At 73.4% G+C, this 115,343-nt stretch carries 98 protein-coding genes and 2 tRNA genes (1 of these 100 cut by a window edge); 38 read left to right on the plus strand and 62 right to left on the minus strand.

Annotation, left to right across the window (positions count from 1 at the left end):
* Positions 1-80 precede the first annotated feature (80 nt).
* Entirely contained in the window at positions 81-2,804 is a 2,724-nt protein-coding gene (locus H9657_RS01240; protein ID WP_318241209.1) for a substrate-binding domain-containing protein, read from the minus strand.
* A 23-nt stretch (positions 2,805-2,827) separates the two neighbouring features.
* Here H9657_RS01240 and H9657_RS01245 point away from each other — a divergent pair, with 23 nt between their 5' ends.
* From H9657_RS01245 to H9657_RS01255, 3 genes are all read left to right on the plus strand, one after another.
* Positions 2,828-3,922 carry a LacI family DNA-binding transcriptional regulator gene (locus tag H9657_RS01245; protein ID WP_191779517.1) on the plus strand — a complete coding sequence of 365 codons (1,095 nt, stop codon included), beginning with the start codon at positions 2,828-2,830 and terminating at the stop codon, positions 3,920-3,922.
* Between the two features lie 279 nt (positions 3,923-4,201).
* On the plus strand, positions 4,202-6,100 hold the full coding sequence (locus tag H9657_RS01250; protein ID WP_191779519.1) for a glycoside hydrolase family 6 protein: 1,899 nt from the start codon (positions 4,202-4,204) through the stop codon (positions 6,098-6,100).
* Between the two features lie 119 nt (positions 6,101-6,219).
* On the plus strand, positions 6,220-8,001 hold the full coding sequence (locus tag H9657_RS01255) for a cellulase family glycosylhydrolase (RefSeq protein ID WP_191779521.1): 1,782 nt from the start codon (positions 6,220-6,222) through the stop codon (positions 7,999-8,001).
* A 58-nt stretch (positions 8,002-8,059) separates the two neighbouring features.
* Here the strand turns inward: H9657_RS01255 and H9657_RS01260 are convergent, their stop codons facing one another.
* Positions 8,060-9,136 carry a threonine aldolase family protein gene (locus H9657_RS01260; protein ID WP_191779523.1) on the minus strand — a complete coding sequence of 359 codons (1,077 nt, stop codon included), beginning with the start codon at positions 9,134-9,136 and terminating at the stop codon, positions 8,060-8,062.
* 105 nt (positions 9,137-9,241) lie between these two features.
* Here H9657_RS01260 and H9657_RS01265 point away from each other — a divergent pair, with 105 nt between their 5' ends.
* Complete coding sequence (locus H9657_RS01265) at positions 9,242-9,772, plus strand: DUF6328 family protein (RefSeq protein ID WP_191779524.1); 531 nt, start codon at positions 9,242-9,244, stop codon at positions 9,770-9,772.
* 76 nt (positions 9,773-9,848) lie between these two features.
* On the opposite strand, the gene H9657_RS01270 is transcribed toward H9657_RS01265, so the two are convergent.
* The 3 genes from H9657_RS01270 to ku all read right to left on the minus strand — a co-directional run bounded on the left by H9657_RS01270 (position 9,849) and on the right by ku (position 12,293).
* Positions 9,849-10,130 (minus strand): HU family DNA-binding protein, encoded by a 282-nt coding sequence (locus H9657_RS01270; RefSeq protein WP_191779526.1) that lies wholly within the window; start codon positions 10,128-10,130, stop codon positions 9,849-9,851.
* A 139-nt stretch (positions 10,131-10,269) separates the two neighbouring features.
* Positions 10,270-11,307, minus strand: coding sequence for a PHP domain-containing protein (locus H9657_RS01275; protein WP_191779528.1), 1,038 nt, complete (start codon positions 11,305-11,307; stop codon positions 10,270-10,272).
* Positions 11,304-12,293 carry a non-homologous end joining protein Ku gene (gene ku, locus H9657_RS01280; protein WP_191779530.1) on the minus strand — a complete coding sequence of 330 codons (990 nt, stop codon included), beginning with the start codon at positions 12,291-12,293 and terminating at the stop codon, positions 11,304-11,306. Before ku ends, H9657_RS01275 begins: the two co-directional genes overlap by 4 nt.
* 92 nt (positions 12,294-12,385) lie before the next feature.
* Between ku and ligD (H9657_RS01285) the strand changes: the two genes are divergently transcribed.
* The 4 genes from ligD (H9657_RS01285) to H9657_RS01300 all read left to right on the plus strand — a co-directional run bounded on the left by ligD (H9657_RS01285) (position 12,386) and on the right by H9657_RS01300 (position 16,098).
* Positions 12,386-13,312, plus strand: coding sequence for a non-homologous end-joining DNA ligase (gene ligD, locus H9657_RS01285; protein ID WP_225214456.1), 927 nt, complete (start codon positions 12,386-12,388; stop codon positions 13,310-13,312).
* Positions 13,313-13,377: 65 nt separating this feature from the next.
* Positions 13,378-14,217, plus strand: a complete 840-nt coding sequence (ligD, locus tag H9657_RS01290; protein ID WP_318241210.1) for a non-homologous end-joining DNA ligase — start codon at positions 13,378-13,380, stop codon at positions 14,215-14,217.
* Between the two features lie 115 nt (positions 14,218-14,332).
* Positions 14,333-14,908, plus strand: a complete 576-nt coding sequence (locus H9657_RS01295; protein ID WP_191779535.1) for a Dps family protein — start codon at positions 14,333-14,335, stop codon at positions 14,906-14,908.
* A complete protein-coding gene (locus tag H9657_RS01300; RefSeq protein ID WP_191779537.1) occupies positions 14,905-16,098 on the plus strand; it encodes an App1 family protein in 1,194 nt (397 codons plus the stop codon). Before H9657_RS01295 ends, H9657_RS01300 begins: the two co-directional genes overlap by 4 nt.
* 9 nt (positions 16,099-16,107) lie before the next feature.
* Here the strand turns inward: H9657_RS01300 and H9657_RS01305 are convergent, their stop codons facing one another.
* Entirely contained in the window at positions 16,108-16,320 is a 213-nt protein-coding gene (locus H9657_RS01305; RefSeq protein WP_191779539.1) for a hypothetical protein, read from the minus strand.
* A 442-nt stretch (positions 16,321-16,762) separates the two neighbouring features.
* Here H9657_RS01305 and mqo point away from each other — a divergent pair, with 442 nt between their 5' ends.
* Positions 16,763-18,253 carry a malate dehydrogenase (quinone) gene (gene mqo, locus H9657_RS01310; protein WP_318241211.1) on the plus strand — a complete coding sequence of 497 codons (1,491 nt, stop codon included), beginning with the start codon at positions 16,763-16,765 and terminating at the stop codon, positions 18,251-18,253.
* 5 nt (positions 18,254-18,258) lie between these two features.
* Positions 18,259-18,573, plus strand: a complete 315-nt coding sequence (locus H9657_RS01315; RefSeq protein WP_191779543.1) for a hypothetical protein — start codon at positions 18,259-18,261, stop codon at positions 18,571-18,573.
* Positions 18,574-18,579: 6 nt separating this feature from the next.
* Here the strand turns inward: H9657_RS01315 and H9657_RS01320 are convergent, their stop codons facing one another.
* The 8 genes from H9657_RS01320 to H9657_RS01355 all read right to left on the minus strand — a co-directional run bounded on the left by H9657_RS01320 (position 18,580) and on the right by H9657_RS01355 (position 25,807).
* On the minus strand, positions 18,580-18,855 hold the full coding sequence (locus H9657_RS01320) for a DUF2277 domain-containing protein (RefSeq protein WP_191779545.1): 276 nt from the start codon (positions 18,853-18,855) through the stop codon (positions 18,580-18,582).
* An 11-nt stretch (positions 18,856-18,866) separates the two neighbouring features.
* Positions 18,867-19,511: a methylated-DNA--[protein]-cysteine S-methyltransferase gene (locus H9657_RS01325; RefSeq protein WP_191779547.1), complete on the minus strand. Its 645-nt coding sequence runs from the start codon at positions 19,509-19,511 to the stop codon at positions 18,867-18,869.
* On the minus strand, positions 19,508-20,008 hold the full coding sequence (locus H9657_RS01330) for an RNA polymerase sigma factor (RefSeq protein WP_191779549.1): 501 nt from the start codon (positions 20,006-20,008) through the stop codon (positions 19,508-19,510). The genes H9657_RS01325 and H9657_RS01330 overlap by 4 nt, the downstream gene beginning before the upstream one ends.
* Positions 20,009-20,112: 104 nt before the next feature.
* Positions 20,113-20,949, minus strand: a complete 837-nt coding sequence (locus tag H9657_RS01335; RefSeq protein ID WP_191779551.1) for an aldo/keto reductase — start codon at positions 20,947-20,949, stop codon at positions 20,113-20,115.
* Between the two features lie 71 nt (positions 20,950-21,020).
* The gene (locus tag H9657_RS01340) at positions 21,021-22,325 is read right to left on the minus strand and encodes an MFS transporter (protein ID WP_318241212.1); all 1,305 of its coding nucleotides are present in this window, start codon (positions 22,323-22,325) and stop codon (positions 21,021-21,023) included.
* Between the two features lie 58 nt (positions 22,326-22,383).
* Positions 22,384-23,133 carry a succinate dehydrogenase/fumarate reductase iron-sulfur subunit gene (locus H9657_RS01345; protein WP_191779553.1) on the minus strand — a complete coding sequence of 250 codons (750 nt, stop codon included), beginning with the start codon at positions 23,131-23,133 and terminating at the stop codon, positions 22,384-22,386.
* Positions 23,130-25,124, minus strand: coding sequence for a fumarate reductase/succinate dehydrogenase flavoprotein subunit (locus H9657_RS01350; protein WP_318241213.1), 1,995 nt, complete (start codon positions 25,122-25,124; stop codon positions 23,130-23,132). The genes H9657_RS01345 and H9657_RS01350 overlap by 4 nt, the downstream gene beginning before the upstream one ends.
* Positions 25,121-25,807 (minus strand): succinate dehydrogenase cytochrome b subunit, encoded by a 687-nt coding sequence (locus tag H9657_RS01355; protein ID WP_318241214.1) that lies wholly within the window; start codon positions 25,805-25,807, stop codon positions 25,121-25,123. The genes H9657_RS01350 and H9657_RS01355 overlap by 4 nt, the downstream gene beginning before the upstream one ends.
* Before the next feature lie 440 nt (positions 25,808-26,247).
* On the opposite strand from H9657_RS01355, the gene H9657_RS01360 reads away from it, so the two are divergent.
* Complete coding sequence (locus H9657_RS01360) at positions 26,248-26,784, plus strand: DUF2231 domain-containing protein (RefSeq protein ID WP_318241215.1); 537 nt, start codon at positions 26,248-26,250, stop codon at positions 26,782-26,784.
* Positions 26,785-26,817: 33 nt separating this feature from the next.
* Here H9657_RS01360 and H9657_RS01365 read toward each other — a convergent pair whose 3' ends face one another.
* Entirely contained in the window at positions 26,818-27,510 is a 693-nt protein-coding gene (locus H9657_RS01365) for a phosphoribosyltransferase (protein ID WP_318241216.1), read from the minus strand.
* Positions 27,511-27,547: 37 nt separating this feature from the next.
* On the minus strand, positions 27,548-28,330 hold the full coding sequence (locus H9657_RS01370; RefSeq protein WP_191779559.1) for a DUF899 family protein: 783 nt from the start codon (positions 28,328-28,330) through the stop codon (positions 27,548-27,550).
* A gap of 206 nt (positions 28,331-28,536) precedes the next feature.
* Here H9657_RS01370 and H9657_RS01375 point away from each other — a divergent pair, with 206 nt between their 5' ends.
* The 11 genes from H9657_RS01375 to H9657_RS01425 all read left to right on the plus strand — a co-directional run bounded on the left by H9657_RS01375 (position 28,537) and on the right by H9657_RS01425 (position 40,008).
* A complete protein-coding gene (locus H9657_RS01375; protein WP_191779561.1) occupies positions 28,537-29,604 on the plus strand; it encodes an MSMEG_0568 family radical SAM protein in 1,068 nt (355 codons plus the stop codon).
* A gap of 10 nt (positions 29,605-29,614) precedes the next feature.
* The gene (locus tag H9657_RS01380; protein ID WP_318241217.1) at positions 29,615-31,054 is read left to right on the plus strand and encodes an MSMEG_0567/sll0787 family protein; all 1,440 of its coding nucleotides are present in this window, start codon (positions 29,615-29,617) and stop codon (positions 31,052-31,054) included.
* A 74-nt stretch (positions 31,055-31,128) separates the two neighbouring features.
* A complete protein-coding gene (locus H9657_RS01385; RefSeq protein WP_191779565.1) occupies positions 31,129-31,650 on the plus strand; it encodes an MSMEG_0572/Sll0783 family nitrogen starvation response protein in 522 nt (173 codons plus the stop codon).
* A gap of 10 nt (positions 31,651-31,660) precedes the next feature.
* Positions 31,661-32,560 (plus strand): carbon-nitrogen hydrolase family protein, encoded by a 900-nt coding sequence (locus H9657_RS01390; RefSeq protein WP_191779567.1) that lies wholly within the window; start codon positions 31,661-31,663, stop codon positions 32,558-32,560.
* Positions 32,553-32,888: an MSMEG_0570 family nitrogen starvation response protein gene (locus tag H9657_RS01395; protein ID WP_191779569.1), complete on the plus strand. Its 336-nt coding sequence runs from the start codon at positions 32,553-32,555 to the stop codon at positions 32,886-32,888. The genes H9657_RS01390 and H9657_RS01395 overlap by 8 nt, the downstream gene beginning before the upstream one ends.
* Positions 32,885-34,204 (plus strand): MSMEG_0569 family flavin-dependent oxidoreductase, encoded by a 1,320-nt coding sequence (locus H9657_RS01400; protein ID WP_318241218.1) that lies wholly within the window; start codon positions 32,885-32,887, stop codon positions 34,202-34,204. Before H9657_RS01395 ends, H9657_RS01400 begins: the two co-directional genes overlap by 4 nt.
* Before the next feature lie 37 nt (positions 34,205-34,241).
* Complete coding sequence (locus tag H9657_RS01405) at positions 34,242-35,081, plus strand: carbon-nitrogen hydrolase family protein (RefSeq protein WP_191779571.1); 840 nt, start codon at positions 34,242-34,244, stop codon at positions 35,079-35,081.
* 11 nt (positions 35,082-35,092) lie between these two features.
* Positions 35,093-36,265 carry an MSMEG_0565 family glycosyltransferase gene (locus H9657_RS01410; protein WP_191779572.1) on the plus strand — a complete coding sequence of 391 codons (1,173 nt, stop codon included), beginning with the start codon at positions 35,093-35,095 and terminating at the stop codon, positions 36,263-36,265.
* The gene (locus H9657_RS01415) at positions 36,213-37,676 is read left to right on the plus strand and encodes an AMP-binding protein (protein WP_191779574.1); all 1,464 of its coding nucleotides are present in this window, start codon (positions 36,213-36,215) and stop codon (positions 37,674-37,676) included. Before H9657_RS01410 ends, H9657_RS01415 begins: the two co-directional genes overlap by 53 nt.
* 108 nt (positions 37,677-37,784) lie before the next feature.
* The gene (locus H9657_RS01420; RefSeq protein WP_191779576.1) at positions 37,785-38,990 is read left to right on the plus strand and encodes a Fic family protein; all 1,206 of its coding nucleotides are present in this window, start codon (positions 37,785-37,787) and stop codon (positions 38,988-38,990) included.
* A gap of 154 nt (positions 38,991-39,144) precedes the next feature.
* On the plus strand, positions 39,145-40,008 hold the full coding sequence (locus H9657_RS01425; RefSeq protein ID WP_191779578.1) for a universal stress protein: 864 nt from the start codon (positions 39,145-39,147) through the stop codon (positions 40,006-40,008).
* 88 nt (positions 40,009-40,096) lie between these two features.
* On the opposite strand, the gene H9657_RS01430 is transcribed toward H9657_RS01425, so the two are convergent.
* From H9657_RS01430 to H9657_RS01485, 12 genes are all read right to left on the minus strand, one after another.
* Positions 40,097-40,170, minus strand: a tRNA-Pro gene (locus H9657_RS01430).
* 101 nt (positions 40,171-40,271) lie between these two features.
* Positions 40,272-41,330 (minus strand): hypothetical protein, encoded by a 1,059-nt coding sequence (locus H9657_RS01435; RefSeq protein ID WP_318241219.1) that lies wholly within the window; start codon positions 41,328-41,330, stop codon positions 40,272-40,274.
* Between the two features lie 7 nt (positions 41,331-41,337).
* Positions 41,338-42,879 carry a ribosome biogenesis GTPase Der gene (der, locus tag H9657_RS01440; RefSeq protein WP_191779580.1) on the minus strand — a complete coding sequence of 514 codons (1,542 nt, stop codon included), beginning with the start codon at positions 42,877-42,879 and terminating at the stop codon, positions 41,338-41,340.
* Between the two features lie 79 nt (positions 42,880-42,958).
* Positions 42,959-43,612 carry a lysophospholipid acyltransferase family protein gene (locus H9657_RS01445; RefSeq protein ID WP_318241220.1) on the minus strand — a complete coding sequence of 218 codons (654 nt, stop codon included), beginning with the start codon at positions 43,610-43,612 and terminating at the stop codon, positions 42,959-42,961.
* Between the two features lie 38 nt (positions 43,613-43,650).
* Positions 43,651-44,352, minus strand: coding sequence for a (d)CMP kinase (cmk, locus tag H9657_RS01450; protein WP_191779584.1), 702 nt, complete (start codon positions 44,350-44,352; stop codon positions 43,651-43,653).
* Positions 44,349-45,458 carry a prephenate dehydrogenase gene (locus tag H9657_RS01455; protein ID WP_191779586.1) on the minus strand — a complete coding sequence of 370 codons (1,110 nt, stop codon included), beginning with the start codon at positions 45,456-45,458 and terminating at the stop codon, positions 44,349-44,351. Before H9657_RS01455 ends, cmk begins: the two co-directional genes overlap by 4 nt.
* Complete coding sequence (locus H9657_RS01460; protein WP_225214353.1) at positions 45,455-46,333, minus strand: pseudouridine synthase; 879 nt, start codon at positions 46,331-46,333, stop codon at positions 45,455-45,457. The genes H9657_RS01455 and H9657_RS01460 overlap by 4 nt, the downstream gene beginning before the upstream one ends.
* The gene (gene scpB, locus H9657_RS01465) at positions 46,330-47,016 is read right to left on the minus strand and encodes an SMC-Scp complex subunit ScpB (protein ID WP_191779588.1); all 687 of its coding nucleotides are present in this window, start codon (positions 47,014-47,016) and stop codon (positions 46,330-46,332) included. Before scpB ends, H9657_RS01460 begins: the two co-directional genes overlap by 4 nt.
* A complete protein-coding gene (locus H9657_RS01470) occupies positions 47,013-47,951 on the minus strand; it encodes a segregation and condensation protein A (protein ID WP_191779590.1) in 939 nt (312 codons plus the stop codon). The genes scpB and H9657_RS01470 overlap by 4 nt, the downstream gene beginning before the upstream one ends.
* Positions 47,935-48,798 (minus strand): ParA family protein, encoded by an 864-nt coding sequence (locus tag H9657_RS01475; protein WP_191779592.1) that lies wholly within the window; start codon positions 48,796-48,798, stop codon positions 47,935-47,937. The genes H9657_RS01470 and H9657_RS01475 overlap by 17 nt, the downstream gene beginning before the upstream one ends.
* 107 nt (positions 48,799-48,905) lie before the next feature.
* Positions 48,906-49,838: a site-specific tyrosine recombinase XerD gene (locus H9657_RS01480; RefSeq protein WP_191779594.1), complete on the minus strand. Its 933-nt coding sequence runs from the start codon at positions 49,836-49,838 to the stop codon at positions 48,906-48,908.
* 10 nt (positions 49,839-49,848) lie between these two features.
* Positions 49,849-50,727, minus strand: a complete 879-nt coding sequence (locus H9657_RS01485; protein ID WP_225214471.1) for a heme o synthase — start codon at positions 50,725-50,727, stop codon at positions 49,849-49,851.
* A gap of 539 nt (positions 50,728-51,266) precedes the next feature.
* Between H9657_RS01485 and tkt the strand changes: the two genes are divergently transcribed.
* From tkt to pgl, 5 genes are all read left to right on the plus strand, one after another.
* Entirely contained in the window at positions 51,267-53,435 is a 2,169-nt protein-coding gene (tkt, locus tag H9657_RS01490; RefSeq protein WP_191779598.1) for a transketolase, read from the plus strand.
* A gap of 83 nt (positions 53,436-53,518) precedes the next feature.
* A complete protein-coding gene (tal, locus tag H9657_RS01495) occupies positions 53,519-54,652 on the plus strand; it encodes a transaldolase (RefSeq protein ID WP_225214354.1) in 1,134 nt (377 codons plus the stop codon).
* Complete coding sequence (gene zwf / locus H9657_RS01500; RefSeq protein ID WP_191779600.1) at positions 54,649-56,190, plus strand: glucose-6-phosphate dehydrogenase; 1,542 nt, start codon at positions 54,649-54,651, stop codon at positions 56,188-56,190. The genes tal and zwf overlap by 4 nt, the downstream gene beginning before the upstream one ends.
* Complete coding sequence (locus tag H9657_RS01505; RefSeq protein ID WP_191779602.1) at positions 56,187-57,104, plus strand: glucose-6-phosphate dehydrogenase assembly protein OpcA; 918 nt, start codon at positions 56,187-56,189, stop codon at positions 57,102-57,104. Before zwf ends, H9657_RS01505 begins: the two co-directional genes overlap by 4 nt.
* Positions 57,105-57,174: 70 nt before the next feature.
* Positions 57,175-58,668 carry a 6-phosphogluconolactonase gene (gene pgl / locus H9657_RS19475; protein ID WP_191779604.1) on the plus strand — a complete coding sequence of 498 codons (1,494 nt, stop codon included), beginning with the start codon at positions 57,175-57,177 and terminating at the stop codon, positions 58,666-58,668.
* A gap of 93 nt (positions 58,669-58,761) precedes the next feature.
* Here the strand turns inward: pgl and H9657_RS01515 are convergent, their stop codons facing one another.
* The 9 genes from H9657_RS01515 to uvrC form a co-directional block, all read right to left on the minus strand.
* A complete protein-coding gene (locus tag H9657_RS01515; RefSeq protein WP_191779606.1) occupies positions 58,762-59,109 on the minus strand; it encodes an RNA polymerase-binding protein RbpA in 348 nt (115 codons plus the stop codon).
* Positions 59,110-59,121: 12 nt separating this feature from the next.
* Positions 59,122-59,367 carry a preprotein translocase subunit SecG gene (gene secG, locus H9657_RS01520; protein WP_191779608.1) on the minus strand — a complete coding sequence of 82 codons (246 nt, stop codon included), beginning with the start codon at positions 59,365-59,367 and terminating at the stop codon, positions 59,122-59,124.
* 230 nt (positions 59,368-59,597) lie between these two features.
* Complete coding sequence (gene tpiA / locus H9657_RS01525; protein ID WP_318241221.1) at positions 59,598-60,392, minus strand: triose-phosphate isomerase; 795 nt, start codon at positions 60,390-60,392, stop codon at positions 59,598-59,600.
* 3 nt (positions 60,393-60,395) lie between these two features.
* Positions 60,396-61,595 (minus strand): phosphoglycerate kinase, encoded by a 1,200-nt coding sequence (locus tag H9657_RS01530; RefSeq protein WP_191779610.1) that lies wholly within the window; start codon positions 61,593-61,595, stop codon positions 60,396-60,398.
* A 166-nt stretch (positions 61,596-61,761) separates the two neighbouring features.
* A complete protein-coding gene (gene gap / locus H9657_RS01535; protein ID WP_191779612.1) occupies positions 61,762-62,766 on the minus strand; it encodes a type I glyceraldehyde-3-phosphate dehydrogenase in 1,005 nt (334 codons plus the stop codon).
* A 261-nt stretch (positions 62,767-63,027) separates the two neighbouring features.
* Positions 63,028-64,008, minus strand: a complete 981-nt coding sequence (gene whiA, locus H9657_RS01540; protein WP_191779614.1) for a DNA-binding protein WhiA — start codon at positions 64,006-64,008, stop codon at positions 63,028-63,030.
* Between the two features lie 64 nt (positions 64,009-64,072).
* Positions 64,073-65,080 carry a gluconeogenesis factor YvcK family protein gene (locus tag H9657_RS01545; RefSeq protein WP_191779616.1) on the minus strand — a complete coding sequence of 336 codons (1,008 nt, stop codon included), beginning with the start codon at positions 65,078-65,080 and terminating at the stop codon, positions 64,073-64,075.
* Positions 65,077-66,018, minus strand: a complete 942-nt coding sequence (gene rapZ, locus H9657_RS01550) for an RNase adapter RapZ (RefSeq protein WP_191779618.1) — start codon at positions 66,016-66,018, stop codon at positions 65,077-65,079. The genes H9657_RS01545 and rapZ overlap by 4 nt, the downstream gene beginning before the upstream one ends.
* Entirely contained in the window at positions 66,015-68,042 is a 2,028-nt protein-coding gene (gene uvrC, locus H9657_RS01555) for an excinuclease ABC subunit UvrC (RefSeq protein WP_191779620.1), read from the minus strand. The genes rapZ and uvrC overlap by 4 nt, the downstream gene beginning before the upstream one ends.
* A 100-nt stretch (positions 68,043-68,142) precedes the next feature.
* Between uvrC and H9657_RS01560 the strand changes: the two genes are divergently transcribed.
* A complete protein-coding gene (locus H9657_RS01560; protein WP_191779622.1) occupies positions 68,143-68,652 on the plus strand; it encodes an OsmC family protein in 510 nt (169 codons plus the stop codon).
* Positions 68,653-68,660: 8 nt separating this feature from the next.
* Here the strand turns inward: H9657_RS01560 and uvrA are convergent, their stop codons facing one another.
* Positions 68,661-71,573 (minus strand): excinuclease ABC subunit UvrA, encoded by a 2,913-nt coding sequence (gene uvrA / locus H9657_RS01565; RefSeq protein WP_191779624.1) that lies wholly within the window; start codon positions 71,571-71,573, stop codon positions 68,661-68,663.
* Positions 71,574-71,643: 70 nt separating this feature from the next.
* Between uvrA and H9657_RS01570 the strand changes: the two genes are divergently transcribed.
* Both H9657_RS01570 and H9657_RS01575 read left to right on the plus strand, forming a co-directional pair.
* Positions 71,644-73,500: a glycoside hydrolase family 15 protein gene (locus tag H9657_RS01570; RefSeq protein WP_225214355.1), complete on the plus strand. Its 1,857-nt coding sequence runs from the start codon at positions 71,644-71,646 to the stop codon at positions 73,498-73,500.
* Entirely contained in the window at positions 73,497-74,213 is a 717-nt protein-coding gene (locus H9657_RS01575; protein ID WP_191779960.1) for an MBL fold metallo-hydrolase, read from the plus strand. The genes H9657_RS01570 and H9657_RS01575 overlap by 4 nt, the downstream gene beginning before the upstream one ends.
* A gap of 4 nt (positions 74,214-74,217) precedes the next feature.
* Here H9657_RS01575 and H9657_RS01580 read toward each other — a convergent pair whose 3' ends face one another.
* On the minus strand, positions 74,218-75,381 hold the full coding sequence (locus H9657_RS01580; protein ID WP_191779628.1) for an acyl-CoA dehydrogenase family protein: 1,164 nt from the start codon (positions 75,379-75,381) through the stop codon (positions 74,218-74,220).
* 73 nt (positions 75,382-75,454) lie between these two features.
* Here H9657_RS01580 and H9657_RS01585 point away from each other — a divergent pair, with 73 nt between their 5' ends.
* Positions 75,455-75,748 carry a YciI family protein gene (locus tag H9657_RS01585; RefSeq protein WP_191779630.1) on the plus strand — a complete coding sequence of 98 codons (294 nt, stop codon included), beginning with the start codon at positions 75,455-75,457 and terminating at the stop codon, positions 75,746-75,748.
* A 41-nt stretch (positions 75,749-75,789) separates the two neighbouring features.
* Here the strand turns inward: H9657_RS01585 and H9657_RS01590 are convergent, their stop codons facing one another.
* The 11 genes from H9657_RS01590 to H9657_RS01640 form a co-directional block, all read right to left on the minus strand.
* Positions 75,790-76,824 (minus strand): TerC family protein, encoded by a 1,035-nt coding sequence (locus H9657_RS01590; protein ID WP_191779632.1) that lies wholly within the window; start codon positions 76,822-76,824, stop codon positions 75,790-75,792.
* Complete coding sequence (locus tag H9657_RS01595; protein ID WP_191779634.1) at positions 76,821-77,876, minus strand: TerC family protein; 1,056 nt, start codon at positions 77,874-77,876, stop codon at positions 76,821-76,823. The genes H9657_RS01590 and H9657_RS01595 overlap by 4 nt, the downstream gene beginning before the upstream one ends.
* 223 nt (positions 77,877-78,099) lie before the next feature.
* A complete protein-coding gene (gene uvrB, locus H9657_RS01600; protein ID WP_191779636.1) occupies positions 78,100-80,205 on the minus strand; it encodes an excinuclease ABC subunit UvrB in 2,106 nt (701 codons plus the stop codon).
* A gap of 89 nt (positions 80,206-80,294) precedes the next feature.
* Positions 80,295-80,744, minus strand: coding sequence for a hypothetical protein (locus H9657_RS01605; protein WP_191779638.1), 450 nt, complete (start codon positions 80,742-80,744; stop codon positions 80,295-80,297).
* A 207-nt stretch (positions 80,745-80,951) separates the two neighbouring features.
* Entirely contained in the window at positions 80,952-81,581 is a 630-nt protein-coding gene (coaE, locus tag H9657_RS01610; RefSeq protein ID WP_191779640.1) for a dephospho-CoA kinase, read from the minus strand.
* A 136-nt stretch (positions 81,582-81,717) separates the two neighbouring features.
* A complete protein-coding gene (gene rpsA, locus H9657_RS01615) occupies positions 81,718-83,208 on the minus strand; it encodes a 30S ribosomal protein S1 (protein WP_191779642.1) in 1,491 nt (496 codons plus the stop codon).
* Between the two features lie 197 nt (positions 83,209-83,405).
* Positions 83,406-84,431 (minus strand): 6-phosphofructokinase, encoded by a 1,026-nt coding sequence (locus tag H9657_RS01620; RefSeq protein WP_191779644.1) that lies wholly within the window; start codon positions 84,429-84,431, stop codon positions 83,406-83,408.
* A 173-nt stretch (positions 84,432-84,604) separates the two neighbouring features.
* A complete protein-coding gene (locus H9657_RS01625) occupies positions 84,605-86,374 on the minus strand; it encodes an ABC transporter ATP-binding protein (RefSeq protein WP_191779646.1) in 1,770 nt (589 codons plus the stop codon).
* A complete protein-coding gene (locus tag H9657_RS01630) occupies positions 86,371-87,312 on the minus strand; it encodes an ABC transporter permease (RefSeq protein ID WP_191779648.1) in 942 nt (313 codons plus the stop codon). The genes H9657_RS01625 and H9657_RS01630 overlap by 4 nt, the downstream gene beginning before the upstream one ends.
* A complete protein-coding gene (locus H9657_RS01635; protein WP_191779650.1) occupies positions 87,309-88,313 on the minus strand; it encodes an ABC transporter permease in 1,005 nt (334 codons plus the stop codon). Before H9657_RS01635 ends, H9657_RS01630 begins: the two co-directional genes overlap by 4 nt.
* A gap of 16 nt (positions 88,314-88,329) precedes the next feature.
* Entirely contained in the window at positions 88,330-90,000 is a 1,671-nt protein-coding gene (locus H9657_RS01640) for an ABC transporter substrate-binding protein (RefSeq protein ID WP_191779651.1), read from the minus strand.
* 129 nt (positions 90,001-90,129) lie between these two features.
* Between H9657_RS01640 and H9657_RS01645 the strand changes: the two genes are divergently transcribed.
* Complete coding sequence (locus tag H9657_RS01645; RefSeq protein ID WP_191779653.1) at positions 90,130-90,957, plus strand: class I SAM-dependent methyltransferase; 828 nt, start codon at positions 90,130-90,132, stop codon at positions 90,955-90,957.
* A gap of 2 nt (positions 90,958-90,959) precedes the next feature.
* Here H9657_RS01645 and H9657_RS01650 read toward each other — a convergent pair whose 3' ends face one another.
* The 3 genes from H9657_RS01650 to polA form a co-directional block, all read right to left on the minus strand.
* Entirely contained in the window at positions 90,960-92,624 is a 1,665-nt protein-coding gene (locus tag H9657_RS01650) for a solute symporter family protein (RefSeq protein WP_191779655.1), read from the minus strand.
* Positions 92,621-93,010: a DUF485 domain-containing protein gene (locus tag H9657_RS01655; RefSeq protein ID WP_191779657.1), complete on the minus strand. Its 390-nt coding sequence runs from the start codon at positions 93,008-93,010 to the stop codon at positions 92,621-92,623. Before H9657_RS01655 ends, H9657_RS01650 begins: the two co-directional genes overlap by 4 nt.
* Positions 93,011-93,180: 170 nt before the next feature.
* Positions 93,181-95,928, minus strand: coding sequence for a DNA polymerase I (gene polA / locus H9657_RS01660; protein WP_191779659.1), 2,748 nt, complete (start codon positions 95,926-95,928; stop codon positions 93,181-93,183).
* Here polA and H9657_RS01665 point away from each other — a divergent pair.
* Complete coding sequence (locus H9657_RS01665; RefSeq protein ID WP_191779661.1) at positions 95,927-96,331, plus strand: hotdog fold thioesterase; 405 nt, start codon at positions 95,927-95,929, stop codon at positions 96,329-96,331. The genes polA and H9657_RS01665 overlap by 2 nt on opposite strands.
* Here H9657_RS01665 and H9657_RS01670 read toward each other — a convergent pair.
* Entirely contained in the window at positions 96,247-96,840 is a 594-nt protein-coding gene (locus tag H9657_RS01670) for a GNAT family N-acetyltransferase (protein ID WP_318241223.1), read from the minus strand. The two genes, H9657_RS01665 and H9657_RS01670, sit on opposite strands and share 85 nt — an antisense overlap.
* 440 nt (positions 96,841-97,280) lie before the next feature.
* Between H9657_RS01670 and H9657_RS01675 the strand changes: the two genes are divergently transcribed.
* Genes H9657_RS01675 through H9657_RS01690 form a run of 4 tightly spaced genes read left to right on the plus strand, consistent with a single transcriptional unit; the run spans position 97,281 to position 101,444 of the window.
* On the plus strand, positions 97,281-98,684 hold the full coding sequence (locus H9657_RS01675; RefSeq protein WP_318241224.1) for a branched-chain amino acid ABC transporter permease: 1,404 nt from the start codon (positions 97,281-97,283) through the stop codon (positions 98,682-98,684).
* Positions 98,685-98,702: 18 nt separating this feature from the next.
* Positions 98,703-99,689 (plus strand): branched-chain amino acid ABC transporter permease, encoded by a 987-nt coding sequence (locus H9657_RS01680; protein WP_191779664.1) that lies wholly within the window; start codon positions 98,703-98,705, stop codon positions 99,687-99,689.
* A complete protein-coding gene (locus H9657_RS01685; protein ID WP_191779666.1) occupies positions 99,679-100,632 on the plus strand; it encodes an ABC transporter ATP-binding protein in 954 nt (317 codons plus the stop codon). The genes H9657_RS01680 and H9657_RS01685 overlap by 11 nt, the downstream gene beginning before the upstream one ends.
* Entirely contained in the window at positions 100,629-101,444 is an 816-nt protein-coding gene (locus H9657_RS01690) for an ABC transporter ATP-binding protein (RefSeq protein ID WP_191779668.1), read from the plus strand. The genes H9657_RS01685 and H9657_RS01690 overlap by 4 nt, the downstream gene beginning before the upstream one ends.
* Positions 101,445-101,563: 119 nt before the next feature.
* Here the strand turns inward: H9657_RS01690 and H9657_RS01695 are convergent, their stop codons facing one another.
* Both H9657_RS01695 and H9657_RS01700 read right to left on the minus strand, forming a co-directional pair.
* Positions 101,564-102,850, minus strand: a complete 1,287-nt coding sequence (locus tag H9657_RS01695; protein ID WP_191779670.1) for an ABC transporter substrate-binding protein — start codon at positions 102,848-102,850, stop codon at positions 101,564-101,566.
* Positions 102,851-103,053: 203 nt separating this feature from the next.
* Positions 103,054-103,737 (minus strand): ANTAR domain-containing response regulator, encoded by a 684-nt coding sequence (locus tag H9657_RS01700; RefSeq protein ID WP_404813125.1) that lies wholly within the window; start codon positions 103,735-103,737, stop codon positions 103,054-103,056.
* 147 nt (positions 103,738-103,884) lie between these two features.
* Here H9657_RS01700 and H9657_RS01705 point away from each other — a divergent pair.
* A tRNA-Leu gene (locus H9657_RS01705) sits at positions 103,885-103,958 on the plus strand.
* 43 nt (positions 103,959-104,001) lie between these two features.
* On the opposite strand, the gene H9657_RS01710 is transcribed toward H9657_RS01705, so the two are convergent.
* The 6 genes from H9657_RS01710 to gltB all read right to left on the minus strand — a co-directional run.
* Complete coding sequence (locus H9657_RS01710; RefSeq protein ID WP_191779674.1) at positions 104,002-104,565, minus strand: cysteine hydrolase family protein; 564 nt, start codon at positions 104,563-104,565, stop codon at positions 104,002-104,004.
* A gap of 61 nt (positions 104,566-104,626) precedes the next feature.
* A complete protein-coding gene (locus H9657_RS01715; RefSeq protein WP_191779676.1) occupies positions 104,627-105,685 on the minus strand; it encodes a hypothetical protein in 1,059 nt (352 codons plus the stop codon).
* A 341-nt stretch (positions 105,686-106,026) separates the two neighbouring features.
* Positions 106,027-107,808, minus strand: a complete 1,782-nt coding sequence (locus H9657_RS01720) for a glycosyltransferase family 2 protein (RefSeq protein ID WP_191779678.1) — start codon at positions 107,806-107,808, stop codon at positions 106,027-106,029.
* Between the two features lie 218 nt (positions 107,809-108,026).
* Positions 108,027-109,463, minus strand: coding sequence for a pyruvate kinase (gene pyk / locus H9657_RS01725; RefSeq protein WP_191779680.1), 1,437 nt, complete (start codon positions 109,461-109,463; stop codon positions 108,027-108,029).
* Between the two features lie 109 nt (positions 109,464-109,572).
* Entirely contained in the window at positions 109,573-111,048 is a 1,476-nt protein-coding gene (locus tag H9657_RS01730) for a glutamate synthase subunit beta (protein WP_191779682.1), read from the minus strand.
* Positions 111,041-115,343: the 3' portion of a glutamate synthase large subunit gene (gltB, locus tag H9657_RS01735; protein WP_191779684.1), read on the minus strand. 263 nt of this gene lie beyond the right edge of the window; the window shows 4,303 of its 4,566 coding nt (coding positions 264-4,566); the start codon falls outside the window, past its right edge; its stop codon occupies positions 111,041-111,043. Before gltB ends, H9657_RS01730 begins: the two co-directional genes overlap by 8 nt.

Consider the following 115,343-nt stretch of genomic DNA (forward strand, 5'->3'; position numbering starts at 1 on the left):
CCACCTCACGGTGGTGCCCCTTCGTCGTCCCCGGCGCCGTCTCGGCCCACGCGGTCAGCGCACAGGTTGAGCGCAGAGGGTCAGCGCACGGCCGTGTTGCGTGGGTCGCTGCGCATCTGGCCGCGCAGCAGCACGATGTCCGCCTCGCGCAGGACCTCGTTGACGTCCCGCATGCCGCGGACCGACCCGAGCACGCCGATGGAGATGCGCGGACCGATCTCGCGACGCAGCCGCTCGAGGAGCTCCGTCAGCCGGTCGGGCATCCCCCCGGCGCCGACGTCGTCGACGAGGATCGCGAAGTCGTCCTCACCCGTGCGCGCCGTGGTGTCGCCCTCGCGCAGCGGCCGCCGCAGCTGCCGCACCACCTCGCGGTGCACGTCCGGCGCGTGGTCGTCGTCGCGCGAGACACCCCCGCCGTCCACGACGCGCACCAGCGCGATCGCGCAGTCGTAGCCGGCCGACCGCCGGCAGCGCAGCAGCGCGGCGCCGAGCCGGTCGAGGAACAGCAGCCGGTTGACCAGGCCGGTCTCGGGGTCGTGCAGCGCATCACGCTGCAAGGCGATCTCCGCCTCCTTGCGCTCCGTGACGTCGACGAGCGTGCCGACCAGGCGGGCGGGGCAGCCGGCGTCGTCCAGCACCGTCACGGCACGGCACATCATCCAGCGGTAGTCCCCGGACTGCGTGCGCACGCGGTGCTCGAGCTCCAGCGGCGTCCCGCAGCCCGCGAGCTGGGCCGCGATCGCCGCCGAGAGCTCGTCACGGTCGGCCGGGTGGACGCGCTCCAGCCACTCCGACGGCTGGTCGCCGATGACGTCCTCCGCGTAGCCGAGCGTCTGCTTCCAGCGCGGCGAGTAGTACACGGTGCCCGCGGACACGTCCCAGTCCCACGTGCCGTCGTGCGCGGCCATCGACGCCAGCGCGTAGCGCTCCTCGCTCTCCCTGACCGTGTCGGCCAGCGCACGCTCACGAGCCGCCGCCTGCTCGAGCGCCTTGCGCTGCTCGCGCAGCGAGCCCAGCAGACGCTCCTGGTCGAGGGCCACGGCCAGCAGGGCCGCCCAGTGGTTGAAGCGGTCACGCGGCTGCGTCGCGCGCGTCTCGACGGTCCCGTCGATCGCCAGCAGACCCCAGTCGCTGCCGCCGAACGTCACCGGCACGACGAACGTCAGCTCGTTGGAGCCCACGGTGCCCGCACGCGTCAGCGCCGCGGGCGGGAACTGGCTGGCGGTCGTCCGGACCCCCACGAGACGCGAGAGCGTCCCGCTGGTGTCGTGCACGCCGACGATCTCCATCTCACGGTCGCCGGGTCCGCGGTCGGTGCCGACCCACAGGCCGAGGCACGCGTGACCCCGCACGCCACGCGGCAGCCAGCCCAGCGCGCGCGGGCTCGCACCGTCGCCGCGCAGCAGGTCCATGTCGACCTCGTACTGGTCGACGATCGTGCGCTCGAGCTGTCCGCTGCGCGCGAGCATCGCCCGCGTGCAGCCCTTGGTGACCGCGAGCAGCACGTCCGTCACCGCGCGCCGCACCGCGGGGGCGTTACCGGCACGGGCCTCGCCGAGCGTCTCGACGCGGCGGCCCTCGACCGTCCGCAGCACGGTGACCATCTGCTCCAGGGCCTCCGGGTGCGGCTGCAGCGCCGCCGTGAGGTCGGAGAGCCGACCGAGCGCGGCGGGGGCCGGCGAGATGCCACGCTCGGCCGCGACCTCCACGGGCTCCTCCACCGCACGCCACCACGCCTCGCGCGCGTCGGGTCCGGCACGCCGCGACACCGCGGATCCCGCCGGGCCGGCGAACGCCGACTCCGCGAGCCGCCGCAGCAGCTCCTCACCCGCGACGTCGCCGCCGGCGGCGGCGTCGCCACCGGTCGACGTGACCTCGGTGCACCCGCACGACTCGCGCACGACGAGCGACGAGGGCACGCGGTGCTCCCCCGGCATGACGTCGTCACCGCGCATGCGGGCGAGCAGGAGGCCGACGGCGTGCTCGCCGACACGCCCGAAGTGCGCGTCGACCGTGGACAGCCGCGGGCTGACGCGCGCACCGGAGTCGGCGTGGTCGAACGCCACGACCGCCTGGTCGCGCGGCAGGACCAGCCCGTGCGAGCGCAGGGCGCGCTGGAACCCGACCGCGTTGCGGTCCGTCGCCGCGATGACCGCGGTCGTGGGCGTGCCCGCCTGGAGCATGCGTGCCGCCGCGTCGGCGCCACCCTGCTCCTGGTTGTCGGACGCCTCGTACCACCACGAGTCGTCGGACTCGATCCCGTGCTCGGCGAGCGTGGTGCGGTACGCGGCGAAGCGCTCGCGCATGTCCCGCTGGCCCAGGTTCCCGAGGAAGCCGATCGCGGTGTGACCGTGCCAGATGAGGTGCTCGACGGCCGCGCGCACGCCTCCGACGTTGTCCGGGACCACGACGGGGTCGTCCGGGTGCGCGGGGTCCTCGCTGATGAGCACGACCGGCACGCCCCACTCGCGCACGGCGGCCAGCCGCTCGGGGCTCAGCGCCTTGCCGACGACGACGAGGCCGTCCACCGCGCCCAGCGCCACCGGCGTGTCGAGGACCGACTCCTCCGGGTAGCGCTCGCGGTCGAGGCCCGCGGGATAGGTCTGCACCGCCACCACCCGGTGGCCCACGCCACGTGCGGCACGTGCGACTCCCGCGATCACCGCCCCGAAGTAGAAGCCTCCGACCACCGGAGAAAGTACGCCGATCGTCCGACGCACCGTGGCGGGCACCCCGCGTCGGACCGTCATCATTTTCCACACCTCGCCCACGCCGTCGGAGTCGAGCTGATGCTTTTCACCCACATCGGGCGCAACACTAGGTGATCGTGGTCACTCCTGCACATGACACAGGCAAAGATGCTGTCTCTCCGACGACCGGGGCGCAGCCCGTCCTCGGCGGCCCTGGCGCCCGCCGACCGACGATCACCGACGTCGCCAAGGCCGCGGGGGTGTCCATCGCCGTCGTGTCCTACGCGCTCAACGGACGTCCCGGCGTCTCCGCGGCGACCCGAGAACGCGTGCTGCGCGTCGCCGACGAGTTCGGCTGGCGGCCGAGCGCGGCGGCGCGCTCGATGCGCAGCGGGCCCCGCGCGGTGGGGCTCGTCGTGGACCGCGGCCTGACCGGTGCCGTCGGCTACGGCGCCCACGTCCTGGAGTTCGTCGTCGCGCTCCAGGACGTCCTCGCGACGCGCGGGCTCGCGCTCGTGCTCCAGGTCGTCGACGACCTGCCCGCGGCGGTCGCGCTGTACGGCGAGTGGTGGGCGGAGCGTCGCTTCGACGTCATGGTCGTGACCGACGTCCGGACCGAGGACCCCCGCCTGGACGCCCTGCGTCGCCTGCGGATCCCCGCGGTCGTCGTCGGCGCCGGCGACGTGCCCGGCGAGGTCGCGAACGTCCGGGTCGACGACGAGCAGGCCGCGGAGCGCGTCGGGCGCTACCTCATCGAGCTGGGGCACCGGCACGTCGGTGCGGTCACCGGCCCCGCGTCGCTGCAGCGCACACGCTCACGCGTCGCCGGCATGGAGCGCGCGCTGGACACCGGCGGCGCCTCGCTGGTGCACGAGCCGACGGGCGGCTCGCCGGAGGAGGCCGCGGCGGCCTGCCGTCGTCTGCTGACGGGCGACCGCCCGCCGTCCGCCGTGGTCTTCGACACCGACCACATGGCCGTCGCGGCGCTCGACGTGGCGCGCCGCACCGGCCTGGCCGTGCCGTGGGACGTGTCCGTCGTCGCGCTGTCCGACTCTCCCCTGTGCCGGCTCGCGACGCCGTCGATCACCGCGCTCCCCTCGGTCCAGGCCGACCTCGGCACGGCCGTGGGCGAGGCGGTCCTGACCATCCTGGACTCGCAGCCGACCCCCGTGCGGCAGATCGAGGTGGGTGGTCTAGCGGTCCGTGGCAGCACCGGCCCACGCTCGCGCTGAGGCGGCCTCGGCGCGTCGACCCTGGGGCGGTCGCACGACCGCCCCAGGGCTGCGATCCGGGCACGATCGGCCGCTGACCTGCAGCTCCGCCGCTTGTGGCAGGGTCGTGAGAAGGTCACGATTTGGTAACGGGCGCATGCCTAAACGATTTGCGCAGATCCCTCGCGACCACGCACGTGATGGATTCCGCAGCAGTCGTCGTGGACTGGAGTCCGCGGCGGCTCGCACCCGTCGCCGCCGAGGGCCGGGTGCGACCGACCGACCCCCCGGAGGACACCCGTGTCCACACACGGCAATCGAACGGCCGCACGGCGTTGGCGCGCTGTCGCGACCGCCGCGACGGCAACGGCGCTCGTCGCGGTGCCGCTGACGCTCGCGAGCACGTCCGCGAACGCGGCCGAAGCTCACGTCGACAACCCCTACGCCGGTGCCAAGCAGTACGTGAACCCCACGTGGGCAGCAACGGTTGAGAGCGCTGCCACACGTGCCGGTGACGCCACGCTGGCGGCGCAGATGCGCACGGTGGCGAAGCAGCCGACCGCTGTCTGGATGGACCGCATCAGCGCCATCGCGGGCAACGCCGACGGCAACGGCCTGAAGTTCCACCTCGACGAGGCGGTCAAGCAGAAGACCGGCAGCACGCCGCTCGTCTTCAACCTCGTCATCTACAACCTGCCCGGCCGCGACTGCTTCGCGCTGGCGTCGAACGGCGAGCTGCCGGCCAGCGACGCGGGGCTCGCGCGCTACAAGACCGAGTACATCGACCCCATCGTCGACCTGCTCTCGGACTCCAAGTACGCGGACATCCGGATCGCCGCGACGATCGAGCCCGACTCGCTGCCGAACCTCGTCACGAACATGTCCGAGGCCACCTGCCAGGCCTCGGCGCCGTACTACCGCGAGGGCGTCAAGTACGCGCTGGACGAGCTGAAGACGCTCGACAACGTCTACACGTACCTCGACGCGGCGCACTCGGGCTGGCTCGGCTGGGACTCGAACTCGGGCCCGACCGCCAAGCTCTTCGCCGAGGTCGCCAAGACGACGAAGAAGGGCTTCGCGTCGATCGACGGCTTCGTGACCAACACGGCCAACAGCACGCCGCTGGCCGAGCCGTTCCTCACGGACCCGACGCTGAACATCGGCGGCAACCCGGTCCGCTCGTCGAAGTTCTACGAGTGGAACTCCGACTTCGGTGAGCACGCGTGGACGACGCAGCTGCACCGTCTGCTCGTGGCCGAGGGCTTCTCGTCCTCGACCGGCATGCTCATCGACACGTCCCGCAACGGCTGGGGCGGCCCGGACCGTCCCACGAAGGCCTCGTCGAGCACGAACCTCGAGACCTACGTGAACGAGTCGCGCATCGACCGCCGCACGCACCGCGGCGCCTGGTGCAACCCGCTGGGTGCCGGCATCGGGGAGCTCCCCGTGGCCACGCCGTCCAGCGCACCCGCCGCTGCCCACCTCGACGCGTACGTCTGGATCAAGCCCCCGGGCGAGTCCGACGGTGCGTCGAAGGAGATCGCGAACGACCAGGGCAAGAGCTTCGACCGCATGTGCGACCCGACCTACGTCGCGTCCAAGCTGGCGAACAACCTGACCGGCGCCACGCCGGACGCCCCGCTGGCCGGCCAGTGGTTCGAGGCGCAGTTCAAGACGCTCGTCAAGAACGCCTACCCGGTCATCCCGACCAGCAACGACCCGGGCCCGACGTCCACCCCGACGCCGACCCCTTCGGTCACGCCGACGGTCACCCCGACGCCGACGGTCACCCCGACGCCGACGGTCACGCCGACGCCGACCGTGACGCCGACGCCGACGGTGACCCCGACGCCGACGGTCACGCCGACGCCCACGCAGAACCCGGGTGCGTCCTGCTCGGTGAGCTACACGGCGAACAGCTGGAACAACGGCTTCACGGCCTCGGTGAAGATCACGAACCGTGGGACGGCCGCGCTCAGCGGCTGGACCCTGAAGTTCGCCTTCGCCAACGGTCAGCAGGTCCAGCAGGGCTGGAGCGCCAAGTGGGCGCAGTCCGGCTCGGCCGTGACGGTCACCAACGAGGCCTGGAACGGCTCGCTGGCGGCCGGTGGCTCGGTGGACATCGGCTTCAACGGTTCGCACTCCGGGACCAACAACGCGCCGACGTCCTTCACGCTGAACGGCGCCACCTGCTCCTGAGGCTGACGAGCCGGGCGTCCTGAACGCCTGACGTGACGAGGGGGCCCTCCTGGACCAGTCCGGGAGGGCCCCTTCGGCAGCCCCACCCCCAGCCACCCCTCACGTCCACCAGGAGAAACGTGTCCAGCTCACGCGTGCGCAGCCTGCGCACCACGCTCGGCGGCGTCCTCGCCGTCGGCGCCCTCGCACTGCCTCTCGCCCTGTCCGCAGCTCCGGCGCAGGCCGCCGCCACGCCGGACTGGCTGCACGTGCAGGGCAACAAGATCGTCGACGCGTCCGGCAAGGAGGTGTGGCTGACCGGCGTCAACTGGTTCGGCTTCAACGCCACCGAGCGTGTCTTCCACGGCCTGTGGTCGGCCAACATGCGGACCCTCACGCAGGACATCGCCGCGCGCGGCCTCAACGTCGTGCGGGTGCCGATCTCCGCCCAGCTGCTGCTGGAGTGGAAGGCCGGGACGTTCACCAAGCCCAACGTCAACGAGTTCGCCAACCCGGAGCTCGCGGGCCTCAACAGCCTGCAGGTCTTCGAGAAGTGGCTCGACATGTGCGAGGAGTACGGCATCAAGGTGTTCCTCGACGTGCACAGCGCCGAGGCCGACAACTCCGGGCACGTCTACCCGACCTGGTGGAAGGGCGACATCACCACGGAGAAGGTGTACGAGGGCTGGGAGTGGGCCGCGACCCGCTGGAAGAGCGACGACACCATCATCGGTGCCGACATCAAGAACGAGCCGCACGGCACCCAGGGCGACACCGAGCGGGCCAAGTGGGACGGGTCGACCGACAAGGACAACTTCAAGCACTTCGCCGAGACGGCCTCCCGCAAGGTGCTCGCGATCAACCCCAACTGGCTGGTGTTCGTCGAGGGCATCGAGATCTACCCCAAGCCGGGCGTCTCGTGGTCGTCGAAGGGGCTGACGGACTACTACGGGACGTGGTGGGGCGGCAACCTGCGCGGCGTGCGCGACTTCCCGATCGACCTGGGCGCCAACCAGGACCAGCTCGTGTACTCGCCGCACGACTACGGACCGCTCGTGTTCGAGCAGTCGTGGTTCAAGGGCGACTTCGACCGTGCGAGCCTCGAGCGCGACGTGTGGGACCCGAACTGGCTGTACCTGCACAAGGAGAACATCGCTCCCCTCCTCATCGGTGAGTGGGGCGGGTTCATGGACGGCGGCAAGAACGAGAAGTGGATGCTCGCGCTGCGCGACCTCATCGTCGACCGGCGCCTGAGCCACACGTTCTGGGTCCTCAACCCCAACTCCGGCGACACCGGTGGTCTGCTCGGCTACGACTGGGCGACGTGGGACGAGGAGAAGTACGCGCTGCTCAAGCCCGCGCTCTGGCAGGACGGCGGCAAGTTCGTCGGGCTCGACCACGACGTGCCCCTGGGAGGTGCCGGCAGCACGACCGGCGTCTCGCTCTCGCAGGTGAACGGCGGGGGCCCGAGCACCACCCCCACGGCCACGGTCAGCCCGACGCCCACGCCGTCGGTCACGCCCACCGTCACGCCGACGCCGTCGGTCACGCCCACGCCGTCCGTGACACCGACACCGACACCGACGGTCACGCCCACCCCGGCGACCGGAGCGTGCACCGTCACGTACAGCGCCAGCTCGTGGAGCTCGGGCCTGTCGGGTTCGGTCCGGCTGACGAACACGGGCGCCGCGCTGAGCGCGTGGACGCTCACGTTCACCGCACCCGCGGGCGTCGCCGTCACGCAGGGCTGGGGCGGCACGTGGTCCCAGTCGGGCAGCTCCGTCACGGTGACGAGCGCCGCGTGGAACGGCGCGCTCGCGGCGGGCGGCACCGCCGAGATCGGGTTCAACGCCTCCCACGGCGGGACGGCGGGCACCCCGACCGGGTTCGCGCTCAACGGCGCGGCCTGCACCGTGCGCTGACACGACTGCTCGCAGGTCCGGCCGCCGTACCCGCCCGGGTGCGGCGGCCGGACCGCGTTCAGGCCGGCGTGCCGCGGGTCCCGTCGTCGTCCGCCAGAGCGTGCCGCAGGGCGTCGAGCAGCTCGTCGACGTCCTGCGGGGTGGTGTCGAACGCGCACATCAGACGCACCGTGCCGTCGGTCGCGTCCCAGTCGTAGAACCGCCACCGCCGGCGCAGCACCTCCACGACGGGTGCGGGCAGGCGGACGAAGACGGCGTTCGCCTCGGTCGGCTGCGCGACCTCCAGCACGCCGAGCGCGTCGATGCCCGCCCGCAGGCGCGCGGCCATCGCGTTGGCGCGCTGCGCCGAGCGCAGCCACAGGTCACCCTCGTACAGCGCGACGAGCTGCGCCGACACGAACCGCATCTTCGAGGTGAGCTGCATGTCGCTCTTGCGCAGGTACTCCACGCCGGTGACGGCCTCGGGGTCCAGGACGACCACGGCCTCACCGAGCAGCAGGCCGTTCTTCGTGCCGCCCAGCGACAGCACGTCCACGCCGCAGTCGGTCGTCAGGGCGCGCAGCGGCAGGCCGAGGTGCGCGGCCGCGTTGGCCAGACGCGCACCGTCCATGTGGACGCGCATGCCGAGCGCGTGGGCCTGGTCGCACAGCTCACGCACGGCCTGCGGCGTGTACACGGTGCCGAGCTCGGTGGCCTGCGTGAGCGACACGACACCCGGCTGCGCGCGGTGCACGTCGCCGAAGCCCCAAGCCTGCCGCGCCACGAGCTCGGGCGTCAGGCGGCCGTCCGGCGCGGGGACCGTCAGCAGCTTCAGTCCCCCGACCCGCTCCGGTGCGCCGTTCTCGTCCGTGTGGATGTGCGCCGCCTCCGTGCAGACCACGGCCCCCCACCGCGGCAGCATGGCCTGCAGGGCCACCACGTTGGCGCCGGTGCCGTTGAGGACCGGGTAGGCGACGGCGTGCTCACCGAGCTGGGCGCGAACGACGTCCTGCAGGCGGGCCGTCCACGGGTCGTCGCCGTAGGCAGGCACGTGACCGACGTTGGCCTCGGCCACCGCGGCAAGCACCTCGGGGTGCACGCCGGCGTAGTTGTCCGAGGCGAAGTGGCGGACGGCGGGAGCGTGCGGCTGGGTCACGCCCCCAGTCTCGCCGATCCCGCGCACCCACCACGGTCGCCGTCGTGCACGTCGGGCCCGTGAGCGGCATGATCCGTGCAGCCGACCGACAGGAGACACCCCACGATGGACACCACCGGCGCCGCCCGGCACGCTGCACCGCAGCACGCACCGAGCGAGGACGGTCGCAACGAGACGTTCATCGAGCGGATGGACCGCAACTGGGAGGAGCTGCTGCAGGAGCTGCGCGTGACGCAGACGGGGGCGCAGATCCTCACCGGCTTCCTGCTGACTCTGCCCTTCCAGTCGCGCTTCTCCGACCTCGACGCCTACCAGCAGGACCTGTACCTCGTCCTGGTGGCGCTCGCAGTCCTCGCCACCGTGCTCATCATCGCGCCCGTCAGCCTCCACCGGCTGCTCTTCCGTCGTCGCCTCAAGCCGCAGCTGGTCGACGCGGGGCACTGGTTCGCACGTGCGGGGCTCGCGGCCCTGGCCCTCGTGCTGACGGGCGCGACGATGCTGCTGTTCGACGTCGTGCTGGACCGCACGGCGGGGCAGGTGGCGGGCGGGTCCGTGCTGGTGGTCATCGCCCTGATGTGGCTGGTGCTCCCCCACGTGATCGCCCACCGGGCGGAACCCGAGGCCGACGCGGACTGAGGCGTCGCGCACCCCCGGGTACGACGACGGCCCCGTGCCGCACCCCAGGGGTGCGGCCACGGGGCCGTCGGTCGTCTCAGCCCTGGACGGCGCGCTTGAGCGCGCTGCCGGCCGTGATCTTCACCCGGTAGCCCGCGGGGATCTCCAGCTTCTCGCCCGTCTGCGGGTTGACGCCGGTACGCGCCGCACGGTCGGCGCGCGCCACCGCGAGGAAGCCGGGGATCGACACGCTGCCGCCGTCGGCGAGCTGCTCCACGACGACCTCCTGCAGGGCCTTGATGGCCTTGTCGGTGTCGGCGTTGGTCAGCCCGGCCTTCTCGGCGACTGCCTGGACGAGCTCGGTGCGGTTGACGCTCACGACGGGTGCTCCTCGGTGCTCGGTTCGCAGCCACGGCACGGTACGCGCCGCGGCGGTGCCGCACGACGAGCGTGCGCACGGTTTCCGACCCTAACCGCGCCACCGGGGCGTGGCGCGCCGACGCGCCCCGTGTCGTCCGTCACCGCCGTCCGCGTTCCCGCACCTCCGCGGCACTGCGGGCCGTCACGACACGGTCCGGTCCGATGCCGTGCGCCGCGGCGCGCTCGCACCCCACGCGCAGCCAGTCGAGCTGTCCGGGGGCGTGCGCGTCCGAGTCGATCGTGAACTCGCAGCCGGCGTCGACGGCGACCTGCAGCAGCGCGTGCGGCGGGTCGAGCCGGTCGGGGCGGCAGTTGATCTCCACGGCGACGCCGTGCTCGGCGCACGCGTCGAACACGGCACGGGCGTCGAACTCGCTCGGTGGCCGGTGCTTGCCGGCCACCTGCCGGCCCGTGCAGTGCCCCAGGACGTCGGTGCGGGGGTTGCGCACGGCCGCGAGCATCCGGCGTGTCATGGCGGCGCGCTCCATCCGCAGCTTCGAGTGCACCGAGGCGACGACGACGTCCAGCTCGTCCAGCAGGTCCGGGTCCTGGTCGAGCGAGCCGTCGTCGAGGATGTCGACCTCGATGCCGCTGAGCACCTCGAAGGGCGCGACGGCGGGCCGCAGGGCGTCGAGCTGGGTGAGCTGCGCCCGCAGCCGCGAGGCGGACAGCCCGTTGGCGACGGTGAGCCGCGGCGAGTGGTCGGTGACCGCCAGGTAGTCGCGCCCCAGCTCGAGCTCGGCCAGGACCATCTCCTGGACGGGCGTGGCGCCGTCGCTGGCCTCGGTGTGGCTGTGCAGGTCACCGCGCAGGGCCGCGTGCAGCTCGGCCGCCGCCGGCGTCGTCCCGGCGTCCTGCGCGGCGGCCTGCTCCTCGAGGTCGACCAGCGCGGGCACCGGACGCCCCGACCAGGTCCGCGCGACCACCTCGGCCGTGCTGCTCCCGACCGCCGGCAGGTCGGTCAGCGCGCCCGCGCGCACGAGGGCCGCCAGACGCGCACCCTCCTGCCGCTCGACCGTGCGCGCCGCCGCCCGGTACGCCTCGGCGCGATAGCGGCTGGCTTGCGCACGCTCGAGGAGGAAGGCGATGCGTCGCAGCGTCGCGACGGCCCGGTCCCGGTCCTCCTCCGCGCTCACGACGCCTTGGTGCGGGCCTTGCGGCGCGTGGGCGCCGACTCCTCACCCGCGTCGTCGTCCTTGGCGCTCGCCTTGGCGGCGGACCCCTTGCCGGACGCCCCCTTGCCCGCGGCCGACCTGGTCGCCGGCTTCTTCGTCGCCGTGCCGCCCTTGGTGGAGCTCTTCGGGGGCGCAGCCTCGGGAGCCTCCTCGCCACGCGCAGCACGGGCCTTGTCGACCGAGCGCTGCAGCGCCGCGAGCAGGTCGACGACCTCCCCGCCACCCTCGGACGCCTCCTCCTCCGGCGGGGCCGGGGGCGCCTGGGTGTCCCCCGACGACACCTTCGCGGCGATGAGCTGCTCGAGCGCCGCGACGTACGCGTCCTCGTACTGCGACGGGTCGAAGTCGCCCGCGAGCGACTCGACGAGGGACGACGCCATCGTCAGCTCCTGGGGCCGGACCGTGACGTCGTCGTCCAGGACGGGGAAGTCCGCCTCCCGCACCTCGTCGGGCCACAGCAGGGTCTGCAGGACGATGACCTTGTCCCGCACCCGCAGCACCGCCATCGACTCGCGCTGCCGGATCGCGACCTTGACGACCGCGACGCGGTCCGTCTCCTCGAGCGCTCCCCGCAGCAGCGCGTACGGCTTGGCCGCGGTCTTGTCGGGCTCGAGGAAGTACGTCTTCTGCAGCAGGATCGGGTCGACCTGCTCGGCGGGCACGAACTCCAGGACCTCGATCTCGCGCTCCGTGGACAGCGGCAGCTGCTGGAAGTCCTCGTCCGTCAGCACGACGAGGTCGCCGTCCTCCGTCTCGTACCCCTTGGCGATGTCCGACCACTCGACGCTCTCGCCGTCGATGCTGCAGACCTTGCGGTAGCGGATGCGACCGCCGTCCTCGCGGTGCACCTGGTGCAGCCGCACCTCGTGCTCACCCGTCGCCGCGTACAGCCGCACCGGCACGTTCACCAGACCGAAGGCCACTGCGCCCTTCCAGATCGCCCGCACGGCCGTCCTCCTTCGTCGTGGCGGCGTCGCCCACCCCGGCCGCCCACGCGGCTCGCTGCACCGTCCACGGGCAGGATGGACCCGTGGAGCCCATGCTCGCCACCCCGGCGCCTGCACCCGCGGCGCTCCCGCACGGCCGCGACTGGGTGTTCGAGGTCAAGTGGGACGGCGTCCGCGTCCTCGCCGACGTGCGCGACGGCGCTCTGCGCCTGACCAGCCGCAACGAGCGGGACGTCACGCCCGCCTACCCCGAGCTGGGCGGGCTCGCGGCCCTCGGCGACGTGCTGCTCGACGGCGAGGTGGTGCTCATGGACGGCGGACGCCCCTCGTTCTCGGCCCTCGCCGAGCGCATGCACGTGCGCGAGGCACGCCGCGCCCAGGCGCTCGCCGCTGCCCGCCCGGTGACCTACCTCGTCTTCGACGTGCTGCGCCACGACGGCCGCGACCTGACGGGCGTGCCGCTCGAGGCGCGCCGCGCGGTGCTCGACGCGCTCGTGCTCCCCGAGCACGTGCAGACGTCGCCCTGGTACGACGACGGCGACGACCTGTGGCGCGTGACGGCCGCCCACGGGCTCGAGGGGGTCGTCGCCAAGCGACGTGGCGCGCCGTATCGACCCGGACGGCGGTCGCCCGACTGGGTGAAAGCCGCGCACCGCCGTACCCGGACGGCCCTCGTCGGGGGGTGGCGCCCGGAGTCGACCGGCACGGGGCGCCTCGGCGCCCTCCTGCTGGGCGCGCCCGACGAGGACGGCGGCCTGCGCTACCTGGGCCGGGCCGGCTCCGGGCTCGGGGGCGGCGCCGCACGCGTGATGCGCGACCTCCTCGCGGCGCACGAGCGCGACACCTGCCCCTTCGTCGACGACGTACCGGCCGTGGACGCGCGCGGCGCCGTCTGGTGCGAGCCCGTCGTGGTCGTCGAGGTGCTGTACCTGCTCCGCACACCGTCCGGCCGGCTGCGGCAGCCGGTCGTGCGCGGGGCCCGGACCGACGTGGCCGTGGACCCCTGGGGGCAGCCGTGACGCCGCGCGGGGGCGCAGGCGGTGCGGGCCCCGAGCGGCAGACCGTCGACGTCGGCGGACGCCCCGTGCGCCTCACCCACCTCGACAAGGTCCTGTACCCCGCGACGGGGACCACCAAGGCCGAGGTCATGGACTACCTCGTCCAGGTCGAGCCGGCGATCCTGCGCCAGCTGCGCGACCGGCCCGTGACGCGCATCCGGTGGCCGGACGGCGTCGGCGGCGAGAAGTTCTTCGAGAAGAACACGCCGCGCGGTGCGCCGTCCTGGCTGCGTCACCAGCGCCTGCCGGCGTCGCCCGGCACCGACGACGAGGGCACGATCCTCGACCTGCCGTTCCTCGACGACCTCGCCGGGCTCATGTGGGCCGCGAACTCCGGTGCCCTCGAGCTCCACACGCCCCAGTGGACCGTCGGCCCCCGCGGCGGCCTGCGCGACGCCGACCGGCTCGTCGTGGACCTCGACCCCGGGCCCGGCGCGGGCCTCGACGAGTGCGCACGCGTCGCCCACCTCGTCGCCGACCGCCTGCGGGACGACGGCCTGGAGCACACCGTGCCGGTCACGTCGGGCTCCAAGGGCCTGCAGCTCTACGCCCCGCTCCCCCGGCCGCGCCCGGCCACCGCGGTCCGCGAGGACGCGCGCACCCTGGCGCTGGCGCTCGCGGGCGATCACCCGGACCTCGTCGTCGCCGTGCAGCGCAAGGACGCGCGCGGGGGGAAGGTGCTCCTGGACTGGTCGCAGAACCACCCCGCGAAGACGACGATCACGCCCTGGTCGCTGCGCGGGCGCGAGCGCCCCACCGTGGCCGCCCCCCGCCACTGGGACGAGATCGGGCCGGGTCTGGCGCAGCTCACGGCAGGTGAGGCGGCCGCGCGGCTGGCGAGCGACGGCGATCCCTTCGACGTGTGACCGGGGCACGTCCGCCGGTCGGCGGCTGCGCCTCCGATGGCGGGGGCCCGCGGGGCCTGGCAGCGTGGACGTGACCCGGGCCGGACGAGCCCGGGACGTACGCGAAGGAGTGGTCATGGCCCGCGATCTGCCGAAGTACACCGTCCCGTCCCTCACACCCGAGGACGGCGCGAAGGTGGCGGCGATCCTGCAGGAACGTCTGCACGCGCTCAACGACCTGGCGCTCACGCTCAAGCACATCCACTGGAACGTCGTCGGGCCGCACTTCATCGCGGTCCACGAGATGATCGACCCGCAGGTCGACGCCGTGCGGCTGATGGTCGACGCGACGGCCGAGCGCATCGCGACGCTCGGCTCCGCACCGGTCGGCACGCCCGGCGCGCTCGTCGCGGCCCGCACGTGGGACGACTACTCGATCGGGCGTGCGAGCACGGCCGAGCACCTCGGTGCGCTCAACGAGGTGTACGTCGGCGTGATCACCGACCACCGGGCGGCGGCCGCACAGACCGAGGAGCTCGACACCGTGACCAACGACCTCCTGGTCGGTCACCTGCACGAGCTCGAGCTCTTCCACTGGTTCGTCCGTGCGCACCTCGAGTCCTCCGGTGGTGCGCTGTCGACGGCCGCCGAGTCCACCGAGAAGGGCGCGGCCCAGGCCGCCGAGGCCGCGGCCTCGCACACGTCGTCGTGACGACGGCGCAGCGTCCCGGCCCGCGCTCGCCGCAGCCCGGTCCCGTCGGCGCGCCCGGCGAGGACGAGCTGCGCGCCGGCCGCGTCGCGCCGCGGCTCGAGAACCCCGACGGGACCGCGGTCCAGCGACCGCACGTGGCGGCGCGGCTCGAGGACCGGTTCGACTCGGCGCTCGCGCACGTGCTGCGACGCCGTGGCTGGACCGTCCGGGTCGTCGGGTACGCCGGGTACGGGTCGGGCGGGAAGGTGCGCGTGCTGGCGCGCACCCTGCTCGCGTCCCCGGCCGTGCGGCAGCAGGACCTGCCGGACAGCGGCGCCGACGCCCAGACGGGCGAGCGCCCCGCGGACGCCGTGCGCGGGTGGCGGTCGTTCTTCACGGCGCCGGTCGCGGGCGCCCCCGTCGAGGTCACCATCGGCGGCACGTCCCATCGCCTGACGACGGACCGCGGCGGGTACGTCGCCGCGCGCGTCGCCGCCGCCCGGGCACCCGGGGGGCACGCCCAGACGCGCACCGCGCGCGACCGCGCCCGCCCCACCCCCCGCGTGGTCGTCGTGGGTCCCGAGCCGACCGTCGGGATCGTCAGCGACATCGACGACACCGTGATGGTCACGCGACTGCCGCGACCCTTCGTGGCGGCGTGGAACGTCTTCGTCCGTCACGAGAACGCGCGTGAGGCCGTGCCCGGCATGTCACGGCTCTACCGGGAGCTGAGGTCCGCGCGGCCCGACTCCCCCGTGGTCTACCTGTCCACGGGGGCGTGGAACGCGGCGCCGGCGATCGGCCGGTTCCTGCGACGCCACGACTACCCGGCGGGACCGATGCTGCTCACGGACTGGGGGCCGACGAACACGGGCCTGTTCCGCAGCGGCCAGCGGCACAAGGTCGCCCAGCTGCGACGGCTGTTCGTCGAGCTGCCGCAGGTGCGGTGGATCCTCGTGGGCGACGACGGCCAGCACGACCCGCAGATCTACGCCGGCGCGGTGGCCCGGCACCCCGAGCGGGTCGAGGCCGTGCTGATCCGCCAGCTCACCGCGGGCGAGCACGTGCTGTCGCGCGGCCTGCCCACCGCCGCCCCCGAGCAGGAGGAGGCGGAGGACGACGCCGACGATGCCCCCGGCATCCCGGTGGTGCTCGGTGCGGACGGCGAGGAGCTCCTGGAGCGCGTGCGGGAGGCGGGGCTCGCCGGCTGACCCGTCGGATCAGAGCCGCTCGGGGTCGTCCCAGTCGTCGCTCGAGGCGATCGCCTCGTCGTCGGGACCCAGCTCCGACGCACGCAGCGAGCGCGGCGCCCGTGCGGGGTCTCCCCCCGTGCGGGCGTCCGCGGCGTCCAGGTCGGCCTGCACGACGGGCTGGTCCGCGAGGCCGTGAGCCGCGGGGTCGGACGTCAGGTCGGGCGTGCGATTCGGACTCATGCACCGGTTCTACCAACACCCGGGCGGTTCCCGCACCCGCTCGCGGGCCCGGGCGCGCGTGTCGCGCGCGGATGCCTCGGCGTGTCGCGCGTCGTGACGGAGGCGGCCGTTCGGTCGGCGGCGGGTGCTGGCGCCGATCGCTTCGTCGGCCGACGCCCGTCGAAGCGCATCAACAGCCTGCCGCGCCGACGCCGACGGTGACCACGGACCTGACGCCCGGACGCGCCGTGACGCCGGCCTCCGCGCTGCCGGGCTACGCACCCCGTGCGCCGTGTCGTGACCTGGCAGGACGTCCGACGCGGTGCCCCGGCAGTGGCCGTGCCGGGCCACCGCGGTGCGTCCGGCCAGGTCAGGGCCACAACCTGTGACGTAGGTCCCAGGAGAGAAACATCACATGACTTCGCCTGGGGTGTCGTGTCGACGTCGACCTAACATCGCGATCGTGGCACCTCGGACGAAGGACTCCGCAGCAGACGTCGACGTTCTCCTCGTGGGCGGGGGCATCATGAGCGCGACCCTGGCGTCGCTGCTCAGCACCCTCGAGCCGAGCTGGAGCATCGAGATCCACGAGCGCCTCGACGCGCCGGCTCTCGAGAGCTCGAACCCGTGGAACAACGCGGGCACCGGGCACGCGGCGCTGTGCGAGCTGAACTACACGCCGCAGCGTGCCGACGGCACCGTCGACGTCACCAAGGCCGTGACGATCAACGAGCAGTACGAGCTCTCGCGCGAGCTGTGGCACCACCTGGCAGCCGCAGGGCGCCTCCCGGGCGCCGAGAACGCCGTGACCACGACGCCGCACATGACGTTCGTGCGCGGCGCCGCGGACGTCGAGTTCCTCCGTCGCCGCTGGGAGGCGCTGCGTCAGCACCGTCTGTTCGCGGACCTCGAGTTCACGACCGACCCGGCCGTCATCGGCCGGTGGGCGCCGCTGCTCGTGGCCGACCGGACCGACGACGAGCCCATCGCCGCCACGCGCGCCGCGTGGGGCACCGACGTCGACTTCGGCTCCCTGACGCGCGCCATGCTCGCGGACGCCGCCACGCGCGGCGCCGAGCTCCACACCAGCAGCGAGGTCACGGGCCTCAAGCGCCTGCGGGACGGCCGCTGGCGCGTCACGGTCGCCGACCGCCGGTGGAACGGGCGCCCGCCGCGCACCCTGACGGCGCGCTTCGTGTTCGTCGGTGCGGGCGGCGGCGCCCTGCACCTCCTGCAGCGCTCGCGGATCAAGGAGATCCGCGGCTACGCCGGGTTCCCGATCAGCGGCCAGTTCCTGCGCACCACGAACCCCGAGATCGTCGAGGCCCACCGCGCCAAGGTGTACGGCAAGGCCGCCATCGGCGCGCCGCCGATGTCGGTGCCCCACCTGGACGCGCGTGCCGTCGACGGCGGCAGCGCCCTGATGTTCGGCCCGTACGCCGGCTGGAGCATGAAGTTCCTCAAGAGCGGCTCCTGGACGGACCTGCTGCGCTCGATCCGTCCCGGCAACCTCGTGCCGATGATCGCCGTCGGTCTGCGCAACATGAGCCTCGTGACCTACCTGATCAAGGAGGTCACGGCGAGCGACACCGCACGTCTGCGGTCGCTGCGCGCCTACATGCCGTCCGCGCACCCGCGCGACTGGGAGCTCATCACCGCCGGCCAGCGCGTGCAGGTCATCAAGCGCGGCAAGGGCGGGGGCGTCCTGGAGTTCGGCACGGAGCTCGTCACGTCGGCCGACGGCTCGATCGCCGGGCTGCTCGGTGCGTCGCCCGGAGCGTCCACCGCGGTGGCGACCATGCTCGACCTGCTGGACCGGTGCTTCCCCGAGCAGTCCGGCACGTGGCGTCCGCAGCTGCAGCGCCTGATGCCCAGCCTCGGCGGCGGCGAGTGGGACGAGGCGCTCGCGCTGCACCAGCTCGTGGACGACGGGACGCTGACGGGCGGACACTGACCCTCGTGCACCACGAGGAGACCACCGAACCGCCCACCGAGGACCTGCCCGTCCCCGTCAGCGCGCCCATGCGGCACGCCAAGGTCCGGGCGTACACCGACCACACGACCGTCGGTCAGGTCGTGGTCGACGCCGACGGCGGCGTGACGATCGGCTGCGCGTGCGGCATGACGCTCACCAACGGCCCCGGCTGGTCGCTCGACGAGCACATCCGGCTGCACCGGGCCGAGGCGAGGTTCCTCGCCCTGTCGGCGGTGGCACCACCGGGCATCCCCCGGCTGATCGGCCACCCGGGGACCCCGAGCACCGACGGCGCCTGACGCCGCTCAGCCGGCCTCGCGGGCGGCGATGCGTGCGGCGACCTCCGGGCGGCGCAGCGGCGGCACGGTCGCCGGCGGGCGTCGGCGCTCGGGCAGCTCGTCCAGCAGGTGCGCCGTGATGTGCGCGATCTGCGCGACGGCCCGCTCGAACGGCTCGCGGGTCGCGTCGGAGAGCTGCTGGACGCCCGTCACCTTGCGCACGTACTGCCGGGCGGCCGCCTCGATCTCGTCGTCGGTGGCGTGCGGCTCCAGGCCGCGCAGCGTCGTGATGTTCCTGCACATGCCAGCCGAACCTACGCCCCGTGGGCGGGCGGGGCCAGAGCCCCCGCCGTCGCGCGCTCGAGCGCGAGCAGGGTGCGCTTGGCCTCGTCGCCGCCCGCGTACCGTCCGCTCGACCCGTCCGAGCGCACGACGCGGTGGCAGGGCACGAGCAGCGGCACCGGGTTGAGGGCGCACGCCGTCCCGACCGCGCGCACGGCCGCAGGTCGCCCGACCGCGGCGGCGACCTGCGTGTAGGACGCCGTGGTGCCGTAGCCGATGCGCGGCAGGGTCGTGACCACGTCGCGGCGGAAGCCGCGTGCCAGCCGCAGGTCGAGCGGCACGTCGAAGCCGGTCCGCCGGCCGGCGAAGTACTCCTCGAGCTCGCGCAGCACGGGGTCGAGGCGCGGGCCGCCCTCGAGCACCCGCGGGCTCACGCGGACCGCGAGGTCCTCGAGCGCCGCGTCGTGACCCTGGACCTCGAAGGCGACGCGCAGGACGCCGCTGTCGGACGCGGCCACGAGCACGCGGCCGACGGGTGAGTCGACGACGCGGTAGGCCACGTCGAGCAGCCCCTCGTCCTGCGCCCGTGCCACCAGGCGGCCGTGCAGGGCCTGGAGCAGCCCGTCGGCGGGCGCCTCGTGCGCTGTCTCGGCGTGCCGATCCTGTCCGGTGCTCATCGCTCGTCCGCCTCCTGCGTTCCGTAGGTCCGGCGCAGGGCGGCGACCCCGTCCGCGCCGGCGCGCCGAGCCGCGGCGTCCGTACCGCCCACGAGGCCCGCGACCTCGGCGTAGGGAAGCCCGCCGAGGTGGTGCAGCACCACGACGCGCCGCTGCTTGTCCGGCAGCGCGCGCACCGCGCGCCACAGGTCGAGGTCCCGCTCCCCCGGTCCGTCGACGCTGCCGAGCAGCAGGACGCCGGCCGTCGCGTCGGGTGCCTCGACGGGCACCGCGTGGCGGGCGCGGCGGCGCAGCTCGTCGATCGCCTTGCGGCGCGCGACCGTGACGAGCCACGCCTCCACGTTCACGTCGGCGGGCAGGTCCGGCCAGGCGTGCAGCGCCGCGAGGAAGGTCTCGGACCACGCGTCCTCGGCGTCGGGCCCGCGCAGCACCGCGCGGCACACGCGCAGCACGGTGCCGCCGTGCACGCGCACGACGTCCTCGAACGGTCCGTTCATCCCCACAGTGTGCAGACGCGCGCCCCGCCCCGGACGTGAGGTCCGGGACGGGGCGTCGTGGTGCGTCGTGGTGGCGGCGGCCGCCGCGCGGCCCCTGTCCGCGGTCAGCGCATCTGCGAGAACGCGGCCGTGGCGGGGTCGGCGCCCGTGCGCTCGTCGGTGTCGAGCGCGTCGACGGCGGCGACGTCCTCGGCCGTGAGGTCGAACGAGAACAGGTCCAGGTTGGACCGGATGCGCGCGGGCGTCACCGACTTGGGGATGACGACCCGGCCGGCCTGGACGTGCCAGCGCAGCGCGACCTGACCGGTCGTGACGCCGAGACGCTCCGCGACGGCTGTCACGGCGTCGGCCTGCAGGTCCTTGCCACGACCGAGCGGCGAGTACGCCTCGACCGCGATGCCGTGACCCGTCGACGCGTCCTGGGTGGGGCGCTGCTGGAAGGTCGGGTGGACCTCGACCTGGTTGACCGCCGGCACGACGTCCGTCTCGCGGACCAGGCGGTCGAGGTGCTCGGGCAGGAAGTTCGAGACGCCGATCGACCGGACGGCACCGTCGGCGAGGAGCTTCTCGAACGCGCGCCACGTCTCGACGTACAGGTCCTTGCTCGGCACGGGCCAGTGGATGAGGTACAGGTCCACGACGTCGAGCCCGAGCTCGCGGCGGCTGTCCTCGAAGGCACGCAGCGCCTGCTCGTAGCCCTGGTCGCCGTTGCGGAGCTTCGTCGTCACGAAGACCTCGTCACGCGGCAGCCCGCACGCGCGGACGGCGGCGCCGACGCCCGCCTCGTTGTAGTAGCCCGCGGCCGTGTCGATGTGCCGGTACCCGACCGCCAGCGCGTCCTCGACCGTCGCCTGCGTGTCCGCGGCGTCGACCTGGAAGGTCCCGAAGCCGACCTGCGGGATCTCGACGCCGTTGTTGAGAGTGATCGTGGGAATCGTCATGGCCCCACCTTCGCACCGCCGACCGGGACCACGCCCGCACGCGCGCGCAGGGCGCACCGCCGCACGCCTGGTCAGGTCGCCGGCAGCACCCGCTCCGCCCGGCGCGACACGACCAGCACGACCACGGCCGCGAGCACCGCGACCGCAGCCGACACCGCGTTGAGGCCCGCGTACCCCACGAGCGCGAGCACGACACCGGCCATCGCACCGCCACCCGCTCCCGCGAGCGACATCGCCGCGTCGGACAGCCCCTGGATCGCGACGCGCTCGGGCCCGGGGACGTCACCGGCCACGATGGCCGAGCCCGCGACCGTCGCGGCGGACCAGCCGAGCCCCAGCAGGCCCAGCCCCACCGTCACGAGCACGTGGTCGCCGCCCGCGACGCCGCACACCGCCGCGGCGAGCACGACCAGCACCATGCCGGCGACGAGCACGCGCAGCGGTCCCGCCGCGTCGGCGACCAGACCGACGAGAGGAGAGAACGCGAACATGGCCGCGAGGTGCAGGCTCACCGTCAGGCCCACCAGGTTCACGCCCGCGCCGTGGCCCTGCATGTGCACCGGCGTCATCGACATCACGGCCACCATCACCGCGTGCGCCGCCAGCATGCCGAGGACGGCCCCCGCGGACCGCGGGTGGCGGCGCAGGGTCGCCAGGGCGACGCGCAGCGGCACGTGCCGCCGCTCCCCCGTCGTCCCGTCCCGCCGGCCCGCGACGTCGAGCGGGTCCGGCCGCAGGCCCACCTGGACGACCACGAGCGCGGCGAGCAGCCCGAGTGCCGCGAACACGAAGACGCTCGCGAGCTCCGGGAGGCCGGTGAGCCGCATCGCCGAGGCGTCCAGGTGGACGAGGTTGGGCCCGACGACGGCACCGACGGTGCTCGTCCAGACGACCAGGGACAGGTCCCGCGACCGCGTGGCCGACGTGGACAGGTCGGTGGCGGCGAACCGGGACTGCAGGTTCACGGCCCCGCCCACGCCCATGAGCACGCCCCCCACCAGCAGCAGCGGGAAGCTGGGGAGCACGGCCGCGGCGACCACGGCCACGGCACCCGCCGCCGCCAGCGCCAGCCCTGTCGACAGCGCGCGCCGCCGGCCGCGCGCGACCGCCAGGCGCGCGAGCCCGAGCGCCGCCAGCGCGGCACCGAGCGTCGACGCCGTCGTCACCGAGCCGGCCCACGCCTCGGTGCCCGACAGGCGGACCGCGAGCAGCGACCCGACCGTCACGACCGAACCGGCCGCCAGCCCGCCGAGCACCTGCGCCGCCGCGAGCACCACCACCGTGCGGCGCCGCAGCCGGTCCAGGTCGTCGGGGGCGCCCGCCTGCTGCCCGGCCGGCTCCGGGACCGAGGGCACCCGGTCGGTCGGCGAGGTCACGCCGCGACGCTAACGCACCCGGGGGCGCGGCCCCCCACGCTTTCGCCGGTCGCGCAGGTCAGGTCGCGCGTCCCCGCAGGAACGCCCGCATGCGCTCCTTGCCGACCGCCGCGATCGCGCTCAGCGGGATCCCCGCCGGGCACACGACCGCGCACTCGCCGTACGTCGAGCACGGACCGAAGTCGTGCTCCATCTGGTCCACCATCGCGACCGCACGCCGGCCGCGCTCGGCGCGGGTCTGCGGCAGCGACGCCAGGTGCGTGAGCTTGGCACCCGTGAAGAGCGAGGCCGAGCCGTTCGGGCACGCCGCGACGCACGCACCGCAGCCGATGCAGGCGGCGAAGTCCAGCGCCATCTCGGCCGTCGCGTGGTCGATGCGCGTGCTGTCCGCGTCGGGGGCGGTGCCCGCGTCGACGGCCACGTGGCCGCCCGCCTGGATCACGCGGTCCAGCGCCGACCGGTCGACGACGAGGTCCTTGAGCACCGGGAACGCCGCCGAGCGCAGCGGCTCGAGGACCACGTGGTCGCCGTCGGCGAACGAGCGCACGTGCTGCTCGCACGACGGCGTGTTCGCCTGTGGCCCGTGCGGGCGACCGTCCACGTTCACGCCGCAGCACCCGCAGATGCCCTCACGGCAGTCGGACTCGAACGCGACGGGCTCGCGGCCCTCCTCCACGAGCTGGTCGTTGAGCCGGTCCAGCAGCTCCAGGAGGGTCATCTCCGCGGTCGCGTCGCTCACGACGTACGTCTCGAACGCACCCGCCGACGTCGCGTCCGGCTGGCGCCACACCTCCAGCGTGAGCCTCATGCGTAGTTCCTCGTCTGCAGGGGCACGGCCTGGAACGTGAGCGGTTCGTCGTGCCGGACGAACCGTCCGTCCGCCGCGCCAGGGGCGGGTGACTCCCACGCGGAGACGCGGCACCCCGTCGCGTCGTCGCGCAGCGCCTCGCCGTCGGGGGTCTGGTGGTCGGCACGGAAGTGCGCGCCGCAGCTCTCGTCCCGGTCGAGCCCGTCGACGCACAGCAGCTCGGCCATCTCGAGGTAGTCGGCCACCCGGCCCGCACGTTCGAGCTCCTGGTTGAGCGCCGCACCCTCACCGAGGACCCGGACGTCGCGCCAGAACTCCTCGCGCAGGGCGCGGATCTCGGTGATGCCCTGCGCCAGCCCCTCCGGCGTGCGCGTCACGCCCGCGTACCGGTAGAGGATCTCCCCCAGCCGCCGGTGGAACCGGTCCGGACCCTGCGTGCCGTCGTTCTTCAGGAGGCGCTCGGTCCGCGCACGGACCGCCTCGAGCGCGTCGAGAACGGCCTCGTCCTCCTGCCGCAGGACCGGCGACCCCAGCAGGGGTGCCAGGTAGCCGGGGACGGCGTACGGCAGGGTGAACCACCCGTCGACGCACGCCGAGAGCAGCGAGTTCGCCCCCAGGCGGTTGGCACCGTGGTAACCCCAGCCGACCTCTCCCCCGACGAAGAGCCCCGGGACCGACGTCATGAGGTCGTAGTCGGACCACAGCCCGCCCATCGCGAAGTGGGCGCCGGGGGCGATCCGCATCGGCGTGCGCAGCGGGTCGTCCCCCGTGGCCTGCTCGTACATGTGGAACAGGTTGGAGTAGCGCGTCATGACCGCCTCGCGGCCGAGCCGTGCGACGGCGTCCGCGAAGTCCAGGTACACGGCGTTCCTCAGCGGCCCGACCCCGTGGCCGGCGTCGATGCGCTCGCGGGCGGCGCGCGAGGCGACGTCCCGCGGCGTGAGGTTGCCGTACGTCGGGTAGCGACGCTCGAGGTAGTAGTCGCGCTCGGCCTCCGGGATGTCGGCGGGCGCGCGGTCGTCGTCGGCCCGCAGCGGCACCCAGATGCGTCCGTCGTTGCGCAGCGACTCGGACATGAGGATCGTCTTGGACTGCCACTGGCTCGTCAGGGGCAGCGCCGTGGGGTGGAACTGGATGAACGCGGGGTTCGCGAAGTGGGCACCGCGCCGGTGGGCCCGCCAGGCGGCGGTGGCGTTGGAGTTCCGCGCGAGCGTCGACTTGCAGTAGATGTTGCCGTAGCCGCCCGTGGCCAGCACCACCGCGTGGCCGGTGACCGCACGCACCTCGCCCGTGACGAGGTCACGCACGACGATGCCCTGCGCCCGCCCGTCGGCGACGACGAGGTCGAGCATCTCCTGGCGCGTGTGCAGCGCGACCGCGCCGCGCGCCACCTGGCGCAGGAGCGCGTTCGCCCCCGCGACCTGCAGCTGCTGGCCCGTCTGCCCGCGCGTGTAGTACGTGCGGGAGACCTGGACGCCGCCGAACGACCGCGTGGCCAGCTCGCCGCCGTACTCGCGCGCGAAGGGTGCGCCGATCGCGTTCATGTGGTCGATGACGCGGACCGACTCCTGACCGAGCCGGTACGCGTCGGCCTCGCGCCCGCGGAAGTCCCCGCCCTTGACCGTGTCCTTGACGAACCGGTGCACGGAGTCGTTGTCGACCTTGCGGGCGCGTGCGGCGTTGATGCCGCCCTGCGCCGCCACCGAGTGCGCGCGGCGCGGCGCGTCGTGGATGGTGAAGCACTCCACCTGGTAGCCGAGCTCGCCGAGCGCCGCTGCTGCGCCCGCGCCCGCCAGTCCCGTGCCGACGACGATCACGGTGAACTTGCGGCGGTTGGCGGGTGCGACGAGGTCGTAGTGCAGGCGCCGGTCGTCCCAGGCCTGCTCGGCGGGCACGTCGGGCACGTGGCCGTCGAGCGGGCACCCGACCACGCGGACGTCGTCGGGTGCGAGCACCGGACCCGTCCCCGCTCCGGGCGTCCCCGCGGTCACGCGACGACTCCCGTCAGGACCGCGACCGGGATGAGCAGGTTGCCGACGAGGACGAGCAGCCCGACCACGCCGGCGACCGCCGCGCCCGTCGCCCGCAGCCGTCGACCCGTGGCGCCGAGGTCGTTGACCACGCTCCACAGACCGTGGGCGAGGTGGAGCGTCAGGACGCCGATCGCCAGCACGTAGAACGCGGCCACGGCGGGCCGCTGGAACGAGCTCACGATGTTCGCGTACGCCTCGCCCGGGACGAACGCGTCCGTGGCCGCAGGGCGCGTGCCGGTCGTGATGTCGAGCACGTGGAAGACGACGAAGAGCAGCAGGACGGTCCCCGTCACGAGCATGCTGCGGGCCTGGAAGCTGCGCAGGCCGCGCAGGCCCTGGCGCCGGTGGGGCCCGCGTGCGACGCGCGCCCGCCGCCGCAGGACGACCCCCGCCGCGACGTGCGCCAGCAGCGCCGCCAGCATGACGGCCCGGAAGATCCAGATGAACCAGCCGTGCGGCACGAGCGGCGCCAGCAGGTCCTCGTGCAGCCAGTGCGCGTACCCGTCGAGCTGCTCGGGTCCCAGGAAGATCTTGAGGTTCCCGACGAGGTGCACGACCGCGAACACCACCAGGACCGTCCCCGTCACGGCCATCACCGCCTTGAGGACCCAGGTGGCGGGTCGTGGCGGTGGGCTGGTCACCGGTCGCTCGACCGCAGGGACGCGGTCCGTCCCCGGACGTGTGCTGGTCGGTCCTGCCACCGCTGCTCGACCTCCGTGTCGACCGGCGCCACGAGGTACGGGCGTCCGGCATGCCGACACTCCCACCGCCGGCGGTCCCCGACGTGGGACCGGAGTCCCGGCCGCTGCTCCCGGGCCTCATCCCCCGGCCCGTCAGGGCCGGGGGTGCTGTCGTCGTGCGCCGGGATTGGCGCTAGGTTCCGTTATCTTGCGCACTCTCCTGGAACCCGTCGCGGCCCTGCGGAGACGGACGACCCGTGAGACGCTCGACGGCGACCAGGCACCGTCGCCGACACGGAGGTCCCGATGACCCGCACCGACGACCAGTCCCCCGCCCTGCGAGCGGTCCGCGCCCTTGAGGACAGCACTGCCCTCGACCCGTCGTCGAGCGCGTGCGGCCCGTGGTGGCCGACCTGCTCGAACGCCGTCCCGGGCTCGCGGCGCTCCTGCACGGACGCCCCCTGGGGCACGCGCTGCACCCGCTCATGACGGACGCGCCCATCGCGCTGTGGTCCAGCGCCGTCGTGCTCGACCTCACGGGCGGCCCGTCGGCCCGCCCGCACGCCGATCGCCTTCTCGGGCTGGGCGTCCTCGCGGCACTGCCCACGTCGCTGACGGGTCTGGCCGACTGGTCGGCGTCGGGCCGGCGGACGCAGCGGGTGGGGGCGGCCCACGCCGTCCTGAACTCCGCCGCGCTGGCGCTGTACGCCACCTCCTGGGTGCTGCGCCGGCGCGGCTCGCGCGGCGCGGGCGTCGCGGCCTCGCTCGCGGCCACCGGCGCGGTGGGTGTGAGCGGCTACCTCGGCGGTCACATGACGTCGCGTCTCGGCGCACCGCCCCGCGGGCTCAGCGGACCGCCGACCACCCGCGCGACGCCCGACGGCGACGAGGCAGAGGTCGGCGCGGACCCGGGAGACGGCGCCGTGACGACCGCCTGACGCGCCGCGAGCGCGACGTCACGCCCGCAACCGTCACACCCCCCGGTCCGTGGCCCCTGCTCCCCCGCCCCGCGCGAGCAGCGCGCGGACCTCGTCGTCCGACGGCGGGTCGAAGTCGGCGTAGGCCTGCCCGACCGCACGGAACGGTGCCGGTCGCCGGACGCACACCACGTCGTCGGCGACACGTGCCAGCGCCGCGCAGCCGCCGTCGGAGCCCACGGGTACCGCGACGACCACACGAGCCGGTGCGAGGCCGCGCACGGCAGCGACTGCGGCACGCATCGTCGCACCCGTGGCCAGACCGTCGTCGACCAGCAGGACGACCCGTCCCGCCAGCCGCGGTGCGGGGCGCCCGCCGCGGTACGCGGCCTCCCGGCGGTGCAGCTCGACGAGCTCCCGGCGGCGGGCGCGGTCCAGGTCGTCGAGCGTGACGTGCGCACGGGCCCGGACGCGCTCCTCGTGCACCAGCTCGACCGTCGCGCCGATGCCCGCGATCGCACCCATGGCGACCTCGGGGTGTCCCGGCACGCCCAGCTTGCGCACCACCAGCACGTCCAGCGGGGCGCCGAGCCGCGCCGCGAGCGGTGCCGCGACGGGCACGCCGCCACGCGGCAGCGCCAGGACCACGACGCGCGGGTCGTCCTCGTACGCCGTCAGGTGGTGCGACAGGACGACGCCCGCCGCGGCACGGTCGGCGAACGGCGCGCTCCCTGCCGACACGTCCACCGTGCACCCCGACGCCGGCGGCGGCATCTCGGGGACGTCAGTGGTGGTCGCCGTGCCGGCCGAGCGTCTCGACCGGGCCGGCACCCGGGCGCGTCCACTGGGGTACCGGTCGGCCGGTCGGACCCCAGGTCGCCTCGCCGTCGGCGTCCGTGCGCCAGTACCAGCACGGGCCGTTCCCCTCGGGCCACCCCTCGGGGCTCTCCTGCCAGGCCTCGCCCCGTCCGTACGGGGTCAGGTCGAGCAGCGCGAACGACGGCCCGGCGACCTCGGTGCCGCGACCGGTCGTGGAGTACGTGAGGTAGGCGCGGTCGCCGTCGCGCAGGAAGCACGTGAGCCGGCCCATGTCGCCGCCGATCGGCGGCGCCACGTCACGCACCGAGTACCACGGCTGGGTGTAGCCCATGAAGTCGAGGTACGGCTTGACCTCGCCCCACCGACCGGTCGTCAGGATCGCGAACGAGACGCCCCGGGCCTGGAGGTAGACAGCGTCCTTCTGCTGCCACGCCGTGACGGTGCAGCCCTCGCACTGCCCCTGGTGAGGGGCGCCGTCGTGCCACATGTGCTGGTAGACGAGGAGCTCGTCGCGGCCCTCGAAGAGGTCGAGGAACGGCACGGGGCCCTGCGCGCCGACGACCTCGACGTCGCCGTCCACCTCCACCATCGGCAGGCGCCGACGTGCGGCCGCGAGCGCGTCGCCCTCCCGGGTGTGCGCCTTCTCGCGGACGAGGAGCTCGTCGCGCGCGGCCTGCCAGGTGGCGAGGTCGACGACGGGGGGCCGCCCGGTCGCGGGGGCGGTCGGGTGCTCGTGCGTGGTGGTCATGGTCTCTCCGCGACGTGGGAGCGGACGCCGGGGGTCCGGCGTCCTGGGTCACCTGTACTGACGCGGCCCGGTGCCCGAACTCATCGCGCGGCACCCGTCGCGAGAAGCGGTGCCGCGACACATGCCGGACACGAAGTGCGCAAGACGTCACGAGATCGTCTTCCCGCCGGAACCAGGGCGAAAGAGACGCCCTCTTCACTGGTCGCATGTCGCCGACCGACCAGCTCTCGACCCGGGTGAGCATCGCGCTCCTCGGGGTGCGCAGCGAGGCCCCCGTCCGCCGTCAGGGCGGCGCGGGGCCGAGCGACGACGGACACTTCGTCATCGGTGGTGCCGGGGCCGCGATCCCGATCGACCCGACCAGCCCCTACGTCGTCCGCGCGGGCCGGCTGACGCTCGACGGTGCCGACCTGGGGATGGACGTGGCGCCCGTGGCCCGCCCGCGGTTCTACGACCTGTCGACGTCCGACGGGACGCCGTACGACAGGATCGCCCGGCTGCACGGCAAGGACGTGCTGGCGACCACCGTCGTGCAGACGTGCGTCCGGTACGACGAGAGCGAGCGCTGCCGGTTCTGCGCGATCGAGGCGTCCCTGGCGTCGGGGAGCACGGTCGCGGTCAAGACGCCGGCGATGCTCGCCGAGGTCGCACGCGCGGCGCGGGACCTGGACGGCGTGTCGCAGATGGTCATGACGACCGGCACGTCCAACGGCCGTGACCGCGGCGCCACGCACCTGGCGCGGTGCGTGCGGGCGGTCAAGGAGGCCGTCCCCGAGCTCGAGATCCAGGTGCAGTGCGAGCCTCCCGGTGACCTGCGGACCCTGACGGACCTGTACGACGCGGGTGCGCGCTCGATCGGCATCCACGTCGAGTCGATGGATGACGACGTGCGACGACGGTGGATGCCGGGCAAGTCGACGGTGCCGCTCGAGGAGTACCGCACGGCGTGGCGTGAGGCCGTGCGGGTGTTCGGCCGCAACCAGGTCTCGACGTACCTGCTCGTGGGCCTGGGCGAGGACCCCGACGACCTGGTCACGGCCGCCGCGGAGCTCGTGGAGATGGGCGTGTACCCGTTCGTCGTCCCGTTCCGACCGCTCGCCGGCACCCTCGCCACCGAGGTCGACCACGTGCCGGCGCCGGGCCGGGGGGTGGTGGCCGACGTCACCGCCCGCGTCGCGGGGCTGCTGCGGGCGGCGGGCATGCGGGGCTCCGACCAGGCGGCCGGGTGCGCCGCGTGCGGCGCGTGCAGCGCGCTGTCGACGGCGGGGGGCTGACGTGCTCGACGTGCCCACGCTCTCCGGGTCCGTGCTCCCGCGGACCGTCCCTGCCGCTGCGTGGACCGTGCGCCGGGCCGCGGCGCGGCACGTCGCGGCCTACCGCGCGCTGCGCCGCGAGGTCTTCGTCGACGAGCAGGGGCTCTTCGCGGTCGACGACGCGGACGGTGTCGACGACGACCCGCGCACCGAGGTGCTCGTCGCCGTCGACCCCGCGGGGCGGGTCCTGGGTGGCGTGCGGCTGGCGCCGGCGGCCGAGGCGCTCGCCGCCTCGGGGCGCGACCTGGGCTGGTGGACGGGGAGCCGGCTGGTGGTGGCTCGCGGTGCCCGCGGAGCCGGTGGGATCGGTGCGGCCCTCGTGCGCGCCGCCTGCGTCCGGGCCACGGAGCTCGGCGTCCTGCGGTTCGAGGCGACGGTGCAGGTGCGTAACCGCGTCCTCTTCGAGCGCCTGGGCTGGCAGGCCTGGGCGGCGTGCGACGTGCAGGGCAGCCCGCACGTCCGCATGCGCTGGCCCGTCACGCGGGTCGCCGACCTGGTCCGCTCGACGAAGTCGGCACTCGCCTCGGTGCTCGGCCCCCTGGCGGCCGACGTCGGCACGGTCCTGCCGGTCGGCACGCTCGGCGGTGCGGGCTTCCGCGGTGACGACGGCGCACCGGTCCCCGGCACTGACCTGGTCGCCGCGTGCGACGCGATCCTGCCCGCGCTGCTCGAGCGCGACCCGGAGTGGGCCGGCTGGTGCGCGGTGCTCGTCAACGTCAACGACCTCACGGCGATGGGGGCGCACCCCGTGGGTCTGCTCGACGCGCTCGGGGCCCCCACCGAGTCGTTCGCCCGCCGCGTCATGAACGGTGTGCGCAGCGCCGCCCAGGCGTGGGGGGTCCCCGTCCTCGGCGGGCACACCCAGCTCGGCGTGCCGGCCGCGCTGTCGGTGACGGCCCTGGGACGGACCGACCGTCCGGTGCCCGGCGGCGGCGGCCACCCCGGCGACGCGCTGTCGCTGACGGCGGACCTGACCGGGCGGTGGCGTCGCGGGTTCGAGGGGCGGCAGTGGGACTCGACCTCGGCGCGCGGCGCCGCCGACCTGCGGCACCTGGCCACGGCCGTCGCGCGCGCCGCACCGCGTGCGGCCAAGGACGTGTCCATGGCCGGGGTCGTGGGGACCACCGCGATGCTCGCCGAGGCCTCGGGCACGGGTGCCGAGATCGAGGTCGACCGCGTCCCGACGCCCGCGAGCGCCGCCACCGGCGACTGGCTGACCTGCTTCCCCGGCTTCGGGATGCTCACGGCCGACGAGCCGCACACCTCGCGCATGCCGGCCGCCGTCGGGGCGCTCGCGGCGTCCGCCGAGTGCGGGCGGCTGACGGTCGAGCCGGGCGTGCGGCTGCGGTGGCCCGACGGCGCCGTCACGACGGCCGTCCCGGGCGCCGCCACGGGCCTGGGCGCCGCCTGAGCGCCCGACCACCTACCCGCCGGTGGCGTCCGCCGCCGGTCGTCCCCCCGCCGTCCCCACCCAGGAGGAGCACCATGCCGTTCGACGAGCAGATCCAGGCCAACATCGAGGCGTCGCTCGCGGAGATCCCGCACCCGTCGTTGCCGAAGGGCACCAACCTGTACGGCTCGACCAAGATCTTCCCCGACTACCAGGCGCAGGAGGGTGAGTCGTACTTCACTCTCGTGCACGGCATCCCGCACGAGTCCTCGGTGAGCTTCGTCGCGATCCTGCAGGCGACGCGTGCGCTGCGCAAGGGCTTCGAGTCGGCCATCTACTTCTACGGGCCGGGCACGCTGGCGTGCGCGGCGAACCGCGGCTTCCCGACCACGGGCGACGCGGGGTTCCCCGGTGAGCTCAACATGAACGGGTCGCTGGAGACGTTCATCGCCGAGGGGGGCACGGTGTTCTGCTGCCGCTTCGGGATGGCGCTGCACGGCATGCGCGAGGAGGACCTGCTCGCGGGTGTCGTCCCGGCGCACCCGCTGGACGTCCAGGACGCGCTGATCCACTACGCGCGCAAGGGTGCGGTCATCAACTCGACGTACAACCTGTGAGGGGCGCGTCGTGACCCTCACGGTCGCCGCGGTGTCGGCGAACTTCACACGGGACCTGGAGCAGAACTTCGCGGTCGTCGAGCAGACGCTGGCGGACGCGCGCGCGGCGGGGGCGCGCCTGGTGGTCTTCCCGGAGGCGTCGATCGGCGGCTACCTGTCGTCGTTGGGCAACCACGGCGACACGGCGGGGGCGGAGCCCCGGTCGCTGCCGCCGGCGGTCCGGCTGGACGGGCCCGAGATCGCCCGCGTGCAGGCGCTGGCCGGGGACACGGTCGTCGTCATCGGCTTCTGCGAGCTCGGCGAGGACGGCGTGACGCGCTACAACGCGGCGGTCTGCCTGGACGGGACGCGCGTGTACGGCTCGTACCGCAAGGTGCACCAGCCGCTGGGCGAGGGTGCGTCGTACGCGGCGGGTGCGGGGTACCGGGCGTTCGACACCCCGGTGGGGCGTCTCGGGATGCAGATCTGCTACGACAAGGCGTTCCCGGAGGCCGCGCGCGTGCTGGCCCTGGACGGTGCGGAGATCATCGTCTCGCTGTCGGCGTGGCCGGCGGCGCGCACCGCGACGGCCCAGGACCTGCAGGAGGACCGGTGGACGTACCGGTTCAACCTGTTCGACAGCGCGCGTGCGCTGGACAACCAGGTGTTCTGGATCGCGTCGAACCAGTCGGGCACGTTCGGCTCGCTGCGCTACGTGGCCAACAGCAAGGTCGTGGACCCGGGCGGCAACGTCCTCGCGACGACGCTGCTGGGTGCGGGGCTGGCGGTCGCGGAGATCGACGTGGAGGGCACGTTCCGGGCGATGCGGGCGGGGATGTTCCACCTGCGCGACCGGCGGCCCGACGCGTACGGCCCGGTCACGGCCGTCGCGTCCCCGACGACCGTCCGGCGGGAGCACGCGCATGCCTGAGATGACGTTCGAGCTGCGCTGGCCCGACGGCACGGGGACCTCGTGCTACTCCCCCAGCCTCGTGGTGTGGGACCACCTCGAGGTGGGTGCCGACTACGCGGTCGCGGAGCTCGTGGCGCGCACGTCGCGGGCGCTGGCGGAGGCGAGCGACCGGGTCCGCGAGCGCTACGGCCTGCGGTGCACGTCGGCGGCGCAGCAGCAGGCGCAGATCGAGGGGCTGGCGGCGCGGTTCGCCCCGGGGGCACCGGTGCGGGTGGTGCGGATGGCCCCGCCGCTGCCCGGTGCGGTGCGGGGCGTCGTCGCGGGTGCGCGTGGGGGTGCGACGTGATCCGGGTCCGCGTCCGCGGGGGCGCGCACCACCGGGTGGTCGTGGTCGGTGGGGGTCAGGCGGGCCTGGCGCTGTCGCACGAGCTGGTGGCCCGCGGGGTGGACCACCTGGTGCTCGAGCGTGAGAGCGTCGCGCACGAGTGGCGTGACGGCCGGTGGGACGCCTTCACGCTGGTGACGCCGAACTGGCACTGCCGCCTGCCGGGCTACGCGTACGACGGGCCGGACCCGGACGGGTTCATGCGCCGCGACGAGGTCTACCGGTGGGTGCGGCGGTACGCGGACACGTTCGACGCTCCGGTGGCCGAGGGGGTGGCCGTGACGCGGCTCGCGCGGCGCGAGGGCGGCGGGTTCGTCGTGTCGACGTCCGCGGGGGTCGTCACGGCGGACGTCGTGGTCGCCGCGGTGGGCGGGTACCACCGGCCGGTGACGCCGGCGTGGGCGGGCGCGCTGCCGCCGGGGGTGGTGCAGGTGCACTCGCACCGGTACCGCAGCGCGGACCGGCTGCCCCCGGGCCCGGTGCTCGTGGTGGGCACGGGGCAGTCGGGGACGCAGATCGCGGAAGACCTGCTGCTGGCGGGCCGCGAGGTGCACCTGGCGGCGGGGCGCGCGCCGCGGGTGGCGCGTCGCTACCGGGGCCGGGACTGCATGACGTGGCTGGCCGAGATGGGCGTGTACGACGTGCCCGTCGCGGCCCGGGGCCTGGCCAAGCGCGAGTCGACGAACCACTACGTGACGGGGCGTGACGGCGGGCGGGACGTCGACCTGCGGGACTTCGCGCGGCGCGGCATGCACCTGTACGGGCGGGCGACGGGTGTCGGGCTGGACGCGTCGGGTGCGGCGGCGGTGACGTTCGCGCCGACGCTCGCGGCGGACCTGGACCACGCGGACGCCGTGGCGGAGTCGATCAAGGACGACATCGACCGGCACGTCGCGGCCCATGGCATCAGCGCGCCGGTCGAGGCGCGGTACACCCCGGTGTGGCGGCCGGACGAGGAGCCCTCGTCGCTGCCGGTCGACCGGCTCGCCGCGGTCGTGTGGTCCGTCGGGTTCCGTGCCGACTGGTCCTGGCTCGGTCCGCTCGCGGGTGCGGTGCTGGACGACGAGGGCCACCCGCGGCACGTCCGCGGCCTGAGCCCGGAGCCCGGCCTGGCGTTCCTGGGGCTGCCGTGGCAGCACACCTGGGGGTCGGGCCGGTTCCTCGGGGTGGCGGACGACGCGCGGCACCTGGCGGAGCAGGTGGTCGCGGGCGGCTGGGCGGGCCCGGAGCCGCCCGCCGGGGCCGTGTCCGTGCCCGCGGGGGCGGTGGGCGGGTGAGCGAGCACGGCGCGGGCGTGGTGCGGCGGTGGTGACGATGGCGGCGGTCGCGGCGCACTTCGGCCGTGACGTCGAGCGGAGCCTGGCCAAGATCGCGGGGATCGTCGCGCACGCCCGCGAGCGCGGCGTCGACCTGCTGGTGCTGCCGGACGCGACGATCGGCGGGTACCTGCACGACCTGTACCACCCCGAGGGGGGTCCGCTGCCGCCGGTGGTGGGCCTGGACGGGCCGGAGGTCGCGGCGGTCGCGGCGCTGGCACGGGACATGGTGGTGTGCGTCGGGATCGCCGAGCGGGCCGGCCCGGGTGCGGGGGCGCGCTACAACACCGCGGTCGCCGTGCACGGCGACGGTGTGCTCGGGGTGCACCGCAAGGTGCACCTGCCGCTGGCGGAGAACGAGGCGTACCGCGCGGGTGACGGGTTCGCGGCGTTCGACACCCCGCTGGGTCGGCTGGGGATGCTCATCGACTTCGACAAGACGTTCCCGGAGTCGGCGCGCACGCTCGCGCTGGACGGTGCGGTGGTGCTCGCGTGCCTGAGCGCGTGGCCCGCGAGCGTCACGGACCGCTCGGACCGCATCCGCAACGACCGGCAGGCGCACCTGTTCGACCTCTACGACTGCGCGCGGGCCGCGGAGAACCAGCTGTACGTGGTGTCGTCGAACCAGACGGGCGTGCTGGGGGGCCTGCGGTTCCTCGGGCAGGCCAAGGTGGTCGACCCTGCCGGGGAGATCGTCGCCAAGACGTGGGCGAAGGGCGGGCTGGCCGTGGCGACGGCCGACGTGCACGGGGACGTGGCCCGGGCGCGGCGGAGCATGCACCACCTGCGGGACCGTGCCGTCGGGGCGTACGCGCTCGGCGCGTACGCGCGGACCTGAGGGGAGGCGGCGTGCGGATCGCGCAGATCACCTACTCCACCCGCCCGCGCGGCGGGGTGGTGCACACGCTCGCGCTGGCGGAGGCGCTGGCGCGGCGCGGGCACGACGTGACGGTGTGGACGTTAGGCCGCGGTGGGGACGCGACCTTCTTCCGTCCCGTGGACCCGAGCGTGACGGTCCGCGTGGTGCCGTTCGCGCCGCGGGACGACGAGACGGTGGGCGCGCGCATCGTGCGGTCGATCCGGGTGATGGGTGCCGCGCTGGCCCGCGAGCGCGGGGCCGGTGCGGCGGACGTCGTGCACGCGCAGGACTGCATCTCGGCGAACGCGGCCGCGGCGGCCGGGGTGGACGTGGTGCGGACCGTCCACCACCTCGACGAGTTCACGACGCCGGAGCTGGTGCGCTGCCACGACCTGGCGGTGACGGCGCCCGTGGCGCGGCTGTGCGTGTCGCGGGCGGTGGCGCGCGAGGTGCACACCGCGTACGGGCTCACGCCGACGGTGATCCCCAACGGGGTCGATGCCGCGCGGTTCGCGGCGGCGGCCGGTCCCGCGGGGGCGTCGGCCCGGCGGGCGTGGCAGGGGCGGCTCGGTGCGTACGTCCTGGCGCTGGGCGGCATCGAGCCGCGCAAGGGGACGCTCGACCTGCTGGAGGCGTGCGCGGTGCTGCGTCGCACGCACCCGTCGGTGCGGCTCGTGCTGGGGGGCGGGGAGACGCTGTTCGACTACCGCCCGTACCGGGCGCGGTTCGAGCAGCGGGCGGCCGAGCTGGGCGTGGAGCCCGTGGTGCTCGGGACGCTCGCCGACGACGACGTGCCCCCGCTGGTGGCGGCGGCGTCGGTGCTGGCGATGGTGTCGACGAAGGAGGGTTTCGGGCTCGCGGCGATGGAGGGGCTCGCCGCGGGCGTCCCCGTGGTGGCGCGCGACCTGCCGGTGACGCGCGAGGTCTTCGGCGAGCACGTCGCGTACGGCAGCGACGTGCCGAGCATCGCCGCGGCGCTGTCCGACGCCCTGGACGGTGCGCGCGCGGCGGGTGCGGACGGGGGTCGTGCGCTGGCGGCGGGTCACTCGTGGGACGCCGCGGCCGCGGCCCACGAGCGGTTCTACCGGGCCGTCGTCGCGGAGGGGGGCGATGGTGGCGCGCCTGTCGATCTCGCGGGTCGTCAGCCGGCTGGCCGACGCTGACCCGGACCGCGTCGTCCTCGTCACGGCCGAGGAGACACTGACCGCGCGCGAGCTGGACCGTCGCAGCAACCGGTACGCGCGCCACCTGCTGGCGCACGGGGTCGCGCGCGACGACCTGGTGACGGTGTCGCTGCCCAACGGCGCGGCGATGGTCGTGGTCTGCGTCGCGATCTGGAAGGCCGGCGCGACGCCCCAGCCCGTCGCGCCGGGTCGCACGCCGCGGGAGCTCGCGGCCGTCGTGCGCGTCGCCCGCCCGGCGGTGACGGTCGGGTGCGCGGTCGAGGGCGTGCCCGCGCTCGGCACGGAGCCCGGGGACGACCTGGACGACGGCCCGCTGCCGGACGCGTGGGCCCGGGCGTGGAAGGCCCCGACGTCGTCGGGCAGCACGGGCGCACCCAAGGTGGTCGTGGCTGCGGCGCCCGCGCTGCTCGACCCCGACGTGCCGGTCGCCGCGTTCCTGCCGCTGACCGCGACACAGCTGGTGAGCGGCCCGCTGACGCACTCGGCGACGTTCACGTACGCGTTCCGCGGCCTGCTGACGGGGCACCGGCTCGTGGTGCTGCCGCGGTTCGACGCCCGTGCGTGGCTCGACGCGGTCGAGCGCCACGGCGTGACGTGGGCGATGCTCGTGCCGACGACGATGCACCGGCTGCTGCGGCTGCCGGCGGCGGAGCGCGACGTGCGCCGGCTGGCGTCGCTGCAGAGCGTCCTGCACCTGGGGTCCCCGTGCGCGCCGGACCTCAAGGAGCGGTTCCTCGACTGGCTGGGTCCCGAACGGGTCGTCGAGGTCTACGCGGGGTCGGAGTCCAACGGGCTGACGATGATCCGCGGCGACGAGTGGCTGCGGCACCGCGGCAGCGTGGGCCGACCGGTCGGCGGCACGCAGGTGCGCGTGCTGCGCGACGACGGCACCCCGGCGCGGCCCGGCGAGACGGGGTTGGTGTGGCTGCGCCGCGGCGACTCCCCCACGTACCGCTACCTCGGCGCGCCCGGGCGGCGCACGGCCGACGGGTGGGACACGCTCGGGGACCTCGGGCACGTCGACGCCGACGGGTACCTGTGGATCACCGACCGCGACGACGACGTCGTCGTGCGGGGCGGCGAACGGGTCCACCCCGTCGAGGTGGAGCGCGTCCTGGAGCGGCACCCGGCGGTGCGGTCGGTCGCGGCCTACGGCGTGCCCGACGACGAGTACGGGCAGCACGTCGAGGCGGTCGCGGACGTCGGCGCGGCGGACGTGGACGGTGCGACGCTGCGCGCCTTCGCCGCGGCGCACCTCGACGCGCCGCGGCGCCCGACGGTCGTGCACGTCGTGCGCGTCCCCGTGCGCGACGACGCGGGCAAGGCGCGCCGGCGTGACCTCGCCGCGCGCGGACCGGCGGCTCTCGGCGCCACCGGTGGGGCGGCGTGATCGGTCACAGGACGCTGCGGCGCGCCGGGGCGACGGCAGCGGCGTCTTCCGGACGCGACAGCAGCCGTTACCAATGGTTAGGTGCTGATCCGATGGTAACGTCGTCGCGTGGCAACGGATCGGGCGAGGTCGACCGGCGGCTGGCCCACGTTCTCGACCGAGACGGTGCCGTGGGAGCCTGCGGACACGGGCTACGGACCGCGCGCCTCTCGCAGCGCCCACGCCGGCAGCTACGAGGCCGCCGTGCCGCCGCGCATCGCCGACGCCCCCGTCCATCTGCCGTCCGCCACGGCCGCGCTCGTCGCGGAGGCGTCCGCCGAGGTCGCGCGCTTCGACGGTGAGACGCACGCCGCCACCACGTCGTTCGCCGCCCTGCTGCTGCGCACCGAGGCGGCCAGCTCCTCCCAGATCGAGAACCTCACGTCGTCCCCCCGTGCGGTCGCGCTGGCCGAGCTCGGGCGACGCGGCCGCGCGAACGCGGACGAGATCGTCGCCAACGTGACGGCGATGACCCAGGCGCTGCAGGTCGCCGACCGGCTGGACGGCGCCGCGGTCCTCGCGATGCACCGCGCCCTGATGATCGGCCACCTGCCGGCCGCTGCGGGACGCTGGCGCGACCAGCAGGTCTGGATCGGCGGCACCTCGCGCAGCCCTCATGGCGCCGCCTACGTCGCACCCGTGCACCACCGCGTCCCCGAGGCCATCGACGACCTCACCGCGTTCATGGCCCGCGACGACGTCCCGCTGCTCGCGCAGGCCGCGCTGACGCACGCCCAGTTCGAGGCGATCCACCCCTTCCCCGACGGCAACGGCCGCACCGGGCGCGCGCTCCTGCACGCCCAGCTGCGCCACGGGGGCCTGACGCGCGAGGCGATCGTCCCCGTCTCCGCGGGGCTCCTCACCGACACCGACCGGTACTTCGAGGCCCTCACCGCCTACCGCGACGGGGACGTCGAGGCCGTCGTCACCGAGGTGGCCCAGGCGGTGTTCCCCGCCCTGGCGAGCTCGCGCCGCCTCATCGCCGACGTCACGGAGGCGCGCGCCGCCTGGGGCGAGCGGATCCGGGCACGACGCGGCGCCGCCGCGTGGGCACTGGCGGACCTGGTGACGACCCGTCCGGTGGTCGACGCGCGCCTGGCCGCCGAGCGGCTCGGTGTCTCGACCGTCAACGCCCAGGTCGCGATCGAACGCCTCGTCGAGGCCGGCGTGCTCGAGCAGATCGGCAACGGCACCCGGGACCGGGTGTGGCAGGCCGGTGACGTGCTCGCCGCGATGGAACGGTTCGCCGACAGGTCGCACCGCCGGACCTGGTGACGCCCGGGCCCGGTGCCCCTGGCCTGCCCTGCACCTGGCCTGCCCTGCACCTGGCCACGCCGTGCGCGTGGGCACAAGGTCCCCGCCCGCGAGCGCCCCACGGAGAGACCCTGGAGAGGAACAGGACATCAGGGACTCGACCGAGGAGGCGGTCATGGCGGAGAACGGAACGGTCGTCATCGCGCTCGACGGTGGCGAGCACAGCAGGGCGACCCTGGACTGGGGCCTGAAGGAGGCGGACCTGCGCGGCGCGGACGTGCTGCTCGTCCGCTGCTGGCAGGAGCCGAGCGAGATCACGCCGTGGGGCTACTACCCCGTGACCGGCGACTGGGGGTTCGGCGAGGAGGCCCAGCGGTACCTCGAGAAGGAGCAGGCACGGGCCGTCGCCGAGCGGCCGGGCCGCCGCGTCGCCGCGCGGCTCGTGCAGGGGCCCGCGGTGCCCGCGCTGCGCCACGCCGCTGCCGGCGCGCAGCTGCTGGTCGTGGGCGCGTGCTCGCTGCGCTCCGGCGACCGCCTGGGTGGCATCGCGTCGCACCTCGCCGCGCACGCGCCGACGTCCGTCGCCGTGGTGCGCCGGCAGGTGAGGGAGTCGCACGCACCCGTCCTCGTCGGCGTCGACGGCTCCGCGACGTCCTTCGTCGCCGCCCGTGACGCCGCGCGGGAGGCCGCGCTGCGCGGCGCGCCGCTGGTCGTGCTGCACGCGCGGCGGACCGTCGCGGACCCGTACGGCACGCACACCCCGGCGCCCGCGGCCGTCGGGCCGCAGGACCCCGTCCGCGTCGCGGCCGACATCCTGGCCGCCGAGCTGCGCGCCGAGCACCCCGACCTGCAGGTCGACGTCGAGCTCGTCGACGACGACCCCGCGCACGCGCTCGTCGAGCGGTCCAAGGACGCCGGTCTGGTCGTCGTGGGGTGCCGCGGTCTCGACGCGTTCCGCGGCATGCTGCTCGGATCCGTCAGCCACGAGGTGCTGCGCCACGCGGCGTGCCCGGTGCTGGTCGCGCGCGAGGCGTCCTGAGGCCTGCGGCTCCTCCGGCCCGTCCGGGCCCTGGACGTGCGAGAGGCCGTCCGCGATCTCGCGGACGGCCTCTGCTACGTGGTCGACGTCGGGCTGACAGGATTTGAACCTGCGACCCCTTGACCCCCAGTCAAGTGCGCTACCAAGCTGCGCCACAGCCCGTCGGCCCCCGCAGGAACCTCGAAGACTCTATCGCACCCGACGCCGCTCCCCCGACCACATCGCGGTGCCGGGCGCGTCACGCGCACCTCGTCGCACCTGCGTCACGCGCTCGCGTCGCGCTCCTCGCGCCGCCGCCGCAGGACCTCGAGCTCGGCACCGACGACCCCGAGCACCAGCAGGTCGACGAGCAGGCCCCACGACGCGTCCCACTGCGAGAGCCGGAACAAAAAGAATTGCGTCACCAGCAGGCTCACGAGCACCGCGCGGCGGAACCACAGGTAGCCGTCGACGGCGTCGTGCCGGACGCGCACGAGCCCCACCCCGGCCAGCACGACGCTCGCCGCGCCTGCGACGAGCGCACCGGCGACCACCCAGCCCGGGGACCGGTCGCCGCCCCACCACCGGACCACGGCGCCGGTGACGGTGACACCGGACGTGCCGACGAGCACCGCGACGGCCAGCCACGGCACGAACCGCGCCCGCACCATCGTGTGCAGCACGCGCACGACGGCCGAGGCGACGAGCCCCACGGGGTCGGGCAGCTCGGCGTGGTCCTCCTCGATGCTCCGCAGCAGCGCGCGCGTCTCCCGCGCACCGGGGACGTCGCCCGCATCGGCCAGGCGCGCCTCCGCACGGTGCCGGGCCGTGGGCGTGAACCCACCGACGACGCCCGCCACGGCCTCGTCCACGGCCCCCGCGAGCGCCTCGCGCGGATCGCGCGGGCGCCGGCCGTGCAGCGTGTCGGCGACGAGGCCCAGACCGACGACCGTCGCGTAGATGATGGCGGCCGTCGGCTCGTAGAAGTAGTCGTTGTCCGACGTGACGAACTTGCCGACCTCGTCGACGAACAGCCCGAACCCGATGCCGCCGACCAGCGCGCCCAGCGGACGCAGCGAGGGTCCGACGAACGACAGCAGCAGCACGAACGCCACCGCCATGAGCAGACCGCCCCACAGCACGTGGGCGATGTGCAGGCCGGAGCCGCCGAGCTGCGGGTAACCGGTCGCCGCCAGCAGCGCCCGCGTCAGCAGGACCGTGGCGGCCGTCGCGACGAGGAACGTGGCCAGGTGCCGGGGGCCGCGAGGGTCCCGCGGCAGGCCGAGGCGCAGCATGGCGTGCGTCGCCGCACGCGCGGGGTCCTCGGGCGCCCGGGCTCTCACCCTCGCGTCACCTCTTGCGCTTCTCGCGGACGCGCACCGAGATCGTGATGGGCGTGCCCTCGAACCCGAAGGTCTCGCGCAGGCGGCGCTCGATGAACCGGCGGTACGTCGGCTCGAGGAACCCGCTGGCGAAGATGACGAAGCGCGGCGGGCGCGTCGAGGCCTGGGTGGCGAACAGGATGCGCGGCTGCTTGCCGCCGCGCAGCGGGTGCGGGTGCGCCGAGACGAGCTCGCCGAGGAAGGCGTTGAGACGTCCCGTGGAGATGCGGGTGTCCCACGAGGCCAGCGACCGCTCGAGTGCCGGCACGAGCCGGTCGGTGTGCCACCCGGTGCGCGCCGAGACGTTGACGCGGGGCGCCCACTGCACCTGGACGAGCTGCTGCTCGATCTCGCGCTCGAGGTAGGGACGGCGGTCGTCGTCCATGAGGTCCCACTTGTTGTACGCGACGACCAGCGCGCGGCCCGCGTCGATGACGTGCTGCACGATGCGGATGTCCTGCTCCGTCATGGGCGCCGAGGCGTCGACGAGCACGACCGCGACCTCGGCCTTCTCGATGGCCGCCTGGGTGCGCAGCGAGGCGTAGAAGTCGGCGCCGGACGTCTGGTGCACGCGGCGGCGGATGCCGGCGGTGTCGACGAAGACCCACGGCTTGCCACCGAGCGCGACCAGCTCGTCGACGGGGTCACGCGTGGTGCCGGCGACGTCGTCGACGACGACGCGCTCGGAACCGACGACCTTGTTCAGCAGCGAGGACTTGCCGACGTTGGGGCGACCGACCAGCGCGACGCGGCGCGGACCGTCCGGCAGGGGCGTGGCGTGCGCCGAGACCCTGGGCAGCGCGGCCATCGCGGCGTCGAGCAGGTCACCCGTGCCGCGGCCGTGCAGGGCCGAGATGGGGTGCGGCTGGCCGAGCCCCAGGGACCACAGCGCGGCTGCGTCGGCCTCGACCGCGGGGCCGTCGACCTTGTTGGCGACGAGCACGACGGGCTTGCCCGAGCGGCGCAGCAGGCGCACGACCTGCTCGTCGGTGTCGGTGGAGCCGACGGTCGCGTCCACGACGAACAGCACGGCGTCGGCGAGCTCGATCGCGACCTCCGCCTGCTGGGCGACCGCCTTGTGGATGCCCGCGACGTCGACCTCCCAGCCGCCGGTGTCGACGAGCGTGAAGCGCCGGCCCGACCACTCGGCGGGGTAGCTGACGCGGTCGCGCGTGACGCCGGGGTTGTCCTCGACGACGGCCTCGCGACGGCCGATGATGCGGTTGACCAGGGTCGACTTGCCGACGTTCGGGCGTCCGACGACGGCGAGGACCGGCAGCGTCGTGGGGATCTCGCGGTCGTCGCCGTCGGTGCCGTCACCCTCGAGGAGGGCGAGGTCCTCGTCGGCGAGGTCGTACTCGGCGAGGCCGGCGAGCAGGGCCCGCTCACGCGCCGCGTCGTCGACGCCGTCGGCGTCCGACGCGTCCGCGGCCGGGGCCGCGGCGGGGTCGGCGGGGTCGACCCGGTGGTCGTCCGAGGCGTGCGTCGTGGTGGCGTCCGGCTGCTCCATGCGCCCATTGTCCCCCGCCGCGCGCGCCCGTCCTGCCAACCGCCGCCCCGCACGCCCCCGTGCGCGGTGTCCCGCGCCCTCAGACCGTCGCGCGCGGGTCGTCCTCGGGCAGCCGCACGCCCGTGCGCGCCTGCGCCGACGCGAGCAGCTCGGACATGGCGTCGCGGATGACGAGGGCCGCGTGGTCGACGGCGGCGCGGCGCGACAGGCCCTCGGTGCGCACGTCGACGGGGTGCCCGAACTCCACGACGAGGTCCCGCCGCAGCGTCGGCAGGCCGCGCGCCGACTCCCCCGTGCGGCGCGTGCCGAGGATCGCGACCGGCACGACCCGGGCCTCGCCGTTCACCGCGAGCCACGCGGCACCGGCGCGCAGCTGCTCCGCGGTGCCGCGCCCGCGCGTCCCCTCCGGGAAGATGCCGACCGCACCGCCGCGACGCAGCACACCCACGGCGGACTGCAGCGCTGCACGTGCCATGGTGCGGTCGACCGGGATCTGCCCGGCGGCCCGCAGCACTGCCCCCAGCGGACCGCGGAACATCTCGGCCTTGACCAGGATGTGCAGACCGCGCGGCGAGGTGCCGGCGAGCAGCGGACCGTCCAGGAGCGTGACGTGGTTGGCCGCGAAGACCACCGCACCGGTGCGCGGCACCCGCTCCGCCCCCGTGACGTGGGTGTCCCACACGACCCGGGCGAGGAACCGGCCCACCCAGCGCGACCAGCGAGGCCCGTGCACCGACGGCACGTGCGGCTCGGACCGCGCCGCCGCGCGTGTCACGCGCGGGCCGCCCGCGCGCGCTCGACGACGTCGAGGACGGCGTCCACCGTCTGCTCGAGGTCCAGCTCCGAGGAGTCGACCGTGACGACGCCGTCGGCCGCGACCTGGAACTGCACGACCGTCGAGTCGTCCGCGTCACGCCGCACGACCTGGTCGTGCGTCGCGGAGATCGCCGCGGCGTCGTCGGTCCCGTGCAGCTCGCGGGCCCGCCGCGCGAGGCGCGCCTCCTCCGAGGCCGTCAGCAGCACACGGACGTCGGCGTCCGGGGCGACGACGGTCGTGATGTCGCGTCCCTCCGCGACGACGCCGCGCCCGCCGGACCACCCGCCGGTGCGCTCCGCGTCGATGACGGCGCGCTGGCGCCGCCCCAGCTCGGCGCGTGCGTCGAGGTTGGTCGCCACCGCGCTGACGCGCGAGGAGATCTCGGTCGTGCGGATCGCGACCCCCACGTCACGCCCGTCGACGACGACGGTGGGCGTCGACGGGTCCACCCCCACCACGAGCGGCAGGTCGCGGACCGCGTCCGCGACCGCGGCCTGGTCCGTCAGGGGCACGCCCTGGTCGAGGCACCACCACGTCGCCGCGCGGTACATCGCCCCCGTGTCGAGGTACGCCAAGCCGAGACGACGCGCGACCTCACGCGACACGCTCGACTTGCCCGACCCCGACGGTCCGTCCACCGCCACGACGGTGCTCACCTCACCAGCCTCCAACCCCGAGCGGTCAGCTCGGTCTCCAGGTGCGCCGCCCGGGCGGGCAGCACCGCGATCGACGCCATGCCGACGGGCCGTCCCGCCGCGTGCTCGAGCTCCAGCTCCTCCAGGTTGACGCCCGCGCCGCCGACGTCGGCCAGCAGCCGCGCGAGCTCGCCGGGACGGTCCGGGACCAGGACGGTCACGACGGCGTACTGCTTGCGCGCTCCCCCGTGCTTGCCGGGGATCAGCGCGGCGCCCGTGCCGCCGTCCGCGATGGACCGGGCGATCGCCGCGAGGGCGCCCAGCTCGACGTCCTCCGGCCCGGTGGCCGACGCAGCCAGGTCGAGCGCGCCGAGGACCACGTCGAGGTCGGCACGGAGCGCGACCAGCACGTCGCGCACGGCGGCGGCGTTGGCCGCCAGGATCGAGGTCCACAGCGCCGGGTCGGACGCGGCCAGGCGCGTCACGTCGCGCAGGCCCTGGCCCGCGAGCGCGAGGGCCTGCTCGTCGACACCGCGCAGCCGCGCCGCGACCAGCGACGACGCGAGCTGCGGGACGTGCGAGACGACCGCGACCGCGGCGTCGTGCTCGTCGGCGTCCATCGCGACGGGGACGGCGCCGACGTCGACGGCCAGGTGCCGCACCGCCAGCAGCGCGTCCTCGCGCGACGTGCCCGAGTCCGTGAGGACCCAGGGCCGCCCCAGGAACAGGTCGGGGACCGCGGCCGAGGGCCCGGAGCGCTCCCGGCCCGCCATGGGGTGCGAGCCGACGTAACGCGTCAGGTCGGCGCCCGCGGCGCGCAGCTCGGCGAGCACGTGCCCCTTGACGCTCGCGACGTCCGTCACGACCGCGTCCGGGTGCTCCGCGAGCGCGGTCGCGACCGCGTCGGCGGTGACGTCGGGCGGTGCGGCGACCACGACGAGGACGGGCTCGGCCGAGGAGCCGTCGACGGGTGCCCCGGCGCCCACGTCGCGGGCGAGCGCGAGGGCCGTGCGGGACGGGTCGGTGAGCTGCACCTCGACGCCGTGGCGCCGCAGCGCCAGCCCCAGGGACGCCCCGAGGAGCCCGGTGCCGACGATGCGGACCGGGCCCGTGGTGGCGATGCTCACATGCCCACCGCCGTCATGAGCGACCCGACCTCCGTCTTCGACAGGACGCGCGTGCGCCCGGGGCGCAGGTCACCGAGGCGGATGGGGCCGATGCGGGTGCGCACGAGGCGCGCGACGGGGTGACCGACCTCCTCGAACACCCGGCGCACGACGCGGTTGCGGCCCTCGTGCAGCACGACCTCGACGAGGCTCGCGTGGCTGGCCACCTGGACGATCTTGAACTCGTCGACCTGCACGGTGCCGTCCTCGAGCTCGATGCCGCGCTTGAGCTGCTGCCCGAGGGCCTCGCGGACGCGACCCTCGACCTCGACGAGGTAGGTCTTGGGCACGCCGTGCGACGGGTGCGCCAGCCGGTTGGCCAGCTCGCCGTCGTTGGTGAGCAGCAGGAGACCCTCGGAGTCGGCGTCGAGGCGTCCCACGTGGAAGAGCCGCTCCTCGCGGTTGGCGACGTACTGCGCCAGCGAGGGGCGACCCTCGGGGTCGTGCATGGTCGAGACCACGCCCACCGGCTTGTTCAGCGCGAGGGTGATGATCGAGGAGTCGAGCTGCACGCGCATGCCGTCGACGTGGATCACGGCGGTCAGCGGGTCGACGCGCACGCCGAGCTCGGTGACGACCTGGCCGCCGACGCTGACGCGGCCCGCGGCGATGAGCTCCTCGCACGCGCGGCGCGAGCCGAGGCCCGCGGACGCGAGCACCTTCTGCAGCCGCACGCCCTCGGGGTCGTGCACGTCGATCGGCTCCGCGACCTGCGCGGGTCGTCGCGACCCGCGCTGCGGACCGCGCGGCCCCCGTCCGCCGGTCCCGCCGCCCGGGCGGCCCGCACCTTCCGCGCGCCCGCCACCTCGGTGGCCACGCGCTCCCGTGCCGCTCATCGTCCGTCCTCTCGTCCGTGGGTGTTGCTGTCGATGCCCTCCAGCGACTCGATGTCCGGCAGGTAGGGCGCCAGCGGGGGCAGCTCGTCGAGGCTCGACAGGCCCATCCGCTCCAAGAAGTATCCCGTGGTCCCGTAGAGGACTGCACCAGTCGCCGCGTCCTGCCCCACCTCGGCGACCAGCCCGCGGGTCGACAGGGTCCGCATGACGCCGTCCACGTTGACACCGCGGACGGCCGAGACCTGACCGCGGCTGACCGGCTGGCGGTACGCCACGACGGCCAGGGTCTCCAGGGCGGCCTGCGTCAGACGCTGGGTCTGGCCGTCGACGACGAACCGCCCCACGACGTCGCCGTAGGCGCCGGCCGAGTAGATGCGCCAGCCCTCCCCGGCGCGCCGCAGCTCGAAGCCGCGCGGGCGCGTGCCGCGCTCGCCGCGGTACTCGGCAGCAAGCTCGGCGAGCAGCTCCTCGACGCGGTCCGTGGGCAGCGCGAGCGTCGTGGCGAGCCGCACGGCGGGCACCGGCTCGTCGACGACCATGAGCACGGCCTCGAGCGCGGCGAGCGCGCCGCCGGGCAGCGTGTCGACGTCGAACGCGAGCTCGTCGACGGCCGGGTCGTCGACGGGCGGGTCGTCGCCGGCCGGGTCGCCCGCGGTGGCGTCGGGTCTCACGTGCTCGTTCATGGTCCGGCCTCCAGCTCGGCAGGTGCGACGACGTCCTCGACGGGCAGCGGGCCCGCCGCGTCCTCGCGGTCGAAGTCGTCGGAGACAGCGATCTCACCGTCGTCGGTGCCGGTCCAGCGCACGGTCAGCTCACCGAGCGGCTCGACCTGGTCGAAGGACACGGCGCCCTCGCGGAACAGCTCGAGCAGCGCGAGGAACCGCACGACCACCACGACGGGCTCCGCGGCGTCCGCGGTCAGCGCCCGGAACGTCGTCGCGCCGTCGCGGCGCAGCCGGTCGACCAGCACGGCCGCCTGCTCGCGGACGCTGACGAGCGGCGCGTGCAGGTGGCTGATGTCGACGCCGGGCGGCGGCGCCTTGGGTGCGAGCGCGCGCGCCGCGAGCACCGCGAGCTGCTCGGGCCCCATCTGCCACACCAGCTCGGGCAGCAGCGCCGCCAGGTGCGGCTCGAGCTCGACGCTGCGCCCGTGGCGGCGCGCACCCGCCTCCAGCTGCGCGCCGAGGTCCGCGGCGACCACCTTGTACGCCCGGTACTGCAGCAGCCGCGCGAACAGCAGGTCGCGCGCCTCCAGCAGCTCGAGGTCCTCGGCGTCCTCGACCTGCGCGGACGGCAGCAGGCGCGCGGCCTTGAGGTCGAGCAGGGTCGCGGCGACGAGCAGGAACTCGCTGGCCTGGGACAGGTCCCAGTCCTTGCCGCCGAGCGCGGCGGCACGCTCGCCCGCACGGATGTGCGCGATGAACTCGTCCGTGACCTGCGCCAGCGCGATCTCGGTGATGTCGAGCCTGTGCTTGGCGATCAGCCCGAGGAGCAGGTCGAACGGGCCGCTGAACACGTCGAGGTGGACCTCGAACCCGGACGACCCGGCGGGTGCGCTCTCCCCCGGCGTGCCCCGTCCGGTCGTGGCGTCGGGCCCGCCGTCAGGCGGCGTCGCCACGCGCCACGAGCTCGCGGGCGAGCTGGCGGTAGGCCTCGGCGCCGGCGTGCGTCGGTGCGTACTGCGTGATCGGCTCGGCGGCCACGGTCGCGTCGGGGAACTTCACGGTGCGGCCGATGACGGTGTGCAGCAGGGTGTCGCCGAAGGCCTCCCGCACCCGGGTGACGACCTCACGGGCGTGCAGCGTGCGCGAGTCGTACATCGTCGCCAGGATGCCGTCGACCTCGAGGCGCGGGTTGAGGCGGTCACGCACCTTCTCGATCGTCTCGATGAGCAGCGCGACGCCGCGCAGCGCGAAGAACTCGCACTCCAGCGGGATGAGCACGCCGTGCGCCGCGGTGAGCGCGTTGACGGTCAGCAGACCCAGGGACGGCTGGCAGTCGATGAACACGACGTCGTAGTCGTCCATCACGGGGCGCAGCACGCGCGACAGGACCGACTCGCGCGCGACCTCGCCGACGAGCTGCACCTCCGCCGCCGAGAGGTCGATGTTGGCCGGCAGCAGGTCGAGGTTCGGCACGGCCGTGTGCCGCACGACCTCGTGGATGTCCGCGTCCCGCTCCATGAGCAGGTTGTAGACCGTGCGGTCCAGCTCGTGCGGGCTGATGCCCAGGCCCACCGACGCAGCACCCTGCGGATCGAAGTCGACGATGAGGACGCGCCGGCCGTACTCCGCGAGCGCGGCGGCCAGGTTGATGGTGGTCGTCGTCTTGCCGACGCCACCCTTCTGGTTGCACATCGCGATCACGCGCGCCGGCCCGTGCGACGCCAACGGCGCAGGCACGGGGAATACCGGCAGCGGGCGTCCCACCGCGTCGAGCGGCTGCTCGGTCGTCTCCTGGCTCATCGGCTCACCATCTGCTCCCCGTCGCCCGTCCGGGCCCACCTCGCGGACAACCTACCCGAGCAGGGCACGTGAGCCGCCGCGACAGACCGGGCGGCGTGCGATCCGCGTCATCTCGCGCGCGGGTGGCTGGCCGCGTACACCTCACGCATCGTGTCCGGCGTCACCATCGTGTAGATCTGCGTCGTCGTGACCGACGCGTGCCCCAGCAGCTCCTGCACGACCCGCACGTCGGCACCGCCGGACAGCAGGTGCGTCGCGAACGAGTGGCGCAGCGTGTGCGGGGAGACGTGGTCCGACCCGAGGCCCGCGCGCTCGGCCGCCACGCGCAGCACGGCCCAGGCCGACTGGCGGCTCAGCGGTGCCCCGCGGGTGTTGAGGAAGACGGACGCCGTGCCCCGACCGGCCGCCGCGAGCGCGGGCCGACCGCGCACCAGGTACGCCTCGACCGCGCGTGCCGCGTAGGAGCCGACCGGCACGACGCGTTCCTTGCGGCCCTTGCCGAGCAGGCGCACGGCCGCACGGCCGGGGGTCAGGTCGAGGTCGTCGACGTCGAGCCCGACCGCCTCGGAGATGCGCGCGCCCGTGGAGTACAGCAGCTCGAGCAGCGCGCGGTCGCGCAGCGGCACGGGCCCGTCGCCGAGCCCCGCGGCGTCGAGCAGGCGGCCCACGTCGTCGACCGAGATGGCCTTGGGCAGGCGGCGCGGCTGCGCGGGCGGACGCACCTCGGCCGCGGCGTCGGTCGGCGCCAGGCCGTCGAGCGCGAGGAACCGGTGCCAGCCGCGCAGCGCGACCACGCTGCGGGCGGCGGACGCCGGCGACAGCACGGCGCGCCCGTCGGAGCCGGTGCGCAGCACGGTGACGTAGTCCTCGGCGTCGCGCTCGGTGATCTGCGCGGGGTCCGTGCGTCCGGCGGCGCGCAGGTGCTCGACGTACCGCGTCAGGTCGCGCCGGTAGGCGGCCAGCGTGTGCGCGGCCAGGCCGCGCTCGACCGCGAGGTGCGCGAGGTAGCCCTCGAGCGCGGAGGTCAGACGGTCGGCCACGTCCGCCGTGTCACAGCGGGAGGAAGACGTCCACCGCGACGGCGACGGACAGGAGCGTCAGGTACGTGATCGAGCCGTGGAACACCGTCATGGCGCGCAGCGGAGGGTGGCGCGGGTCGCGGGCGCGACGCAGCAGGCCGACGCACAGCCACAGGAACCAGGCGCCGAGCGCGGCCGCGACCGCCGCGTAGACCCACGTCATCCCGCCGACGGGCACCAGCAGCAGCGAGCACGCGATCATCGCGAGGGTGTAGAGGATCATCTGCCGCGCGACCCGGGTGTCGGCGGCCACGACGGGCAGCATGGGCACCCCGGCGGCGGCGTAGTCACGCCGGAACTTCATCGACAGCGGCCAGTAGTGCGGCGGCGTCCAGAAGAACACGACGCCGAACAGCAGCACCGCCTCCCAGGAGATCCCGCCCGTGACGGCGGACCACCCGATGACGACCGGCATGCACCCGGCCGCGCCGCCCCACACGATGTTCTGCGGCGTGCGTCGCTTGAGGATCATCGTGTAGCCGACGACGTAGATGAGGATCGCCGAGGCGGTCCACATCGCCGACGGGGGGTTGACCACCACCCACATCCACGTGAGCGACACCGCGCCCAGGACGAGCCCGAACACCAGCGCGGCGCGCGGCGTGATCCGGCCCGTGACGATCGGGCGCCGCCGCGTGCGGTTCATCACCGCGTCGATGTCGTGCTCGAGGTACTGGTTGAGCGTGTTCGCCGCGCCCGCGGCGCCTGCGCCCCCGACGAGCGTCGCGGCGACCAGGGTGAGCGAGGGCAGGCCACGCGCGGCCAGGAACATCGTGGGGATCGTGGTGATCAGCAGGAGCTCGATGACCCGCGGCTTGGTCAGCGCGACGTACCCGCCGACCGTGCCCAGCGCCGTCGACCACGCGCGGGCGAGGCGTCCGCGCGGCGTCGCGGTCGCGTCGTCGCTGCTCTGCGGCTCGCCCCCGTCCACCTCGGCTGCCGGGCCGACGACGGCACCAGGGCTGCTCACGTCGGGGGACGCGGGGGTGGACAGGCGCACGCGCTTCGGTTTCCGTTCGGGAGGGCTGACCGGGGCTGCCGCCGACCTGACGGTGGGGCAACCGGGACCGAGGTCCCGTCCGCCATGGTACGCACCCTGCCCGTCGGGCGGGCGGGCGCCACCCCCGCAGGACGGGTCCCGGCGCGTGAGATCCGTCGCACCGCGGCTCACCGAGCGGCGCCCAGGCCCGCCGGCACGGGTGGCAATCGATTGCCGTGCCGGTGGACCGGGTGAGCATGACCACGTCGGTGCGCTATAGGCTCGCCACCAGCAGACATCCCCGTCCGACGATGCGACGGGGTCCCAGCCGGACGCACCGCCCTCGCGCGGCCGCTGACCGGAGACGCTCGGAACGACGCCCCGCGCGTGCGGGACGGGAATGAGGTGCGGTGAACGCGAAGGCTCCCCTGGCCACCAAGGTCGGCTGGTCCGACCTTGACCTGCGTGCGGTGGACACCACCCGCGTGCTCGCGGCGGACGCGGTCGAGAAGGTCGGTAACGGACACCCCGGTACGGCGATCAGCCTCGCGCCGGCCGCCTACCTGCTCTACCAGACGGTCATGCGGCACGACCCGACCGACCCCCACTGGCTCGGCCGCGACCGGTTCGTGCTGTCGGCGGGGCACTCGAGCCTCACGCAGTACATCCAGCTCTACCTGGCCGGTTTCGGCCTGGAGCTCGAGGACCTCGAGGCGCTGCGCACGTGGGGCTCCAAGACCCCCGGCCACCCCGAGTACCGGCACACCGCCGGCGTCGAGATCACGACCGGCCCCCTGGGCCAGGGACTGGCGTCCGCCGTCGGCTTCGCCATGGCGGCGCGTCGCGAGCGCGGCCTGCTCGACCCCGAGGCCGCCCCGGGCACCAGCCCGTTCGACCACCACGTGTACGTCATCGCCTCCGACGGCGACCTGCAGGAGGGCGTGACGAGCGAGGCCTCGTCGATCGCCGGCACGCAGGAGCTCGGCAACCTCGTGGTCCTGTGGGACGACAACCACATCTCGATCGAGGGCGACACCCAGATCGCCTTCACCGAGGACGTGCTCAAGCGCTACGAGTCGTACGGCTGGCACGTCCAGTTCGTCGACTGGACCGCGGGCGGCGAGTACCGCGAGGACGTCGACGCGCTGCACGCCGCGATCGAGGCCGCCAAGGCCGTGACGGACAAGCCGTCGTTCATCGGCCTGCGCACGCTCATCGCGTGGCCCACCCCCGGCAAGACCGACGACCACTCGTCGCACGGCTCGAAGCTGGGCGGCGACGCGATCCGCGGCCTCAAGGAGATCCTCGGGTTCGACCCCGAGAAGAGCTTCGAGGTCGCGCCCGAGGTCATCGCGCACACGCGCTCGCTCGCCGACCGCGCCGCGACCCAGCGTGCGGCGTGGCAGGAGTCCTTCGACGCGTGGGCCGCCGCCAACCCCGACCGCAAGGCGCTGCTCGACCGCCTGCGCGCCGACGCGCTGCCCGAGGGCTGGACCGACGCGCTGCCGACGTTCCCCGCCGGCAAGTCCGTCGCGACGCGCGCCGCGTCCGGCGAGGTGCTGTCCGCGCTCGCGCCCGTGCTGCCCGAGCTGTGGGGCGGCTCGGCCGACCTCGCGGGCTCCAACAACACGACCATGAAGGGTGAGCCGTCGTTCCTGCCGGCGCACCGCTCCTCGCACGAGTTCGCGGGCGACGAGTTCGGCCGCACGCTGCACTTCGGCATCCGCGAGCACGCGATGGGCTCGATCCTCTCGGGCATCCGCCTGCACGGCCTGACCCGGCCCTACGGCGGCACGTTCTTCACGTTCTCCGACTACATGCGTGGCGCGGTGCGCCTCGCGGCCCTCATGGGCGTCAACGTGACGTACGTGTGGACGCACGACTCGATCGGCCTGGGCGAGGACGGCCCGACGCACCAGCCGGTCGAGCACCTCACCGCCGTCCGCGCGATCCCCGGCCTCGCCGTCGTGCGCCCCGCGGACGCCAACGAGACGGCGGCCGCCTGGCGCGCGACGCTCGAGCGGACCGACGGCCCCGTGGCGCTCGTCCTCACGCGGCAGAACGTGCCGACGTACCCGCGCGGCGAGGACGGCTTCGCCACGACCGACGGCGTCACCCGCGGCGCGTACGTGCTGCTCGAGGCGTCGTCCGGCACGCCGGACGTCGTGCTCATCGGCACCGGCTCCGAGGTGCAGCTCGCGGTCGAGGCGCGCGAGACGCTCGAGGCGGCGGGCGTCGCCACGCGCGTCGTGTCGGCGCCGTGCCTCGAGTGGTTCGCCGAGCAGGACGAGGAGTACCGCGAGTCGGTGCTGCCCTCCGCCGTGCGTGCGCGGGTGTCGGTCGAGGCCGGCATCGCGATGTCGTGGCACAAGATCGTCGGCGACGCCGGCCGTTCGGTGTCCATCGAGCACTACGGCGCCTCGGCGGACTACCAGACGCTGTACCGAGAGTTCGGGATCACCGCCGAGGCCGTCGTGGCCGCGGCGCACGAGTCGCTCGCCGCGGCGCGCGGGGACGACCGGTCGGCCGGCGCCCCCGGCACGCCGACGCAGTCCGGGACGGGCGACCTGCCCGCCTGACGATCGAACGTGGCGGAGCCGCCCCCGGGCGGCCCCGCCACGCGCAGGACGCGAAGGACCTCGTGCGACGAAGGGGAACGACCATGACCTCCATCACCACCCCCCTGCACGCGCTGCGGGACGCGGGCGTGGCCGTCTGGCTCGACGACCTGTCCCGTCAGCGGATCGTCTCGGGAGGCCTGAGCGACCTCGTCGCTCGCGGCGTCGTGGGCGTCACGACGAACCCGACGATCTTCGCCTCCGCGGTCGCGCAGGGCGACGCGTACGACGCGCAGCTGCGCACGCTCGCGGCCGACGGCGCGGCGGTCGAGGAGGCCGTCCTGCGGATCACGACGGACGACGTGCGCGACGCGTGCGACGTCCTGCGGCCCGTCTACGACGCGACCGACGGCCTCGACGGCCGCGTGTCGATCGAGGTGGACCCGCGCCTGGCACGCGACACCGCGGCCACCCTCGCGTCGGCCGAGACCCTGTGGTCCGAGATCGAGCGACCCAACCTCTTCGTCAAGATCCCTGCGACCGTCGAGGGCCTGCCGGCGATCACGGCCGCCCTCGCGCAGGGCATCAGCGTCAACGTCACGCTGATCTTCTCGCTGCAGCGCTACCGCGCGGTGCTCGACGCCTTCCTCGACGGGATGGAGCAGGCGCACGCCGCCGGGCTCGACCTGGCACCCATCACCTCCGTCGCGTCGTTCTTCGTCTCGCGCGTGGACGCCGCGATCGACCCCCGGCTCGACGCGCTCGGCACCGAGGAGGCCGCCGCGCTGCGCGGCACGGCGGCGATCGCCAACGCGCGCCTCGCGTGGGGCGTGTACCAGGACGTCGTCACCGGTGAGCGGTGGCAGGCCCTCGCGGCCGCGGGCGCGCGCCCGCAGCGGCCCCTGTGGGCCTCGACCGGGGTCAAGGACCCCGCGTACCCCGACACGCGGTACGTCGACGAGCTCGTCGTCGCAGGCACCGTCAACACCATGCCGGAGAAGACGCTCGACGCCGTCGCCGACCACGGGAACGTGCGCGGCGACACCGTCAGCGGGACCCAGGACGCGTCGGCCGCGCTGCTCGACCGGATCGAGGCCCTGGGCATCTCGGTCGACGACGTGACCGAGCAGCTCGAGACCGAGGGGCTGCAGAAGTTCGAGGCCTCGTGGGCCGAGCTCCTGGGCACGGTCGAGGCCGGCATCGCGCGCGCCGCCGACGCGGCCGAGGCCGACAGGTGAGCCCCGCGAAGGTCGGACCGCACGAGAACCCGCTGCGCGACGCCCGCGACCGGCGGCTGCCGCGGATCGCGGGACCCTGCGGCCTCGTCATCTTCGGCGTGACGGGCGACCTCGCCCGCAAGAAGCTCATGCCTGCCGTCTACGACCTGACGAACCGCGGGCTGCTGCCCCCCGGGTTCGCGCTGACGGGCTTCGCCCGTCGCGACTGGGAGACGCAGGACTTCGAGGAGGTCGTCCACGACTCCGTCAAGCAGTACGCGCGCACGCCGTTCCGCGAGGCCACGTGGCGTCAGCTGTCCGAGGGCATCCGCTTCGTGCAGGGCACCTTCGACGACGACGACGCGTTCGACCGGCTCAGCAAGACCGTCGAGGAGCTCGACGTCACACGCGGCACCGGTGGCAACCACGCGTTCTACCTGTCGGTGCCGCCCAGCTCGTTCCCGGTCGTGTGCCAGCAGCTGGCGCGCTCGGGACTCTCACAGCCGAAGGAGGGCACCTGGCGGCGCGTCGTCATCGAGAAGCCGTTCGGCCACGACCTCGAGTCGGCACGTGAGCTCAACGACATCGTGTCCCAGGTCTTCCGGCCCGACGACATCTTCCGGATCGACCACTACCTGGGCAAGGAGACGGTCCAGAACCTCCTGGCCCTGCGCTTCGCGAACCAGCTGTTCGAGCCGATCTGGAACGGCAACTACGTCGACCACGTGCAGATCACCATGGCCGAGGACATCGGCATCGGCGGCCGCGCGGGGTACTACGACGGCATCGGCGCGGCGCGCGACGTCATCCAGAACCACCTGCTCCAGCTCCTCGCGCTGACCGCGATGGAGGAGCCCGTCTCCTTCGACGCGGCCGCCCTGCGCGCGGAGAAGACCAAGGTGCTCTCGGCGTTGCGGCTCCCCCGCGACCTGGGCCGCAACACCGCCCGCGGGCAGTACACCGCCGGCTGGCAGGGCGGGGAGAAGGTCGTCGGGTACGCCGAGGAGGAGGGCTTCAACCCCCACTCCACGACGGAGACCTACGCGGCCATCCGTGTCGACATCGACACCCGCCGGTGGGCCGGCGTGCCGTTCTACCTGCGGACCGGCAAGCGGCTGGGCCGGCGCGTCACCGAGATCGCAGTGGTCTTCAAGAAGGCGCCCCACCTGCCGTTCGAGGCGACCGCGGCGTCCGAGCTCGGCAAGAACGCGCTGGTCATCCGCGTGCAGCCCGACGAGGGCGTGACGCTGCGGTTCGGCGCGAAGGTGCCCGGCACGGCGATGGAGGTGCGCGACGTCACGATGGACTTCGGGTACGGCCACGCGTTCACCGAGTCCTCCCCCGAGGCCTACGAGCGCCTCATCCTCGACGTCCTGCTCGGCGACCCCCCGCTGTTCCCGCAGCACGAGGAGGTCGAGCTCTCCTGGAAGATCCTCGACCCCGTGACCGAGTACTGGGCCTCCAAGGGCACGCCGGACGAGTACCGCGCCGGCACCTGGGGGCCGGCGTCGGCCGACGAGATGATGGCGCGCGACGGTCGCGCCTGGAGGCTCCCGTGATCATCGACCTGCCCGACACCACCACCCGGGACATCAACAAGCGCCTGATCAAGGCGCGCGACGAGGGCGGTGCGATCGCTCTCGGCCGGGTGCTGACGCTCATCATCGACGCCGACGCGCACGACCCCGAGGAGGCCATCGAGGCCGCCAACGCCGCGAGCCGCGAGCACCCGTGCCGCATCATCGTCATCACCGAGCGCACGGGCGAGCGCGAGGCGGGCCTCGACGCGCAGATCCGGCTCGGCGGGGACGCGGGTGCCAGCGAGGTCGTCATCCTGCGCATCTCCGGGGGCGTCACACGCCACGTCGACACCCTCGTGATGCCGCTGCTCCTCCCCGACGCCCCGATCGTCGTGTGGTGGCCGTACGACGTCCCGGCCAACCCCTCGGAGCACCCCCTGGGCCGCATGGCGCAGCGCCGCATCACCGACACCACGACCTGCCCGCGCCCCAGCCGCGCGCTGCGCGACCTGGCACGCGTCTACGAGGACGGCGACACCGACCTCGCGTGGACGCGCGCCACGCTGTGGCGCGGCCTGATCGCGGCGACGCTGGACCAGCCGCCGTTCGAGCCCGTGCACCGCGCCGTGGTCATCGGCGAGAGCACCCACCCGTCCGTCGACCTCATGGCGGCCTGGCTCGCGCAGTCGCTGCGCTGCCCCGTCGAGATCGAGCGCGTCCCCGGTGCGCCCGCCATCACGCAGGTCCGCCTCGAGCGCACGTCGGGCGACATCGTGCTCGACCGGCCCGACGGCAAGACGGCCGCGCTGCGCCAGCCCGACCAGCCCGAGCACCGCATCGCCCTGCCGATCCGCCAGCTGCGCGAGTGCCTGGTCGAGGAGCTGCGCCGGCTCGACGCCGACGAGGTGTACGGCGACGTCCTGCAGAAGGGTCTCGCCCGCATCGACGCGTGAGACCGGCCCGGGTCCGGGCTCCGGCCGGACACCCACGACGCCCGGCGGCGCCGGGCACAGGAGGAGACGCATGACCCCCGCCCCGCTCGAGGTCCTCGTCCACCCCGACGCCGAGGTGCTCGCCGCCGCGACCGCCGCCCGGCTGCTCACCCGGCTCGTGGACCTGCAGTCGCACCGCTCGCCGGTCCACGTCGTCCTCACCGGGGGCACGGTCGGCATCGCCGCGCTCCGCGAGGTCGCCGCCTCGCCCGTCCGCGACGCGGTCGACTGGACCGGCGTGCACCTGTGGTGGGGCGACGAGCGCTTCCTGCCCGACGGCGACCCGGACCGCAACGAGACGCAGGCCCGCGACGCGCTGATCGACGCGCTCGGTGACGCGCTGCCGGCCGGCAACGTCCACCCCGTCCCCGCGCTCTCGGACGACGTGCCGGACGGCGAGACCGCTGCACGCCGCTACGCCGCCGAGCTGCGCGCCCACGCGGCCGGCAGCGGGCTCGCGCCCCGGTTCGACGTGCTCCTGCTCGGCATGGGGCCCGACGGCCACATCGCCTCGCTCTTCCCCGACCGGACCTCGCTGTTCGAGGCGAACGCCATGGTCGTCGCGGAGCACGACTCCCCCAAGCCGCCCTCCGAGCGCGTGTCGCTGACCTTCCCGCTGATCCGGTCCGCACGCGAGGTGTGGGTCGTGGCCGCGGGGGCCGAGAAGGCGCCCGCGGTGGCGCGCGCACTCGCGGGTGTCGACGTCCGCACGACGCCCGCCGCCGGCGCACGCGGCACCGAACGCACCCTGTGGCTGCTCGACCTGGCCGCCGCGCCGCCGGTGCCGGCCGCCGGCCCGGCCGGCGCGACCACCCCCGGTGAGCACGCGGGCGACGAGGGCCTGCGACCGCGCAGCGCCTCGAACGCCGCACGCGCGTGGGCCGCGGTCGACGCGTACGTGGCCCCGCTGGTCGACGAGCCGGACGTGGCGCGCGACGTCCGGACGTCCGCCGCCGACGCCGGTCTGCCCGACATCGCCGTGAGCGCCGCCCAGGGGCGCCTGCTGGAGATCCTCGCCCGGTCCGTCGGTGCCCGGCGGGTCCTGGAGATCGGCACGCTCGGCGGCTACAGCACCTGGTGGCTGGCACAGTCCCTGCCGCCGCAGGGCAGGCTGGTCACCCTCGAGCTGAGCGAGGCGCACGCCGACGTCGGCCGGGCCTCGCTGGAGGCTGCGGGGCTGCAGGACCGCGTCGAGCTCGTCGTCGGTGCCGCGCTGACGTCGCTCGACGACCTCGTGGCGTCCGGCACCGAGCCGTTCGACCTCGTGTTCGTCGACGCGGACAAGGAGCAGCTCGCGCCGTACGTCGACCGCGCGATCGCGCTGTCGCGACCCGGCACGCTCATCGTGGTCGACAACGTCGTGCGTGACGGCGCGGTGGTCGACCCCGAGCACCCCGACACGCGCGTGCAGGGCGTGCGCGCGTTCTACGCCCGGGCCGCCGCGGACGACCGCATCGACGGCACCGTCGTGCAGACCGTGGGCGAGAAGGGCTACGACGGCTTCGCGCTCCTGCGGGTGCGCTGACGCGCCAGCCCCGCAGGCATGCCTCGGGCGCCGCCCCCGGAGGGGGGGGCGCCCGCGGTACGTCCAGCGCCGTGGCGGTCGGGTCGCGACGCGTCAGCGCCCGCGTCGCGCGCGCAGGGAGGCCAGCGCCTCGTCGAGGATCGCCGCGCCGTCCTCCTCGCTGCGCCGTTCCTTCACGTACGCGAGGTGGGTCTTGTACGGCTCGTTCTTGACGGGCGCCGGTGGCGCCTCGGGGTCCTGGCCCGCGGGGTACCCGCAGCGCGGGCAGTCCCACGTGGTGGGCGCCTCCTCGGCGGCCTCCTCGGCAAAGCTCGGCCGGGTCTCGTGGCCGTTCGCGCACCAGTAGGAGATCCACACGCGCGGCGCTGCGTCTCCGCGCTCCGCCTCGCCCATCGGACCGGCACCGACGCGCGACCCCCTGATCGCACTCCCGCTCGCCATGGCCAGGTCCCCCTACTCCGAGAACTTCTCGATCAGGCCGAGCAGCACGATCATGACCGTCCACAGCAGGGCGACGGCGATCGTGATCCGGTTGAGGTTGCGCTCGGCCACGCCGGACGAGCCGGCGCCGGCCGTGATGCCGCCCCCGAACATGTCCGACAGGCCGCCGCCCTTGCCCTTGTGCAGCAGCACCAGCGGGACGAGCAGCAGGCTGGCGAGAACCAGCAGCACCTGGAGGGTGATACGCAGGGCAGTCACGTCGGTGGGGTTCCTCACTCGGGCGGTTCGGTGCAGCGGTGCACCGTGGCCGTGGGTGGCGTCGGTGCGTGTCGTGCCGGTACGGCCGTGGTCGGCGTGCTCCGTCGACGCAGTGCCGCGGTACAGGGTAGGCGACGCGGGGCGGTGCGATCCACCATCACGCGATCCGTGGGACGACCGGGACCGGGACCGGGACGCCGCAGGGCGACGTCCCGGTCCCGGTGGAGGCGTCAGGCGACGGTGTGCGCCTGGTACCGGGCGATCCGGGCGAACTCCTCGGGGTCGAGGCTCGCACCGCCGACCAGGGCGCCGTCCACGTCGGGCTTCGCCATGATCGACGCGACGTTCGACGACTTCACGGACCCGCCGTACAGGACGCGGACGGCGTCCGCGGTGGCCTGGTCGTACAGCTCGGCGATGCGCACGCGGATCGCCTCGCAGAGCTCCTGCGCGTCCTCCGGCGTCGCGGTCTCGCCCGTGCCGATGGCCCAGACGGGCTCGTACGCGACGACGATGCCCGCGACCTGCTCGGCCGACAGGCCCTCGAGGGCGCCGTCGAGCTGCGCCAGCGTGTGGGGCACGTGCTCGCCGGCCTTGCGGACCTCGAGCGGCTCGCCGACGCACAGGATCGGCACGAGGCCGGCCGACAGCGCCGACTTCACCTTGGCGTTGACGAGCGCGTCGTCCTCGTGGTGGAACTGACGACGCTCGGAGTGACCGACCGCGACGTACGTGACGCCGAGCTTGGCGAGGAACAGGGGCGAGATCTCACCCGTGTACGCCCCGGACTCGTGCGCCGACACGTCCTGCGCGCCGTAGACGATCTCGAGCTTGTCGGCGTCGACCAGCGTCTGCACGCTGCGCAGGTCCGTGAACGGCGGCAGCACGGCGACCTCGACGGCCGCGTAGTCGTGCTTGCCGTCCTTGAGCGTCCACGCCAGCTTCTGCACGGTGTGCGTCGCCTGGTGGTGGTCGAGGTTCATCTTCCAGTTGCCCGCCATCAGCGGGGTACGGGTGCCTGCCACGAGTCAGCCCTCCAGGACAGCGATGCCGGGGAGGGTCTTGCCCTCGAGGAACTCCAGCGACGCGCCGCCGCCGGTGGAGATGTGGCCGAAGCCGGCCTCGTCGAAGCCGAGGGTGCGCACGGCCGCGGCCGAGTCACCGCCGCCGACGATGGTGAAGGCGCCGTGCGTGCCGGCGTCGACGAGGGCCTGCGCGACGGCACGCGTGCCGTTCGCGAACGCCTCGAACTCGAACACGCCGGCCGGGCCGTTCCAGACGACCGTCTTGGCGTCGACGATCTTGGAGGCGAACAGCTCGGCGCTCTTCGGGCCGATGTCCAGGCCGATCTGGTCGGCGGGGATCGCGTCGGCGGCGACGACCGTCGCCGGGGCGTCGGCCTTGAACTCCGGGGCGACGACGATGTCGACGGGCAGGACGATCTCCACGCCCTTCTCCTTCGCCGTGGCGAGGTAGCCCTTGACCGTCTCGATCTGGTCCTCCTCGAGCAGGCTCTTGCCCACCGCGTGGCCCTGGGCCGCGAGGAACGTGAACAGCATGCCGCCGCCGATGAGCAGGCGGTCGGCCTTGCCCAGCAGGTTCTCGATGACGCCGAGCTTGTCGGAGACCTTCGAGCCGCCGAGCACCACGACGTAGGGGCGCGCGGGGTCGTCCGTCGCCTTGCGCAGCGACTCGACCTCCTTGAGGACCAGCTGCCCGACCGCGTGCGGCACGCGCTGCGCGACGTCGTAGACCGACGCCTGCTTGCGGTGCACGACCCCGAAGCCGTCGGAGACGTACGCGTCGACGAGGGCCGCGAGCTCGTCGGCCAGCGCCCCCCGCTCTGCGTCGTCCTTGGACGTCTCGCGGGCGTCGAACCGCACGTTCTCGAGGAGGGCGACCTGCCCGTCCTGGAGGCCCGCCACGGTGGCCTTCGCCGACTCGCCGACGACGTCCTGCGCGAGCGCGACGTCCTGGCCCAGCAGCTCGCCGAGACGCGCGGCGACGGGTGCCAGCGAGTACTTGGCGTCCGGCGTGCCCTTGGGACGTCCGAGGTGGGCGACCAGCACGACGCGGGCGCCCTTGGCGACCAGCGCCTGGATCGTCGGGAGCGCGGCACGGATGCGGCCGTCGTCGGTGATGGTGGTGCCGTCGAGCGGCACGTTGAAGTCGGAGCGGACGAGCACGCGCTTGCCGCGCAGGTCGCCGAGGTCGTCGATGGTCTTCATGGTCTCCTACCTACCTACCTGCCGCCGGTCTGGCCGGCGGCCTGGGTCGCCCCCCCCGGGCGGGGGCACGGTGTGGGGCGCGACCCCCCCCGCCCCAGCCGCCGGGGCGCGGGGGGCCGGTGGCCTCGGCGCACGCGGACGCATGGACTGCCTCAGAGCGTGGACGTCAGAGACGCGCGCCCACGTACTCCGTGAGCTTCACGAGGCTGCTGGAGTAGCCCCACTCGTTGTCGTACCAGGCGACGATCTTCACCAGGTCGCCGCTCACCTTGGTGAGCTTCGCGTCGAAGATGCTCTGGTGCGGGTCGGTGACGATGTCCGAGGAGACGATCTCGTCCTCGGTGTACTTCAGCGTGCCCTTCATCTCACCCTCGGCGGCGGCCTTGACCGCGGCGTTGACCTCGTCGACCGTGACCTCGCGCGAGGCGGTGAAGGTCAGGTCCGTGGCCGAGCCGGTGATCGTCGGCACACGCAGCGCGAAGCCGTCGAGCTTGCCCTTGAGCTCCGGGAGCACGAGCGCCACGGCCTTGGCCGCACCGGTCGTCGTGGGGACGATGTTCTGCGCGGCGGCACGGGCACGACGAAGGTCGCGGTGCGGGCCGTCCTGCAGGTTCTGGTCACCCGTGTACGCGTGGATCGTGGTCATGAGACCGCGCTCGATGCCGATCGCGTCGTTGAGCGCCTTCGCCACGGGGGCGAGGCAGTTCGTGGTGCACGAGGCGTTCGAGATGATGTGGTGCGCCGCGGCGTCGTAGTCGGTGTGGTTCACACCGACGACGAACGTGGCGTCCTCGTTCTTGGCCGGGGCCGAGATGATGACCTTCTTGGCGCCGGCGTCGATGTGCGCCTTGGCCTTCGTCGCGTCCGTGAAGAAGCCCGTGGACTCGATGACGATGTCCGCGCCGAGCTCGCCCCAGGGCAGGTCCGCCGGGTTGCGCTCGGCGAGGGCGCGGATCTTCTTGCCGTCGACGATGATGTTCTCGTCGTCGTAGTCCACGCTCTGCGGGAAACGACCCAGGACGGTGTCGTACTTCAGCAGGTGCGCCAGGGTGTGGTTGTCCGTCAGGTCGTTGACACCCACGATCTCGATGTCGGCCCCCGAGGCCAGGATGGCGCGGTAGAAGTTGCGCCCGATGCGGCCGAAGCCGTTGATGCCGACCTTGATGGTCACTTGCCCTCCTCGGCACGCGCCGATCAAAGCCGGCGCACACAGTTGGTGTTCGGTCACGCACGCCGCTGTGCGTCCCGACCGCCACTGACCACCACAGGCCGGGTCGTGCCCAGCGCGTTGCGTCCTCGTTGCGATCGGATGACCCCGAGCCTATACCCCGAGGCACGGGGCTCGCCCAAGACGAAGGTCCACCACGCGCGGCCGTTCGTATGCTGGACCATGCGCGTCGCGGCCGGCGCCTCGGGACGGGGCCCGCGCGCCTCAGAGGTCGAGCAGGTCGGGGCTGAGCCCCGCCTCGGTGTCGGGGATGCCGAGCTCGGCGGCCCTCCGGTCGGCGGTGGCCAGCAGGCGCCGGATGCGCCCGGCGACGGCGTCCTTCGTCAGCGGCGGGTCCGCGAGCTTGCCCAGCTCCTCGAGCGACGCCTCCTTGTGCGCGAGCCGCAGCTCGCCGGCCTGGCGCAGGTGGTCCGGCAGGTCGTCACCGAGGATCTCGAACGCGCGGTCCACGCGGGCGCCGGCCGCGACCGCGGCGCGCGCCGAGCGCCGCAGGTTGGCGTCGTCGAAGTTGGCCAGGCGGTTGGCGGTGCCGCGCACCTCGCGGCGCACGCGCCGCTCCTCCCACACGAGCATCGCGTCGTGCGCACCGAGCCGCGTCAGCATGACGCCGATCGCGTCACCGTCGCGGATCACGACGCGGTCGACGCCGCGCACGTCGCGCGCCTTGGCGGCGACACCCAGGCGTCGCGCGGCCCCCACGAGCGCGAGGGCGGCCTCCGGCCCCGGGCACGTGACCTCGAGCGACGACGAGCGACCCGGCTCGGTGAGCGAGCCGTGCGCGAGGAACGCGCCACGCCACGCTGCCTCGGCCTCGCCGATCCCCGCGGACACGACCTGCGGCGGCAGCCCGCGGACCGGACGGCCCCGGTTGTCCAGCAGACCCGTCTGCCGCGCCAGCGACTCGCCGTCCTTCACGACACGCACGACGTAGCGGCTGCCCCGGCGCAGACCGCCGCCGGAGACCACGATGATGTCGCTCTCGTGACCGTAGATCTCGGTGATGGCCTGCCGCAGGCGCCGGGCCGCGATCCCGGTGTCGAGCTCGGCCTCGATGACGATGCGCCCGGAGATGATGTGCAGCCCGCCGGCGAACCTCAGGGTCGCCGAGATCTCCGCCTTGCGGCAGGACGTCCTGTCCACCTTCAGCCGGGCGAGCTCGTCCTTCACCTGTGCTGTCAGCGCCATGGCGTCATCCTGCCACTGCCGCCCGGGTGGTCGTGACCGTCCCGTGACCCGTCACCCGTCGGGGTCACACCTCGGCGGCGGGGTGCCCGGCAGGAGTCCCGACGTCACCGAGGTAGTCCTCGACGACGTCCCGCAGCGCGGCGGCCAGCCGCAGCGGGTCGTGCACCGCACTCTGGTCACCGCGCCGGACCTGGCGGACCAGCAGGCGGCAACCCATCGCCGCGCAGAGCTCAGCCAGCTCACCGACGTCGTCCACGGACGCCGGGTCGGCGATCACGGCGTGCAAGGACAGCTCGGGCGCGTGCGCACGGAGCACCTCGAGGTGGTCGACGGCACGCATGCCCTCGGTCTCGTGGTCGGGCGTGAGGTTGAGCGTCACCACGATCCGGGCCGGCGTCTCGACCAGTGCCGCACGCAGCTGCGGCACCAGCAGGTGCGGCAGGACCGACGAGTACCAGGACCCGGGGCCCAGGACGACCCAGTCGGCCTCCAGCAGCGCCGCGACCGCCTCCGGGCAGGCGGGAGGGTCCTCGGGGTGCAGCCGCAGGTGCTCGATGCGGTGCGACGTCAGGGCGACCTGCGTCTGCCCGCGCACGACCTCCCGCCGACCGTCCGCCGTGCGCACGTCCGCCTCGATGCACAACGGGACCGACGCCATCGGCAGCACCCGACCGCGAGCGCCCAGGAGCCTGCCGACGAGGTCGAGGCCCTCGACGGTGTCGCCGAGGATCTCCCACAGCGCCACGATCAGCAGGTTCCCGACGGAGTGCCGGTCGAGCGGCCCGTCCGTCGCGAAGCGGTGCTGCAGGAGGTCGCGCCAGGTGCGCCCCCACTCCGAGTCGTCGCAGAGGGCGGACAGCGCCATCCGCAGGTCGCCCGGCGGCAGCACGCCCATCTCCTCGCGCAGGCGTCCCGAGGAGCCGCCGTCGTCCGCGACCGTCACGACGGCCGTGATCCGGTCCGTCATGAGCCGCAGCGCCGAGAGCGAGGCCGAGAGCCCGTGGCCGCCCCCGAGCGCGACGACCGCGGGACGGGTCGGGTCACCGAACCGGCTGACCGACGGCGCGCTCACTCCTTGCCCAGGTCCCGCGCCGTCACCTGCACCCGGTGCCCGCGCTCGCGCAGCCGCGCGCCGATGGCCTCGCTGATCGCCACGGAGCGGTGCTTGCCGCCCGTGCAGCCGACCGCGATCGTCGCGTAGCGCTTCTCCTCGTGCAGGTACCCCGCGAGCACCGGCTCGAGCGCGTCGACGTAGCGCTCGACGAACGTCGTGGCACCCGGCAGCCCCAGCACGTAGTCCCGCACCGGCGCGTCGCGGCCGGACAGGTGGCGCAGCTCGGTGATCCAGTACGGGTTGGACAGGAACCGGACGTCGACGACGTGGTCCGCGTCGAGCGGGATGCCGTACTTGAAGCCGAACGACAGCACCGACAGGTGCAGGACGTCGTCCCCCGGGTCCGCGACGCCCGACCGCACGACCCGTGCGAGGTCGTGGACGTTGAGCTCGGACGTGTCGATCACGGTGTCGGCGCGCTCGCGCAGGTCCGACAGCAGTGCGCGCTCGTGCGCGATGCCGTCGAGGATGCGGCCGTCGGCCTGCAGCGGGTGCGGGCGGCGCACCTGCTCGAACCGGCGCACGAGCACCTCGTCCGACGCGTCGAGGAACAGCAGCCGCAGCTCGACGCCGGTCCCCTCGAGGTGGTCGAGGACACCGGTGAGAGCCGCGAAGTACTCGCGCCCGCGCACGTCGATCACGGCGGCGAGACGGCGCGCCCCCGTACCGACCGGCCCGCTCGTCAGCATGCCGACGAGGTGGGTCAGCATCTGCGCGGGCAGGTTGTCGACGACGTACCAGCCGAGGTCCTCCAGCACCGCGGCCGCGCGCGTGCGGCCCGCACCGGACATGCCGGTGATGACCAGCACCTGGGGCTGCTCGAGGACGGGCGCCTCGGCGGCCGCCTCGAGCTCGGGGATGCCCGTCGGCACCGTGATCGGCGAGGGCTCGCTCATGCCCCCAGGATGCCAGGCTCTTCCGGTGTCGGGTCCACCGACGTGCCGGACGCGGTCGCGTCCTGCGTCGCGGGCGGCCCCGCGAGCGCCGCCACCACCGCCTCCGCCGTGCGCGCACCCATGCCCGGCACGGTCGCGATCTCCTCGGCCGTGGCCGCGCGCAGCCGCTTCACCGAGCCGAAGTGGCGCAGCAGCGCCGCCTTGCGCGCGGGACCGAGACCCGGCACGTCGTCGAGCACGGAGACCGTCATGCCCTTGCTGCGGCGCTTGCGGTGCGCGGTGATCGCGAACCGGTGCGCCTCGTCACGCACGCGCTGGAGCAGGTACAGCCCCTCGGACGACCGTCGCAGGATCACCGGGTACTCCTCCCCCGGCAGCCACACCTCCTCGAGGCGCTTGGCGAGGCCGCACAGGGCGATGTCGTCGATGCCGAGCTCGGCGAGCGCGGCCGCCGCGGCGGCCACCTGGGGCGGTCCGCCGTCGACGACGACGAGGTTGGGCGGGTACGCGAACCGCGTCGGCCGGCCGGTGCGCTCGTCGACCGGCCCGCTGCGCGGCGCGTCGTCCTCGTCGCCGTCGTCGAGCTCCGGGTCGTGCGCGTCGGCGCGCTCCGCGAGGTAGCGGCGGAAGCGCCGGGTGATGACCTCGTGCATGGCGGCGGTGTCGTCGCGCGCCCCCTGGCCCTCGGGTCCGCGGACGGTGAACAGCCGGTACTCGTTCTTGCGCGCGAGGCCGTCCTCGAACACCACCATCGAGGCCGACTGGTACGTGCCCTGGTTGTGGGAGACGTCGTAGCACTCGATGCGCAGCGGCGCGCTCGGCAGGTCGAGGGCCTCCTGGATCTCGCGGAGCGCCATGCTGCGGCTCGTGAGGTCCCCCGCGCGTCGCGTGCGGTGCAGCGCGAGCGCGTGCTCCGCGTTGCGCAGCACCGTGGCGGCCAGCTCGCGCTTGTCGCCGCGCTGCGGCACCCGCACCTGGACCTTGCTGCCCCGCAGGCCCGTGAGCCACGCCTGCACCTGCTCCACGTCGGTCGGCAGCACCGGGACGAGCACCTCGCGCGGCACCGACGCGGTCGCGGCCTCGGGATCCTCGCTCCCGTACACCTGCTGCAGCAGGTGCTCGACGAGCGCCGCGTCGTCGAGGTCCTCGACCTTCTCGACGACCCAGCCGCGCTGGCCGCGGATGCGGCCGTCGCGCACGTGGAAGACCTGGACGGCCGCCTCGAGCTCGTCGCCCGCCATGGCGAAGACGTCGGCGTCGGTGCCGTCGGACAGCACGACCGCGTTGCGCTCGGTGGCCTTCTCGAGCGTCTTGATGTCGTCGCGCAGGCGCGCGGCACGCTCGTAGTCGAGGTCGGCCGCCGCGTCCTTCATGGCGCGGGTCAGGCGGCGCGTGAACCGGGCGGTGTCACCGGCCATGAAGTCGCAGAAGTCCTGCGCGAGCTGGTGGTGCTCGTCGACACCGATCCGCCCCACGCACGGCGCCGAGCACTTGTCGATGTAGCCGAGCAGGCACGGACGACCCTGCTGCCGGGCCCGCTTGAAGACCCCGGCCGAGCACGTGCGCACCGGGAACACCCGCAGCAGCAGGTCGACGGTCTCGCGGATCGCCCACGCGTGGGCGTACGGGCCGAAGTAGCGCGTCCCGCGACGCTTGGCGCCGCGCATGACCTGCACGCGCGGCACCTCGTCCGCCATCGTCACGGCGAGGTACGGGTACGACTTGTCGTCGCGGTACTTGACGTTGAACCGGGGGTCGAACTCCTTGATCCACGAGTACTCGAGCGCGAGCGCCTCGACCTCGGTCCCGACGACCGTCCACTGGACCGCGGCGGCGGTCGTCACCATCTGCTGCGTCCGCGGGTGCAGCCCGGCGATGTCCTGGAAGTAGCTGTTCAGCCGGTTGCGCAGGCTCTTGGCCTTGCCGACGTAGACGACGCGGCCGTGCTCGTCCCGGAAGCGGTAGACGCCGGGAGAGTCCGGGATCTCCCCGGGGGCTGGTCGGTAGGTGGCGGGATCAGCCATGCGTCCGAGCCTAAGTCCGCGGACCGACAGGGCCACGCCGGCGACGCGGCGCGGCCGGGCGCACCGACGCAGCTGTGACGTGCGCCACTAGGGTCGGGGCATGGCACACCTCCTGCACCAGTTCTCCGTGGACCTGACGTGGACGGGCGCCCGTGGGGCCGGCACCGCGACGTACACGTCGTACGGCCGGGACCACGTCCTGACGTCGGGCGGCCGTCCTGCGCTCCCCGGGACGTCCGACCCCGGGTTCCGCGGCGACCCGGAGCGCTGGTCGCCCGAGGACCTGCTGGTCGGGGCGCTCTCCCAGTGCCACATGCTGTGGTTCCTGCACCTCGCGGCCAACGCGGGCGTCGTGGTCGTCGGCTACACCGACTCGGCGTCGGGGACCATGCGGATCGAGGCCGCGGGGCACGGCCAGTTCACCGAGGTCGTGCTCCGACCCCGTGTCACGGTCCGCAACGCGGCGCTCGCCGACGGCACGCCCGTCGACGACGCGCTGCTCGCCGACGTCCACCACCGTGCCCAGGAGCACTGCTTCATCGCGCGGTCCGTGAACTTCCCCGTGCGCCACGAGCCGGGCCCGCTGACGCACGAGCCCGCTCCCGCCTGACCGGGCGGTCAGGCGGACACCTCGACGCGGGCGGGCTCGAGCACCTCGGCGAGGAACCGGCCCGTGTGGCTCTCCGGCACGCTCGCGATGTGCTCGGGGGTGCCCTCGGCGACGACCAGGCCGCCGCCGGAGCCGCCCTCGGGGCCCATGTCGACCACCCAGTCGGCGTTCTTGATGACGTCGAGGTTGTGCTCGATCACCAGGACGGTGTTGCCCTTGTCCACGAGCGACTGCAGGACGCCCAGCAGCTTGCGGATGTCCTCGAAGTGCAAACCCGTGGTGGGCTCGTCGAGGACGTAGATGGTGCGGCCCGTCGACCGGCGCTGCAGCTCGGCGGCCAGCTTGACGCGCTGCGCCTCACCGCCCGAGAGCGTCGGTGCGGGCTGCCCGAGCCGTACGTAGCCGAGACCGACGTCGACGAGGGTGCGCAGGTGCCGCGAGATGGCCGGCACCGCGGCGAAGAAGTCGGCGGCCTCCTCGATGGGCATCGCCAGGACGTCGGCGACCGTCTTGCCCTTGAAGTGCACCTCGAGCGTCTCGCGGTTGTACCGGGCGCCGTGGCAGACCTCGCAGGGCACGTACACGTCCGGGAGGAAGTTCATCTCGATCTTCAGGGTGCCGTCGCCCGAGCAGGCCTCGCAGCGACCACCCTTGACGTTGAACGAGAACCTGCCGGGCGCGTAGCCGCGCACCTTGGCCTCGGACGTCTCGGCGAAGAGCCTGCGGACGTGGTCCCACACACCGGTGTAGGTGGCGGGGTTGGAGCGCGGTGTGCGGCCGATCGGCCCCTGGTCCACGTGCACGACCTTGTCGAGCTGGTCGAGGCCCGTCACCCGCTTGTGCCGCCCGGCGACCTGCCGTGCGCCGTTGAGCTCGTTCGCCATGACGGTGTAGAGGATCGCGTTGACGAGCGTCGACTTGCCGGATCCCGAGACGCCGGTCACCGCGGTGAGCACGCCCAGCGGGAACGACACGTCGATCCCCCGCAGGTTGTTCTCCCGCGCACCGACGACGGTGACCTGCCGCGACCTGTCGACCGGCCGGCGTGCCGCCGGCATCGGGATGGAGCGCCGACCCGACAGGTAGGCGCCCGTCACCGACTCCGGCGACGCCAGCAGGCCCGCGAGGTCGCCCGAGTGCACGACGCGACCACCGTGCTCGCCGGCGCCCGGTCCGATGTCGACGATCCAGTCGGCGGTCCGGATGGTGTCCTCGTCGTGCTCGACGACGATGAGCGTGTTGCCGAGGTCGCGGAGCCGGGTCAGCGTGTCGATCAGCCGCCGGTTGTCGCGCTGGTGCAGCCCGATGGACGGCTCGTCCAGCACGTACAGCACGCCGACCAGGCCCGAGCCGATCTGCGTCGCCAGCCGGATGCGCTGCGCCTCACCGCCCGACAGCGTCGCCGCCGGCCGCATGAGCGAGAGGTAGTCCAGCCCGACGTCGAGCAGGAACCCGAGTCGCGCCTGGATCTCCTTGATGACCTGCGCGGCGATCGCGCGCTCGCGCTCACCGAGCTCGAGGCCGTCGATGAAGGTGCGGGCCTCGTCGATCGGCAGGGCGCAGACGTCGGCGATCGAGCGGCCGCCGACCTTCACCGCGAGGACCTCGGGCTTCAGGCGGGCGCCGTGGCACGCGGGGCACGGGACCTCGCGCATGAACGCCTCGTACTTCTCCTTGCTCCAGTCCGAGTCGGTCTCGGCGTGGCGCCGCTCCAGGAACGTGATGACGCCCTCGAACCCGGTCGAGTACTGCCGCTCACGGCCCCACCGGTTGCGGTACTTCACGCGGACCTCGTGGTTCTCACCGTGCAGGACCGCGTCCCGCGCGCGCTGCGGCAGCGCCCGCCAGGGCGTGTCCATCGAGAACCCGAGATCGGACGAGAGCGCCGACAGCACGCGCTGGAAGTACTCCGACGAGGTCTGCGCCCACGGCGCGACGGCGCCCTCGGCGAGCGAGAGCTCGTCGTCCGGTATGACGAGCTCGGGGTCGACCTCGAGGCGCGACCCGATGCCGGTGCACTCGGGGCAGGCGCCGTAGGGGGCGTTGAAGGAGAACGTCCGCGGCTCGACCTCCTCGAGCGTCAGCACGTGGTCGTTCGGGCAGGCGCGGTTCTCGGAGAAGCGGCGCTCGCGCTCCGGGTCGTCGGCGTCGGCGTCGACCAGCTCGACGACGAGCAGGCCGCCGGCGAGCCCGAGCGCCGTCTCGACCGAGTCCGTCAGGCGACGCTGGACGCCCTCGCGGGAGACCAGCCGGTCGACGACCACCTCGATGTCGTGCTTGAGCTTCTTCTCCAGCGTCGGGGGTGACGCGAGCTGGACGACCTCGCCGTCGACGCGCGCCCGCGAGAAGCCCTTGCCCTGCAGCTCGCGGAACAGGTCGGCGTACTCGCCCTTGCGCCCGCGGACCACGGGCGCCAGGACCTGGTAGCGCGTGCCGTCGGGCAGCTCGAGCAGCCGGTCGACGATCTGCTGCGGCGTCTGCGCGGTCACGCGCTCGCCGCACACCGGGCAGTACTGCGTGCCGGCGCGGGCGAAGAGGAGACGCAGGTAGTCGTAGACCTCGGTGATGGTGCCGACCGTCGAGCGCGGGTTGCGGTTGGTCGACTTCTGGTCGATCGACACCGCGGGCGACAGGCCCTCGATGAAGTCGACGTCGGGCTTGTCCATCTGGCCCAGGAACTGGCGGGCGTACGCCGAGAGCGACTCGACGTAACGGCGCTGCCCCTCGGCGAAGATCGTGTCGAACGCCAACGAGGACTTCCCGGACCCCGACAGGCCGGTGAACGCGATGAGCGCGTCGCGCGGCAGGTCCAGGTCGACGTTGCGGAGGTTGTGCTCCCGCGCGCCGCGGACCACGAGACGGTCGGAGGAAGGATGGGTCACAGCCGACGAGTCTACGTGCGGCCACCGACAATCGCACATGTGTTCGAGATCACGACCGTCGGCGCGTCACGACGGGCGACGCCGGGCGACGCGCGCCATGCTGGGGCCGATGGACGCCCCACCGCCCCTCTCCCCCGTCCGCCCGGCGCACCTCGGCCGCCAGGTGCCGATCGAGGACTACGCCGTGCTCGGTGACGGCCACACCGCGGCGCTCGTCTCGCGTCACGGCTCCGTCGACTGGCTCTGCCTGCCGCGGTTCGACTCCGACGCCTGCTTCGCCGCCCTGCTCGGGACGCCCGAGCACGGGCGCTGGCTGCTGACGGTGCGCGGCGCGACCGCGGTCACGCGCCGGTACCGCGGCGACTCCTTCGTGCTCGAGACCACCTACCGCACGCCGCGCGGCACCGCGGTGGTCACCGAGGCCATGCCGCTGGGTGACGGCCGCGCCGACCTGGTGCGTCGCGTCGAGTGCACGGACGGTGAGGTCGAGGTCGAGCACGACTGGGTCGTGCGCTTCGGGTACGGCGCCGTCGAGCCGTGGGTGCGGCACGAGACCGACGTCGAGGGCGGCGACACGATCCGGGCCGTCGCCGGTCCCGACTCCCTCGTGCTCCGCGGGGACCGGCTCCCGCGTGCCGTCGACCGCCGCCACCACGACCTCTTCACGCTGCGCGCGGGGCAGTCCGTCGAGCTCTCGCTCACGTGGGTCCGCTCGTGGGAGCCCGTCCCGCCGCGGCTCACGGTGCCCGACCGTGTCGACGCCACCGCCATCGCCTGGGGCCTGTGGGCGAGGGACTGCACCTACGGCGGCCCGTACCGGGAGGCCGTGGTCCGTTCCCTCCTGGTCCTGCGGCTGCTCTCCGACGTCACCACCGGCGGCATCGTCGCCGCACCCACGACGTCGCTGCCGGAGACCTTCGGCGGCGAGCGCAACTGGGACTACCGCTTCTGCTGGCTGCGCGACGCCTCGCTGGCCCTCGAGGCGCTCCTCGAGCAGGGCTTCCGCGACGAGGCGACGCAGTGGCGGGACTGGCTCCTGCGCGCCGTGGCGGGCGACCCCAAGGACCTCCAGATCATGTACCGCATCGACGGCGGACGGCGGCTGCCCGAGGAGGAGCTGGACCACCTGCCGGGCTACGCCGGGTCGCGACCCGTGCGCATCGGCAACGCGGCGGTCGGCCAGGTGCAGCACGACGTGCTCGGCGAGGTGATGTCGGCGCTCGCCATGGCCCGGGACGCCGGCCTGCCGGAGACCGCCGACACGTGGTCGCTCCAGCGGCACCTCGTCGACGCGCTCGCGAGCACGTGGCGCGAGCCGGACCGGGGGATCTGGGAGGTCCGCGGGGAGCCGCGCCACTTCACGCACTCGAAGGTCATGGTCTGGGCCGCGCTGGACCAGGCGGTCCGAGCGGTCGAGGCACACGGCCTGCCCGGCCCGGTGGACCGCTGGCGGCGCGTGCGCGAGGAGGTCCGCGCCGACGTCATGGAGCACGGGTGGTCGGCCGAGCGCCAGACGTTCGTGCAGCAGTACGGCGCGGACCACACCGACGCCTCCCTGCTGCAGATCGTGCACGTGGGGTTCGTCCCGCCCGACGGGCCGCACGCCCGGGGCACGATCGCGGCGGTGCGCGAGGAGCTCGAGGTCGCACCGGGCCTGCTGCTGCGCTACCACACCGAGCGGACCGACGACGGCCTGCAGGGGGCCGAGTCCCCCTTCCTCGCGTGCTCGTTCTGGCTCGCCGACGCGCTGGCGCGGTCCGACGACCTCGCCGGGGCGACCGAGGTGCTCGACGCGCTCGTCCCCCTGGCCAACGACGTCGGCATGCTCGCCGAGCAGTACGACCCGGTGACGCGGCACATGGTGGGGAACGTGCCGCAGGCGCTCTCGCACCTCGCCCTGGTGCGGGCGGCCCACAGCCACGACCTGGCCGCACGGCGGGCGACGACGCGGATGGCCACGTGCTGAGCGACGGCGGCTGGGACGGGCACGTGGTCCCGGGCGGCGCCACCGCGGTGCGCGTGCTCGACGAGGCCGAGATCCGCAAGGCGTCCGTCGGCCCGATGGACAACGACGCCTACCTCGTGACGTGCCGACGCTCCGGCGCCCAGCTGCTGGTCGACGCGCCCACCGACCCGGACCGGCTGCTCGCGCTCGTGCGCGAGGGGTCCCCGTCCGCGCGGCTCGACCTGGTGGTCGTCACCCACCAGCACGCCGACCACCTCGGCGCCGTGGCGTCGGTCGTGGCCGTGACCGGTGCACGGCTCGCCGCGGGAGCACCCGACGCCGACGCCGTCGGCCGGCTCGGTGGGCACGCGGTGGACACGCGCCTGCGGCACGGCGACCGCCTGGCGGTGGGCCACCTCGTCCTCGACGTCGTCGCGCTGCGCGGTCACACGCCGGGCTCCGTCGCGCTCGCGCTCACCGAGCCGGACGACGTCTCGGCGCCGGGTGCGGTGCCGGGCCGCGTCCACCTCTTCACAGGAGACTCGCTGTTCCCCGGCGGGGTGGGCAGCACGCAGGGCGACCCGCAGCGGTTCGCGCAGCTGCTCGGGGACGTGACGTCCCGCGTGTTCGACCGGTACCGCGACGACACGTGCGTCTACCCGGGCCACGGGGACGGCACGACGCTCGGCGAGCAGCGGCCCGCGCTGCCCGCCTGGGCCGCCCGCGGGTGGTGACGGCTCAGTCCTGCGGCGGGCCCAGCACCGAGGTCGCGAGCGTCGCGTGGGCCGACTCGTCGTCCGACGGGTGGTAGATGCCGGCCAGCACGTCGCGGTACAGCCGCGCGAGCTCGCTGCCGGTGAAGTACGCACCGCCGCCGGAGACGCGCAGCGCGAGGTCGACGACGACGCGGGCGGTCTCGGTCGCGCGAACCTTGAGGCCGACGAGCTGCGCGAACCACCGCGCACCGTGGTCGACCTCCTCGTCGACGTCCCGCGCCAGCGCGAACACCTGCAGCTCGGCACCGTCCTGCGCGAGCGCCGCGTCGGCGATGCGCCAGCGGATGTCGGGGTCCTGCGCGTACGACCGTCCGCCGTGCTTGAACGACGTGCGGCGCCGCGCGTGCCCGACCGCCAGCTCGAGAGCCCGCCGGCCGATGCCCGTGTACACGGCCGCGAGCAGGGTCTCGAACACGGCGAAGAGCGCGAACACGAACGAGTCCGCCGACGGCCCGACCGGCAGCCTCCGGTACACGCGGTCGGCCGGGGCGTACGCGCCGTCGAGCACGGTCGTCGCGGACTGGGACGCCCGCATGCCGAGCGCGTCCCAGTCGTCACGCGGCTCCACGCCGCCGCCGTCGCGCGCGACCACGCCGTGCACCAGCCGCGGGTCGTCCGGGTCGGAGTCGTCCAGGCCGAACGTCGCCAGGCGCGTCCACACCGGCGACAGGGACGTGAAGATCTTGGTCCCGTGGTACCGGTAGCCGCCGTCGGGCTGCGGGACGGCGCGCGTCCGCGACCCGAACATGACGAGGTCGTTGCCCGCCTCGGAGTTGCCGAACGCGAAGACCTCCCCCGCCGCCGCGTCGCGCAGGACGAACTCCACCGACCGGTCACCCCGCGCCACCAGCAGCGCGGCGAGCCCCGTGACGACCAGGTGCATGTTGACCGCCAGCGCCGTCGCCGGGGCCGCGCCCGCCAGCCGCACCTGCTCGCGGGCGACCTCCTCGAGGGTCAGGCCGGCGCCGCCGAGGTGCTCGGGCACGAACGCCCGCAGGTAGCCTGCGGCGACGAGGTCGGACAGGTCGTCGTGCGGGAACGTGCTGTCGCGGTCGTGGACGTCGGCGCGCGCGTGGATCCGCGCGAGGACGTCGTCGGTGAGCAGGGTGCGCAGCGTGCGGGCCATCCGACCACTCTGCCACCGCGGCGGTCGCGGTCGGTCCCGACACCGGACCGGCCTGCTCGGGCAGGATGGCGCCATGAGCATCTTCGCCGTCCGCTACACCTACGACGAGCGGGCCGAGGTCCGCGACGCGGTCCGTCCCGAGCACCGCGCCTGGTTGGCCGAGCTCGCGACCGCGGGTGTCCTGCTGGGTTCGGGGCCCTTCACCGACGGGGAGCCCGGTGCGCTGCTCGTCCTGCAGTCCGCGGACGAGAGCGCGCTGCGCACCGTGCTCGCGCAGGACCCGTTCGCGCGCGACGGCCTCGTCGCCGCGACCGAGGTGCGCGGGTGGGACCTCGTCCTCGGCCCCTGGTCGACGCCCTCGTCGTGACGCGTGGGCCGGCCCGTGCGGGCCGGCCCCCGCCGCACGGCTCACGGCGTCGTCGGGAGGTCCGGGGCGTCGGCTCCCGGCGCGCGCGGCGGCTCCGCAGGGCCGCGGCGGGAACGGACGAGGCTCGCGGCGGTCGCGACCCCGAGCGCGCCCGCGATGACCACGAGCGACAGCCAGGTCGGGACCTGCGGCGCCCATGCCACGGGCTCGCCGCCGTTGAGGAACGGCAGCGAGTTGGTCGCGAGCGCCTCGAGCACGAGCTTGACCCCGATGAACGCGAGGATCGCGGCCAGGCCGTACGGCAGGTACACGAGCCTGTCGAGGAGCCCGCCCAGCAGGAAGTACAGCTGGCGCAACCCCATGAGCGCGAAGACGTTCGCGGTGAACACGATGAACGGGTCGTGGGTCAGGCCGAAGACCGCAGGGATCGAGTCGAACGCGAACAGCAGGTCGGTCGTGCCGATGGCGACGAACACCACCACGAGCGGCGTGAAGACGCGCCGGCCGTCGTGCTCGGTGCGGACCTTGCCGCCGTCGTAGGTCGGGGACATCGGCAGGATGCGGCGCACGGTGCGCACGAGCCGGTTCTCCTCGTACTGCTCGTCGCCACCGCCGACGCCCTCGCGGACGAGCTTGACCGCCGTCCAGACCAGGAACGCCCCGAACACGTAGAACACCCACGTGTACCGCTCGATGATCGCGGCACCGGCGACGATGAACACCGCGCGCAGGACGAGCGCGATGATGATCCCGACCATCAGCACCCTCTGCTGCTGCTCCCGCGGCACGGCGAAGCTCGACATGATGAGCAGGAACACGAAGAGGTTGTCGACCGACAGGCTGTACTCGGTCAACCAGCCGGCCAGGAACTCCCCGCTGGGCGCCGGCCCGCCGACGAGGGCGAGCACGCCCGCGAACACGAGCGCGAGCCCCACGTACAGCGCCACCCAGGTGACGCTCTCGCGGATCGAGGGCACGTGCGGCCGACGCCGCACGACCGCGAGGTCGAGCAGCAGGATCGCGACGACCGCGACGAGCGTCGCGACCTCGAACGCGACCGGCAGCTCGTGCGTCACGCGCGGCCCTCGGTGTCCTCGTCCGTCGCCGAGGAGGCCAGACCGTGGGTCTGGGCACGGGAGGTCGCGCGTGCGGCGGCGGCCTCGTCGAGGCGCGTGCGGCGCAGCGAGAGCACCGTCGTCACCACGAGGGTGCCGACGATGACGCCGAGCGACACCCAGGTCCCGATCTCCGGGACGACGGTGACGTGCTCACCACCGTTGATGAACGGCACCTCGTTGGTGTGCAGCGCGTGGATGAGGAGCTTGACCCCGATGAACCCGAGGATCGCGCCGAGGCCGTACGACAGGTAGACGAGCTTGTCGAGCAGACCGTCGATGAGGAAGAACAGCTGGCGCAGCCCGAGCAGCGAGAACGCGTTGGCGGTGAAGACGAGGTAGGTCTCCTGCGTGAGGCCGAAGATCGCGGGGATCGAGTCGACCGCGAAGATGATGTCCGCGGTGCCGATGGCGATCATCACGATGAGCATCGGCGTCATGAACCGCGTGCCGTCCCGACGCACGAACATCTTGTCGCCGACGTAGTCGTCCGTGGTCGGGAAGACCCGGCGCGTCCAGCGCAGCACGCTGTTCTCGTGGTACTCGTCGTCGTCCTCACGGCCGGCCTTGATCTGGGTCCAGGCGGTGTAGAGCAGGAACGCGCCGAAGATGTAGAAGATCCACGACAGGTTCTCGATCATCGCCGCGCCGACGAAGATGAAGGCCGTCCGCAGCACCAGGGCGATGGTGATGCCGATGAGCAGCACCTTCTGCTGGTACAGCCGCGGGACCCGGAAGCTGGCCATGATGAGGACGAACACGAACAGGTTGTCGACCGACAGGCTCTTCTCGGTCACGTACCCGGCGAAGTACTCCGCGCCGTACGTCGAGCCCCAGACGCCCCACACCAGGACCCCGAAGAGCAGGGCGACGCCGACGTACCCGGCCGACCACCAGCCCGACTCCCGGAGCGTCGGCTCGTGCGGCGAGCGCACGTGCCCGACGTAGTCGACAGCGAGCATGATGAGGATGACGCCGACGGTGACGGCCCATACCCACAGGGGAACATCCACGAACAGACCTCCGGATCGGTACGACGAGGGACCGGAGGTCTCTTCCGCCAGCGCCCACCGCAGCGTGTGCGGGATCGTGCGCGCGGCCGACGCCACCGGGCCGGCAACGCTGGCGACCGTGATGACGATGACGTCGTGGGGAGTACTCCCCTCCGCCCCGAACTATAGGTGACGACAGCCCTCGCGACACTCCCGGCCGACGACCGGCGGCGCCTGGCGCGTCTCAGGCGGTCGCGGACTGCATCTGGCGGAGCTCCTTCTTCAGGCCGGAGATCTCGTCGCGCAGGCGCGCCGCGAGCTCGAACTGCAGCTCACCGGCGGCGGCGTGCATCTGGTCCGTGAGCTCCTGGATGAGGTCGGCGAGGTCGTGAGCCGCCGCTCCCGTCAGCCGCGTCCGGTCGTCCCCGGCGCCGGCGCGCGAGCCCAGGCCGGGGACGGGCGCCTTGCCACGGCTCGTCTGCCGCCCGGCACCGCCCAGCAGCTCGGCCGTGTCGGCGTCCTCGCGCGCGAGCATGTCGGTGATGTCACCGATGCGCTTGCGCAGCGGCTGCGGGTCGATGCCGTGCTCGACGTTGTAGGCGATCTGCCGCTCGCGGCGGCGCTCCGTCTCGTCGAGGGCCTGCCGCATCGCGGGGGTCACGGTGTCCGCGTACATGTGGACCTGGCCCGACACGTTGCGCGCGGCGCGGCCGATGGTCTGGATGAGGGACTTGCCGGAGCGCAGGAAGCCCTGCTTGTCGGCGTCGAGGATCGCCACCAGCGACACCTCGGGCAGGTCGAGGCCCTCGCGCAGCAGGTTGATGCCGACGAGGACGTCGTACTCCCCCAGCCGCAGCTCGCGCAGCAGCTCGACGCGCCGCAGCGTGTCGACCTCGGAGTGCAGGTAGCGCACCCGCACGTCCTTCTCCAGCAGGTAGTCGGTCAGGTCCTCCGACATCTTCTTGGTCAGCGTCGTCACCAGGACGCGCTCGTCGCGCTCGACCCGCTCCCGGATCTCCCCCAGCAGGTCGTCGATCTGGCCCTGCGTGGGCTTGACCAGGACCTGCGGGTCGACGAGGCCGGTCGGCCGGATGATCTGCTCGACGACGCCGTCCGCCATCGACAGCTCGTAGTCGCCCGGGGTCGCGGACAGGTAGACCGTCTGGCCGATCCGCTCGACGAACTCCTCCCACCGCAGCGGCCGGTTGTCCACCGCGCTCGGCAGCCGGAAGCCGTGGTCGACGAGCGCCCGCTTGCGGGACATGTCCCCCTCGAACATCGCCCCGATCTGCGGCACGGTCACGTGCGACTCGTCGATGACGAGGAGGAAGTCCTCCGGGAAGTAGTCGATGAGCGTGTTGGGCGCCGAGCCGGGCGCCCGTCCGTCGATGTGGCGCGAGTAGTTCTCGATCCCCGAGCACGAGCCGATCTGGCGCATCATCTCGATGTCGTAGGTCGTGCGCATCTGCAGCCGCTGCGCCTCGAGGAGCTTGTTCTGCTGCTCGAGCTCGGCGAGGCGCTGCTCGAGCTCCTCCTCGATGCCGGCGATCGCGCGCTCCATGCGCTCGGGCCCGGCCACGTAGTGCGTCGCCGGGAAGACGTGCATCTGCTGCTCGGAGCGCACGACATCGCCGGTCAGGGGGTGCAGCGTGGCGATCGCCTCGATCTCGTCACCGAAGAACTCGATGCGGATCGCCAGCTCCTCGTAGACCGGGATGATCTCGACGGTGTCGCCGCGCACGCGGAACGTCCCGCGCGTGAAGGCCATGTCGTTGCGCGTGTACTGCATCGTGACGAACTTGCGCAGCAGCTGGTCGCGGTCCATCCGGTCGCCGACCGCGAGCGTCACCATCCGGTCCACGTACTCCTGCGGCGTGCCCAGGCCGTAGATGCACGAGACCGACGAGACGACGATGACGTCACGCCGGGTCAGCAACGAGCTCGTCGCCGAGTGGCGCAGCCGCTCGACCTCCTCGTTGATCGAGGAGTCCTTCTCGATGTAGGTGTCCGACTGCGCGATGTACGCCTCGGGCTGGTAGTAGTCGTAGTACGAGACGAAGTACTCGACCGCGTTGTTCGGCATGAGCTCGCGGAACTCGGTCGCGAGCTGCGCCGCGAGCGTCTTGTTGGGCGCCATGACGAGCGTCGGCCGCTGCAGCTCCTCGATGAGCCACGCCGTCGTGGCCGACTTGCCCGTACCGGTCGCACCGAGCAGCACGACGTCCTTCTCGCCCGCGCGCACGCGCGCCGCGAGCTCGGCGATCGCGGCCGGCTGGTCGCCGCTCGGCTTGTACTCGGAGATCACCTCGAACGGCGCGACGGTCCGCTGCAGGTCGGTGACGGGGCGCATGTGCCCACGTTACGTCGAGGCACCGACATCGACGCGGCGTCGGTGTCGGCGACCTCCGTGCACGAGACCGGCCGGCCGCCGGCCGCGGGCTACCACTCGCCGCTGAACGACACGTTCGCCGCAGGGTCCGCCGCACTGAGCATCTTGGCGTACCGCTCCATGAAGCCCCGGTACGCGCTGAAGCCGACGATCTTGCGCTTCGTCATGGGCATCAGGCCACTCATGCCGCCCGACTTCACGACGTAGCTCGTGATGACGGTCCGGACCGTCACGCGCCCGACCGCCCGGTCCACCTCGACGTCGAAGAACAGCACGGGGTCGGTGCTCTCCCGCGTCATGTCCCGGACCGACAGCGACACCTTGTTGGCGCTGCGCTCCCCCACCCGCAGCCAGCCGCTCTCGTCCTCGACCGCGGACGCCGCCGTGGTCACGAGATCGAGCACCTGGTTCGCTGACAGTGCTCCCGTGGCCACCGACATCGAGGCCTTCGACTGCAGCGGGCGCGCCTCCCACCCACTACCGACCGACTGGACCGCCATCGTTCCTCCGGCTCCGTTGCCGCGGGTCACCCGACGCGACCCGCTGGACGCGCAGTGCGCGTCCATTTGAGTGATCGGCGCCTGAACGCTACTCCTCGCGTGGACAAGCGTTCAATTCACTCGTACGGGTGCGTGTTACTAGCCGGTACGAAGGACGTTGGTCCTGCACCGCACACCGGTCGGCCGCGCATCCCGCGCGGGAGCGGATCAGCGCGCGTCGGCGGACCGCTCGTCGTCACGCTCGACCTCGAGCCGCGCCCACAGCTCGTCCACCTGGCGCACCAGGTCCGCGTCGCTGCCCGTGCCGTCCAGCACGACGTCGGCGGCCGCGAGGCGCTCCTCGTCGCGCGCCTGCGCGGCGACGCGCGCCTCCGCGTCCGCGCGCGTCATGCCGCGCAGCCGCACCAGGCGCTCGACCCGCAGCACGGCGGGCGCGTGCACCACGACCACGACGTGGAAGTCCTCGGCCTGCCCCGTCTCGACCAGCAGCGGGATGTCGTGCACGACGACGGCCCCGGCGTCGAGCGCCACGGCGGCGGCCGCGCGCTCGGCCGACAGCCGCCGGACGACCGGGTGGACGATCGCGTCGAGCCGGGCCCGTGCGCCGGCGTCCGAGAACACGACACGCGCCAGAGCGGGACGGTCGAGCGCGCCGTCGGCGTCGAGCACCCCGGGCCCGAACGCGGCCGCGACCTCGGCGAGCCCGGCCGACCCCGGGGCCACCGCCTCGCGCGCGAGCACGTCGGCGTCGATGACGACCGCCCCGAGCTCCCCGAACCTGCGGGCGGCCACCGACTTGCCCGCCGCGATGCCCCCGGTCAGCCCGATCCTCTGCATCGGCCCATCGTGGCGTCCGCCGACCTCCGGCGCGACCCCGGCGCGCGGGAGCATCTGCAGCCGGGTACGCCGACGGCCGGCCACCCGAGGGTGACCGGCCGTCGTCGTGCTGCCGTGCGGGCGGACCCGCGTGGCGTCAGTTGCCGGTGAGCTTCTCGCGGAGCGCGGCGAGAGCCTCGTCCGACGCGAGCGTCCCGGTGACCTCGTCGCTCGCCGACGAGTACGTCGACGGCGCCGGGCCGCTGCTGCTGGAGCTGCTGGCGGCCGGGGTCTCCGACGTCGAGGCCTCGAGGTCCGCCTGGGCGGCCGCGGCGACCTGCTTGCGGTGCGCCTCCCAGCGCTCGTGCGCGGCCGCGTACTGGGCCTCCCACGTCTCGCGCTGCGCCTCGAAGCCCTCGAGCCACTCGTTGGTGGTCGAGTCGAAGCCCTCGGGGTACTTGTAGTTCCCCTGCTCGTCGTACTCGGCCGCCATGCCGTACAGGGCGGGGTCGAAGTCGTCCGACTCGGGGTCGAAGCCCTCGTTCGCCTGCTTCAGCGACAGCGAGATGCGGCGACGCTCGAGGTCGATGTCGATGACCTTGACGAAGACGTCGTCGCCGACCTGCACGACCTGCTCCGGGATCTCGACGTGGCGCACGGCCAGCTCCGAGATGTGGACGAGGCCCTCGATGCCGTCCTCGACGCGCACGAACGCACCGAAGGGGACGAGCTTGGTGACCTTGCCGGGCACGACCTGGCCGATGGCGTGCGTCCGGGCGAACGCCTGCCACGGGTCCTCCTGCGTCGCCTTGAGCGACAGGGAGACACGCTCGCGGTCGAAGTCGACCTCGAGCACCTCGACCGTGACCTCCTGGCCGACCTCGACGACCTCGGAGGGGTGGTCGATGTGCTTCCACGACAGCTCGGAGACGTGCACGAGGCCGTCCACGCCGCCGAGGTCCACGAAGGCGCCGAAGTTGACGATCGACGACACGACACCGGGGCGGACCTGGCCCTTCTGCAGCGTCTGCAGGAAGGTCGAGCGCACCTCGGACTGCGTCTGCTCGAGCCACGCACGCCGCGACAGCACGACGTTGTTGCGGTTCTTGTCGAGCTCGATGATCTTCGCCTCGATCTCCTTGCCGACGTACGGCTGGAGGTCGCGCACGCGACGCATCTCGACGAGGGAGGCGGGCAGGAAGCCGCGCAGACCGATGTCGAGGATGAGGCCGCCCTTGACGACCTCGATGACGGTGCCGGTGACGACGCCGTCCTCCTCCTTGATCTTCTCGATCGTGCCCCACGCCCGCTCGTACTGCGCGCGCTTCTTGGACAGGATCAGACGGCCTTCCTTGTCCTCCTTCTGGAGGACCAGGGCCTCGACCTCGTCGCCGACCTTCACGACCTCGCCGGGGTCCACGTCGTGCTTGATGGACAGCTCACGGGAGGGGATGACGCCCTCGGTCTTGTAACCGATGTCGAGCAGGACCTCGTCGCGGTCGACCTTGACGATGGTGCCCTCGACGATGTCGCCATCGTTGAAGTACTTGATGGTGGCGTCGATCGCGGCGAGGAAGTCCTCGGCCGAACCGATGTCGTTCACCGCGACCTGCGGGCTGGCGGGCTTCGCGGGGGTGGAGATGCTCATGTAGTGGTGGGCTCCGATGCGGACAGGAAGTAGGACGGACAGGGAATCGTGCGTGGCAGGACGCCACGTCGGCACTGCGCCCCCGGCACCCGCGAACGGCCTGGGACCGGGGTGGGAGTCGAGGATCGGTACGCGCGAGGACGCGCGGCACCGCCGTCCACCCTATCGGGTGGGCGGCCGGGCAGGCAAAGGGAACGTCAGGCCAGCGCCCGCGCCACCGTCAGCAGGCCCTGCGGCACGAACTTGACCTTGCCGGCGACCTCGGAGAGCGGGACGAGCACGACCTCCTCGCCGCGGATGGCGGTCATGACGTTGGTCGTGCCCGCCGTCACGGCGTCGATCGCGGCGACGCCGAACCGGGACGCCAGGATCCGGTCGGCGGCCGTCGGGATGCCGCCCCGCTGGGTGTGGCCCAGCACCGTGACGCGCGTGTCGAACCCGGTGCGCTGCTCGATCTCGACCTTGAGCCGCTCGCCGATCGCGCCGGCGACGATCTCGCCGAACTTCCCGACCTGCGTCTCGTACAGCATGGACGAGCCCTCGGCAGGCACGGCACCTTCGGCGACGACCACGATCGAGAAGCTCGCGTGCGCGCGGTGGCGGTGCTTGAGGAACTTCTCGATCCGCGTGATGTCGAACGGCTCCTCCGGCGCGAGCACGAGCTCCGCACCACCGGCGATGCCCGACGTGACGGCGATCCAGCCCGCGTGGCGGCCCATGACCTCGACGATCATCACGCGGTTGTGGGACTCGGCGGTCGTGTGGATCCGGTCGATCGCCTCGGTCGCGATGCTGACGGCCGTGTCGAACCCGATCGACGCGTCCGTCGCCCACACGTCGTTGTCGATCGTCTTCGGGATGCCGACGACCTTGACGCCGGCCTCGGCGACCTTGCTGGCCGCGTTGAGCGTGCCGTCGCCCCCGATGCAGATGAGGGCCTCGATGCGCTCGGCCTCGAGCGTCGCGAGCGCCGCGTCCAGACCGCCGTCCGACGCGTGGGGGTGGTACCGCGCGGTGCCCAGCAGGGTCCCCCCGGTCGGGAGCACGTTGCGGATGTCCCGGCGGGTCAGGGGCATGACGTCGCCGTCGACCACACCCTTCCAACCGTTGCGGAAGCCGATGATGGAGTGGCCGTGCTCGCCCTCCCCCCGCTTGACGACGGCACGGATCGCGGCGTTCAGGCCCGGGACGTCACCGCCACCGGTCAGCAGACCGACTCGCACGCTGGAGCTCCTCGTTCGCAGGGGCCACCGCCGGAAGGTCGGAGGGCCGGGCACGCGTCGACGCGTGCACCCACAACCCTAGCCACCCTCCGGCGCCGACCCGACGCCAAGGGTCCCGGGGTCGATGACGCCGCGGCTCCGGACGGCCGTGCGCGGCACCGCGAGCGCCGCCGTCAGGCCGGTCGGCCCAGGTCGAGGTCCCGGCCGGGGATCGCGTCGAGGAGTGTGCGGGTGTACTCGGTGCGCGGCGCGTCGAACACGTCGTTGACCGTGCCGCGCTCGACGATCCGCCCCTCCTGCATGACGCAGACCTCGTCCGCGATCTGGCGCACGACCGCCAGGTCGTGGCTGATGAACAGGTACGTCAGCCCGAGGCGCTCCTGCAGGTCGGCGAGCAGCCGCAGGATCTGCGACTGGACGATGACGTCGAGCGCGGACACCGCCTCGTCGCAGACCACGAGGTCGGGCTCGAGCGCGAGGGCCCGGGCGATCGCGACCCGCTGCCGCTGGCCGCCGGACAGCTCGGCCGGGTAGCGGCGGAGCAGCCCGGCGGGCAGGGCGACCTGCTCCATCAGCTCGCGGACGCGCGCGTTGCGCTGCGCGCGGTCGCCGATGCCGTGCGCGCGCAGCGGCTCCTCGACCGTCCGGTAGACGGTGAACAGCGGGTCGAGCGACGCGTAGGGGTCCTGGAAGATCGGCTGCACCCGGCGGCGGAACGCGACCTCGCCCGCGCGGTCGAGCCCGGCGACGTCGGCGCCGTCGAAGCGGATGCTCCCCGACGTCGGCGTCAGCAGGTCGAGCATCATGCGGGCGATCGTCGACTTGCCCGAGCCGGACTCCCCCACGACGGCCAGCGTGCGGCCGCGCGGCACGACGAAGCTCACGTCGTCGACCGCGGTGAAGTCGGTCGAGCGACCGAGCAGCCCGCGCCCGCGGATCGGGAAGACCTTCGTCACGTGGTCGACCTCGACCAGCGGCGGCGGTGCGTCGGGGGCCACGGCCACCGGGGCGTCGGCGGTGGCGACGGGCGCGGTCGACGCCCCGGCGGGTGCCGTGGCCTGGTCGTCCGTCACGGGGTCGGCCACCTCCACGCCGTGACGCGCGAGCTCGATGCGTCGCGACGCGAGCGACGGCGCGGCCGCGAGCAGCCGCCGCGTGTACTCGTGCTGCGGGTCGGTCAGCAGCGTGCGGGCCTCGCCCTGCTCGACGACCTCGCCGCGGTACATCACGACGACACGGTCGGCCCGTTCGGCGGCCAGCCCGAGGTCGTGCGTGATGAGCAGCACGGCGACGCCCAGCCGGTCGGTGAGGTCCGTCAGCCCGTCGAGGATGGTGCGCTGCACGGTGACGTCGAGCGCGGATGTGGGCTCGTCGGCGATGAGCAGCCGGGGACGCGCCGCCAGGCCCATCGCGATGAGCGCCCGCTGGCGCATGCCGCCCGAGAACTCGTGCGGGTACTGCCGGGCGCGCCGCGCCGCGTCCGGCAGCCCCGCCTCCGCGAGCAGCTCGACCGTGCGCTCGCGCACGTCGCGCCCGCGCACGACGCCGTTGTCCTCGAGCGTCTCGTCGATCTGCGCCCCCACGCGGCGCACCGGGTTGAGGTTCGACATCGGGTCCTGCGGCACCATGCCGATGCGGGCCCCCCGCAGCCGGTGCATCGCGCCCGGGCCGAGCGTGGCCAGGTCCTCGCCCTCGAAGAGGATCTGCCCGCCCGTCACCGCACCGTTGCCGGCGAGCAGGCCGATGACGGCCGCGGCGGTCGTCGACTTGCCGGAGCCGGACTCCCCCACGACCGCCACGGTCTGCCCGGCGTGCACGTCGAACGACACGCCGCGCACGACCGTCGCGCTGCCGGCCTCGGTGCGGAACGTGACCTCGAGGTCGCGGATGCTCAGCAGCGGGGCGCCCCCGGCGCCGTCCTGCGGTGCGGTCGTCACGCTCATCGTCTCCTCGATCGCGGGTCGAGCGCCTCGCGCAGCGCCTCGCCGAACAGGGTGAAGCCCAGGGCCGTCACCGAGATGCAGATGCCCGGCCACAGCGCGAGGCGCGGTGCGATCTCGAGCTCGTTCTGCGCGGCCACGAGCATGCGGCCCCACTCGGCGGTCGTCGGGGAGCCACCCCCGAGGCCGAGGAACGACAGCGCGGCGGCCTCGATGACGGCCGTCGCGAGCAGCAGGGTGGCCTGCACGATGACCGGCGAGACGCTGTTGGGCAGGACGTGGCTCATCGTCACGGTGCGGCGCGAGAGTCCCAGGGAGCGCGCCGCGAGCACGTAGTCCGAGCCCTTCTGCGCGAGCATCGACCCCCGCAGGAGCCGCGCGAAGACCGGGACCTGCACGACGCCGATGGCGATGACGACGGCCGACGGCGTCTGGCCTGCGACGGCCGCGATGGACACCGCGAGCAGCAGGCTCGGGACCGCGAGCATGAGGTCGACCAGGCGCATCGCCGCGGAGTCGACCCAGCCGCCGAACGCGCCCGCCAGCAGCCCGACGAGCATGCCGCCGGCGAGCCCCAGGAGCGTCGAGAGCACGCCGATGAGCAACGACGCCCTCGCCCCCCAGATCAGCTGGGACAGCACGTCCGCGCCGTAGCGGTCGAGGCCGAGCGGGTGGCCGGGCGACGGCCCGGGGATGAAGGTCGGCCGCACGTCCGCGCGTCCCGGCAGCGCCCCCGGCCCGTACGGCGCCAGCAGCGGCGCCAGGACCGCGACGAGGACGAACGCGACGACGATGAGGACGCCCACGACGGCAGCGGGGTTCCGCGCGAGCCGGCGCACGGCGACGCGCCAGAGGGACTCCCCCGCGCGCCTGTCCTCGGCCAGCGCCGCGCCGGCGTCGACCGGCCCCTGCGGGACCTCGTAGACCTCGGGTGCGCTCATCGCGTCCTCATCCTCGGGTCGATCAGGCCGTACGACACGTCCACCGCCAGGTTCACGAGGGCGTAGACCACGGCGATGAGCAGGATGAACCCCTGCAGGACGGCGTAGTCGAGGTTGAACACCGCGTCGGCGAGGAACTTGCCGATGCCGGGGAACGCGAACACGGTCTCGGTGAGCACTGCGCCGGACAGCAGCAGCCCGACCTGCAGGCCGATGGTCGTGGAGACCGGGAGCATCGCGTTGTGCAGGATCACGCGGCCGCGCACGTGCGCCGTCGACAGGCCCTTGGCGCGCGCGGTGCGCACGTAGTCGGCGTGCTGCACGTCGATGACGGACGCGCGCGTGATGCGCGCGATGATCGCCAGCGGGATCGTCCCGAGCGCCAGCGCCGGCAGCAGCAGGTGCACGAGCGCGTCCCAGCTGGCGTCCCACTCACGGGTCAGCACGCCGTCGAGCACGTAGAAGCCCGTCGGGTGGGTCGCGATCATGGCCGGGTCCTGACGTCCCGTGGACGGGAACCAGCCGAGCTGCACGGCGAACAGCCACTTGAGCAGGAAGGCCAGGAAGAAGACGGGGATCGTCACGCCGAGCAGCGACGTCACGACCGCCGCGTGGTCGACGAGCCGTCCCTGGTGCCGGGCGGCGAGGTACCCCAGCGGGATGCCGATGCCGACCGCGACGAGCAGGCCGACGAGCGAGAGCTCGACGGTGGCCGGGAAGCGGGCCCAGAACTCGTCCAGCACGGGGCGTCCCGTGCGCGTGGACACGCCGAAGTTGCCCTGCAGCAGCTGCCCCAGCCACGTCACGTACTGCTGGGGCAGCGGCCTGTCGAAGCCGTAGAGCTGGTTGATCCGCTCCACCGCCTCCGGGGTGGCGCGCTCCCCCAGGAGAGCCGTCGCCGGCCCTCCCGGGAGAGCGCGCACCCACAGGAACAGCAGGACCGACAACCCGAGCAGCGTCGGGACGAGCAGCGCGAGGCGCCGCAGGATCAGTCGGGTCATCGGGTCGAGCAGCTCCTCAGTCGCCCAGCGTGATCACGTTGTAGACCTCGTCCTGGACCGGCGAGGCCGGGTACCCGTGGACGTCGGCCTTGAACGCGAGGGACGGCACCGGGTGCGCGAGCGGGACGCCGGGGAGGAAGTCGAGGATCGCCGCGTTGGCCGCCTCGTACGCCTCCTGCTGCGCGTCGACGTCAGCGACGTAGCGCGCGTCGTTGATCGCCGAGAACAGCTCCGGGTTGTCGAAGCCCCACTCGTTCGAGGCGCCGCCGAAGAAGACCCCGATGAAGTTGTAGGTGTCGTTGTAGTCGCCGGTCCACCCGAGCAGGTGCAGGCCGTGCTGCGAACCGCCCTGGATCTTGTCGAGGTACTCCGGGTTCCACGGGTCCGGGACGGGGTTGACCGTGATGCCGACCGCCTCGAGGTCCGCCGTGATCGCGGTGAAGACCTGCTCGGGCGTCGGCATGTAGGGCCGCGAGACGTTCGTGGGGTAGTTGAAGTCGATCGTCAGGTTCGACCTGCCGGCCTCGGCGAGCAGCGTGCGCGCCTTGTCGGGGTCGTAGTCGTACGTCGCGACGTCCTCGTTCCAGCCCACGACCGACGGCGGGACGAAGTTCGTCGCCACCTCGGTGCCCTCGGGGAGCGTCTGGGCGACGAGCGCCTCCTTGTTGATGGCGTACGCGATGGCCTGCCGGACCTTGAGGTCGGCCAGGTCGGGGTTCGCCTGGTTCATGCCGAGGTACAGCACGTTGAACGGCTCGCGGTTGACGATCTGGAACCCGGCGTCCTCGAGCGCCACGACGTCGGCGGGACCGACGAGGTCGTAGCCGTCGATGTCGCCCGCCTGGAGCGCCTGACGACGCGCGGTCGCGTCCGAGATGATCGGGAAGACGATCCGCTTGATCTGGCCCTGCTCGCCCCAGTAGTCGTCGTACGCCGTCAGGACGACCTCCTCGCCCGGGCTCCACGACTCGAACGTGTACGGCCCCGTACCGGTGGGGTGGCTCGTCGCGTACTCCGGAAGCACGGGTGCCTCGCCGTCACCCGTGACGGCGTCGGCCTCGTACTCCTGCAGCGCGGTCGGCGACTGCATGGAGAACGCCGGCAGGGACAGTGCCGACACGAGCTCGGGCAGCGGGCTCTGCAGGTGGATGACCGCGGTGGCGTCGTCCGGCGCCTCGCACGACTCGTACTTGCCGGTGCCGTTCAGGCTCGCGACGTCGCTGGTCGCGAAGCCGCCGTTGACCTTCTGCCAGTAGTACGACAGCGACTCCGACTGCAGGACGCCCGTGAAGTTGTTCCAGCGCTCGAAGTTGAAGCACACGGCGTCACCGTCGAACGGCGTGCCGTCCTGGAACGTCACGTCCTCCTTCAGGTGGAACGTGTACTCCAGGCCGTCGTCGCTGACGTCCCACGACTCCGCGAGCAGCGGCGCGGGGTCGGCCGTGCCCGGCTCGACGCCCACGAGGCCCTCGAAGATCTGCCGCGCCACGCGGAACGACTCGCCGTCGCTCGCGAAGGCGGGGTCGAGCGACGCGGGGTCGCCCGACGCGGCGAAGATGAACGTGTCGCGTCCCCCGCCGGTCGCACCCTCGGTGCTGCCCTCGGGGTCCCGGTCGCTGGCGGCGCACGCGGACAGGGCGAGCCCCACCACCACACCGCCCGCGACGATCTGCCATCTGGTCCTCACAGCTGCCACCTCTCGTCTGGGCGCGGTCGTGGTGCACCGCGCCACGCGGGAACCCGGTGAACGCTAGGTGCGGCGTGTCACGCGGTTGTTACGCACCGGTACGGATTCGGCATCGGACACACTGGCACCATGCCGGACGAATCCCAGGACGACGCGCTGGCGGAAGCCGGATACCGGGCGGTACCGGACGACCAGGGCGGACGCGCCGCCCGTGGGTGGTGGGACGCGAACGCGCAGGAGTACCTCGACGAGCACGGCGAGTTCCTCGGCCCCGCGGACCTGCTGTGGTGCCCCGAGGGACTGCGCGAGTCGCAGGCCCGGCTGCTCGGCGACGTGCGCGGGGCGCGCGTGCTCGAGATCGGCGCGGGCGCCGCGCAGGGCTCGCGGTGGCTGCGCAGCGTCGCCGGCGCCGACGCCGTCGCCACCGACGTCTCGGCGGGGATGCTCGCCGCGGCCGCACGCCTCGACGCCGACAGCGGCGTGGCCGTGCCGCTCGTGCAGGCGGACGCGCGGGCCCTGCCGTTCGCGGACGCGTCGTTCGACGTGGTGTTCACCGCCTTCGGTGCCCTGCCGTTCGTCCCCGACGCGCCGCGCGTGCACGCCGAGGTCGCTCGCGTGCTGCGCCCGGGCGGCCGCTGGGTCTTCTCGGTGACGCATCCCCTGCGGTGGGCCTTCCCCGACGACCCCGGGACCGGCGGGCTCACCGCCACGCGCTCCTACTTCGACCGTCGGCCCTACGTCGAGTCGGCCGCCGACGGTCGGGTCCTGTACGCGGAGTACCACCGCACCGTGGGCGACCACGTCGCCGACGTCGTCGGCGCCGGGTTCGTGCTCGACAGCCTGCTCGAGCCCGAGTGGCCCGCCGGGCACGAGCGCGTGTGGGGTGGCTGGGGGCCGGTGCGCGGCGCCCGGTTGCCCGGGACGCTGATCGTGCGTGCGCACCGACCCCCAGCCTGACCTCAGTGGGCGACCGTGGCCTTCTCCGCCCCGGCCCCCGTGAGCGAGCGCACCTCCATCTCGGCGAACTTCTCCGGGTCCGGCTTCTCCTTGGAGAGCAGCGTCCCGACGATCCCGAGCAGGAAACCGAGCGGGATCGAGATGATCCCCGGGTTCTCGAGCGGGAGGATCGCGAAGTCCACCGACGTGTCCCGGATCATCGACAGGCTCGCACCGGTGACCGGGTCGACCTTGCCGGACACGACCGGGGACAGCGCGATGAGCACGACGCAGGAGATGAGCCCGCCGTACATGCTCCACAGCGCCCCGGCGGTGTTGAACCGCTTCCAGAACAGCGAGTAGATGATCGTGGGCAGGTTGGCCGACGCGGCGACCGCGAAGGCCAGCGCCACGAGGAACGCGACGTTCTGCCCGTTGGCGAAGATGCCGCCCACGATCGCCAGCGCGCCGATGACGACCACGGTGATGCGTGCGACCCGCACCTCGGCGTCGGGCGCGACCTCGCCGCGCTTGATCACCGACGCGTAGATGTCGTGCGCGAACGAGGCGGCCGCGGTGATCGTGAGTCCGGCCACCACCGCCAGGATCGTGGCGAACGCGACGGCCGAGATGATCCCGAGCAGGAACACCCCACCCAGCTCGTACGCCAGCAGCGGTGCGGCCGAGTTGGCCTTGCCGGGCGACGACATGATCGTCTCCGGACCCACCAGGGCACCGGCGCCGTAGCCGAGCACCAGCGTGAACAGGTAGAAGATGCCGATCAGCCAGATCGCCCACACGACGGACCGCCGCGCCTCCTTGGCGGAGGGCACCGTGTAGAAGCGCATGAGGACGTGCGGCAGACCGGCCGTCCCGAGCACGAGCGCGAGCGCGAGCGACAGGAAGTTCAGCTGCGTGAGGGAGGACGCGCCGTACTGGGCCCCCGGTCCGATCAGCCGCTCGCCGTTCTCGCCGCCCATGTCGATCGCACCCTGCAGGAGCGCCGACAGGTCGAAGCCGTACTTCGCCAGCACCCACACCGTCATGAGCCCGGCGCCCGCGATGAGCAGGATCGCCTTGATGATCTGCACCCACGTGGTGCCCTTCATGCCGCCGACCAGCACGTACATGATCATCAGCGCGCCGACCACCGCGATCACCAGCGCCTGTCCCGCCGTGCCGTCGATGCCGAGGAGCAGCGCGACCAGCCCGCCGGCACCGGCCATCTGGGCCAGCAGGTAGAAGAAGACGACCGCGAGCGTCGACAGGGCCGCGGCCATGCGGACGGGACGCTGCCTGAGCCGGAACGACAGGACGTCGGCCATCGTGAAGCGTCCGGTGTTGCGCAGGAGCTCCGCGACCAGCAGGAGCGCCACGAGCCACGCGACGAGGAAGCCGATGGAGTACAGGAACCCGTCGTACCCGTAGATCGCGATCGCACCGCAGATGCCGAGGAACGACGCGGCCGACAGGTAGTCACCGGCGATGGCGGTGCCGTTCTGCGGGCCGGTGAAGGACCGGCCGGCGGCGTAGTAGTCGGCCGCGCTCTTGTTGTTGCGCGACGCGCGGAACACGATGACGAGCGTCACCACCACGAACGCGCCGAAGATGGCGATGTTGACCACCGGGTCGCCGACCTGCCCGCTGTCGGCGGCTGCGGCGAGCACGGTCGCGTCGTACCGGGTCATGCGAGACCTCCGTCACCGCGGCGCGCGCCGCCCTGGAGCGATCCGTCGGCGCCGCCGTCGATCAGCGCGCCGGACTCGATGTGCTCACGGAGGTTCTCGGCCACCGCGTCCTGCTTCTGGTTCGCCCACCGCGCGTAGGTCATGGTGATGACGAACGTGGAGACGAACTGGCCGAGCCCGAACAGCAGCCCCACCGTGATGTTGCCTGCCACGCGCGTGCTCATGAAGTCGTGCGCGTAGTTCGCGAGCAGGACGTACAGGAAGTACCACGCGAGGAAGAGCGCCGTCATGGGGAACACGAAGTTGCGGAACCTGCGGCGCAGGTCCTGGAACTCCGCTGAGCGTTGAACGCGCTGGTAGTCGGTCTCCTGATGACTCTCGGACACATGCACCTCCGATGGTCCGGACGGCGCCGTCGCCGCCACAGGGGGACCACTGTGGCGTACAACACCCCGAAATATCCACACACCAGGCGCGAAATCTCCGCTGCGTGCCGAGGACGACGACGGATGTCACACGATCCGGTGACCTGCGCGACCCGGAGGCACGCCCGGACTCAGTGACCCGCGGCGTGCCAGCTCGCGCCCGCGCCCACCGAGACGTCGAGCGGGACGTCGAGGGCCCCGCCCGGGACGCCGTCGCCGGCGCGCGCCATCTGCTCGCGGACGAGCGCCTCGACCTCCTCGCGCTCCCCCTCGGCCACCTCGAGCACGAGCTCGTCGTGGACCTGCAGGAGCATCCGCGAGCGCAGCTCCCGACGCGCGAGCTCGCGGTCGACGCCCAGCATCGCGACCTTGATCAGGTCGGCCGCGCTGCCCTGGATCGGCGCGTTGAGCGCCATGCGCTCCGCGGTCTCGCGCCGCTGCCGGTTGTCGCTCGTGAGGTCGGGGAGGTAGCGACGACGCCCGAGGATCGTGGCGGTGTACCCCGTGGCACGCGCGGCGTCGACGACGGTCGTCAGGTACTCGCGCACGCCGCCGAACCGCTCGAAGTAGTCGGCCATCAGCGCGGACGCCTCCGAGACCTCGATCGACAGCTGCTGCGACAGCCCGTACGACGACAGCCCGTACGCCAGCCCGTAGCTCATCGCCTTGATCTTCGACCGCATGGCGGGGGTGACCTGGTCGGTCGGCACGCCGAAGACGCGGGACCCGACGTAGCTGTGCAGGTCCTCCCCCGACCGGAACGCCTCGATGAGCCCCTCGTCACCCGACAGGTGGGCCATGATCCGCATCTCGATCTGCGAGTAGTCCGCCGTGAGCAGCGTGGCGTAGCCCGGACCGACGACGAACGCGCGCCGGATCTGCCGGCCGGCGTCCGTGCGGATGGGGATGTTCTGCAGGTTGGGGTCGGCCGACGACAGCCGACCGGTCGCGGCGATCGTCTGCTGGAAGGTCGTGTGGATGCGGCCGTCGTCGGCGATCGAGCGCAGCAGGCCCTCCACGGTCTGCCGCAGCCGGATCGCGTCGCGGTGGGCCAGCAGGTGCTCGAGGAACGGGTGCCCGGTCCGCGCGAACAGGTCCGTCAGCGCCGCGGCGTCCGTCGTGTAGCCGGTCTTGATCCGCTTGGTCTTCGGCATGCCCAGCTGGTCGAACAGGACCTCCTGGAGCTGCTTGGGCGAGCCGAGGTTGACCTCACGCCCGATCACGGCGTAGGCGTCCGCAGCGGCTCCCTGGACCTGGCCGTCGAACTCGCGCTCGAGCGACGTGAGGTACTCGTGGTCGATCGCGATGCCCGTGCGCTCCATGCGCGCCAGGACGTCCTCGAGCGGCAGCTCGAGGTCCGTGAGGAGCGTCGCCGCACCGCGGTCCGCCACCTCGCCCCCGAGCACGTCGACCAGGTCCCGCACGGCGGCGGCACGCACGGCGGCGCGCCGGCCCTCGTCGGCACCGTCCACCTCGAGGTCGAGCGCACCCTGCCCCTGCGAGGAGCCGTCGTCGCTGCCCAGCTCCCGGTGCAGGTAGCCGATCGCGAGGTCGGGGAGGTCGTAGGCGCGACGGTCCGGCTGGCACAGGTACGCCGCGAGCTCGGTGTCGAAGCGCACGCCGCGCAGCTCCAGGCCACGCCCGTCCAGCGCGTGCCACGCCTCCTTCGCGGCGTGCAGCGACTTGCCGCGCCCGGCGTCGGCGAGCCAGGCCGCGAGCGCCGCGTCGTCGGCGGGGTCGATCGCCGTCAGGTCGTAGGCCACGGCCTGGCCCGCGCCGTCGGCGATCGCGACGCCCCAGGCGTCCCCCCGTCCAGGCGCACCCGAGCCCCGCACGTCGAGACCCAGGACCTCGTCCGCGCGCGCGTCGAGCCAGTCGCCGAGCCCCCCGACGCCGGTCTCCACCAGGTCGAGCGACGCCGCGGTCGCGACGCGCTCGTCGCGGGTCTCGTCGGGCAGCATGGCGAAGAGCCGGTCGCGCAGCGTGCGGAACTCCAGGCCGTCCAGCATCTCGTGGAGGGCTGCGCGGTCCCACGGCCGCACCGCGAGGTCCTCAGGGCCGACGGGCAGCTCGAGGTCGGCGAGCAGGTGGTTGAGCTCACGGTTGAGCGCGACCTGTTCCAGGTTCGCGCGCAACGACTCGCCCGCCTTGCCGGTGATCCGGTCGGCGTTCTCGAGCACGCCCGCCAGCCCGTCGTACTGCCGGATCCACTTGGCGGCCGTCTTGGGGCCGACGCCGGGCACCCCGGGCAGGTTGTCGCTCGTCTCGCCGACGAGCGCCGCCAGGTCGGGGTAGCGCTCGGGCGGCAGGCCGTACTTGGCCTCGACGGCCTCCGGCGTCATGCGCGACATCTCCGACACCCCGCGCACCGGGTACAGCACCGTGACGGTGGGACCGACGAGCTGGAAGGTGTCGCGGTCGCCGGAGCAGATCAGCACCTCCATGCCCTGGTCGCGCGCCTGGGCGGTCAACGTCGCCAGGATGTCGTCGGCCTCGAAACCCGGCTTGTCGAGCACCTGGACGTGCATCGTCGCGAGCAGGTCCTTCACGATGTCGACCTGGCCGCGGAACGGCTCGGGCGTGGCGGCGCGGTTGCCCTTGTACGACTCGAGCCGCTCGGTGCGGAACGTCGTCCGCCCGGCGTCGAAGGCCACCGCGACGTGCGTCGGCTCCTCGTCGCGCAGCAGGTTCGCGAGCATCGAGGTGAACCCGAAGACGGCGTTGGTGGGCTGTCCCGTCGACGTCGCGAAGTTCTCGACCGGCAGCGCGTAGAACGCGCGGTAGGCCATCGAGTGGCCGTCGATCAGGAGCAGGCGCGGGGGCGTCGAGGTGCTGGTCGCTGGCTGGTCGGCACTCACGGGTGCCAACCTATCTGCCATGTCCGACATCCCCTTCGCCGTCCCGCCGACCGACGACACCCTCCTGCACCGCATGGGCATCGAGCTCACGCACGTCGACGCCGACGGTGCGACGGGCACGATGCCGGTGGCCGGCAACACCCAGCCCTACGGTCTGCTGCACGGTGGCGCGTCGGCCGTGCTGGCGGAGACCCTGGGATCCCTGGCGGCCGTCGCCCACGCGGGACCGGGGCGTGCGGCCGTCGGCATCGAGCTCAACGCGACGCACCACCGGTCGGCCCGCACCGGCGTGGTGACCGGGACGGCGCGCGCCCTGCACCTCGGGCGCTCGCTGGCGACCTACGAGGTCGTCGTCGAGGACGACGACGGCCGGCGGTTGTGCACCGCCCGCCTGACCTGCATGCTCATCGACGCGGTCCCCTGACGCGCGAGCGTCTCCTCGCCCAGCGCACGGGCCCGTGCCCGTCGTCGGCGTTCGATCAGGTCCTCGAGGCCGCGCGTCCCGCCGCGTCGCGCGGAGGGGGCGGGCAGGTCGAGCGCGAGCCGCCGCAGCAGGGCGCCGGTGCTCACGACGCGGTGCGCGGCAGCAGGCGCGAAGCCCAGACGCGCGAGGAAACGCTGCATGCCGCGCGACCCCGGCAGCGGGGCCGCGTAGACGTCGGTCACACCGGTCGCCTCGGCCGTCTCGGCGACGGCCTGCAGCATCGCGTGCCCGAGGCCGCGCCGTCGCAGCTGGGGCCGCACGTAGACCGCGTCGAGGCTGAGGACCACGGTGTCCGACAGCAGGCCCGGCCCGAGGAGCCGACCCAGCACGAGGCCGGCGGGCTCCCCGTCGCACGTGGCGACGAGCGTGAGCCCGTCCGGTGCCGCGGCGAGCACGGACAGGTGCTCGCGCAGCCGGTCCCGGTCGTCCGAGCACAGCTGCCGTCCCACACCCGACTCGGCACGCGCCTGCAGGCAGAGGTCGACGAGATCCTCGAGGTCGACCGACGAGACGGGTCGGACGTGGACACCTGGCCGCACTGCGGGCCTCCCGGGGACGAGGGTCGGACGTCGGACGTTCGGTCCCCCGGTCCGTGCGTCCAGTACCGATGATGGCGCACAGCCGGACGCCTGCCTAGTACGCACGTGCGTCACGTGCCGGTGAACCGGGACGAACCACCCCCACCGGTGCGTGCAGCAGGACGCAGTTCGCTACCGATCGGTAAGGAACCCTCGCGCTGACGTAATGAACAGGACACAATCCCTCCCTATCGTCTGCTGACCGTGGGCGAATGCCCATCACCCGTGCGGCGACCTCGTGTGCCCGTGCCCGAACACCAGGACGGAGGTCTGACGTGCGACCAGTCGCGTGCCGGGACCGTTCCGTCGCCGTGCGACGGGGAGGAGCCGGCCTGCTGCTGGTCCTCCTCACCGCCCTGTCGACGATCCTCGTCGGCGGGTCCGCGCACGCGGCGACCACCCCCTGCAGCCCGGACGACGCCACCGCGTGCCTCAACGTGACGGTGACCGTGCCCGGCACCGGACCCGCTGCGGGCGTCGCCCTGAGCGTCGAGGGCGCGGACGCCGCGGTCGACGTCGTGACCGACGCCGCCGGCAAGATCTCGGTGCCCCTGACGGCCGCGGGCGACTACACCGTCACCGTGGACGAGACCACGCTCCCCGCGGGCACGGTCCTCAAGGACCCGTCGGCCAACCCCGTCGTCGTGGCCGTCGTGCTCGGCCGCTCCGCCGGGCGGATCGTGCAGGCCGTGCCGCCCGACCAGGCCGGTGCCGCGGTCGAGGAGACCGAGGAGGCCGACCCGACCACGGGAGCCGACGCGGGCAGCACCGCCGGCGCCGACACCGAGGCGGGTGCGGAGGCGGAGGCGAGCGCGGAGGCTTCGGCGGGCCCCGGCACCAACAGGTACGCCCAGCTCGTGCTCGCGGGCACGGTCTTCGGCGTGCTGCTCGCGCTCGCGGCGCTGGGCGCCAACCTCATCTACGGCACGACCGGCCTGTCGAACTTCTCGCACGGCGAGCTCGTCACGCTCGGCGGGATGACCGCGTTCATGGCGGTGCAGTGGTGGGACCTGCCGCTGTGGCTGGCCATCGTCGTCTCGACCGCCGCGGGCGGCCTCATGGGGTGGCTGCTCAACCGGGTGGTCTTCGGGCCGCTGCGGCGCCGTGGCGTGGGCATCACGCAGCAGATGATCGTGACCATCGGTCTCTCGCTCGCGATGCTGTCGGGCTTCCTCTTCGTCTTCGGCGCCCGGCCCGCCCCCATCGTCTCCGGCATCTCCCAGCGCATGCAGATCGGGCCCGTCCAGATCTCCGGGCAGTCGCTCGTCTCGGTGGGCATCGCACTCGTGGTCCTGGCGGCGGTCGCGTTCGTCCTGGCCCGGACCCGGCTCGGCCGCGCCACGCGCGCGGTGTCCGACAACCCGGCGCTCGCCGCCGCCACGGGCATCAAGGTCGAGTCGGTCATCAGCCGCGTGTGGATCGTGTCCGCCGCACTCGCGTCGCTCGGCGGCGTTCTGCTCGCGCTGTACCTCAACACGACGCGGTTCAACTTCGGCTCCACCCTGCTGCTGCTGATGTTCGCCGCGATCACCCTCGGAGGACTGGGGTCACCGCTCGGCGCCGTGCTCGGCGCGCTCGTCATCGGCCTCGTCGTCGAGCTCTCGACACTGGTCCTGCCGAGCGACATGCGTTACGCGAGCGCGCTCGTGATCCTCATCCTCGTCCTGCTGCTCCGGCCGCAGGGCATCCTCGGGCGCGCCGAGCGCATCGGTTAGCGGGAGGTCGTCGCCGTCATGGACTACGGACAGCTCTTCACGAACGTCCTCAACGAGATGCTGGGGCCGACCGCGATCGCGTACGCGCTCGCGGCCATCGGGCTCAACATCCACTTCGGGCTCACCGGCCTGATCAACATGGGCCAGGCCGGGTTCATGCTGCTGGGCGCCTACGGCTTCGCCGTCGCCACCATCCAGGGCGCGCCCCTGTGGCTCGCGTTCCTGGTGGCGATCGCCGCGGCGGTGATCTTCGCGCTGCTGCTCGGCCTGCCCACCCTCAAGCTCCGCGGCGACTACCTCGCCATCGTCACGATCGCGGCCGCCGAGATCGTCCGCATGGTCGGACGCTCGACGGCGCTGACCGACGTGACCGGCGGGTCCGAGGGGCTCACGGGCAACGCGTTCAAGGGCACCTTCCAGGACGCGTCGCCGTTCCCCGACGACCGGTGGGCCCTCGGCCCGATCACGCTCTCGACCAACACCTCGAACTCGTGGTGGCTGCGGGTGGTCGGCTGGACGCTCGTGCTGCTCGCGTGCCTGCTCGTCTGGCGGCTCGTCCGCAGCCCGTGGGGCCGGGTCCTCAAGGGCATCCGCGAGGACGAGGACGCGGTCCGCGCGCTCGGCAAGAACGTCTACGGCTACAAGCTGCAGGCCCTCGTCCTCGGCGGTGTCTTCGGCGCCCTGGGCGGCATCGTGTTCGTCCTCGCCAGCTCGGTGCAGGCGGACTCGCTCGGCCGTCCCGTGACCTTCAACACCTGGACCATCCTGCTGCTCGGCGGTGCGGCCACCGTCTTCGGGCCCGTGCTGGGGTCCCTGCTGTTCTGGGGAGCCTTGGTGTTCGTCCGCGGGTTCCTGCGCGGGATCGTGCCGCCCGACGTGCTCTCGGTGCAGCAGATCGAGCAGATCGGCTGGATCCTGGTCGGACTGACGCTGATGATGCTCATCATCTTCCGACCCCAGGGCATCCTGGGTGACAAGAAGGAGCTCGCGATCAATGCCCACTGAGGACGTCGTCGAGCAGGCCAGGGGCCGCCTGGCACAGATCCCCCGCGTCCCCGGCGCGCCCAAGCCGGACGCGCTGCTCGTCGCCGACGGCGTGCGGCGCAGCTTCGGTGGCGTCAACGCCGTGGACGTCGAGCACGTCGAGGTGCAGCGCCACGTCATCACCGCGCTCATCGGCCCCAACGGCGCCGGCAAGACCACGTTCTTCAACCTCATGACGGGCTTCGACAAGCCCGACACGGGCAGCTGGGTCTTCGACGGCACACCGCTCGCGGGTGTCGCGGCGTCCCGTGTCGCCAAGTCGGGCATGGTGCGCACGTTCCAGCTCACCAAGGCGCTCGCGCGCATGACGGTGCTGGACAACATGCGGCTCGGCGCCCGTGACCAGCCCGGCGAGGGGCTCTTCACCGCCCTGGTCAAGCCCCTGTGGGCGCCCCGCGAGCGGGAGATCACCGACAAGGCGCTGTCCCTGCTCGAGCGGTTCCGTCTCGACACCAAGAAGGACGACTTCGCCGGCTCGCTGTCCGGCGGGCAGCGCAAGCTGCTCGAGATGGCGCGGGCGCTCATGTCGGACCCGACGCTCGTCATGCTCGACGAGCCGATGGCCGGGGTGAACCCGGCGCTCACGCAGTCCCTCCTCGGTCACATCACCGACCTGCGGGACTCCGGCACGACCGTGCTCTTCGTGGAGCACGACATGCACATGGTCCGGCACATCTCGGACTGGGTCGTCGTCATGGCCCAGGGCAAGGTCGTCGCCGAGGGACCACCGTCGGAGGTCATGGCCGACCAGGCCGTCATCGACGCGTACCTCGGTGCCCACCACGACACCGACCTCGGGGACGACGACCTGCTGGACGAGGGCGGCATCATCGACGCCGAGGCGGAGGCCGAGGCCGAGGCCGAGCTGGCGCCGGCAACCCAGGCTGAGGAGAAGGCCCCGTGACCGAGACGACCGCACCCGCGCTGCACCGCGGCGCACCGCAGGGCGAGCCGCTGCTGCACGCCGACTCTCTCGTCGCGGGCTACGTGCCCGGCGTCAACATCCTCAACGAGTGCTCGCTCGTCCTGCACCCCGGCGAGCTCGTCGGGATCATCGGGCCGAACGGCGCGGGCAAGTCGACGCTGCTCAAGGCGCTGTTCGGTCTGGTCGCGATCCGCGAGGGCTCCCTGACGCTGCAGGGCGAGTCGATCACGAACCTGCGGGCCGACGTGCTCGTGCAGCGCGGCGTGGGGTTCGTCCCGCAGACGAACAACGTCTTCCCGAGCCTGACGATCGAGGAGAACCTGCAGATGGGCGTCTACCAGACGCCCCACAAGTTCGCCGACCGGCTCGAGGTCGTCCTCGCGCTCTTCCCCGAGCTGACCCACCGCCGCAAGCAGCGTGCCGGAGCCCTGTCGGGCGGCGAGCGCCAGATGGTCGCCATGGCGCGCGCGCTGATGCCCGAGCCGTCCGTGCTGCTGCTCGACGAGCCGTCGGCGGGCCTGTCCCCCGTGCGCCAGGACGAGGCGTTCCTGCGGACGCGCCGCATCAACAAGGCAGGCGTCTCGGTCATCATCGTGGAGCAGAACGCGCGCCGCGCGCTGCAGATCTGCGACCGTGCGTACGTCCTCGACCAGGGACGCAACGCCTACTCGGGGCCGGGCCGCGAGCTCATGCACGACCCGAAGGTCATCCAGCTGTACCTCGGCACGCTCGCCACCGACGTGGACGCCGCCCGCGCGGCGGAGAAGGACGCGGGCGGCGCGCCGGCCTGACTGCCTCGCGCGACACCTGCGCATCTCGCACGCCGCACCTCGCACGACACGGACCACACACACAGGACGACCCCCGGAGCCGAGGCTCCGGGGGTCGTCCTGTGTGTCAGGTCAGCAGGTCAGCCCTGCGGGACCTCGCCCTCCTCGGAGCGGCTGAACGTGTACTTGTTCTCGGGCCCGAACTGGTAGATCCCGATGAACGCGGACGACGGGTCGTTCGCCTCGTTGAACGGGCCGATGCCGGAGACCGCCTGGTACGCGATGTCCTCGCCGTCCTCGAGGAGCGCCTTGCACTCCTCCCAGCCGGTGCAGTCCGTGCCACCGTCCGCACCGGAGACCGCCGCCATGTTGGCCTGGATGGTCTCGCCGTCCGACGCGCCGCCCTTGAGCGCGGCGAGCGCCACGAGCATGGTCGCGTCGTACGACTCCGGGCCGTAGGAGTAGTCCTTCAGCTCCGGGTCGATCTCGAGCATGCGGCCCTGGAACTCCTCCGACGGGTAGGCACCGGGCAGCGTGCCCTGCGCGTCGGTGAGCGTGTCGGCCGGGAAGCCGATGTCGCCCTCGACCCCGAAGTTCTGCAGGTTGCCGTCGACGAAGTAGGTCTTGCTCATGTCCCAGCCCTGCGCCGACAGCTCACGCACGATCGACGGCGTCTGGTTGGTGAAGGACAGGATCGCGATGGCGTCCGGGGACGAGGCGATGGCATCGGCGACGATGGTGGCGAAGTTCGTCTCCGCCGGGTCGAACTCCTCGCCCGACGTGCCGTAGACGACCGTGCCGCCGGCCTCGTCGACGACGCCCTCGACGACGTCGCGCAGCGACGTGCCGTAGGAGTCGTTGAAGACCAGGATGCCGACGTTGCTCGCACCGTCGCTGACGATCAGGTTGCCGAGCACGTCGCCCTGGACGGTGTCCGGGGGTGCGGTGCGGAAGTAGAAGTCCGAGTAGCCGGACAGGTCCGTCGCCGTGTTGGCCGGGGAGACCTGCACGATGCCGGCGCCCGTGATGTCGTCGACGATGTTCTTGCTCACCGACGAGGACGCCGCACCGATGATGGCCGACACGCCCGAGGAGATCAGCTGCTGTGCCGACCCGGTCGCGACCGAGGCGTTCTCGGCGTCCGAGGAGTCCGTGTGCTCGACCTCGACGTCAGCGCCGAACAGACCGCCCGCGTCGTTGATCTCCTTCACCGCGAGGTCGACGCCGGCGATCTCCGGAGGGCCGAGCTGAGCGAGCGAACCGGTGACGGGGAGGATCGTCCCGATGCGCAGCGGCTCGCCGCTGCCCCCACCGGTCGTCTCCTCGTCGGCGCCGGCGTCGTCGGAGGCGCTGCTGCAGGCGGTGAGCGCCAGCGCGACCGCTCCGGCAACCGCCAGTGCGCGTCCTGCACGTGTCGAACGAATCATGCGTGTGGTACCCCTCTGTGAGCCCTGCGCGACCGCAACCCAGAGGCGGGCAACGACGATGTGGCGCGAACGTACTCATGGTTTGTGTCCGCCATGTGAATGGCAATGTCTCGCACCCATGTCGTTGTGCAGTTGTGACCAACGACGCAGCGAGCCCGCACCGACGTGGCGTCGGTACGGGCTCGGTGTGTGTTACGCAGGCCTCAGGAGGACGCGCCACCCACCTGCTCGATGACGGCGTCGGCGACCTCGCGCATCGTCAGGCGACGGTCCATCGACGTCTTCTGGATCCAGCGGAACGACTCGGGCTCCGACAGGCCCATCTTCGTCATCAGCAGCCCCTTGGCGCGGTCCACGCGCTTGCGGGTCTCGAAGCGCTCGGCGAGGTCCGCGACCTCGGACTCCAGCGCCGTGATCTGCGCGTAGCGCGAGATGGCGATCTCGACGGCGGGCAGCAGGTCGGCGGGGCTGAACGGCTTCACGACGTACGCCATGGCGCCGGCGTCGCGCGCTCGCTCCACCAGCTCGGTCTGCGAGAACGCCGTCAGCAGCACGACGGGTGCGAGGTGCGCCTTGCCGATGCGCTCGGCCGCCGAGATGCCGTCGAGGACGGGCATCTTGACGTCCATCACCACGACGTCCGGCCGCAGCTCGGTGGCGAGCTCGACCGCGCGCTCGCCGTCGCCCGCCTCACCCACGACCTCGAACCCCGCCTCGGTGAGCGTCTCGACGACGTCCATGCGGATGAGGGCCTCGTCCTCGGCGACGACCGCCCGGCGCGCCGGCCTGCCGGCCGACGGCGTGCCCGTACCCCGTGCGGGCTCGGCGGACAGGTCCGCTGCCTGCGGCGCGTCCTGCGTGGGCTCGGTGCTGTCGTCCTTGGTCACGTGCACAGAGTAGTGCGCCGAGGGCACCTGGTGGCGCGATGAGCCTCGTGGCCGCCGTCACGTGGCGCCGCGGCAGCCCTTCGACGGCCGCGGACGAGCGGACGTGACGACGTCGTGGCGTCGCCTCGCACTAGGCTGTGGCCCGTTGCCCCGATAGCCCAACCGGCAGAGGCGTTCGGCTCAAACCCGATCCAGTGTGGGTTCGAATCCCACTCGGGGCACCCACTCAGGTACGCGGACGCCGCGCTCTCGGGCCACGGCGCCTCAGCTCCCTGCACCGCCCAGCTCGACCTCCGCGGCCGTCGCGGTCCCCGCCGTGCGGCCCGGTGCCTCCTGGAAGCCCCAGTACAGGTTGGTGTGCGCGACGACCTCCGCCGGCGAGGGCGCACCCCAAGCGCTCAGGTCCTCGGTGGTGTGGGCGTCCGACACGAGCGTCACGTCGTACCCGCGCGTGAGGGCCCCGTGCAGCGTCGAGCGCACGCACGCGTCCGTCTGCGCGCCCGCCACGACCAGCCTGCCGATGCCGCGGGCCGCGAGCACGTCCTCCAGGTCGGTCGCCTCGAACGCGTCGCCGTACCGCTTGTGCACCACCGGCTCGCCCTCGCCCACGGTCAGCTCGGGGACGATCTGCCAGGGCGCCGACTCCAGCGGTAGCTCGTCGCTGCTGTGCTGCACCCACACGACCGTGGTGCCGGCACCGCGGGCGCGTTCGACCAGCGACCCGATCCGGTCGAGGACGCCGTCGCGCTCGTAGGCGCCGGCCAGCACCCCCGACTGGACGTCGATGACGAGCAGCGCGCTGCTGTCGCGGTTCTCGAGCGTGGTCATGGCGCCTCCTGAGGTCGCAACCGGTCACCTCCACGCTAGGACCGACCACCGACACGGCCCGTCAGGTCCGGTCCGGCTGCTGCCCGTCCCCCGGCGCGGGTGTGACGGCGACGCCGGACGCCGTGCCCACCGCTTCCTGGAGGGCGGTGGCGCGGTTCTCCAGCAGACGCGTCACCGCCTCCTGCGCGAAGCCGAACACCAGCGCGTACGCGGCGATCTCCTGACGCGTGGCCAGCCCCACGAACCCGCTGACGACCTGTGCCTGCAGCACCATCACGCCGACGACCGCCACGATCCCGCCGAACGGGATGCGCAGCAGGCCGAGCGCGGGGGTGATCCGGTAGGGGGACAGCGACGGACGCGTGCGGCGCACGGCGACGACCGCGGTGATCCCCGCTCCCACCATCCCGAGCGCGGCCACGCTCGCGACGTCCCCGGCGGTCGGTGTGGCGCCGCCGGCAGGGCAGACGGCCCCCTCCGCCTCCAGGCACAGGGGGAACAGCGTGGGTACCAGCGTCCCGGCGGCCACGACGACCAGGAGCGCCAGCGTGGTGGCCCACGCGACCCGCATCAGCCGGTCACGCAGGTGGCGCATCTGCCGGTACTCCCGGTCGGCGGCGCCGTACGCGGCGGACAGCGCGTAGCTCAGGGTGTGCCGATGGCCCTCCGTCGCCGGCGCGGTACGCGCGAGCCTGGTCAACCGGGACAGGAGCTCACCGTTGCGCGGGCGCATCCGCCCGACCCGCTCGACGGCGTACAGGTACTGGCTGCCCAACGCGTCGTCGGGGACGATGAGCGGCAGCATCGCACGGGCCCTGTGCACGGCGTGCCACGCGAACTCGACGCGCGCGTCGCGGCGCGCCCGCGGCTCACGCGCGGCGCTCACGGCCTGGTCGACCGCGGCCTGCGCCACGTCGAGCTCCGCGGCGCAGATGTCCCGCGCCGCACGCGCCGCGGCCGTGCGCCGCTCCCCCGCGGCCTCGATCGCGTCCTGCACCAGCATCAGGTCCGCCTGCACCGCGAGCGCGTTCAGGTCGTGCGAGCGCACCACCCGCTGAGCGCGCGCGGCCCGCTCCGTGCCCCGTGTCGTCGCGCGCACGTCCGTGCGTACCACCGTCATGCCCCCTCCTCGGTCGCCCACCGGCCTCCCCTGGAGGAACGCTCCCGGACGCGAGTGATACCGGTCCGCGGGCGCACGCCGACGCGCGATGGCAGGGTGTGCGCGGGAGGTGGCGCGGTGCACGCAGGGGCGACGTCGACGGCGGACCGTCGGGCCGTGCGGTCCACCTACCGCAGCCTGCGGCTCGGGGTGGTGATCCTCCTCGGCCTCCTCGGGACCGCCGTGGTCCTGGAGTCCGTGCGCCTGGGGTGCTGGCTGGACTCGCTGAGCGCGTACTACTGGAGCGGTGCGCGTGACGCCCTGGTCGGGTCGCTGTGCGCCGTCGGGGCCCTCCTCGTGGCCTACACGGGTACGGACGACGTGGAGGACGCCCTGCTGGACGTCGCCGGCCTCCTCGCGCTGGTCGTCGCCTTCGTGCCCACCGAGCCTCGCACCGGGTGCGCCGGACCGGGGGCGCCGTCGCCCCTCGCGGTCGAGCACGACGTCCGCACCCAGGTCGCCGCGCTGGTCCTCGCCGGCCTCGTCGTGGGTGCCGCGCGTGCGGTGGTCGCCGCGCGGTCGCGGCTGCCCGTGCCGAGCACGCTCGTGCGCGCCACCGTCGCGGCACCGGCCGTGGTGCTGGCGGTGGCGTTCGCGGTGGCTCCCCAGGTGGTCGTCGCGCGCGCGCACGACGTGGCCGCGGTCGTGCTCTTCGTGGCGGTCATCGGCGTCGTGGTCCGACGCGCCTTCGACGCGCGCGCGACCTCCGGCCGCTGGGCGGCCGCGTACGCGACGGTCGGGGCCGTGATGCTGCTGACGCTGTCCGTCGTCGTGGCGCTGCACGCGCTGGCCCCGGACTGGGGCCACGCCGTGCTGATCCTCGAGACCGCCCTGGTGGCGCAGTTCGCGGTCTCCTGGGTGCTGCAGACGGTGGAGCTGTGGGGCTCGGACGCCGTCGACCGGGCGGCGCCTGCGGCGTGAGGCGGTGCGGTGCGGTCGCCCCCGACGGTCGGGTGGGCGCGCTGCGGGTTCCGCCCGGTCAGGTGGTGGCGCCGCCCGGTCAGGTACGCCCCGCGGACCGCGAGGTCGTACACGAGCTCGGGCACCACCAGGAGACTCAACCGGCGCGCCCGCACGCCTGCGCGCCACGCCGCGGCGAGACGCTCGAGGACGAGCACCCCGGCGACGGCGAGCCAGGCGGGCCGCCACCTGAGCGTGCCCGTCACGGCGGACGCCACCGTCACCCCGAGCAGCACCCAGAGCACGAGCGCCCCGAGCGTGTGCACGAGCTGCTGCGCGTGCAGGGAGAGGGCCTGGCGGGTCAGCCCGTAGGCACGCAGGTCGGCGAGCACGCCCACGTACGACCGGACCCGCCGGCGGCGCAGCTCCGCGACGCTCGGCACGAGCTCGCGGCTGCGGACGCACCCGCGCGGCGCGGTGACCCGCCACCCGCGCGTGCGCAGCGCCAGGGTCAGCTCGGAGTCCTCGGTGAGGGCGCCGCGGTCGTACACGTCACCGGCACGGCCCGGCAGCGCGGAGCCGCGCGCACGGGCCACGTCCAGCAGCGCGTCGTAGCGGAAGACCGAGGCGTTGCCGGCCGCGACACCGACCGTCCCGGTCGACGCGGTCCACCTCGCGTACCGCGCGTGCTCGTTCGACTGGCAGCGCGCCAGCCGGCCGCGGGGCGCCGGACCGGAGGGCACACCGTGCACGGCTCCGAGACCCGGGTCGGCATCGAGCCGCTCCAGCGCGGTCTCGACGAACCGCGGCCCGACCACCGTGCCGGCGTCGAGCACCATCACGTACCGGCGCGGGGCGCCGGCCAGCGTGGACAGCGCCTGGTTCAGCGCGCCCGCCGTGCCGTCGGCGTCGTCGTGCGGGTGCACGACCTTCGCACCGTGCGCGTGCGCGACCCTCACCGTGGCGTCCGCGCCGCGGTCGGCCACGACGACCACGTGCGCCGGTCGGCGCGTCTGGCCGCGCAGCGCGCGCAGCACGCGCGACAGCGCCTCGTCGGCGACGCGCGCGTCGACGAGCACCGTCAGCCGGGTACCAGGGAGCGTGCGGTACGCCTCGACGCGTCGCGGGGCCGGCGCGGGTCCGCCGGCCGCGGGTCCGCCGGGCGCGACCAGGACCTGGGTCATGGCTCCTCCGGGCGCTCGGGCACCGGGTCCCTGCGGTGGTACCCAGGTGCGTCCCCCTCATCCCACGCCCCCGGGACGGGTGCTCAGGCGCGCGGCGTCGCGCGTGGGTACCCGGTGGCCGCACATGGAGCAGGTGCCCGTCGCGGTGCGTGCACCCCGCAGGACGCCGCCCGGCCCCCCCCCCCCCCCGGGGGCGGACCGCGGGGCGGCGGACAGGATCAGGCGATGCGGGTGCGCTCGACCTCGTCGTCACCGATCTTGTGCACGACGACCGTGTTGGTCGACCCGACGACGCCCACGGGGGTCCCGGCGACGACGACGACGTAGTCGCCGACCTCCGCCAGGCCGTTGGCGCGCAGCGTGTGGTCCACCTGGCTGACCATGGAGTCGGTGCTGTCGACCTTCGGGACCTGGTACGTCTGGACGCCCCAGGACAGCGAGAGGCGGTTGCGCACGTCCTCCTCGGGCGTGAAGGCGAGCAGCGGGATCGGCGCCCGCAGGCGGGACATCCGCCGCGCGGAGTCGCCGGACTGCGTGAACGTCACGAGGTACTTCACACCGATGCGCTCACCGATCTCGGCAGCGGCACGCGTGATCGCCCCGCCCCGCGACGAGGGCACCGAGCCGAGGGGCGCGATGCGCTCACGGCCGAGCTCCTCGGTGCTCTCGATGATCCGCGCCATGGTGCGCACGGCCTCGATCGGGAAGTCGCCGACGCTCGTCTCGCCGGACAACATGACCGCGTCCGCACCGTCGAGCACCGCGTTGGCGCAGTCGGACGCCTCGGCGCGCGTCGGGCGGGGGCTCGTGATCATCGACTCGAGCACCTGCGTCGCGACGATGACCGGCTTGGCGTTGCGGCGCGCCAGCTCGACCGCACGCTTCTGCACGAGCGGGACCTGCTCGAGCGGCAGCTCCACACCGAGGTCGCCGCGGGCGACCATGATGCCGTCGAACGCCTGGACGATCTCGTTGAGGTTCTCGACGGCCTGCGGCTTCTCGATCTTGGCGATGACCGGGACGACCCGGCCCTCCTCCTCCATGATGCGACGGACGTCGTCGTAGTCGGCCGCCGAGCGGACGAACGACAGCGCGATGAGGTCGGCGCCGACGTTGAGGGCCCAGCGCAGGTCCTCCTCGTCCTTGTCGCTCATGGCCGGCACCGACACCGCGACGCCCGGCAGGTTGAGGCCCTTGTTGTTCGACACCGGGCCCGGGACCTCGACGCGCGTGACGACGTCGCTGCCCTCGACCGCGGTGACGCGGACGAGGACCTTGCCGTCGTCGATGAGGATCGGGTCACCGGGCTTGACGTCGCCGGTCAGGCCCTTGAACGTCGTCGAGACGCGCTCCTTGGTGCCCTCGACGTCGTCCGTCGTGATGGTGAAGACGTCGCCGACGGCGAGGTCGTGCTTGCCCTCGATGAAACGCCCGAGGCGGATCTTGGGTCCCTGGAGGTCGACGAGGACGGCGACCGAGCGGCCCGAGGCCTTGGCCGCGGCACGCACGTTGTCGTACACACGCTTGTGCACCTCGGTGTCACCGTGGCTGCGGTTCAGGCGTGCGACGTCCATGCCGGCGTCGACGAGGGCCTGGACCTGCTCGGGCGACTCCGTCACGGGACCGATGGTGCAGACGATCTTGGCTCTACGCATAAGTCGAGACTATGCCTTCCTGGATTTCGGCGTTAAGGCCGGACGTCCCGGGGGGCGTGCCCGGCCTGCGGGTACGCACGTCCCGGGATGGGACTCGGGGGGACGGGGCTCAGGGTCGCAGAGCCACCGTGCTGGCGGAGACGGGGGCAGGGAGCTCGGACGAGCCCGAGAGGTAGGCGTCCACGGCCGCGGCCGCGGCACGGCCCTCGGCGATCGCCCAGACGACGAGCGACTGCCCACGACCGGCGTCGCCGGCGACGAAGACGCCCGGCACGCTGGTGCCGAAGTCGTCGTCCCTGGCCACGGCACCGCGACCGGTGAGCTCCACACCGAGCTGTTCGGTGAGGTCCGCGGTCTCGGGGCCCGTGAAGCCCATCGCGATGAGCACCAGGTCGGCGGGGACGTCACGCTCGGTGCCGGGCGTCGGCACGCGGCGGCCGTCCGGCAGGTACTCGGTGGTCGCCAGGCGCAGCGCGCGCACGTGCCCGCCGTCGTCGCCCTCGTCACCGAGGAACGCGACGGTCGAGGCCAGGTAGGCACGCTCACCGCCCTCCTCGTGCGAGGACGAGACCTCGAAGAGCACCGGGTCCGTCGGCCAGGGCTGGGACTCCGGACGCTCCGTCGGCGGCTGCTTGCCGATGGCGAGCGTCGTGACCGAGGCCGCACCCTGGCGCAGGGCGGTGCCCAGGCAGTCGGAGCCGGTGTCACCGCCGCCGATGATGACGACGTGCTTGCCCTCGGCGGTGATCTGCTCGGGCACGTCCTTGCCGGCGACGACCGCGTTGGCCTGGTGCAGGTAGTCCATGGCGACGTGCACGCCGTCGAGCCCGAGCCCCGGGACCTGGAGCTCGCGCGGCACGGTGGCGCCGGTGGCCAGCACGATCGCGTCGTAGCGAGCCTGGAGCTGGACCCAGGTGACGTCCTTGCCGACCTCGACGCCCGGCCGGAACCGCGTGCCCTCGGCGCGCATCTGCTCGAGCCGGCGGTCGATGTGGATCTTCTCGAGCTTGAAGTCCGGCACGCCGTAGCGCAGCAGGCCACCGATCTCGTCGTCGCGCTCGTACACCGCGACGGTGTGCCCGGCACGGGTGAGCTGCTGCGCCGCCGCGAGGCCCGCCGGGCCCGACCCGACGACGGCGACCGTGTGACCCGTCAGGCGCTGCGGCACCTGCGGCGTCACGAGCCCGCGCGCGAACGCCTCGTCGATGATCGAGACCTCGACGTTCTTGATGGTCACGGGCGGCTGGTTGATCCCCAGCACGCAGCTCGACTCGCACGGCGCCGGGCAGATCCGCCCGGTGAACTCCGGGAAGTTGTTGGTCGCGTGCAGCCGGTCGATCGCGTCGCCCCACTGCCCGCGCCACACCAGGTCGTTCCAGTCGGGGATGAGGTTGCCCAGGGGGCAGCCGTTGTGGCAGAACGGGATGCCGCAGTCCATGCAGCGGCCCGCCTGCTCCTTGAGGAACGGCTGACCCTCCTCGAGGTGCGCGTGGACGTCCTTCCAGTCGCGCAGCCGCACCTCGACCGGGCGGTTCGGCGGGAGCTCGCGGTCCCGCACCTTCAGAAAGCCGCGGGGGTCAGCCACGGGCCACCTCCAGGATCTTGTCCCACACGCCCGGCGCGCTCGGGTCGAGGCCGTCGGCCTCGGCCTGCGCGAGAGCGGTGCGGACGCGGGCGTACTCGGTGGGCAGCAGACGCGTGAAGCGTGCGCGCGTCGCCGTCGGGTCCTCCAGGAGCTGGGCCGCCACGAGCGACCCGGTCTCCTCGGCGTAGGAGCGCAGCAGGCTCTCGACGAGCGCGAAGTCCTCGTCGTCGAGCGGGTCGAGCGCGAGCTCGCCCGTCCGCACGGCCTCGACGTTGACCAGCTCGGGCGTGAGGTCCAGCACGTAGGCGGTGCCGCCGGACATGCCGGCTCCCAGGTTGCGCCCCGTGGGGCCCAGCACCAGGACGGTGCCGCCGGTCATGTACTCGCACGCGTGGTCGCCCACGCCCTCGACGACGAGCGTCGCGCCGGAGTTGCGCACGCCGAACCGCTCGCCGACGAGCCCGCGCAGGAAGATCTGCCCGCTCGTGGCGCCGTACCCGATGACGTTGCCGGCGATGACGTTGTGCTGGCTCGTCAGGGCCGAGCTGCGGTCGGGCCGCACGACGAGGCGTCCGCCGGACAGGCCCTTGCCGACGTAGTCGTTGGCGTCGCCGAACAGCCGCAGCGTGATGCCCTTCGGGACGAAGGCGCCGAACGACTGGCCCGCCGAGCCCGTGAGCGTCACGTCGATCGTGTCGTCGGGCAGCCCCGCACCGCCGTACCGCTTGGTCACGTGGTGGCCCAGCATGGTGCCGACCGTCCGGTTGACGTTGCGCACCGGCAGCGCGATGCGCACCGGCTCCGCACGCTCGAGGGCGTCCGCGGCCAGGGCGATGAGCTGGTTGTCGAGCGCCCGCTCGAGGCCGTGCTCCTGCGCCCGCGCGTGGGACAGGCCCGAGCCCGGCTTCGGCCGGGGCACCGCGAGCACGGGCGTCAGGTCCAGGCCCTCGGCCTTCCAGTGGTCGACCGCGTGGCGCGTGTCGAGCATCTCGACGCGACCCACGGCCTCCTTGATCGACCGGAACCCGAGGGCTGCGAGGTGCTCGCGCACCTCCTGCGCGATGAACTCGAAGAAGGTGACGACGAACTCGGGACGACCCGTGAACCGCGCACGCAGCTCGGGGTTCTGCGTCGCGACGCCCACAGGGCACGTGTCGAGGTGGCAGACCCGCATCATCACGCAGCCGGAGACGACCAGCGGCGCGGTGGCGAAGCCGAACTCCTCGGCACCCAGCAGAGCGCCGACCAGCACGTCACGGCCCGTCTTGAGCTGGCCGTCGACCTGCACGACGACGCGGTCGCGCAGGTCGTTGAGCACCAGCGTCTGCTGGGTCTCCGCCAACCCGATCTCCCACGGCGTGCCGGCGTGCTTCAGCGACGTCAGCGGGCTCGCGCCCGTGCCGCCGTCGTGGCCGGAGATCAGGACGACGTCCGAGTGCGCCTTGGCCACGCCCGCGGCGACCGTGCCCACCCCGAACTCGCTGACGAGCTTGGTGTGGATGCGGGCGGACGGGTTGGCGTTCTTCGCGTCGTGGATGAGCTGCGCGAGGTCCTCGATCGAGTAGATGTCGTGGTGCGGCGGCGGCGAGATCAGCCCGACGCCCGGCGTGGAGTGCCGGGTCTTCGCGACCCACGGGTACACCTTGTGACCGGGCAGCTGACCGCCCTCGCCCGGCTTGGCCCCCTGGGCGAGCTTGATCTGGATGTCGTCGGCGTTGGTGAGGTACTCGGAGGTCACGCCGAAGCGCCCGGAGGCGATCTGCTTGATGGCCGAGCGGCGCCGCGGGTCGTGCAGGCGGTCGGGGTCCTCGCCGCCCTCACCGGTGTTCGACTTGCCGCCGATCTCGTTCATGGCGATGGCCAGCGTCTCGTGCGCCTCGGCCGAGATCGAGCCGTAGGACATCGCGCCCGTGTTGAAGCGCTTGACGATCTCGCTGACGGGCTCGACCTCGTCGATCGGCACCGGCGGGCGGACGCCCTCCTTGAACCGCAGCAGGCCGCGCAGCGTCATGAGGCGCTCGGACTGCTCGTCGACACGTGCCGTGTACTCCCGGAACACGTCCATCTGGCGCGTGCGAGTCGAGTGCTGCAGGCGGAAGACCGTCTCGGGGTCGAACAGGTGCTCCTCGCCGCCCCGGCGCCACTGGTACTCGCCGCCGACCGCGAGGCGCTGGTGCGCCTGGCGGTTGCCGCTGGCGGGGTAGGCGTCGGCGTGCCGCGCGGCGACCTCGGCCGCGATGACGTCGAGCCCGATGCCGCCGAGGCGGCTCGTCGTCCCGGTGAAGTACCGGTCGACCAGCGCGTGCGACAGGCCGATCGCCTCGAACACCTGCGCGCCCCGGTACGACGCGATCGTCGAGATGCCCATCTTGGACATGACCTTCAGGACGCCCTTGCCGAGCGCCTTGATGAGGTTCGCGACCGCCTTCTCCGGCGTGACGCCCGGCAGGTAGCCGCCGCGCGCCTGGTCCTCGACCGTCTCCATCGCGAGGTACGGGTTGACCGCGGCCGCGCCGTAGCCGATGAGGAGTGCCACGTGGTGGACCTCGCGCACGTCGCCGGCCTCGACCACGAGCGAGATCTGCGTACGGGTGTGACGCCGCAGCGTGTGGTGGTGCACGGCGGAGAGCAGCAGCAGCGACGGGATCGGTGCGAGGTCCGCGTCGGAGTTGCGGTCCGACAGCACGAGGAAGCTCACGCCGTCGGCGACCGCGCGGTCCACCTCGGCGAAGATCTCCTCGAGGCGCCGCTCGAGCGCCGCCCCTCCCCCGTCGACCTTGTACAGCCCGCGGATCGTGGTGGCGCGGAAGCCCAGGGACGGCTCCTTGGCGACGTGCACGATCTTGGCGAGCTGGTCGTTGTCGATGACCGGGAACGGCAGCATGATCTTGCGCGCGTGCTCGGGGCCGTCCGCGAGCAGGTTCGGCTCGGGGCCGATCGCCCCGCCGATGGAGGTGACGAGCTCCTCGCGGATCGCGTCCAGCGGCGGGTTGGTGACCTGCGCGAACATCTGCGTGAAGTAGTCGAAGAGCAGCCGGGGACGCTTCGAGAGCACGGCGACGGGCGTGTCCGACCCCATCGCGCCGAGCGGCTCGGCGCCCGCGGCGGCCATCGGCGCCAGGAGGATCTTCAGCTCCTCCTCGGTGTACCCGAACGCGCGCTGACGGCGGCGGACCGAGGCGGCCGAGTGCGCGACGTGCTCGCGCTCGGGCAGCTGCGAGAGGTGGACGGCGTTCTCCTGGACCCACTGCGCGTACGGGCGCTGGGCGGCGAGCTGGGCCATGACCTCGACGTCGGCCACGATCCGGCCCTGGCCGGTGTCGACGAGGAAGAACAGGCCCGGCTCCAGGCGGCCCTTGGCGACGATCGAGGCGGGGTCGATGTCGAGCACGCCCGCCTCGGACGCGCAGACCACGAGCCCGTCCTCGGTCACCCAGTACCGACCGGGCCGCAGCCCGTTGCGGTCCTGCACGGCACCGATCAGGGTGCCGTCGGTGAACGTCATGGCCGCGGGGCCGTCCCACGGCTCCATGAGCGTCGAGTGGTACTCGAAGAACGCGCGCGTGTCCGGGTCCATCTGCGCGTGGTTCTCCCACGGCTCCGGGATCATCATCATCACGGAGTGCGGCAAGGAGCGGCCCGACAGGTGCAGCAGCTCGAGGACCTCGTCGAAGCTGCCGGAGTCCGACCCGCCGGGGGTGCAGACGGGCAGGAGCGGCTCGAGGTCGCCCAGGAGCTCGGACGAGAGCATGCCCTCGCGGGCCGCCATCCAGTTGCGGTTGCCGCGCACGGTGTTGATCTCGCCGTTGTGCGCGACCATCCGGAACGGCTGGGCCAGGGGCCAGGACGGGAACGTGTTGGTGGAGAAGCGCGAGTGCACGAGCGCGATCTCGGTGGCGTAGCGCGGGTCCGACAGGTCCGCGAAGAACGGCTCGAGCTGCCCGGTCGTCAGCATGCCCTTGTAGGTGATGGTGCGCGCCGACAGCGAGGCGAAGTACACGCCGTGCTCGCGCTCCGCGCGCTTGCGCAGGCGGTAGGCGCGGCGGTCGAGGGCGATGCCCGACAGCTCGCGCGACGGGTCGGCCACGACGAGCTGGCGGAACACGGGCATCGAGGCGCGGGCGGTGGGACCGACCAGGTCCGCCGTCACGACGACCTCGCGCCAGGCCAGGACCTCGAGCTTCTCCTCCGCCGCGACCGCCTCGACTGCCGCGACCACGTGCGCCCGCTCGGCGTCGTCGACGGGCAGGAAGGCCATGCCGATGGCGTAGTAGCCGGCAGCCGGCAGCTCGGCG

It is taken from the genome of Cellulomonas avistercoris (assembly GCF_014836445.1).
GTDB lineage: Bacteria > Actinomycetota > Actinomycetes > Actinomycetales > Cellulomonadaceae > Cellulomonas > Cellulomonas avistercoris.

Bases quoted from the DNA above. Each gene is read 5' to 3' on its own strand.
- H9657_RS01345 (WP_191779553.1), bottom strand. From the start codon at position 23,133: ATGAGGCTCACGCTGGAGGTGTGGCGCCAGCCGGACGCGACGTCGGCG.
- H9657_RS01530 (WP_191779610.1), bottom strand. From the start codon at position 61,595: ATGAAGACCATCGACGACCTCGGCGACCTGCGCGGCAAGCGCGTGCTC.
- H9657_RS01580 (WP_191779628.1), bottom strand. From the start codon at position 75,381: ATGGCCCGCACGCTGCGCACCCTGCTCACCGACGACGTCCTCGCGCGG.
- tal (WP_225214354.1), top strand. From the start codon at position 53,519: ATGACCTCCATCACCACCCCCCTGCACGCGCTGCGGGACGCGGGCGTG.
- H9657_RS01630 (WP_191779648.1), bottom strand. From the start codon at position 87,312: ATGAGCGCACCCGAGGTCTACGAGGTCCCGCAGGGGCCGGTCGACGCC.
- rapZ (WP_191779618.1), bottom strand. From the start codon at position 66,018: ATGAGCGAGCCCTCGCCGATCACGGTGCCGACGGGCATCCCCGAGCTC.
- H9657_RS01715 (WP_191779676.1), bottom strand. From the start codon at position 105,685: ATGACGGTGGTACGCACGGACGTGCGCGCGACGACACGGGGCACGGAG.
- ligD (WP_225214456.1), top strand. From the start codon at position 12,386: ATGCTCGCCACCCCGGCGCCTGCACCCGCGGCGCTCCCGCACGGCCGC.
- pyk (WP_191779680.1), bottom strand. From the start codon at position 109,463: ATGCGTAGAGCCAAGATCGTCTGCACCATCGGTCCCGTGACGGAGTCG.
- rpsA (WP_191779642.1), bottom strand. From the start codon at position 83,208: ATGAGCATCTCCACCCCCGCGAAGCCCGCCAGCCCGCAGGTCGCGGTG.
- H9657_RS01335 (WP_191779551.1), bottom strand. From the start codon at position 20,949: ATGACGATTCCCACGATCACTCTCAACAACGGCGTCGAGATCCCGCAG.
- H9657_RS01460 (WP_225214353.1), bottom strand. From the start codon at position 46,333: ATGAGCGGCACGGGAGCGCGTGGCCACCGAGGTGGCGGGCGCGCGGAA.
- H9657_RS01570 (WP_225214355.1), top strand. From the start codon at position 71,644: ATGGACGCCCCACCGCCCCTCTCCCCCGTCCGCCCGGCGCACCTCGGC.
- H9657_RS01685 (WP_191779666.1), top strand. From the start codon at position 99,679: ATGCCCACTGAGGACGTCGTCGAGCAGGCCAGGGGCCGCCTGGCACAG.
- H9657_RS01330 (WP_191779549.1), bottom strand. From the start codon at position 20,008: ATGAACGGACCGTTCGAGGACGTCGTGCGCGTGCACGGCGGCACCGTG.
- scpB (WP_191779588.1), bottom strand. From the start codon at position 47,016: ATGAACGAGCACGTGAGACCCGACGCCACCGCGGGCGACCCGGCCGGC.
- H9657_RS01320 (WP_191779545.1), bottom strand. From the start codon at position 18,855: ATGTGCAGGAACATCACGACGCTGCGCGGCCTGGAGCCGCACGCCACC.
- H9657_RS01395 (WP_191779569.1), top strand. From the start codon at position 32,553: ATGCCTGAGATGACGTTCGAGCTGCGCTGGCCCGACGGCACGGGGACC.
- H9657_RS01695 (WP_191779670.1), bottom strand. From the start codon at position 102,850: ATGATTCGTTCGACACGTGCAGGACGCGCACTGGCGGTTGCCGGAGCG.
- H9657_RS01605 (WP_191779638.1), bottom strand. From the start codon at position 80,744: ATGGCGGTCCAGTCGGTCGGTAGTGGGTGGGAGGCGCGCCCGCTGCAG.
- H9657_RS01405 (WP_191779571.1), top strand. From the start codon at position 34,242: ATGGCGGCGGTCGCGGCGCACTTCGGCCGTGACGTCGAGCGGAGCCTG.
- H9657_RS01720 (WP_191779678.1), bottom strand. From the start codon at position 107,808: ATGACCCAGGTCCTGGTCGCGCCCGGCGGACCCGCGGCCGGCGGACCC.
- pgl (WP_191779604.1), top strand. From the start codon at position 57,175: ATGACCCCCGCCCCGCTCGAGGTCCTCGTCCACCCCGACGCCGAGGTG.
- H9657_RS01680 (WP_191779664.1), top strand. From the start codon at position 98,703: ATGGACTACGGACAGCTCTTCACGAACGTCCTCAACGAGATGCTGGGG.
- H9657_RS01645 (WP_191779653.1), top strand. From the start codon at position 90,130: ATGCCGGACGAATCCCAGGACGACGCGCTGGCGGAAGCCGGATACCGG.
- H9657_RS01415 (WP_191779574.1), top strand. From the start codon at position 36,213: ATGGTGGCGCGCCTGTCGATCTCGCGGGTCGTCAGCCGGCTGGCCGAC.
- uvrB (WP_191779636.1), bottom strand. From the start codon at position 80,205: ATGCGCCCCGTCACCGACCTGCAGCGGACCGTCGCGCCGTTCGAGGTG.
- H9657_RS01650 (WP_191779655.1), bottom strand. From the start codon at position 92,624: ATGACCCGGTACGACGCGACCGTGCTCGCCGCAGCCGCCGACAGCGGG.
- H9657_RS01375 (WP_191779561.1), top strand. From the start codon at position 28,537: ATGTCGCCGACCGACCAGCTCTCGACCCGGGTGAGCATCGCGCTCCTC.
- H9657_RS01585 (WP_191779630.1), top strand. From the start codon at position 75,455: ATGAGCATCTTCGCCGTCCGCTACACCTACGACGAGCGGGCCGAGGTC.
- uvrC (WP_191779620.1), bottom strand. From the start codon at position 68,042: ATGGCTGATCCCGCCACCTACCGACCAGCCCCCGGGGAGATCCCGGAC.
- H9657_RS01385 (WP_191779565.1), top strand. From the start codon at position 31,129: ATGCCGTTCGACGAGCAGATCCAGGCCAACATCGAGGCGTCGCTCGCG.
- H9657_RS01475 (WP_191779592.1), bottom strand. From the start codon at position 48,798: ATGAGCCAGGAGACGACCGAGCAGCCGCTCGACGCGGTGGGACGCCCG.
- H9657_RS01325 (WP_191779547.1), bottom strand. From the start codon at position 19,511: ATGAGCACCGGACAGGATCGGCACGCCGAGACAGCGCACGAGGCGCCC.
- H9657_RS01665 (WP_191779661.1), top strand. From the start codon at position 95,927: ATGTCCGACATCCCCTTCGCCGTCCCGCCGACCGACGACACCCTCCTG.
- H9657_RS01295 (WP_191779535.1), top strand. From the start codon at position 14,333: ATGGCCCGCGATCTGCCGAAGTACACCGTCCCGTCCCTCACACCCGAG.
- H9657_RS01305 (WP_191779539.1), bottom strand. From the start codon at position 16,320: ATGAGTCCGAATCGCACGCCCGACCTGACGTCCGACCCCGCGGCTCAC.
- H9657_RS01625 (WP_191779646.1), bottom strand. From the start codon at position 86,374: ATGAGCGTGACGACCGCACCGCAGGACGGCGCCGGGGGCGCCCCGCTG.
- coaE (WP_191779640.1), bottom strand. From the start codon at position 81,581: ATGCAGAGGATCGGGCTGACCGGGGGCATCGCGGCGGGCAAGTCGGTG.
- der (WP_191779580.1), bottom strand. From the start codon at position 42,879: ATGGAGCAGCCGGACGCCACCACGACGCACGCCTCGGACGACCACCGG.
- H9657_RS01515 (WP_191779606.1), bottom strand. From the start codon at position 59,109: ATGGCGAGCGGGAGTGCGATCAGGGGGTCGCGCGTCGGTGCCGGTCCG.
- whiA (WP_191779614.1), bottom strand. From the start codon at position 64,008: ATGGCGCTGACAGCACAGGTGAAGGACGAGCTCGCCCGGCTGAAGGTG.
- H9657_RS01370 (WP_191779559.1), bottom strand. From the start codon at position 28,330: ATGACCACCACGCACGAGCACCCGACCGCCCCCGCGACCGGGCGGCCC.
- H9657_RS01710 (WP_191779674.1), bottom strand. From the start codon at position 104,565: ATGACCACGCTCGAGAACCGCGACAGCAGCGCGCTGCTCGTCATCGAC.
- uvrA (WP_191779624.1), bottom strand. From the start codon at position 71,573: ATGTGCGATTGTCGGTGGCCGCACGTAGACTCGTCGGCTGTGACCCAT.
- H9657_RS01425 (WP_191779578.1), top strand. From the start codon at position 39,145: ATGGCGGAGAACGGAACGGTCGTCATCGCGCTCGACGGTGGCGAGCAC.
- H9657_RS01635 (WP_191779650.1), bottom strand. From the start codon at position 88,313: ATGACCCGACTGATCCTGCGGCGCCTCGCGCTGCTCGTCCCGACGCTG.
- H9657_RS01265 (WP_191779524.1), top strand. From the start codon at position 9,242: ATGGACACCACCGGCGCCGCCCGGCACGCTGCACCGCAGCACGCACCG.
- polA (WP_191779659.1), bottom strand. From the start codon at position 95,928: ATGGCAGATAGGTTGGCACCCGTGAGTGCCGACCAGCCAGCGACCAGC.
- H9657_RS01560 (WP_191779622.1), top strand. From the start codon at position 68,143: ATGGCACACCTCCTGCACCAGTTCTCCGTGGACCTGACGTGGACGGGC.